The 82,030-nt window shown below is 60.5% G+C and carries 65 protein-coding genes (1 of these 65 running past the window's edge); 36 read left to right on the forward strand and 29 right to left on the reverse strand.

The genetic code is table 11. From position 1 onward, the window contains the following. Nucleotides 1-937: the 5' portion of an aldo/keto reductase gene (locus tag JKL48_RS10055; RefSeq protein ID WP_201981980.1), read on the reverse strand. 53 nt of this gene lie to the left of the window's left edge; 937 of the gene's 990 nt are visible here — the first part of the coding sequence; its start codon is at nucleotides 935-937; its stop codon lies beyond the left edge, outside the window. Between the two features lie 142 nt (nucleotides 938-1,079). On the opposite strand from JKL48_RS10055, the gene JKL48_RS10060 reads away from it, so the two are divergent. From JKL48_RS10060 to JKL48_RS10080, 5 genes are all read left to right on the forward strand, one after another. Beyond that, complete coding sequence (locus JKL48_RS10060) at nucleotides 1,080-2,003, forward strand: class I SAM-dependent methyltransferase (RefSeq protein WP_201981981.1); 924 nt, start codon at nucleotides 1,080-1,082, stop codon at nucleotides 2,001-2,003. Nucleotides 2,004-2,347: 344 nt separating this feature from the next. Then, nucleotides 2,348-2,821, forward strand: coding sequence for a hypothetical protein (locus JKL48_RS10065; protein WP_201981982.1), 474 nt, complete (start codon nucleotides 2,348-2,350; stop codon nucleotides 2,819-2,821). A 9-nt stretch (nucleotides 2,822-2,830) separates the two neighbouring features. Next, entirely contained in the window at nucleotides 2,831-3,505 is a 675-nt protein-coding gene (locus JKL48_RS10070; RefSeq protein ID WP_201981984.1) for an SCO family protein, read from the forward strand. Between the two features lie 126 nt (nucleotides 3,506-3,631). Continuing rightward, the gene (locus JKL48_RS10075) at nucleotides 3,632-4,030 is read left to right on the forward strand and encodes a c-type cytochrome (RefSeq protein ID WP_317191921.1); all 399 of its coding nucleotides are present in this window, start codon (nucleotides 3,632-3,634) and stop codon (nucleotides 4,028-4,030) included. A gap of 231 nt (nucleotides 4,031-4,261) precedes the next feature. Continuing rightward, entirely contained in the window at nucleotides 4,262-5,191 is a 930-nt protein-coding gene (locus JKL48_RS10080) for an enhanced serine sensitivity protein SseB C-terminal domain-containing protein (protein ID WP_201981989.1), read from the forward strand. 412 nt (nucleotides 5,192-5,603) lie between these two features. On the opposite strand, the gene JKL48_RS10085 is transcribed toward JKL48_RS10080, so the two are convergent. Both JKL48_RS10085 and JKL48_RS10090 read right to left on the reverse strand, forming a co-directional pair. Further along, a complete protein-coding gene (locus JKL48_RS10085) occupies nucleotides 5,604-7,127 on the reverse strand; it encodes a hypothetical protein (RefSeq protein WP_201981991.1) in 1,524 nt (507 codons plus the stop codon). A gap of 93 nt (nucleotides 7,128-7,220) precedes the next feature. Then, complete coding sequence (locus JKL48_RS10090) at nucleotides 7,221-8,843, reverse strand: hypothetical protein (RefSeq protein WP_201981993.1); 1,623 nt, start codon at nucleotides 8,841-8,843, stop codon at nucleotides 7,221-7,223. A gap of 161 nt (nucleotides 8,844-9,004) precedes the next feature. On the opposite strand from JKL48_RS10090, the gene JKL48_RS10095 reads away from it, so the two are divergent. Then, the gene (locus tag JKL48_RS10095) at nucleotides 9,005-10,615 is read left to right on the forward strand and encodes a hypothetical protein (RefSeq protein WP_201981995.1); all 1,611 of its coding nucleotides are present in this window, start codon (nucleotides 9,005-9,007) and stop codon (nucleotides 10,613-10,615) included. Here JKL48_RS10095 and JKL48_RS10100 read toward each other — a convergent pair. Both JKL48_RS10100 and JKL48_RS10105 read right to left on the reverse strand, forming a co-directional pair. After that, nucleotides 10,612-11,325, reverse strand: a complete 714-nt coding sequence (locus JKL48_RS10100; protein ID WP_236668713.1) for a spheroidene monooxygenase — start codon at nucleotides 11,323-11,325, stop codon at nucleotides 10,612-10,614. The genes JKL48_RS10095 and JKL48_RS10100 overlap by 4 nt on opposite strands. A gap of 71 nt (nucleotides 11,326-11,396) precedes the next feature. Continuing rightward, nucleotides 11,397-11,909: a pyridoxamine 5'-phosphate oxidase family protein gene (locus JKL48_RS10105; RefSeq protein WP_201981997.1), complete on the reverse strand. Its 513-nt coding sequence runs from the start codon at nucleotides 11,907-11,909 to the stop codon at nucleotides 11,397-11,399. 127 nt (nucleotides 11,910-12,036) lie between these two features. On the opposite strand from JKL48_RS10105, the gene JKL48_RS10110 reads away from it, so the two are divergent. Beyond that, nucleotides 12,037-12,633, forward strand: coding sequence for an acyl carrier protein phosphodiesterase (locus tag JKL48_RS10110; RefSeq protein ID WP_201982000.1), 597 nt, complete (start codon nucleotides 12,037-12,039; stop codon nucleotides 12,631-12,633). Nucleotides 12,634-12,778: 145 nt separating this feature from the next. Here JKL48_RS10110 and JKL48_RS10115 read toward each other — a convergent pair whose 3' ends face one another. Next, a complete protein-coding gene (locus tag JKL48_RS10115; RefSeq protein WP_201982003.1) occupies nucleotides 12,779-13,294 on the reverse strand; it encodes an FKBP-type peptidyl-prolyl cis-trans isomerase in 516 nt (171 codons plus the stop codon). Between JKL48_RS10115 and JKL48_RS10120 the strand changes: the two genes are divergently transcribed. Further along, nucleotides 13,293-13,526: a hypothetical protein gene (locus JKL48_RS10120; protein ID WP_201982004.1), complete on the forward strand. Its 234-nt coding sequence runs from the start codon at nucleotides 13,293-13,295 to the stop codon at nucleotides 13,524-13,526. The two genes, JKL48_RS10115 and JKL48_RS10120, sit on opposite strands and share 2 nt — an antisense overlap. Here the strand turns inward: JKL48_RS10120 and JKL48_RS10125 are convergent. Continuing rightward, nucleotides 13,523-15,712 (reverse strand): catalase, encoded by a 2,190-nt coding sequence (locus JKL48_RS10125; protein ID WP_201982005.1) that lies wholly within the window; start codon nucleotides 15,710-15,712, stop codon nucleotides 13,523-13,525. The two genes, JKL48_RS10120 and JKL48_RS10125, sit on opposite strands and share 4 nt — an antisense overlap. 317 nt (nucleotides 15,713-16,029) lie before the next feature. Between JKL48_RS10125 and JKL48_RS10130 the strand changes: the two genes are divergently transcribed. Further along, nucleotides 16,030-17,190 carry an SMP-30/gluconolactonase/LRE family protein gene (locus JKL48_RS10130; protein WP_201982006.1) on the forward strand — a complete coding sequence of 387 codons (1,161 nt, stop codon included), beginning with the start codon at nucleotides 16,030-16,032 and terminating at the stop codon, nucleotides 17,188-17,190. A 21-nt stretch (nucleotides 17,191-17,211) separates the two neighbouring features. Then, a complete protein-coding gene (locus JKL48_RS10135; protein WP_201982007.1) occupies nucleotides 17,212-17,469 on the forward strand; it encodes a hypothetical protein in 258 nt (85 codons plus the stop codon). Between the two features lie 91 nt (nucleotides 17,470-17,560). On the opposite strand, the gene JKL48_RS10140 is transcribed toward JKL48_RS10135, so the two are convergent. Then, the gene (locus tag JKL48_RS10140) at nucleotides 17,561-19,546 is read right to left on the reverse strand and encodes an AAA domain-containing protein (protein WP_201982008.1); all 1,986 of its coding nucleotides are present in this window, start codon (nucleotides 19,544-19,546) and stop codon (nucleotides 17,561-17,563) included. A 105-nt stretch (nucleotides 19,547-19,651) separates the two neighbouring features. Between JKL48_RS10140 and JKL48_RS10145 the strand changes: the two genes are divergently transcribed. Further along, nucleotides 19,652-19,987, forward strand: coding sequence for a hypothetical protein (locus tag JKL48_RS10145; protein ID WP_201982009.1), 336 nt, complete (start codon nucleotides 19,652-19,654; stop codon nucleotides 19,985-19,987). Here JKL48_RS10145 and JKL48_RS10150 read toward each other — a convergent pair. Further along, nucleotides 19,984-20,343: a helix-turn-helix domain-containing protein gene (locus JKL48_RS10150; protein WP_201982013.1), complete on the reverse strand. Its 360-nt coding sequence runs from the start codon at nucleotides 20,341-20,343 to the stop codon at nucleotides 19,984-19,986. The two genes, JKL48_RS10145 and JKL48_RS10150, sit on opposite strands and share 4 nt — an antisense overlap. Beyond that, a complete protein-coding gene (locus tag JKL48_RS10155) occupies nucleotides 20,340-20,573 on the reverse strand; it encodes a type II toxin-antitoxin system HigB family toxin (RefSeq protein WP_317191922.1) in 234 nt (77 codons plus the stop codon). Before JKL48_RS10155 ends, JKL48_RS10150 begins: the two co-directional genes overlap by 4 nt. 408 nt (nucleotides 20,574-20,981) lie before the next feature. Here JKL48_RS10155 and JKL48_RS10160 point away from each other — a divergent pair, with 408 nt between their 5' ends. The 6 genes from JKL48_RS10160 to JKL48_RS10185 all read left to right on the forward strand — a co-directional run bounded on the left by JKL48_RS10160 (nucleotide 20,982) and on the right by JKL48_RS10185 (nucleotide 27,533). Further along, nucleotides 20,982-21,638 carry a hypothetical protein gene (locus JKL48_RS10160; protein WP_201982017.1) on the forward strand — a complete coding sequence of 219 codons (657 nt, stop codon included), beginning with the start codon at nucleotides 20,982-20,984 and terminating at the stop codon, nucleotides 21,636-21,638. A gap of 168 nt (nucleotides 21,639-21,806) precedes the next feature. After that, nucleotides 21,807-23,312 carry a sodium:solute symporter gene (locus JKL48_RS10165; protein WP_201982019.1) on the forward strand — a complete coding sequence of 502 codons (1,506 nt, stop codon included), beginning with the start codon at nucleotides 21,807-21,809 and terminating at the stop codon, nucleotides 23,310-23,312. 6 nt (nucleotides 23,313-23,318) lie between these two features. Then, complete coding sequence (locus JKL48_RS10170; protein WP_201982022.1) at nucleotides 23,319-23,792, forward strand: energy transducer TonB; 474 nt, start codon at nucleotides 23,319-23,321, stop codon at nucleotides 23,790-23,792. A gap of 184 nt (nucleotides 23,793-23,976) precedes the next feature. After that, a complete protein-coding gene (locus JKL48_RS10175) occupies nucleotides 23,977-25,827 on the forward strand; it encodes an ABC transporter ATP-binding protein (protein WP_201982035.1) in 1,851 nt (616 codons plus the stop codon). A 77-nt stretch (nucleotides 25,828-25,904) separates the two neighbouring features. Next, complete coding sequence (locus JKL48_RS10180) at nucleotides 25,905-26,528, forward strand: hypothetical protein (protein WP_201982036.1); 624 nt, start codon at nucleotides 25,905-25,907, stop codon at nucleotides 26,526-26,528. Between the two features lie 111 nt (nucleotides 26,529-26,639). Beyond that, nucleotides 26,640-27,533: a DUF2911 domain-containing protein gene (locus JKL48_RS10185; RefSeq protein ID WP_201982037.1), complete on the forward strand. Its 894-nt coding sequence runs from the start codon at nucleotides 26,640-26,642 to the stop codon at nucleotides 27,531-27,533. Nucleotides 27,534-27,805: 272 nt separating this feature from the next. Here the strand turns inward: JKL48_RS10185 and JKL48_RS10190 are convergent, their stop codons facing one another. The 6 genes from JKL48_RS10190 to JKL48_RS10215 all read right to left on the reverse strand — a co-directional run bounded on the left by JKL48_RS10190 (nucleotide 27,806) and on the right by JKL48_RS10215 (nucleotide 35,362). Further along, nucleotides 27,806-28,696 carry a glycerophosphodiester phosphodiesterase gene (locus JKL48_RS10190; protein WP_201982039.1) on the reverse strand — a complete coding sequence of 297 codons (891 nt, stop codon included), beginning with the start codon at nucleotides 28,694-28,696 and terminating at the stop codon, nucleotides 27,806-27,808. A gap of 116 nt (nucleotides 28,697-28,812) precedes the next feature. Continuing rightward, nucleotides 28,813-29,448: a phosphatase PAP2 family protein gene (locus JKL48_RS10195; RefSeq protein ID WP_201982042.1), complete on the reverse strand. Its 636-nt coding sequence runs from the start codon at nucleotides 29,446-29,448 to the stop codon at nucleotides 28,813-28,815. Between the two features lie 96 nt (nucleotides 29,449-29,544). Next, entirely contained in the window at nucleotides 29,545-30,921 is a 1,377-nt protein-coding gene (locus JKL48_RS10200; RefSeq protein WP_201982043.1) for an aspartate kinase, read from the reverse strand. Nucleotides 30,922-31,094: 173 nt separating this feature from the next. After that, entirely contained in the window at nucleotides 31,095-31,706 is a 612-nt protein-coding gene (locus tag JKL48_RS10205; RefSeq protein ID WP_201982044.1) for a Uma2 family endonuclease, read from the reverse strand. A 63-nt stretch (nucleotides 31,707-31,769) separates the two neighbouring features. After that, nucleotides 31,770-34,385 (reverse strand): PIG-L family deacetylase, encoded by a 2,616-nt coding sequence (locus tag JKL48_RS10210; RefSeq protein ID WP_201982045.1) that lies wholly within the window; start codon nucleotides 34,383-34,385, stop codon nucleotides 31,770-31,772. 185 nt (nucleotides 34,386-34,570) lie between these two features. Further along, nucleotides 34,571-35,362, reverse strand: coding sequence for a DUF3667 domain-containing protein (locus tag JKL48_RS10215; protein WP_201982047.1), 792 nt, complete (start codon nucleotides 35,360-35,362; stop codon nucleotides 34,571-34,573). A 156-nt stretch (nucleotides 35,363-35,518) separates the two neighbouring features. On the opposite strand from JKL48_RS10215, the gene JKL48_RS10220 reads away from it, so the two are divergent. Then, a complete protein-coding gene (locus JKL48_RS10220) occupies nucleotides 35,519-37,171 on the forward strand; it encodes a S8 family peptidase (RefSeq protein WP_236668714.1) in 1,653 nt (550 codons plus the stop codon). Nucleotides 37,172-37,336: 165 nt separating this feature from the next. On the opposite strand, the gene JKL48_RS10225 is transcribed toward JKL48_RS10220, so the two are convergent. After that, entirely contained in the window at nucleotides 37,337-38,146 is an 810-nt protein-coding gene (locus JKL48_RS10225; protein ID WP_201982048.1) for an SDR family oxidoreductase, read from the reverse strand. A 330-nt stretch (nucleotides 38,147-38,476) separates the two neighbouring features. Here JKL48_RS10225 and JKL48_RS10230 point away from each other — a divergent pair, with 330 nt between their 5' ends. From JKL48_RS10230 to JKL48_RS10250, 5 genes are all read left to right on the forward strand, one after another. Next, entirely contained in the window at nucleotides 38,477-40,693 is a 2,217-nt protein-coding gene (locus tag JKL48_RS10230; RefSeq protein WP_201982049.1) for a GEVED domain-containing protein, read from the forward strand. A gap of 112 nt (nucleotides 40,694-40,805) precedes the next feature. Further along, nucleotides 40,806-47,351 carry a T9SS type B sorting domain-containing protein gene (locus JKL48_RS23395; RefSeq protein ID WP_201982051.1) on the forward strand — a complete coding sequence of 2,182 codons (6,546 nt, stop codon included), beginning with the start codon at nucleotides 40,806-40,808 and terminating at the stop codon, nucleotides 47,349-47,351. Between the two features lie 237 nt (nucleotides 47,352-47,588). Further along, nucleotides 47,589-49,001: a 23S rRNA (uracil(1939)-C(5))-methyltransferase RlmD gene (gene rlmD, locus JKL48_RS10240; protein WP_201982053.1), complete on the forward strand. Its 1,413-nt coding sequence runs from the start codon at nucleotides 47,589-47,591 to the stop codon at nucleotides 48,999-49,001. Nucleotides 49,002-49,024: 23 nt separating this feature from the next. Further along, complete coding sequence (locus JKL48_RS10245) at nucleotides 49,025-49,381, forward strand: hypothetical protein (protein WP_201982054.1); 357 nt, start codon at nucleotides 49,025-49,027, stop codon at nucleotides 49,379-49,381. A gap of 10 nt (nucleotides 49,382-49,391) precedes the next feature. Continuing rightward, nucleotides 49,392-49,766, forward strand: coding sequence for a hypothetical protein (locus JKL48_RS10250; protein WP_201982056.1), 375 nt, complete (start codon nucleotides 49,392-49,394; stop codon nucleotides 49,764-49,766). Between the two features lie 71 nt (nucleotides 49,767-49,837). On the opposite strand, the gene JKL48_RS10255 is transcribed toward JKL48_RS10250, so the two are convergent. The 4 genes from JKL48_RS10255 to JKL48_RS10270 all read right to left on the reverse strand — a co-directional run bounded on the left by JKL48_RS10255 (nucleotide 49,838) and on the right by JKL48_RS10270 (nucleotide 53,496). Beyond that, the gene (locus tag JKL48_RS10255; RefSeq protein WP_201982058.1) at nucleotides 49,838-50,293 is read right to left on the reverse strand and encodes a YybH family protein; all 456 of its coding nucleotides are present in this window, start codon (nucleotides 50,291-50,293) and stop codon (nucleotides 49,838-49,840) included. Between the two features lie 125 nt (nucleotides 50,294-50,418). Further along, nucleotides 50,419-50,955, reverse strand: a complete 537-nt coding sequence (locus JKL48_RS10260) for a hypothetical protein (RefSeq protein ID WP_201982059.1) — start codon at nucleotides 50,953-50,955, stop codon at nucleotides 50,419-50,421. A gap of 140 nt (nucleotides 50,956-51,095) precedes the next feature. Next, complete coding sequence (gene thiL / locus JKL48_RS10265) at nucleotides 51,096-52,124, reverse strand: thiamine-phosphate kinase (protein ID WP_201982061.1); 1,029 nt, start codon at nucleotides 52,122-52,124, stop codon at nucleotides 51,096-51,098. 199 nt (nucleotides 52,125-52,323) lie between these two features. Next, on the reverse strand, nucleotides 52,324-53,496 hold the full coding sequence (locus JKL48_RS10270) for a T9SS type A sorting domain-containing protein (RefSeq protein ID WP_201982063.1): 1,173 nt from the start codon (nucleotides 53,494-53,496) through the stop codon (nucleotides 52,324-52,326). 202 nt (nucleotides 53,497-53,698) lie between these two features. Between JKL48_RS10270 and JKL48_RS10275 the strand changes: the two genes are divergently transcribed. Then, nucleotides 53,699-54,289, forward strand: coding sequence for a TetR/AcrR family transcriptional regulator (locus JKL48_RS10275; protein WP_201982064.1), 591 nt, complete (start codon nucleotides 53,699-53,701; stop codon nucleotides 54,287-54,289). A gap of 232 nt (nucleotides 54,290-54,521) precedes the next feature. After that, nucleotides 54,522-55,142 (forward strand): hypothetical protein, encoded by a 621-nt coding sequence (locus tag JKL48_RS10280; RefSeq protein ID WP_201982066.1) that lies wholly within the window; start codon nucleotides 54,522-54,524, stop codon nucleotides 55,140-55,142. Between the two features lie 1,110 nt (nucleotides 55,143-56,252). Here the strand turns inward: JKL48_RS10280 and JKL48_RS10285 are convergent. Together JKL48_RS10285 and JKL48_RS10290 are read right to left on the reverse strand one after the other, a co-directional pair. After that, the gene (locus JKL48_RS10285) at nucleotides 56,253-57,995 is read right to left on the reverse strand and encodes a M3 family oligoendopeptidase (protein ID WP_236668715.1); all 1,743 of its coding nucleotides are present in this window, start codon (nucleotides 57,993-57,995) and stop codon (nucleotides 56,253-56,255) included. A gap of 173 nt (nucleotides 57,996-58,168) precedes the next feature. Next, nucleotides 58,169-59,272, reverse strand: a complete 1,104-nt coding sequence (locus JKL48_RS10290; RefSeq protein WP_201982068.1) for a ferredoxin--NADP reductase — start codon at nucleotides 59,270-59,272, stop codon at nucleotides 58,169-58,171. 213 nt (nucleotides 59,273-59,485) lie between these two features. Between JKL48_RS10290 and JKL48_RS10295 the strand changes: the two genes are divergently transcribed. After that, complete coding sequence (locus JKL48_RS10295) at nucleotides 59,486-60,175, forward strand: peptidoglycan DD-metalloendopeptidase family protein (protein ID WP_236668716.1); 690 nt, start codon at nucleotides 59,486-59,488, stop codon at nucleotides 60,173-60,175. 192 nt (nucleotides 60,176-60,367) lie between these two features. Here JKL48_RS10295 and JKL48_RS10300 read toward each other — a convergent pair whose 3' ends face one another. After that, nucleotides 60,368-61,591: an ABC transporter permease gene (locus JKL48_RS10300; protein WP_201982072.1), complete on the reverse strand. Its 1,224-nt coding sequence runs from the start codon at nucleotides 61,589-61,591 to the stop codon at nucleotides 60,368-60,370. A gap of 108 nt (nucleotides 61,592-61,699) precedes the next feature. Here JKL48_RS10300 and JKL48_RS10305 point away from each other — a divergent pair, with 108 nt between their 5' ends. The 4 genes from JKL48_RS10305 to JKL48_RS10320 all read left to right on the forward strand — a co-directional run bounded on the left by JKL48_RS10305 (nucleotide 61,700) and on the right by JKL48_RS10320 (nucleotide 66,145). After that, entirely contained in the window at nucleotides 61,700-62,941 is a 1,242-nt protein-coding gene (locus JKL48_RS10305) for an exo-beta-N-acetylmuramidase NamZ family protein (RefSeq protein WP_201982076.1), read from the forward strand. A gap of 143 nt (nucleotides 62,942-63,084) precedes the next feature. Next, entirely contained in the window at nucleotides 63,085-64,044 is a 960-nt protein-coding gene (fmt, locus tag JKL48_RS10310) for a methionyl-tRNA formyltransferase (RefSeq protein WP_201982078.1), read from the forward strand. 22 nt (nucleotides 64,045-64,066) lie between these two features. Beyond that, nucleotides 64,067-65,596, forward strand: coding sequence for a DUF6056 family protein (locus JKL48_RS10315; RefSeq protein WP_201982079.1), 1,530 nt, complete (start codon nucleotides 64,067-64,069; stop codon nucleotides 65,594-65,596). A 60-nt stretch (nucleotides 65,597-65,656) separates the two neighbouring features. Further along, a complete protein-coding gene (locus JKL48_RS10320) occupies nucleotides 65,657-66,145 on the forward strand; it encodes a dihydrofolate reductase (protein ID WP_201982081.1) in 489 nt (162 codons plus the stop codon). 198 nt (nucleotides 66,146-66,343) lie between these two features. Here JKL48_RS10320 and porU2 read toward each other — a convergent pair whose 3' ends face one another. Together porU2 and JKL48_RS10330 are read right to left on the reverse strand one after the other, a co-directional pair. Next, on the reverse strand, nucleotides 66,344-71,605 hold the full coding sequence (gene porU2 / locus JKL48_RS10325) for a putative type IX secretion system sortase PorU2 (RefSeq protein ID WP_201982082.1): 5,262 nt from the start codon (nucleotides 71,603-71,605) through the stop codon (nucleotides 66,344-66,346). A gap of 80 nt (nucleotides 71,606-71,685) precedes the next feature. Then, nucleotides 71,686-72,804 (reverse strand): putative type IX sorting system protein PorV2, encoded by a 1,119-nt coding sequence (locus JKL48_RS10330; RefSeq protein WP_201982083.1) that lies wholly within the window; start codon nucleotides 72,802-72,804, stop codon nucleotides 71,686-71,688. 379 nt (nucleotides 72,805-73,183) lie between these two features. Here JKL48_RS10330 and JKL48_RS10335 point away from each other — a divergent pair, with 379 nt between their 5' ends. Together JKL48_RS10335 and JKL48_RS10340 are read left to right on the forward strand one after the other, a co-directional pair. Further along, nucleotides 73,184-73,531, forward strand: a complete 348-nt coding sequence (locus JKL48_RS10335; RefSeq protein ID WP_201982084.1) for a PadR family transcriptional regulator — start codon at nucleotides 73,184-73,186, stop codon at nucleotides 73,529-73,531. Nucleotides 73,532-73,597: 66 nt separating this feature from the next. Beyond that, entirely contained in the window at nucleotides 73,598-76,279 is a 2,682-nt protein-coding gene (locus JKL48_RS10340; protein WP_201982085.1) for a PspC domain-containing protein, read from the forward strand. Nucleotides 76,280-76,370: 91 nt separating this feature from the next. On the opposite strand, the gene JKL48_RS10345 is transcribed toward JKL48_RS10340, so the two are convergent. The 3 genes from JKL48_RS10345 to mce all read right to left on the reverse strand — a co-directional run bounded on the left by JKL48_RS10345 (nucleotide 76,371) and on the right by mce (nucleotide 79,043). Continuing rightward, nucleotides 76,371-77,810: a CCA tRNA nucleotidyltransferase gene (locus JKL48_RS10345; RefSeq protein WP_201982086.1), complete on the reverse strand. Its 1,440-nt coding sequence runs from the start codon at nucleotides 77,808-77,810 to the stop codon at nucleotides 76,371-76,373. A 96-nt stretch (nucleotides 77,811-77,906) separates the two neighbouring features. Beyond that, on the reverse strand, nucleotides 77,907-78,479 hold the full coding sequence (locus JKL48_RS10350; RefSeq protein WP_201982087.1) for an L-threonylcarbamoyladenylate synthase: 573 nt from the start codon (nucleotides 78,477-78,479) through the stop codon (nucleotides 77,907-77,909). Nucleotides 78,480-78,620: 141 nt separating this feature from the next. Next, nucleotides 78,621-79,043, reverse strand: a complete 423-nt coding sequence (gene mce / locus JKL48_RS10355; RefSeq protein WP_201982088.1) for a methylmalonyl-CoA epimerase — start codon at nucleotides 79,041-79,043, stop codon at nucleotides 78,621-78,623. A gap of 206 nt (nucleotides 79,044-79,249) precedes the next feature. Here mce and JKL48_RS10360 point away from each other — a divergent pair, with 206 nt between their 5' ends. From JKL48_RS10360 to JKL48_RS10375, 4 genes are all read left to right on the forward strand, one after another. Next, a complete protein-coding gene (locus JKL48_RS10360) occupies nucleotides 79,250-80,464 on the forward strand; it encodes an IscS subfamily cysteine desulfurase (protein WP_201982090.1) in 1,215 nt (404 codons plus the stop codon). Nucleotides 80,465-80,567: 103 nt separating this feature from the next. Further along, nucleotides 80,568-80,978 (forward strand): Fe-S cluster assembly scaffold IscU, encoded by a 411-nt coding sequence (gene iscU, locus JKL48_RS10365; protein WP_035561862.1) that lies wholly within the window; start codon nucleotides 80,568-80,570, stop codon nucleotides 80,976-80,978. Between the two features lie 93 nt (nucleotides 80,979-81,071). Beyond that, complete coding sequence (locus JKL48_RS10370; protein ID WP_201982092.1) at nucleotides 81,072-81,464, forward strand: hypothetical protein; 393 nt, start codon at nucleotides 81,072-81,074, stop codon at nucleotides 81,462-81,464. Nucleotides 81,465-81,586: 122 nt separating this feature from the next. Next, entirely contained in the window at nucleotides 81,587-81,913 is a 327-nt protein-coding gene (locus JKL48_RS10375) for a HesB/IscA family protein (RefSeq protein WP_201982096.1), read from the forward strand. Nucleotides 81,914-82,030 lie beyond the last annotated feature (117 nt).

The raw sequence follows: 82,030 nt of genomic DNA on the forward strand, positions 1-82,030 counted from the left end.
TGCCCTGCGGGGCAATTTCGTTTAGCTGCGCCAGTTCGTCTTTCGACAGTTCCACTTCCAGCGCGCCCAGGTTTTCTTCCAGGTACTTCACGCGCTTGGTGCCGGGAATGGGCACCACGTCGTTGCCTTGGGCCAGCACCCAGGCCAGTGCCAACTGGCCGGCAGTACAGCGCTTTTGCAGAGCCAGGTCGTTGATTCGGGCCACGAGGTCGAGGTTTTTCTGGAAGTTTTCGCCCTGGAAGCGCGGCGTGAAACGGCGGTAGTCGTCCTCGGCCAAATCCTCAAACCGTTTGATTTGGCCGGTGAGGAAGCCCCGGCCCAGCGGCGAATACGGCACAAAGCCCACGCCCAATTCGCGGATGGACGGCAAAATCTCGTCTTCCGGCTCGCGGCTCCAGAGCGAGTATTCGGTTTGCAGGGCGGCAATGGGGTGCACGGCCACGGCCCGGCGCACGGTGGCCGGCGCGGCCTCGCTAAGGCCCAGAAAACGCACTTTACCTTCTTCCACCAGCCGGCTCATGGCGCCCACGGTTTCTTCAATGGGCGTGTTGGGGTCCACGCGGTGCTGGTAGTACAGGTCAATGTGGTCGGTGGCGAGGCGTTTGAGGCTGGCTTCGCAGGCGGCTTTCACGTACTCGGGCCGGCCGTTGATGCCGCGCCGGGTGGGGTCGTTGGGGTCGCGTTGAATGCCGAATTTGGTGGCCAGCACCACGCTGCCGCGCTTGCCTTTAAAGGCCCGGCCCACCAGCTCCTCGTTTTTGAAGGGGCCGTACATATCGGCGGTGTCAAAGAAAGTGACGCCCAGGTCCAGGGCGCGGTGCAAGGTGCGGGTGCTTTCGGCGTCGTCCTGGCCGGCGTAGAAATCGGACATGCCCATGCAGCCCAGGCCGAGGGCCGAAACGGTGAGGCCGGATGGGCCCAGTTGGCGAGTTTTCATCGGGAAATTTGCGGTGTGGTTTGTGGTTAATGGATAAGAAAACCGGTTCCGGCTGCCATACCAACCGGCACCCCAAACCGACCAACTGCACTTTTTGATTTGTGATTTTCGTACCATTTGCCCAACTGCCAACCGAAGTTCTATGGTTACCCACGAACTACTCGCCGACATTGAAGGCATCGAAAGAAATGTAGCGCTTTACGAGGAAATCAATTTCAGTAGTCGGGCCGAAGCCCTCAATTTTCTCGAGTTCCACGTTCTCGACCGCTTGGACGGGCTGCTGATGGCCCAAAACCCCGCCGCCGACCTGCTTGCCCTCCGGCAGCGCGCCCAACAAGTGAAACACCGCTTGGAAGCCACCGATGAATCGCTGTTTCAGCAGTTGCGGGCCGATATTCGCGCCGGCCGCTGCCGGGGCCAAGCCTTGCGCACCCGGCTAACGGCTTACGCCCCTACGGAAGGCAGCACAGGCCACTCAGACGCCCCGGAAATCGGTTACGATGCCCTGGATGATTTTACCAACGGGTTGTTTACCAGCCAGGTTCTGCCGGATGAAACCATTGCGAAGGAGCCGGAAATGGTGTTTTACCAAAAAACCCCTGCCCGTATTATTCTCGACCTTGTCGGGCGTGCCCAACTCACCACGGAGGACGTGTTTTATGATATCGGAGCCGGCCTGGGGCAGGTTCCTATTCTGGTTCACCTCCTCAGCGGGGCCGTGGCCAAAGGCATTGAGATAGAGCCGGCTTACTGCGCCTTGGCCACCGCCTGGGCAGCCGATTTGCAGTTGCCGGGCGTTACGTTTATTGCAGCCGATGCCCGGCGCGCCGACTATTCCGATGGCACTGTTTTCTTCCTGTACACGCCATTTAGAGGCAGCATCCTGCAAGCGGTATTGGCAGAGCTGCGGCGCCAGGCCCAACACCGATGCATCACGCTTTTCACGTACGGCCCCTGCACGTTTCCCATTGCCGAGGAGTGTTGGCTCCGATGCGCTGACGAATCGAAGGTCCACCTCTACCAGCTGTGCGAGTTCCGAAGTTGCCCAGCCGGGCACGGGCTATAATTTAAGCAGTCGAGCGAAAATAACCGTAGTAAAAAGCCCGTCCTGCTGAGCGCAGTCGAAGCATCTCTACTGCAGCAGTAAATGATTACGCTCGTGGTAGAGATGCTTCGACTGCGCTCAGCATGACGGGCTAAATTCAATACGCTTACTGCTGCACCACCACTTAGTAAATGGGCATCCTCCCGGCAGTGGACTTTGCACTAAACAAGTCAAACCCACTATTATTCAGCACATAACAAACCGGTCTTTATCCAACTACCATTTCCGACACGCGCAACTGGGTGCAACAGCCCAGGAAACGGCACTTCGCCGGCTGTGCCTGCCTTGCGACGTACCTTTGCGCTGTGAAAACCTGCTTTAAAACCTGCTTTAAACGCACCCTGCGCATCGTTGCAGCGGCCGGCATTCCGGCACTGGCGGCCTGCTCCTCGCCCAACAAGCCCATCAATGAGCAAGGCGCCGCTTCGCTGGCGAGCGCGGCCGAAATGGCTCTGCTGAACCAGCACGATTCCCTCATGGCCCGCACCCAGCAGCTCTACATGTACAAGAGCAAGCTGGCGGGCTACCACACCGAGGCCGCCGCGCCCTACATCCACGGCCTGCTGGCGGCCGATGGAGCCATGCTGGCCTGGATGCACCAGTACAAAGCGCCCGACACCACGGCGGCCCCCGCCACCCGCCTCGCCTACTTCCAGCAGCAGCGGCGGGTGCTGGACGCCGTAAGCCAACAGTTCAGTTCCTCCATCGACTCGGCTACCCGCTTCACCGCGGCCCACCCGGCGCCCGGCGACGTGCCGCCCCCCGCCCTTTCCAAGTAACGCCTCATCATGCTCAACCGCTTCCTGCTGCCTGCGCTGGCTGCCACGCTGCTCACCACCGCCTGCACCGAGCCGCCCAAAACGGTGGCCGCGCTGCCCATCCTGGGCGAACGCGACGTGCGCCCGCGCGCCGACGGCGGCCCCGCCGACACCGTGTACGCCGCCGTGCCGGCCTTCCGCCTCACCGACCAGGCGGGCCAACCCGTTTCGAACCAAACTTTTGCCGGCCGCGCCTACGTCACCGATTTCTTTTTTGCCACTTGCCCCGGCATCTGCCCCAAAATGCAGAGCGAGCTGCTGAAGGTGTACAAGAAATTCCCCACCGACCCGCGCATCAGCTTTCTGTCCATCACCATCGACCCCGACCACGATAGCACCGCCGTGCTGCGCGACTACGCCCAGCGCCTTGGCATCGGCGATGCCAGTCGTTGGCATTTCGCCAGCCTCGGCGACCGCGCCAAGTCGTTTGAGCTGGCCAACCATTTGCTCACGGGCGTAGTGCCCGATAGCCTCGCCCCCGGCGGGCTGGCCCACAACGGCACCCTGGCCCTGGTCGATGACCGGGGCTACATTCGCGGTGCCTACGACGGCCTGAACGCGGGCCAGGTTGCAGCCTTGCAGCGCGACATTCCCGTTTTGCTTGCCGAGATTGACGGCCGCAAAAAAGGGGTAGCAAAGAAATAAAGCGCAGACATGAGCGAGAATGTCAGGCAGCGCGTCGAGAGTTTCTCACCCCCGGCCCCCTTTTCCCGCGGAGAAGGGGGCGCGCACTCGTGTCAGGCTCCCCTCTCCGCGGGAGAGGGGCCGGGGGTGAGGTTCCGCCCCGCCGTTCTGTTCGCCTTCCTTCCGCTGCTCGCCCTTGCCGGCTGCTTCAGCAACAACCGGCACCAGGGTGAAAAGCTATACGCCCAGCACTGCGCCAGCTGCCACGGCGACCAAGGGCAGGGCCTGGAACGACTCATCCCACCGCTAGCCGGTTCCGACTACCTCACCGACCACCGCCGCGAGCTACCCTGCCTGCTTCACAACGGCCAAAACGAAGTGATGGTGGTGAATGGCGTGGGCTACCACAACGTGATGCCCAGCAACAAAGGCCTGAGCCCCGCCCAGCTCACCAACCTGCTGAATTACATTGAAAGCCACTGGGGCAACGAGGCAGTTCCGCGCACCATTCACGACGTACAGGCGCAGCTTGACAAGTGCCGGTGAACACGCGTGTCGTGCCGGATTGTGCGTAGGCTTGCCTCGCCGAAGCACGGTTTGTAGTAAGTCGCTAGCGCAGGCTTGGCAAGCCCCTGCACTGTGTGCACGCCGGAAAAAAGGGCCGAATGACTTGTGCTATTTCCTGCTCCACCAACGTTCCAGCGCCTCATTCCCTCCTTACCTAACCCATTTTTCGCCGTAGATTGCACCCCAATCCATTTGCATCTTGAATTCCCTATGGGCCTGTTCGACTTCCTGAAAAATAAACCCGCCGACGACAAGCCGGCTTCTGCTGCTACGCCCGGCACCCCCACCCCCGCCCCCGAAAAACCCGCTGGCGGGCCGCGCTACCAAGGCGCCAAGTTTACCGCGCCGCCCGAACCCGCAGCGCCGGTGCCCACCTACCAGGTGCCCGAGCCGCTGCCCCTGCCCTTCAAGCCCGAGAACGTGCTGGAGCAGCTGTTGCTGCTGGCCGCTACCGACGAAAACGCCCGCCCGGCCTTTTACCAAGCCTTATTGCAAGAGGAAATCCTCATGATTCTGGCGCCCATGGAAGGCATCGAGCCCGGCGAAGTTACCCTCGCCGAAGGCCAGGAAATCCAGCTCCAGATTCTGAGCGACGGCAAGCTGCCCATTTTCTCCTCGCCCCCGCGCCTCAGCGACGGTGGTGTGGACAATGGCCCCGTGAGCTACGTGCGCATTCCCGGCCACGCGTTCTTCAACATGGTGCAGGGCCAAGACTGCGTGCTGAACCCCTTCTCGCCCGCTGGCAAGCTCCTGCCGAAGGACGAGCTGGCGGCCCTGCTCAACGGCCAGCTCACCGGGCCGCTCTCGCCCGCCGGCGGCGATGCCCAAGTACTGCTCAGCCAACCGGCCGAGTACCCGCAGGCCATTGCCGATGGCGTAGCTGCCTGGGCGGCCAGCCAGCCTCACATCGAAGCCGCCTACCTGGCCCAGATGCAGCTCGCCAACAACCCCGACGTGCCCCGCCTGCTCCTCGCCTTCATCAGCACCAATCCCGACCCCAGCTTCATGCAGGAACTCGGCCCGGTGCTCGAGGGCAAGACCAACGTTTACCAGTTCGTCGATTTGATGCTGCTGGACATGAACTCGGAAGAGGGCGTGAATCCGTACTTCCGCACCATTGAGCCGTTTTATCAGAAGTAGCAAAACATATGACTCCCCTCCTTACCAAGGAGGGGAGTTTTCGCGCGGCGAAAATGGGGTTTGGTTGTGGCATGTGCACCGGCTCCTCTCATCCGAACGTCAGGCTTAGAGTAATTTCGGAGTCGGTGTACAGGCGCTGGAAGTAGCGCGAACGGTGTAGTTCGCGCTACTTCCAGCGCCTGTACACCGACTCCGAAACCGCTGCAATATAGCCAAACCCGAATAATTGCTTCAAAAAACTCAGCAGGCAGTTTTTTTTGCGGAAACATTCATCTCAGCGAGGCGCTTGGCTAGCAGAATACCCACACATCGAAGCTGTTTCGGAAGGGTGTCGTTTGCCGGTCCGACGGCCTAAACAACTTCATCAGCAGTAATGCCCTACATGCTTGGCGGTCTGGTGCCCCTTGCACGGCTACTCTTCCGGCAGCTTATTGTATACCTGCGTTGGCGGGGCGCTTTCCTGGTCGAACCGGACGCCCTTGGTTTTCTTGGCGGCTTTCAATTCATCAGTCCCTGCGCCACCAAATATTCTGATTGCAGGCTTGCGGCCAGGTCCATCCTGCTCGACTACAAACACATCATCGCCGCCCAAGCCTTCGATTTGAATGCGTTGGGTCTCAGCGGGTAGAAAAGCCCGGTGGTAAAATGGCGCCGCAGTAGCAGCCGCCTGCACCGTGACCACCGTCGAATCAGCATAGCGGTGAATGACGAACCGCTCGGCCTGGTCCGTGCCGCCGATGCGCGGCCGCCGGGCCAGCTCACGGTAAAATCCATCGGCCAGGGCAGGCAGCTGCTCGCGGCGGGCTTGGAGGGCCGCAATGGTGCGCGGGCCTTCCAGGGCAAAGGCGGCCGCCGGCAGTCGGTGCACGGCCCGCGCAAGGAGGGTGTCCGGCAGGCGCTGCTGCATGGCACGGGCCGTGGCCAGGAACTGACTGCGATTGAGAGCATTCAACCCGCGTTGGTCGAGGTAGTGGCCCGAACCCATCAGGCCGGCCGGATGCTTGTAGCGCGGCGCAAACGTGACCCAGTGCCGCAGCGCCAGATGCCCCACCAGCCAGCCCAGCACCCCATCATCGAGGCGGTAGAACACCATGTCACGGTCCTTCGGCAGCGGCATCAACGCCATGACTCCGCCTTTGGTAGGCGGCATCAGGGCCCAGCTCCATTGGCCGGGGTGGCGGTCCCAGTCACCCATCCAGCCGTCGAGCAGGCGGGCGCGCAGCAGCGCGGGCTGGTCGATTTGGTGAGTCGGGCTGGCATAGAGCGCCGTGAAAGCTTTGGTGCTGTTGACCACGGCCGTTGGGGCGGGCAGGGCGGCCGGCAGGGACGCCGCTTTTTCTTCCAGAAAAGCCAATTGGCCCCGAAAATGCTGCAGTGAATCGGTTTGAAAAGCCGGGGCATTGGCGCGCACGTAGTACAGGCGCGGGTTGGCATGGGGCACCCCCGCAGCTTCGGCCAGCACCGGCACGGTCAGGCTGGCGTAGGGATTGGTGGCGGAAATATTGTCGCGCAGCGCATTCACCAGAAACGTGCCCCGCAGCCACTCCGGCGTGGCCCGGATGGGGTCCTTGTCCACGGTCCGGACCACGTAGGCACGGCCGTCGGCCCCGTTCAGGCCCAGACTGGTGCTGTTGAAGCCTCCGCCTACTTTGCCGGGCAGCAGCCCCCCTGCCCTGACCGAGCTTAGCTGCAGCACCGGCGCGGCCACCGGCGCGGCCCAGGTGGGACGGTGATGCCGGCCCACCAGCGCATTGTAGAGGCCGCTGTGGTGGGCATATTGCCGGCCAGCGGTGGCGCCGCGCACACTGTCGGCCCCGGCGGGCAGGGCGCTGGCAGCGTCGGGCCGGGCATCGGGTTGGAAAAACTGCCGACGCACGCAGCCCGTGCTCAGCACAAATGCGGCGAAAGCGCCGGCCAGTGAAAAAAATGTGCGCAAACGAAACGTGGTCAAAAGCTAAACGGGAACAAAGGCTGGGGTTTGAACGGCAGCGGGAAATAAAACGACGAGGCGGGCCCGGCAATTCGGCCATTAATTATCGGTGTTGCGTTCGGCGGGGGTGTGCCGGCGACGGGAAAGGTAGGGCGCCTGCTGCCGGCTGGCGGCCGAAAAGTCGGAGGCTTGCTGCGCGTACAGCTTCAGGCGGCGGGCACTGCCTTGGTGGAGCAGCTGATTGGTGCCTTCGCCGCCGTAGAGGCGCAGACGCATCAGCTGGCGGGTGCCGGTGGTGTTCACCTCAAAAATGTCGTCACCACCCAGGCCATCGAGCGTCAACGTGCGGGTTTCGGTGCCAAAGTAGGTGCGCCGGAAGCGCAGCGAATCGTCGGCGGTGGGCGCATGCCGGGCCGAAGAAAACACGCGCACCGTGGTAGAATCGGGGTAGCGGTGCACCACAAACCGCTCGGCCACCGCGGTGCCGCCCAAGTTGGGCTTGCGGGCCAGGGTGAGGTAGAAAGCCTCGGCGGCCTGGGGCAGGGTTTGGCGGCGGGCTTTGAGGTAGTTGCCAATGCGCACGCCTTCGAGGGCAAACACGGCGGGCGGCAGGCGGTGCATGGCCCGCTCGATGAGGGTATCGGGCAGGCGGCGCTGCAAGTCGGCGGCCATGCGCTGGAAGTCGGCGCGCGTCAGCTGCGAGAGGCCGCGCTGGTCGATGAACTCGGCCTGGTACACAAGGCCGGGCAGGTAACCGTAATTGGCGCGAAAGGTGTGGAACTGCGGCGCAACGAAGGGCCGCGACGCCAGCCAGGGCACCAGCCCGTCATCGAACCGAAAATACACTTGGTCGCGGTCTTTGGGAATGGGTTGGTAGCGCACGCGCCCCCCGGCCTCCGGAAACTCGGCCCAGTCCCACTGCCGCTCGTGCCGGTCCCAGTCGCCGAGCCATACGTCGAGCAGGCGGGCGCGCAGAAAAGCCGGCTGGTCGAGGTAGGCGGCCGGGTGGAAGTACAGCTTCTTCAACACGTTTTCGCCGCCCACAAAATTGGTGGTACCGGCCAGGTCGGGCGTGCGCGAAGCCAGGGCTTCGTACTTCTCTTCCAGCAGCGCCACCTTGCCTTGGAACCGCTCCGAAATCGGGCCCAGGCCGGTTTCATCGGGCCGCACGTACACCAGCCGTGGGCGGGTGTGGGGCACCCCGGCCGCCTGCGCCAGGGGCGGCACCGTGAGGGCACCGTAGGGCATGGCCGCCGAAGTGGCATCGCGCACCACATTCAGCACAAACGTGGGCCGCAGCACTTTGGGCAGGGTTTTGCGGGGTTCTTTGTCGAGGGCCCGCAGGGCGTATTCGCGCTTTTGGCGGCCCTCCAGCGTCATGCTGATGCTTTGGAAGCCCCCGCCGATTTTGCCGGGCTTCAGCCCGCCGGGCGCAGCGGTGGCCAGGCGCAGCACCGGCACGGTAGCCGGAGCGGCCCATACCGGCCGGTAGTGCCGTCCCCAAAACAAGTAGAAAAACGCCGAGTGTTGCGTGTATTGGCGGCCGGCCGTGACTTGCACCGAATCGGCGCTGAGGGGCAGCGCCTCGGTGCTGCCGGTCCCGATGCGGGCATCGGATTGAAAAAAATGGCGACGGGTGCAGCCGGCGACGGCCAGTCCCAGGAATAGCAGCGCGGGCAGGCACCGCCAGAACCGGGGCAGTAGAGCAAAGAAATGAGGCATCCGGAGATTTGCGGGAGGCGGGGGTGCGCCTTTAACGCAACTGCGCCGTAAAGGTGGACGATTGAGCACAACCGTACCCGCTACCTTTGCGCTATACGGGCGCCCACAGCTTGGCTCTGGGCTTGCTCAGCGGCGCACTGGCCCTGTGAAAACCGCTACCTATGCCCGGGTTATCCTTTTCCGCTGCTTCCTTTTTCCAGGGTTTGGGCGTGTTGGCAGCCGTGAGCCTGGCCGGTTGTGCCGGGCCCGACGCAGCCCACAACCCGCCGCCGCAGTGGGCCGCCGACTCGGCCACGGTGCGGGTGGCCGCGGGGCCGCAATACGCCAGGGGCGCCGTATGGCGTTTTTTTTGGGGCACGCACTACCGCGCCCTCTGGGCCACGCCGGTCACAGTGCCCGTGGTGCGCCTGGCCACCGTGACGCCCGATACCCTCACGCCCACGCGGGCCGGCGGCAGCTACCAGACCCACACCCTGCGCCTGTGCGCCGCCGATGGCCGCGAATTTGTGCTGCGCTCCGTGGACAAAGACGCCAGCGCCGCCCTGCGCGCCGGCTGGATGCGCCGGCTGCTGGGCGGGCTGATGAAGGACCAGACCAGTGTGGCCCAGCCCTACGGGGCCTACGTGGCCGCGCCCCTGGCCGAAGCCGCCGGCGTGTACCACACCAACCCCGGCCTCGTGTTCTTGCCCAACGACCCCGACCTGGGAAAATTCCGGGCCGACTACGCCAACGCCCTGTACCTGCTCGAGGAACGCCCCGATGGCAACCAGCTCAGCGCGGCCAATTTCGGCCACTCCCCTGCCGTGGTAAACTCGCGCCGGATGCTCACGGCCATTCGCCGCCGGCCGGGCGCGCAGGTAGAAGCCCGCGCCTACCTGCGCGCCCGGCTGCTGGATATGTGGCTCGGCGACTGGAGCCGCCGCCCCGACCAATGGCGCTGGGCCAGCTTCCCGGCCGCCGGCCGCGTCAGCTACCGGCCCATCCCGCGCGACCGCGACCAGGCCTTTTTCCTCTTCGATGACGGCCTGATTACCCGCATTATATCGTGGTTGGTGCCCAAGTACCACAGCTTCCACGCCACCATTCCCCTTGGCACTGTCGATGGCCTGAGCACCACCGCCCGGACCCTCGACCGCACCTTGCTCAGCACCTTAAGCGCCGACGATTTTCGGCAGGAAGCCGACTCGCTGCGGCGGCGGCTGACCAACGCCGTCATTGCCAAAGCCCTCACCAACGGGCCGGCCGAAACCCGCGCAACCATAGCCGCCCGGTTTGGCCCGCTGCTGCGGTCCCGGCGCGAGCAATTGCCCGCCGTCGCGCAACGGTATTTCGAAGTCCTGAGCCAGGAAAGCTGGGTGGTGGGCACCGACAAAGATGAGCGGTTCATTATCAGCGAAGCCGGGCCGGGCCGGGCGCGGGTGCAAGTGCTGGCCAGGCGAGCAGGCCAGCCCGACAGCTTGATTTCTGACCGCACATACGACCGCCAGACCACCCGCCAACTCAATCTTTATGGATTGGCCGGCAACGATATTTTTGAAATAAGGCCCCCCTTCAATGCGGGCATCAGCGTAAACCTATACGACGGTGCGGGCCACGACCAGGTACTGCCATTAGCTGGCTCACCAGCGCCAGACGCCCATTTTACCTGGTACAGCCGCTCCGATGGCGATGCCGCTCACCACCTGACCGGCCTGGCCATCGAGCCCGACCCCCACCCCGAACTCACGACCGATGCCAGTGCCTGGCTGAAGCGCTACAACCTGCGCGATTAGCCCGGCCCCAGCAGCCCCGCCAGTGGCTCAATGCCATCGAGCGTGCCCGTGCTGCCCAGCACCTGGAACCGGGCAAACAGCTCTTCGGCGTACCAGTTTTCGCGGCGCGTGAGCTGGATGACCTCGCGGTGGCGGGCATCGTGGTAGGCGTACTGCTGCATGGCCTGGGCCGATTCCCACACGCTGAATGTGGCCTGGCGCACCACTGGCAGCTCGCCCAGGCCAATGGCGGCCCGCACGCCCACGGCCTGCGCCAGCGCGGCGCTGGTGGGCTCCACGTACTGCCAGAAGCGGGGCGTTTTGCGCAGCCGAATGCTGGCGCGCGTGAGCACGGCCACGGGCGCCGCAGCGCTGGCCGCAGCGGTTGAGGCATAATCAAACGGAGCTTGGCCATCCCACAGCCCGTGGGCTTTTAGCGGGGCCAGCCGCAGGGTCCAGATTTCCGCGCTGCGCTTTTGGTACTGCGCCCAGAGCGGATGCTGCGCAAAAAAGGCTTCGGCCGCCGCGGCGTCTTCCCACACGGCCATCAGCCCGTAGCGCCGCAGGTGGGGCCAGAAACCGAAACCGTTGTTGGCCCCGCTGCCCATCAACTTAAAGAACCGCAGCCCAAGTATCCGCTGCAACTGCGCGGGCGCCGTGCCCATTTGGGCCAGCGCCCAGCGCCGATGGCCGGGCCGGAAAGTGAAAACGGTGAGCGTGGTGAGCGGCATAGAGCAGGGTTTCAGACAACAAAAAAAGGCCGGAATTGCTTCCGACCTTTCCCAAATAACTTGGCTCAACATTACTTCACCTGCACCTGGGCGTGCTGGTTCACGTCGTCGTCTTTGGTGCGCTCGCCCGTGACCACGGCCCGTGCGTAGGCATAGGCCCGCACCAGGAAGCTGCTGGGCGAATCCCAGTATTCGGCTTTTTCGATGGTCACTTTCAGGATGTTGATGTGCGGGTCGTCCTTGCCCTTAGGAAACCAGCCGCGCATGGGCTCGCTCCACAGCTCGGCAATTTTGGCTTCGTCGCGGTAAGCATTGGCTGTGCCGGTTACCGAGGCGTAGACGTTGCTGCTCGGGTCGGAATAGCTGAGGTTTACCTGGCTGTCCTTTTTGATTTCGTAAACCTTGGCCGATTCCGAATCGGTGAGGAAATACAGGGCGCCGTCTTTGCCGGGCTTGATGGTAGCCATGGGGCGGCTGTGCAGGCTGCCGTGCTCGTCGGTGGTGGTGAGCATGGCCATGCGCACTTCTTTGATTTTATCGAACAGTTGGGTCAGGTCGTGGGTTACGGGCGACTTATCGGACATGGGAAAGGAGAATTGGGAGGTGAAAGAATAGGCGCAAGCAATTCGGGCCGGCCGCTGTTGGGCTTACGGGCGCGGCCCGGCTGGGGTTGAATAAAAGCCCGACGGCACCCGTACCTTGTCCCCGACAATGAATTTTCTGGCGCACTTATTTCTCTCCGGCCCCTCACACGCGGCGGCCTATTCCGACGTGCTACTCGGCAACTTCATGGCCGATTCCGTGCCCGGCAAGCAGCTCGAAAGCTACCCGCCCGCCGTGCAAACCGGCATCCGCCTGCACCGGGCCATCGATACCTTCACCGACCAGCACCCCGTGGTGCGCCGCAGCACCCAGCGCCTGCGCGAGGCCGGCTATGGCAAATACGCCGGCGTGATTTCGGATATGTTTCTGGACCATTTTTTGGCCCGGAATTTTGAGAAATTCTCATCAGAAAAGCTGCCCGAGTTTACCCGCCGCGTGTACGCGCTGCTCACGCAGCATCAGGCCGAGCTGCCGCCCCGCGTGCAGCAGTTTCTACCCTACATGGTGCAGCATAACTGGCTAGTGGGCTACGCCGAACTGGAAGGAATTCGCCGGGCCTTAGGGGGCCTTAGCCGCCGGGCCACCGCCGGCTCGGGCATGGAAACGGCCGTGGATGAATTGCAGGCCAACTACGCGGGATATGAAGCGGATTTTTGGGAGTATTTCCCGGAACTGCAGAAGTACGTAGCGGAAATACTGGGTTGAAGCAGGAGCAAAAAAGAACGTCATGCTGAGCGTAGCCGAAGCATCTCTACCACGTAAGTAATTCCTTCGATTAGGTTTACTATTAGAGATGCTTCGACCAGCCCAGCATGACGGGCTGGTTGGTTGCCAATTAGAATTCTGAACCTTAGTGGTGGTGGCCGCCTTCGCCGTGCACGTGGCCGTGGGCCAGCTCCTCGGCGGTGGCGTCGCGCACGTCCTGCACTTTGCCGTGGAAGTGCATCACCATGCCGGCCAGCGGGTGGTTGAAGTCCATTTGCACAGCATTCTCGCCGATGCTCACCACTTTGGCTTGCATGTGGTTGCCTTCGTTGTCGGCCATGGGCAGGAAGTTGCCGGGCTGCAGCATTTCATCGTCCAGCTTGCCGTCGATGAGGAACACCTCCTTGGGAATTTCAACCAGCGCCTGGTCGTCGTATTCGCCATAAGCCTGCTCGGGTGTAAGGCTGAACTGGAATTCATCGCCGGGGTTTTTGCCGTCGAGCTGGGCTTCAAACTCCTCGGGCAGGCCGCTGTGGCCGAACAGGAAGACCATCGGCGAATCAGGCTCAGCCGATTCGACCAGCACTTTTTCCTGGTTTTCGTCGGTCACGCTCAGGTCGTAGGTGATGGTGACGACTTTTTTATCGCTGATTGCAGTCATGGAAATAAAGTGGGGATTTGAAAGGGAAAAAGTGCCAGCCCGTGCGGCTGATGCACAAAGAAAGGAAGTTCTGCTGGGAACGGCGGATATTTTCGAGAAAAACCACAACGTCAGGCTGAGCTTGCCGAAGCATCTCTTTTGCGCAACTAATCAGATTACTTTCGCAATAGAGATGCTTCAGCAGGCACGGCCTGACGTGCTGATTTTGGGCTTTATCCCAGCCAGAATCTAAGCCGGCATTGCCTTCAATTCGCGGGTCCAGAAGCGGTGCTTGGCAACGGCGGCGATAAACTGCGTAGCCAAGCCATTCACTTGCGCATCGGGGCTGGTAATCACGCCGTCGGCCTTCAAAATGTCCTCAGCACCGGGGTAGGCGGCGGCTTGCAGCAACTCGATGCCGGCACCCGACGCCGCGATGGGCTTGCAATGGCGGAAGGCCTCGTTCACGAAGCGCACGGCGTCGGCATTCTGCTTCAGGGCGGCCACGCTGGCGTCGCCCCCGGCCACATACACGGCATCATACAGCACCGAGGAAGTGGAGTGGAAGGTGCCATTCACCAGCAGCTCCTCGCCGCCCGCGCCGGTGATGGTGCCCAAGTGCGTGGCCACAATGGCCGCTTGGGCGCCCTGGTCCATCAGGGCTTTCATGAGCGCCCCAATGGCGGCCACGTCGGCCCCATCCGTGGCCAACACAGCCACGTGGCGGGTTTTGATACTGGTTTTGCCCTGGTTGATTTTGGCATCCGAGGCAATGCTCAGGGCCGAATCCTTGCCAATGTTGGCGGCGGCGGGCTTCGATTGCAGGGTAGCGGCGTTGGCATCGGCGCCGACTTGCAGGTTGAGCTGCACGCCCTCGGCCGAGGGCACGGCCACGCCCAGGCCTTCGGCCACGCGGCGCACCAAGTCGCTGTCGATTTGGGCAAGCTGCACCAAGGTGCGGGTGCGCACAAATTCTTTTTGCACGTGGCTGAGCTCAAAGCGCAAGGCTTTCACAATGTGCATTTTCTCGGCATCGCTCTGGCTGTTCCAGAACAGCTTGGCCTGGCTGTAGTGGTCCACAAAGCTTTTGCTGCGCAACCGAATTTTGTGGCCTTCCACGCGCTCGTGCACGGAGTTGAAGCCGCCTTCGCTCAGCTTGGCCTGTTGGGGAAAGTTGTCGTTCAGCAGGTTGGGGCCGTAGGCCACCTGGCCTTTGTTGATGGTCTGGCGCATGTGGCCATCACGCTGCCCGTTGTGAATGGGCGCAATGGAGCGGTTAATCGGAATCTCGTGAAAGTTCGGGCCGCCGAGGCGGGTGAGCTGGGTATCGGTGTAAGAAAACAGGCGGCCCTGCAGGAGCGGGTCGTTGCTGAAATCGATGCCCGGCACCACGTGGCCGAGGTGAAAGGCCACCTGCTCGGTTTCGGCAAAATAGTTGTCCACGTTGCGGTTGAGCACCATTTTGCCCAGCAACTGCACCGGCACCAGGTCTTCCGGAATGAGCTTGGTAGAGTCGAGAATGTCGAAGTCGAACTTGCGCTCGTCTTCTTCCTCCACCACCTGCACGCCCAGTTCCCACTCGGGGTAGGCGCCCATTTCGATGCAGTTCCAGAGGTCGCGGCGGTGAAAGTCGGGGTCTTTGCCCGAAATCTGTTGGGCTTCTTCCCAGGCCACCGAGTGCGCGCCCAGCTTGGGCTTCCAGTGGAATTTGACGAAGCGCGACTTGCCCGCTTCGTTGATAAGGCGGAAGGTGTGCACGCCGAAGCCTTCCATCATGCGCAAGCTGCGCGGCAGGGCGCGGTCCGACATGGCCCAGAGCAGCATGTGCATGCTCTCAGGATTGGTCGAAATGAAGTCGTAGAACGTGTCGTGGGCCGAGGCGGCCTGCGGAATTTCGTTGTGCGGTTCTGGCTTCACGGCGTGCACAAAGTCGGGAAACTTGATGGCATCCTGGATGAAGAAAACCGGAATATTGTTGCCCACGAGGTCGAAAACGCCCTCCTGCGTGTAAAACTTCACGGCGAAGCCGCGCACGTCGCGCGCCAGGTCCGACGAGCCCCGCGAGCCGGCTACCGTGGAAAAGCGCGTGAACACCGGCGTTTGCACGCCGGCCTGCAGGAAGTCGGCGCGGCTCAGGTCGGCGTTGTTGCCGTAGGCTTCAAAATAGCCATGGGCGGCCACGCCGCGGGCGTGCACCACCCGTTCGGGGATGCGCTCGTGGTCGAAGTGGGTGATTTTCTCGCGCAGGATGAAGTCTTCGAGCAACGAAGGGCCGCGCTCACCAGCTTTCAGCGAGTTCTGGTCATCGTTGATGCGCAAGCCTTGGTTGGTGGTCAGGAACTGGCCGTAGCCGTCTTCGCGGTTTTGGGCCAGCTCGTCGGTTTTGGCGGTGCTCACGGCGTCTTCGTGGGTTTTCTTAGCTAAGGGTTTCTTGCTCATGGAAAGGAGGCAGGTTGGGTTAAATGGCGTTGGGTGAACGGCATTTTACAGTTGTGGTTAGGTATTTCCGGCCGAATAATTCGGGCTTTGTTGAGGCGCTTTTGGCTAGTAGCTGAAGGTCAGTAATTGCAGGTGCGTTAGTGAGGAGCCTCTTTAACTGACTTTCAGGGGCGACGCGGGCGGCCGAGGCCGTGGGGCATCGGCGGGGCCGGCAAAACCGGGCTGCCGAGGCCGTGGGCCGATAACCTCTCATTGGCCCGGTGCGTACCGATGGGCAACTATTTCCAACTCAGCCTTTTCTTTAAATTCTTTCACCGATGCGTAAATCCCCGCTCAATGCCCTGGCCAGCGTTCTGCTGAGTGCCAGCTTGTTGGCCGCCTGCCAATCCAACCCCCCCAAAACCGAACAGGAAGCCGTGAACAAAGAAGCCGTGGTAAAAACCGATTCGTCGGCTACTACCGTTGCCAAAACCGACTCGGTGCCTACCATCGGCAACCCGCAGCTGCTCTTTACCCTCGACGACGCCCACAACACGCCCGATGGATTGGCGCTGGCGCCTAATGGCCACCTCATCCTGTCGGTGCCGAATCTGGCCGATAACAGCCAGCCCGCTTCGTTGATGGAGATTGACGGCACCACCATCAAGCCCTTTGCCACCAACCTGCCGGTAGAGCCAACCACCAAAAAGGCGGCTCCTATGGACCTGGCTTTCGGCCCCGACGGCAACCTTTACTATGCCGAAAACCAGTATGAAAACAGCAAGGACTTCAAATCGCGCCTGATGCGGGTGCAAATGAAAAACGGCAAGCCCGGCGCCATCACCACGGTGGTCGACAACTTCGCCCTGGCCAACGCCGTGGTCTGGAAAGGCAACACGATATACGTGACCGACAGCCAGTGGGACCTGCCCGACAACGACAAAGGCAGCGCCATTCTCCGGTTTTCGCTGGCCGAATTGAACAAGGGTACCGTGCACCTCAAGCCCAAAACCCTGGACCCGCACGTGCTGGCCACGTTCACGACGACGGTGAACGAAACGGGGGTAGATAACGGCGCCGACGGCATGGATTACGACAGCAAAGGCAACTTCTACACCGGTAGTTTTGGCGACGGCAAGCTGTACAAAGTGTCGCTGAAACCCGACGGCAGCCTCGTAAAGCAGGAAACCCTTACGCTAACTGGGAAGTCCATTCCCTGCGTCGATGGCCTCATCATCGACCGAGCTACCGATAAACTGTACCTCTGCAACTCCCGCGAAAACGCCATTGAAGTAGTGGACCTGCGCAATAACAATGCCGTGACCACCCTGGCCCAGAACGGCGACACCGATGGTGCGGGCGGCAAGCTCGACCAGCCGGCCGAAGTGCTGCTGAAAGGCAAGCGGCTGTATATCTCGGATTTCGACAAGCCGGAAAAGCACTTCGTGAACACAAAATCGGACGCGCCGCACACCATGTCGGTGATTGACTTGCCCTAATATCCTCCTTTACTGCTAGCCATGCCCTTGCATCCCGAACTGCACAAGAAGCTAAGCAAAACGTTCGAGCCCAAAACCAGCTTCGATGACGTCTTTAAGGGCTATGACATCACTTTTGTGACCAACGAGCACGGCGAACCCGTAACGCTGTACTTTGGCAAGCGCCGGCCCGACGGCCGCATTGTGGGCGAGCGTTTCACGCGCACCATCAAGCGCGTGCCCGGCAGCATGGAGGTAAAGTCCAGCCATTGGGACAACCAAGGCAAAATAGGTCGCTGAGTCCACTATTTGGCCCGCTACTTAAATCCAAAAGGCCCCGTCACAGCTGTGACGGGGCCTTTTGGATTTAAAGAAATGAGTTGTGGAAATACTAATCCTGCAATTCCCAGGCGGTGCGGTAGCCGCCAACTAACTCCACGTACTCAATCAGCGACTTGAAAAATGGGTGCGCGCTGAGCGTTGACGAGTCGCCCACCAGCAGCAGTTTTTTGCGGGCCCGGGTCATGCCCACGTTCATGCGGCGGATGTCGGAAAGGAAGCCGATTTCGCCGTGGGTGTTGCTGCGGGTGAGGGTGATGGCGATGATGTCGCGCTCCTGGCCCTGGAAGGAGTCTACCGTGCCCACGCTGAGCTGGCGGTGCAGCAGGAAGCCGCTGAGCTCGTCGTTTTCCTCGATGGCGTCCTTCAGGTAGTTGATTTGGGCGCGGTAGGGCGCGATGACGCCGATGCTGAGCGGGTCTTCCTCGTGGTCGGCGGGGTCGTAGGGCTCCAGCAGCTGGGCGAGGCGCTTGAGCAGCAGGTCGGCTTCTTCGGGGTTGGCGGTGGAGCGGCTTTCGGGGATGGTAATTTCCTGAAAGCCAAAGCCGGCGGTGTCAAGGAATTCCACGGGCAGGTCGGGGGCGAAGCGGAGGTCGTAGGCATCGAGGCCGGCGTGCCGCACGGTTTCGTAGGCTTCGAGCTTGCCGTCGTAAAACTGGTCGGAGCTGAACTGCATGATTTGCTCGTGCATGCGGTACTGCACCGTGAGCATGCGGGCGGTGCCGGGCTGACGCTTGATGGCTTTCTCAAACAGCGTTTCACGCAGGGCGCCGGCTTTCTCGCTTTTCACGGTGGGCGGCAGCTGGTGATGGTCGCCGGCCAGAATCACGCGGTTGGCTTTGGCAATCGGAATCCAGCAGCCCGGCTCCAAGGCCTGGGCGGCTTCGTCGATGAACACGGTTTCGTAGGTGAGGTGGCGGATGTTGCGGTTGCTGGCGCCCACCAGCGTGCACGTGATTACCTGCACCGATTCCAGTAAGTCCTCGGTGATGTAGCGCTCCAAATCATCGGCTTGTTGGAAGAGCATGCGCGCTTCCTCCTTCAGCTGGCGGCGGTGCTGTTGCTCCTCGTAGCCGAAGTTGCGCACGTACTTGCTAGCCGTTTCGCGGTATTGGTCGGCCGTCTGGCGCATCGAGCGCATCTCGTTGTAGCTCTTGTGGGCCATTACCTGGGCATCCAGCGTGTGCTCCAAAAGCAAATCCGACACCCGCGACGGGTTGCCCATCCGGATGACGTTCACGCCGCGTTCGGCCAGCTTTTCGGTGAGCAAATCGACGGCCGTGTTGCTGGGCGCGCACACCAGTACGCGCCGCTCGCGCCGGATGGTTTCCAGAATGGCCTGCACCAATGTGGTGGTCTTGCCCGTGCCAGGTGGGCCGTGGATGATGGCCACGTCCTTGGCAGCCATTACGTGGTGCACGGCGGCCAGCTGCGAGTCATTCAGGGGGCTGGGGTAGAAAAGGTCGGAAGCTTTTTCCTCGCGGAAACGGGCCTCTTTGGCGCCGAGCAGGATGTCGCGCAGCTCGGCCAGGCGGTCGCCGTAGGCGCCCATCACCTTGCCCAGGGCATAGTCCATTTCGCGGTAGCTCACCTCGTCGAAGGTGAGGTCGATGCCCAACTTGTGGCCTTCGGTCACCCAGTCGGGCAGGTCTTCCTTGGTGGTGGCCAGCAGCAGCTTGTTGCGCCGCACGCTGGTAATCACACCGCTCAGGGTAGGCTTGTCGGTGGCAGCGCGGCCGGGCACGTTGCCAAACAAGGAGGCATTTTTGCCCACCTGAAACAGGTGCAGGCCCTGCTGACCGGCCGGGCGCTCCAGCTCCAGCACCACCTTGCCGCCGAAGCCAATTTCTTCCTGCGTGATGGTGACGGGATACCAGGTGAGGCCGCGCTGCTGGCGTTCGGCAATGCTGGCCTTGGCATTTTTGAGCTTGAATTGCTCCAGGTCTTCCTGCTGCTCCAGTTTCATCAGAGACTGGACGTGGCGCAGCTCTTTTTCGAGGGCGTAGGGGTCGGAGGGGGTGAAGGGGAAGTCGGACAAAACGTTTAGTCTAATTGAATTTATAATAACCCCTTAAATAGAAAAAGGGTGGCAGCGTTGCCTAATTTGGCTTTCCGTTAGCTGCCAAGTACGCTATTACTGCCCATGAATCCACCAAAAGAAGTCGGCCTGCTGCGAAAGCTGGTTTCAACCGCGCGCTCCGTTACGACCAAACAGGTGGCATTACCGCTCGGTATTTTACGCCTGACGAAGAATCTAGCCTGGTTGGAGCCTTACGGCATTCACCCCTTGAAACCAGCGGAATTAGCGGCCGTGAAGGACTATTACGGCCGCATCAGGGAGTTGCCATTGGAGCAGGAAAGAAATTATTGGGCTCCTGACTTGCTACGGGCGGCAGATGAGAAGCTAGAAAGAATAACCGCAACGTATCAGGACAAGTTAATGGCGATTCTGACGCGCATCGTATCCGAAGCTGCCTAAGCCGCGGCCAGCAGCATCTCGGCCGATAAACCCAGGTTGTCGTGCAGGGCTTTCATCATTTTGGCGGTGAGCTTGCGCTTGCGGTTCAGGATTTCGCTCACCCGGCTTTCGCCGCCCAGCCACGCGGCCAGGTCGCGCTGGCGCAGGCCGCGCTCGGCCATTTTGTACTTGATGTACTCGATGGGGTCGGGCTCGGGAATGGGGTAGTGCTGGTCCTCGTAGGCGCACACCAGCGTGCCGAGGATGTCCAGCTCATCAAACTCGGGCGTGCCGGGCAGGGCTTCAAATAGGGCTTCGACCCGGGCCAGGGCCTCACGGTAGTCGGCTTCGGTGCGAATGGGCTTGATGGTATTCATATCGTGGTGGCGTCGATGCGGTCGTATTCTTTGTGGGTGCCGATGAAGCGGATGTACACAATGTCTGTGGCGTAGTTGATAGCCGCAATCAACCGAAAGTCGTTGCCTTTGATGTTAAAAACGACGCGGTTACTGCCCACAATACTGGCATTGCCGTGCCGGGCTTTTACGTCGTTTGGTGTTTTCCAATCGGCTTCGCTGGTTTCCTTATACCAAACTTGTAAGGGCAATACAGCCGTGGGATGTTTCCCCCAAAAATCCCGCAGAGTGCCCTTAGCAATGATACGCATTACTTCAAATGTACTTAATACTTACCAATTAGGTAAGTAAGCGGCTTACGATATATCATTCCGCCAGTCGCTGTTACGAAATGCCTGCAACAAGCTCCACTAGCACTGCGACGATAGTTGCGAAATCCATTGGCTTGGCTGAAGCGCCAGCAAACTCCTCTCCATACTAGCCGGTATGGTAACCCTACATTGCGCGCGTGGGAGTGCGAGCTAATCACAGCGAGTAGTGCGGGAAAATATTTCCATCCAGAGTAACTGAAAATGTGCGCGCTATCCGCTCCAATCCAGTAGTTTTGCCGGGAAGTTTTCGGCTTATTTTTTTCTTAATTCATCCCCTTTCTTCTGTTTATGAACATTCGTACCCTGGGTCTATCGGCCGTCCTTTTTCTGGCGCTGCTCTGCACCGCGTGCGGCCCCAGCATTTACCTGGCCAATGATTTTCGCACCTATGCGCCCAATCACAAGGTAGTAGCCATTTTGCCGGCCAGCGTCAGCATTGGCCTGCGGCCCAACCAGGCCCGCAACACCAGCGACGAGCAGATGCGCACCCTGAAACAGCAAACCTCGCTCGACTTCCAGTCCCGCATCTACGCGTGGCTGTTGCGCCGCCAACAGCAGTCGCGCTACACCGTCGATTTTCAGGACGTGGCCCTGACCAACTCCCTGCTGCACAAAGCCAACCTCACCGACGAAGACATGCGCACGCAGTCGCCGCAGGACCTGGCCAAATTGCTCGGCGTGGATGCCGTGCTCACCACCGCCGTGCAAACCAGCAAGCCCATGAGCGACGGTGCAGCCGTGGCCGTGGGCCTGCTAGTGGGTGCCTGGGGTGCCACCAACCAAGCCAACATCACCGTGAACATTCACGAAGCCACGGGCGGCAAGCTGCTCTGGAAATACGATTACGTAGCGTCCGGCTCGGTGGGCAGCTCGCCCGAAGGCATGGTGAACGCGCTGATGCGCAACGCCTCGCGCAAATTCCCCTACACCCCGGTCAAGTCGTAAACCGCTTTCCGCCGAGAGCTTTAAAGGCCGCCTTCTGCTAGCAGGGGGCGGCTTTTTTTGCTATATCTCCTGCCAGACAAGCCACGATGATGCCCCGCTCCTACCTTACCGGGGCTACTGCGCCACGACTAGCCGCAGCGGCGCCGGCAAGCCCTACCTTTGCGCCCTATGTCGCCAACTTTAATTTTGAGCCTGGTTGCGGGCTATTTTGTCGTCCTCATCATCATTGCCCTGCTCACCTCGCGCGGGGCCACCAGTGAGAGTTTTTTTGTGGCCAACCGCAATGCTCCCTGGTACATGGTGGCCTTTGCCATGATTGGCACCTCGCTCTCGGGCGTCACGTTCATCTCGGTGCCGGGCAATGTGTACGGCAAAAGCTGGAGCTATCTGGCCGTGGCCCTGGGCTTTGTGGCGGGCTACGTGGTGATTGGCACCGTGCTGATGCCGCTCTACTACCGGCTGCGGCTGGTGAGCATCTACTCGTATCTGGAGCAGCGGTTTGGCTACTGGAGCTACAAGACCGGGGCGCTGTTTTTCCTGATTTCCCGGTCGTTGGGTTCGGCGCTGCGGCTGTATCTGGTGGCGGGCGTGCTGCAGCTGGCGGTGTTCGATTCGATGGGGGTGCCGTTTGCCGTCACGGTGATGGTCAGCATCCTGTTCATATACCTCTACACCTTCAAGGGTGGCCTCAAAACCATTCTCTGGACCGACACTTTCCAAACCCTGGCCATGCTGAGCTGCGTGGGCCTGAGCATTTATTTCATGGCCGATGCGCTGAATTTCTCCTTCAAGCAGCTCATCACGTCGGTGCGCGACAGCCCCATGTCGCAGGTGTATTTCTCCGATTTTCGGGACGACAAATTCTTCTGGAAGCAGTTTGCCTCGGGCATGTTCATCACCATTGTGATGACCGGGCTCGACCAGGACTTGATGCAGAAAAACCTGAGCTGCCGCAGCCTCGGCGAAGCCCAGAAGAACTTGTTCTGGTTCACGCCCGTCATCGTGGGCGTCAACATTCTGTTCCTCACCCTGGGCGTGCTGCTCTACAAATACGCCGCTGCCCGCGGCCTGCACCTGGAACAACTCCCCCAGCTGCTCAACCTGAAAGGCACCCTCGACACCGACAAGGTATTCCCCTTCCTGGCCACCACGCAGTTTTCCCTCACGGCGGGCATCATCTTTATTCTGGGCATCATTGCCGTCACCTACGCCTCCGCCGATTCGGCCCTCACGGCCCTGACTACCTCGTTTTGCGTCGATTTTCTGGACATCAAGCAATACCCCGAGGCCCGGCAGGCGCGGCTGCGGCAGCTCACGCACCTGGGCTGGTCGGTGGTGCTTATTATTATAATCCTGGTTTTCCGCGTCCTCAACGAGCAAAGCCTGATTGATGCCGTGTACAAGGCGGCGGGTTTCACCTACGGGCCGTTGCTGGGGCTTTTTGCCTTTGGCATTTTCACTGGGCGGGGGCTGCGCGACCGGCTGGTGCTGCCCACCTGCACCGCGGCTGTCCTGCTCACCCTGCTCATCGTCACGCACTCGGTGCAGTGGCTGAATGGCTATAAGTTCGGCTTCGAAATCCTGCTCCTCAACGGCGCGCTGGTGTACCTGGGACTGCTGGCCATTTCGCGCCCCGCCCCGGCGGTGAACCCCGCCGCCGCCCCTGCGGTTTAACTTTCCATGAGCAAGTCCATTCTTTCGTTTCTGCTGCTGCTGGCCATTTCTCCGGCCGCATTTGCCCAGCAGCCCGGCCCTGCCGGCACTACCCTCAAAGGCCCCGTTGTGCTGAAGGCCGGCCACATGCAGGCCCAGGCCCACGGCGCCGCCAACCGGCCCGATAAGGCGCCGCAGTTTCCGGGCGGTGCCCCGGCGTTGGGCGTATTTTTTCAGCAACATGTAAAATATCCGGAGGCCGCCCGCGTCAAGAATATTACCGGCAACGTGCTGCTCACGGCCACCGTGGGCACCGATGGCATGCTGAGCGACTTCAAGGTGGCGCAGTCGCTCTCGCCCGAATGCGATGCGGAGGCGTTGCGGGCCGCCGCGCAGCTACCGGCCTGGCAGCCGGCTACGCGCAAGGGCGTGCCCGTACCGGTCCTGATTCAGTTGCCGGTGCCCTTTGCCAACGGGGCTGTGTTGAAGGTTGAGAAATAGAAGTTGTCTGTCATTCTGAGCACAGCGAAGGACCTTCGCACCGAAGAACAGTTCGCAGTAACTGAACTGATGCAGGCGTTAGCAGGTGCTTCGCCGCGCTCAGGCTGAGAGGCGGCCTTCACCCAAGCCTCACCCCTGGCCGGCCTATTTGCCGAATTATTATTAGCCGAATTATCCCCGCCCGATGGCCAGAAGTGGACTAAATACCAGCGGCAGCGACGCCAGCGCCGACCTGCCCAAACCGAAAGTAAACAAGGAGTCGTTGCGGCGCGGCCTGCGGATTTTCCGCTACGTAATGCCTTACCGCACCAAGTTCATCACCGGCATGGTGCTGCTGGTGCTCAGCAGCATCAGCACCATGTCGTTCCCTTGGATTGCGGGCAAGCTCGTGAACGTGGCCACCGGCGAGGCATTGGTGCTGCCCGGCGGCCTGGTGCTCGACATCAACCGCGTGGCCATCGGGCTGTTTGTGGTCACGGTGCTGCAGGGCTTTTTCTCCTTTGGGCGCATCTGGTTTTTCACCCAGGTCAGCGAGTTCACGGTGCGCGACATTCGGCAGGCGCTCTACGCCAAGTTTGTGCAGCTGCCCATTCCGTTTTTTGAGAAAAACCGCGTGGGTGCCATCACCTCGCGCATTACCAGCGATGTCGCCCAGATTCAGGACTCGTTTTCGCTCACGCTGGCCGAGCTGTTCCGGCAGGTATTTACGCTGCTGGGGGGCATTGCTTTCATCATGGTCGTGTCGTGGAAGCTCTCGCTGTTTATGCTGCTCACCTTCCCTCCCATCGTGCTGGCGGCCGGGCTCTTCGGGCGCAAAATCCGGACGCTCTCCAAAACCGTGCAGCAGGAGTTGGCCCACACCAACACCATTGTGGAGGAAACCCTGCAAGCCATCAATTCGGTGAAGGCGTTCACGAACGAGAAGTTCGAAACCGGGCGCTACAACTTCTCCCTGAACAAGGTGGTGCGGGCCGCGCTGCAAAGCAATCTGTACCGCGGCGGCTTCGTGTCGTTTGTGATTATTGGCCTGTTTGGCGGCATCATTCTGGTGCTATGGCGCGGGGCCACGCTGGTGCACACCCCCGTCACCGACCCCAACCACCTGCAAATCGGTGACCTCACGGCTTTCATCATCTACACGGCTTTCATCGGCGCTTCGGTGGCAGGCTTGGGCGAAATCTACGGCAAGGTGCAGAGCACGCTGGGCGCATCAGAGCGCATCCTCGAAATCCTGGACGAAGCGCCGGAGCCGACGCACGTCGAGCCAGCTGTGGGGCTGGTCCCCGCCCGCATTCACGGCGACATTCGCTACGAGCACGTGGCTTTCCGCTACCCCACGCGGCCCGACGTGCCGGTGCTTTCGGACATTGATTTCCACATTTCGGCGGGCGAAAAAATTGCCCTCGTGGGCCCCAGCGGCGCGGGCAAAAGTACCATTGCGGGCCTGCTGATGCAGTTTTACCCACTCAGCGGCGGCCGCATTATCGTGGACGGGCACGACGTGCAGGACTATGACCTGACCGGCCTGCGCCGCCACATCGGCATTGTGCCGCAGGAAACGCTGCTTTTCGGCGGCACCATCCGCGAGAACATTGCCTACGGCAAGCCCGACGCCTCTGACGCCGAAATCATCGAAGCCGCCCAGCGGGCTAACGCCTGGCAGTTCATCCAGGCTTTCCCCGAGGCGCTCGATACAGTGGTGGGCGACCGGGGCATCAAGCTCTCGGGCGGGCAGCGCCAGCGCGTGGCCATTGCCCGCGCCATCCTGAAAAACCCGGCCATCCTGATTCTGGACGAAGCCACGTCCTCACTCGACAGCGAAAGCGAAAAGCTGGTGCAGGGCGCGCTGGATGAGTTGATGCAGCACCGCACCAGCCTCATCATTGCCCACCGCCTGAGCACCATCCGCAAAGTCGATAAAATTCTGGTCATCGACGGCGGCCGCATCGTGGAAGCCGGCTCACACGAGGAACTGAGTGAACGCGAAGGCGGGCTGTATGCCAACCTGTTGCGGTTGCAGTTTGAGCTGACGTAAGACTCGATTTAGCACACACGATTACGGCCCTTGCTTCGTTAGTCTTAGCGAAGCAAGGGCCGTAATTATTTTAGCAAATGACAAGCACTAAAAATCGGATTCGTTCAAGCCATGTCATTTCGCTGCCGAATATGGCTCCGTTTGCGGGTGTTATTTTTCTAATTGTCTGCTTTTATGCTATTAACACACGGTTCAAATCGTCACCAATTGGTAACGTGGCACTTGAAGAGCTACCGTACTGTAGTGGTTCCGGCTGTATGCCTGAAAATGCTGAAGCTGTAATTGGTTTGGATACTGACGGGCACTATTCCTTTTCAGTCAGCGGCCCCATATTCCAATCCATAACTATCCAAAAAGTCGCAGCGAATCAAAGCGTTATCTTCTCATCCTTACAACGCTCCAAATTGAATCACATTTACTATTTGGATGCAGATATTCGAGCATTACCGGCCATTCTAGAAGGACAATCGAGCAGCCAATCTTCACTTCTTATCAGAAAGCAGCATCCACTCGGTGAAAAACAACTATTGGAGTGCTTGTTGATTTCGAAAAAAGTAATTCAGACATTGGTCCACAAACCCAGTTATGTGGCATTGTTAATAAACGCCGAAACCAGTGCACCGAAGGTCATGCATTTGATTGACCTGCTACAAACGCAGGGAATTAACCGATTCAATTTAAAGCTTCAGGATGCTCCTTAATATGTATCCGAGTATTAATAGCTGATAATTCAATCTTCCAAAAACCCGCGCCCCAAGCGCGGGTTTCGTATTTTTAGCCCCACACTAACACCCTCACCCTTTCTCTTACTGATGAGCAAGCACTTCCTGAGTTTCTCCGTTGCTGTTGCGACGGCTGCTACCTTACTGGCCGCGCCGGCCGCGCACGCCCAAATCAAGACGCCCGCCGCCAGCCCCCAAAGCACCATCACGCAGCGCGTGGGCCTGACGGATATTACCATCGTGTACTCACGGCCCGGCGCCAAAGGCCGCAGCATTTTCGGCAGCGACAACTCGCTGGTGCCCAACGGCAAGCGCTGGCGCACGGGCGCCAATGCCACCACCAGCATCAAGTTTTCCGATGATGTGGTGATTGAAGGCAAGAAGGTGCCCGCGGGCGAGTATGGCCTCTACACCATTCCGCGCCCTACGGAGTGGACCGTGGTGCTGAACAAAAGCCTCAAACAAGGCGCCGACGTGGATGGCTTCAAAGACGACCAGGACGTGGCCCGCTTCACCATCAAGCCCTACAAGCTGCCCACCAAAATCGAAACCTTCACCATCAGTTTCACCGACCTGACCCCAGCCACGGCCAATGTGGCGATGGAGTGGGAAATGACCGGCGCCAAGTTCAAGGTCACGGCCGATGTGGACAGCAAGGTGATGGCCCAGATTGACGAGAAAATCACCAAAGCCGCCACCCCTGCTCCCGCCGACCTGGCCTCGGCCGCCGTGTACTACTACGACAACAACAAGGACCTGAAGCAGGCCCTGGCCTGGATGGAGAAAGCCAACGCCGCCGAGCCCACCAAGTTCTGGAACCTGAACACGGAAGCCAAAATCCGCCTCAAGATGAAGGACTACGCCGGCGCAACGAAAGCAGCAGAGGCCTCGAAGAAAGCCGCCCTGGCCGCCACGCCACCCAACGGCGAGTACGTGAAGATGAACGAGGATTTGATGGCCGAAGCCAAAAAAATGGGCAAATAATTCTCTGGTATTATTACCTGACACCTGCCCGGTTTGCAGAAAGAAAGCAAAAGCCTCGGCCCCGAAATGGGTCGAGGCTTTTCGTTTTAACTAGGCACGAGTAAGCGCCCAATAAAAGATGGTCATGCTTCGACTCCGCTCAGCATGACATTCAGGCTTATAGGGCTACTTCTGAACGAGTAACTAAGGCATTTAACCATCATGCGCTGCCTCTGCATGACGGTCACGCGCTACCGCAAAACGGCCGTACCTCTGCTCCGCTCCAGGCAGCGCTACCCCTTTCGCCGGCCCTGCATAATCAGCAGACGTTTGGGGTTGTCGACTTCCAGCTCATCGGGCTTGGTGGCCAGCACCCGGCGGATGTCTTTGGGCGAACGGCCACCAAACACTACGACTTTCAGACCGGCGGCGTGGGCCTGGGCTGCCTGTTCGGGCGTTACCCGGTCGGCATCGAGCACCACGGTATGAACTTTCTCCGTCTGGGCTACTTTCAGACCGAAGGCAAATTCGTCGGAGGCTATTTCGAAACCGATGCGGATGCCGGGCATGGCGCGCCGTGCCAGCGCCACCGTGCTGCTTTCCTGCGTGATGAGCAGCACCTGCCCCATGGGCACACGGTAGCGGCGCAGGCTGCGCGCAATCTGTCGGATGAGAAGCGGCACCTTTTCATGCTGGTGGCCGGCGGGCAGGCATTGGTCGTCCTCGTGCAAATCGAGGTGGATGAATGGGAACACCGGGCGGCGGCTGAGGCGGGCCAGAACGGTATCGAAGGTGACGGGCCGTTCTTTCTGAAACAGGTCATAGGGAAAACCGCCGCGGTAGCGCAGCTGGGTAAGTTCCGCGGCGGTGCGCTGGCTCACGCAGCCCGTGCCGGTGCTGCTGTTGCTAAGTTCCTGGTCGTGGTAGAGCATCACCACACTGTCGCGGCTCATTTGCAGGTCGATTTCGACGCCGTCGGTGCCCAGGCGCAGGGCGTGGCGAATGCCGCGCCAGCTGCTTGGGGGCCTGAAATTGAAGGGGCTAATGGGCGTAAAAAAGCCGGAACCGGCATGGCCCAGCACCACGAGCTTCGGATTGGCCACCGGTTTGGAAGACGAGCAGGCGGAAACAATCAGCAGCGCGCTAAGCGCCCATGTCGCGGTGAAGCAGAAGTGATTTCTCATGAAAATGCAAAACCCGGCACGCGCCGGTAGCCGGTTGAACGCAAGGCCGCAAATGAGGTTGGCAGGGCGTACAGATTTGACGCGGTAGCGCGGACTACGACGTCTGCGCTACTTGCTCATCCCGCCGGGGTGGGCCGTTGCAGCTGCCCGAACAGGAACGTGAGCGCCACCACCAGCCACAACGAAAACCAGACGTCGCTGAGGTAGTGCGCGCCCAGCACCAGCCGGCCCAGTGCAACGAGGCCCGGCAGCACCAGCAGCGGCACGCGCCAACGCGGAAACGCCAGCGCCAACGGCCAGAACAAGCTGAAATAAACGGCCGTGTGGTACGACGGAAACGAGTCGTTGTGCGGCCCGGCGGCCCACAGCCCCGAGCCCACATAGCCGCCCCCGAACTGCACTTCGGGCCGCAGGCGGTGCACGGCACCCTTCAGCACATTGGCCAGCACCATGCTAAACTCGTGGGTGAGCAGCAAGATGAGGAACAATGTAGCACCGCGTTTTTTGAGGGCGTAGCGGCCGACGCCGAAGGCCAGCCCCAGTGCCAGAAAAATAACGGGCAGGCCCACCACGTGCGCCATCAGGGCATCGTGCGCGGCATCGGCGGCGGCGGTGAGGGCAGCAAACAACGGCACCGCCCAAGTGAAATGCCCATGAATGAACCCGGCCAGCGGCTGGTCGAGCAACAGGATGAGCAGGCCGCAGGCCGGCAACGAAATGGCTGTGAAAAGCAGGAACTGGCGGAGCGTCATGGATTGTAGCGCGAACTTTGTAGTTCGCGTCCCCGCGCCGCTGAGATTGACACCAACGGCGAGGGGACGCGAACTACAAAGTTCGCGCTACTTCGCTTACCCCAGCGCCTGGTTGAGGGCCACGATGGCGGTGTTGTAATCCTCGCGGCCCACGATGAACTGGATGTTCACTTTGCGCAGCGCAAAGCCGGCGCTGCGGATGTTGATGCCCGAATCGGCGAGGGCGCCGGCGGCGCGGGCCAGCAGGCCGGGCTCGTCGATGTTGGAGCCGATGAGGCAGACCAGGGCGGCGGTTTGCACGGTCACGTTTTCGTACTTGGCTTCGAGGGCGGCCACGAGCTGGGGCTTGAGGTCCTTTTCCCAGATGAGCAGCGAGATGCTGTTGGCGCTGGTAGCCTTGAAGATGTAGCTCACGCCCAGGTCGTAGAACACCTGCATCAGGTGCAGGTCGAAGCCGGCGGCGCCCACCATCAGCGGGTCGTGAATGTCGATGATGACGACTTTATCGGTGCCGGTGATGACTTCGACGTGTTTATCCTTCGACACAAAATCGCGGGTGATGAGGGTGCCGGGGTGGTCGGGCTCGAAGGTATTTTTGATGCGCAGGTCGATGGCGTTTATTTCCAGCGGCTTCGAGGCTTTGGGGTGAATGGCTTCCATGCCCACGTCGGCCAGCTGGTCGGCCACGTCGTAGTTGGTGAAGCCGATGGGATGGCACTGGTCCACGCCCACCAGGTTGGGGTCGGCGGAGCTGAGGTGGTATTCCTTGTGAATAATGGCCTCTTTGGGGTGCACGGCCACGGCAATCTTGCTAAAAGTCACTTCGGAATAGCCTCGGTCGAATTCGCGCATAATGCCCTCGGTGCCCTTGGTGTAGCCGGTGGCGATGCAGATGGTTTTGGCGAATTCAATGTCGGCAAAGGCTTGCTTGATGCGCTCATCGATGGTGAGGGCGTGTGAATCGTCAAAGCCGCTGAGGTCGACCAGCGTGGCATGCACGCCCCGGCTTTGCAGGATATTGACCGAGTTGAAAGCCGAGTGCGCCTCCCCTATCGACGCCAGAATTTCGCGGGCCGCCTGCAGAATATTGGTGCTGTTGACGTAGCCCGAGGCCAGCACGTTCACCAGGCTGTCGAGGTAGGTTTGGGCCTGGTCGATGCGCTGCTGAATGAAGGCATTGGCCACGGCCAGGTTAAGGCCCAGGGGCTCGTAGTTCTTGTTCAGTTCTTGTAGCTTCACCGCCACGGCTTGCAGCGCCGCCCGAAACTCCTGCTGCTGGCTGATGTGGTAGTAGACGCCGGGTGCCCCGGTTTTCTTATTCTCCAGCAGCCAGTTGGTGACGTTGGCATAGGCCGACACCACCAAAATGCGGTTGTACAACTCGCGGCCCTCGCGGCCGTGGAAGATGATGTTGTCGAGAACATCGGCAAAGGCGGTCATCGAGGTGCCGCCGATTTTTTCTACTGTGAGCATGTGCGTGTTTTCGCCCTCCGCGCCGCAACCTCACCCCCGGCCCCTCTCCCGCGGAGAGGGGAGCCACGGCGGCGCTGGCGCGGAGGAAATCAATTCGAATATAAACAGGTCAGGTCGCCGGACAAACAGCCCAAACGACCTGCAAAGTAAAATCAGAAGCCCAGGAAACCGCTTTACCTGGGTTTATCCGCGAAAATATCGGCCCAGTCCAGCTCCAGGCCCGGCAGGGTGTGGCACGGAATAGCCCCCGGACTGGCGTACTCACCCGCCAGCTGGTAGCGGGCGGTGGCTTCGTCCAGCACAAACACCGAAATGTCGTTTTCCTGGGGCAGCACAATCCAGTATTCGCCCACGCCGGCTTCTTCGTAGAGGTCGAATTTGTCTTTCCAGTCGCGGGCGGCCGTGCGGGGCGACACTACTTCAATAATTAAATCGGGCGCACCGAGGCAGCCCCGGGATTCTATTTTAGATGGGTCGCAGATAACGCAGAGGTCGGGCTGCACCACGGTATAAATGGCGGCATCGGCCGTGGTGCCGGGCTTGGGCAGGCGCACATCGTAAGGGGCCACGCGCACCTGGCAGGGCTGCCGATACAGGTGGTTTGCCAGCCGACGATAAAGCTCGCCGACCAACGCCTGATGGGCATCGGTGGGCGCACTCATGCGGCGCATGATTTTGCCGCGCAGCAACTCAACCAGCTCGGTGAACTGCCAGCTGAGGTAGTCGGCGTAGGTATAGGAGCCGTTTGGGTCGAGTTGGTCGAGGGAGGTGATGGGGGCGGACATAGCGTAAAAATACGTTTGCGTACTCCGGCTACTGGAGCGGAGACGCGAACTACAAAGTTCGCGCTACTGCGCCACTTCCTTGCCGTAGGAAATCATGTTCGTGATAATGCGGTAGGCGCCCGGCACGCCCGCCGGCAGCTCCCGAAACAGCGACAAGCCCGTGTAGATGTAGTGCCCCTTGCCATAGTCCGTCACCAGAATGGCGCTTTCCTTGGGCGCTTCGCCGGGGTCGCTGCTGGAAATGACGGTCTGGTATTTTGGGTCCCATTTCGAGGGGTAATAGAGGCCCTGCTCCTGCACCCAGCCTTTGAAATCTTCCGCCGTAATCTTGTTCGGGGCGGCCAGCAGCGGGTGCTTCGAGAGGGTCACGGGGGCGTCTTCCACGGTCACGCGGTCCGTCGAAAGCGTCATGGGGTACGGGCCGATTTCGGGCAGCACGGTGCCGCGGTTCACCACGTATTGCACCACCACGTTGCCGCCCTGCTCGATGTATTTGAGGATTTCGGGCTGCTGGGTTTTGAGGCGGTCGACGGTGTTGTAGGCGCGGATGCCGACCACGAGGGCGTCGAATTTCTTGAGATTTGCTGCCGTGAGGTCCTTGGGTTCGAGCAGGGTCACGTTGTAGCCGATTTGGCGCAGGGCGTCGGGCACTTCGTCGCCGGCGCCCATGAGATAGGCCACGTTCTGGCCGCGCCGCTTCAGGTCGAGCTTCACCAGCGGGGCCACGGCTTCGGGGAAGAGGAACTGCGTGGGGATGTGCGGGTACTCAATCTTCTGGATGCCGCGGGTGTACGTTTGACCGTCAACCGTTGCCACGGCGCGCAACTCTGCTTTGCCTTCGGTAGTCGTAGTCGGAGAAATTTTAAAGGATACTGTTTGCTCGTCGTCTTTATTCGTCAAACTGAAAGGAATCGTGGCGGGCGTGACCCGCCAACCGGCCGGCACTTGCAAGGCCACGCTCCCGCTTACCCTAGCCCGGCCGGCGCGCAATGTCACTGGCACTGTTTGTCCGAAGCCACCACTTACCTGGGCCTGTAGATTGGTGAAAATATAGGAACGGGCGGGCGGCAGGTTCACCAGCACGGGCGGCACCACGGCCAGCGGCTGGTATAATTCGCCCAGCACGGGGTCGGTGTGCTTGTATTGGACGGGGACGGTGAATGCTAATGTTTCGCCATTGATTAGAAATTCACAGTCTACTGCCGCCGAAGGGAAATTTTCTGGCTGTCCGATAATCTGCTGACGCGTTATCACAAGCGGACCTTTGCAACCCGGATAGTAGCATCGGGTACTGATTATATCAGGCACCTGATACATACCCACGGTTCCTGTTTTGCGAAGCCAATACGGCTGTGAAATAGACATCGTATCCGCAATGGATAATTCGAGCTTTTCGTTTACCGCAATATTCTGCTTGAGTTCTTTATTCAGAGGACTCGTTTTACCGCTGTAATCTTCTGATGAAATAGAGCGTAACACAACGCTGCCCCCCGTTGCGCGACTGACAATTTCAACGTTAACCGGAAGCTTCTGCCCCGAAATTGCGGTTGCTTCCGTTGCTGTCGCGCCCACGTAGATTCCGGATGCTGCTTGCAGAAGCTTGTCGATGGCTTCAAATTTCTCACGCACCCAATAAAGGGTCGTTTGATTGTCTCGATTACCAGCCTTGGATTGCAAATCTGAAATTGATTTACGCGCCTTCAGCAGCCCCGCCACGCTGGCGCTGGGGTTGCTCGGGTCATACTTGCGAATCACCTCCTCGATGAGCTTGCCCACGGCCGCGCCGCCGGGCACCCGGTTCCAGGTCTGGTCCACGCCGTCGAACAGGTCTTTGGTGGCGGTGGCGCCTTTCACGGGCTGGAAATACTCCAGCGCCTCGCCCCGCTGGGCGGCCGAGCCGAAGCCCTGGCTGCGGTGGTTGCTGCGGCTGCGGGCCGCGATTTCGCCGTAGCTCTGGCCCAGCAGGGGGTTGTAGCCGCCGGCATCGAGCCGGAGGTAGCCGTCCATGTTTTCGCCGGGCTTCACGAAGAAGCTGCCGGTGTTCCAGAATAGCCGCTTGGGCTGCCAGGCTTGCACGTACTGGAGCTGTTCGGGGAAGCGCTTGGGGTCGCCGGCGGCGTCGAAGGCTTCGGCGGCGAGGATGGCGCTGGCCTGGTGGTGGCCGTGGCCGGCGCGGGCATCGGGCGGGAAGCGGGTGATGAGCACGTCGGGCCGGCGCTGGCGGATGACCCACACCATGTCGGCGAGCACCTGCTCCTTGTCCCAGATGCGAAAGGTTTCGTCGGAGGTTTTGGAGAAGCCGAAGTCGTTGGCGCGGGTGAAGAACTGCCGGCCGCCGTCGAGGCGCCGGGCCGCCAGCAGCTCCTGCGTGCGAATCACGCCGAGGCCTTCGCGCAGCTCGGGGCCGATGAGGTTCTGGCCGCCGTCGCCGCGGGTGCAGCTCAGGTAGCTGGTTTCGAGGAGGCGCTCGTTGGCCATGTAGGCGATGAGGCGGGTGTTTTCGTCGTCGGGGTGGGCGGCCAGGTACATCACCGAGCCGAGGACGTTGAGCTTCTTGAGGCCCAGCAGGATTTCGGAGGAGGTGTAGGTTTTGGGCGTTTGCGCCTCCGTCTCAATGAAAAATGAGCAATGAGCAATGAGCAATAAGGCCGTGAGGAGCGGGCGTAGGGAACGAGTCATGCGCGAGAAACCGGGTTGAGGGCGTGAAGTTACCGGACGAGGCGCGTGGTCCGGTCCGACCGCCCTAGGCGGTCCGACCGGTTGAAGGGCGAACGAGATGAAAGGGTTGCTATATTTCGTTTGCCATCTGCACTTACTTCGACCGGTCAGACCGCCTAGGGCGGTCGGACCAGGTGGTTCCTCCCTCAACCCTGATACACATAGAGGTTGAAGGCGGCGTAGTTGAGCGCGTAGTTGAGCAGGCCGGCCAGCACGCCCACCAGCACGGCCCGGCCCAGTGCGCCCCGCCAGCTGAGTCCCAGTCCCTGCCGGCCGATGAGGGCCAGGTAGGTGACGATGATAAGCGCCTGCAGAATGGCCGTGCTCAGGCCGGCCTGCCGCACCTGCAGCAGCACGGCGGCGGGCAGCGCCACCAGCAGAATGAGCTGAAACGCGCAGCCCATCACCACCTGCACCAGCACGGCTTCGGCGTAGTTGAGACCGCGCCAGCGGTAAACGGCCCAGGTCAGGAGCGCCTGCAGAGGCAACAGCACCAGCCACCACACGTTGAAAAACGCCCCAATGGCGTGGAAATACCCTTCGACGCGGCCCAGTTGGGCGGCGTTCAAGGTGGCGTGGCGCTGCATCTGGGCCACCACGCCGCTGCCCACGCCCTCGTAGTAATGCAGCTTCACGCCCAGCAGCGTGGCCAGGCCCACGGCCAGCAGCAGGAATTGAAACGGGTTGAAGTGCCGCTTACGACGCCCCGCCAGGTAGTCGGCTACCAGCACACCCGGCCGCAGCAGCACCAGCGGGATGAAGGCGAAGTTGCCCTTGTCGGCGTGGGTGAATACGTGCAGCACCTCGTGCAGCACGTGGGCGGTACTCAGGCGGTGGGCCGGCGCCTGCCCGCAGCGGGGGCAAAAGCAGCCGGGCGGGGCCAGGGCATGGCCGCAGTTCAGGCACGAAGCAGCGGGAGCAGCGGAGGCGTCGGACATGGGCGCAATATAAAAGAACCACGGCAGGCAAAAGCCTGGGAACGGGGCGCAACAGCTTGCGGCGCTGGCACGTCTTTGGCTCCGCTGAAATTTAGTTACCTGAATCTTGGTTTACTTCGCACACCCGCCGCAGTGTCGCGGCTCTTTCCTTTGCTCATGACGATTTACCCCCTCCACCGCTGGTCGCTTGCGCTGGCGTTCATTGCCTCGCCCATGCTGGGGCAGGCCCAATCCATAAACACGCCGGCTTCCACCCCGTCTCCGGCCGGTGACCAGAGCGCCGCTCAGTGGTACCTCAAAGACCCGCAGCTCGACAAGGTGCCCGGCATCGGGGCCACCCGGGCCTACACCGAAATCCTCAAAAACCTGGTGCCGACGCCCGTGGTGGTGGCCGTCATTGATTCCGGCATCGACACCGCCCACGTCGACCTGAAGCCCGTGCTGTGGCGCAACTACAAGGAAATTCCCGGCAATGGCATCGACGACGACCACAACGGCTACGTGGACGATGTGCACGGCTGGAACTTCCTCGGCGGCCCCGACGGCCGCAACGTGAACGCCGAAACCCTGGAAATGACGCGCATCGTGGCGGCCGGGCGCAAGCGCTTCCTCGGCAAAACCGCCAAGACGGTGAAGCCCGCCGACCAGGCCGATTTTGCGCTCTACCAAAAAGCCGAAAAAGCCTACAAAGCCCGCCTGAAGGAAGAAGGCGAGCGGGCGCAGTACGTTGACGATAATGTGGGCCCGCTGACCATGATGGTAGCTGCATTAAAGAAGTCGCTGGGCACTGAAAAGCTGGACACGGTGGCCCTGCGCAACGCCCAACCCAACGACCCCAACCTACAACAGGTGGTGGGCGGCCTGCTGGGCATGCTGCGCCAGACCGGCGTCCCCGACGCCGATGCCCTGCTCAAGGAACTGAACGGCGCCGCCAAGCAGGAGCGCAGCATGCTGGACAATTCGCTGAACCTGGACTTCAACCCGCGGGCCGACATCGTGAAGGACAACCCCAACGACGTGAACCAGCGCAACTACGGCAACAACGACCTGCAAGGCCCCGACCCCACCCACGGCACCCACGTGTCGGGCATCATCGCGGCCGTGCGCGATAACAACCAGGGCATCCAGGGCATTGCCGCCGACCCGGTGCGCATCATGATGGTGCGCGCCGTGCCCGACGGCGACGAGCGCGACAAGGATATTGCCAACGCCATCCGCTACGCCGTGGACAACGGCGCGCAGATTATCAACATGAGCTTCGGCAAGGAATTCTCGCCCCAGCGCCCGGCCGTGGAAGCCGCCTTTAAGTACGCGGCCAGCAAAAACGTGCTGCTGGTGCACGCCGCCGGCAACGAAAACCACAACCTCGACCTGGCCGACAACTACCCGGCCTCCTTCTACATCAACAAGGCCACCATCCCCAACCTGCTCACCGTGGGCGCCTCGGGCCCCAAAGACAGCCCCGCCCTCCCCGCCGAATTCTCAAACTACAGCAAGAAAGGCGTCGACGTATTTGCGCCCGGCGTGGGCATCTACAGCACGTTGCCGGGCAGCACCTACGGCAACGAAAGCGGCACCAGCATGGCCTCGCCCGTCACGGCCGGCATCGCCGCCGTGCTCAAATCCTACTTTCCCAAGCTCACGGCTACCGACTTGAAGCGCATCATCATGCAGTCGGCCCAGGTGCACCACACGCAAGTACTAGTGCCCGGCACCGATAAGAAAGCCGACTTCTCCACGCTTTCCGTCACCGGTGGCGTAGTGGACATGTACGAAGCCGTGAAGCTGGCGCAGAAGGCGTCGTTGTAAGAGGCGATTATTACCAAGCTATAAAAAGCACGTCATGCTGAGCGCAGCCGAAGCATCTCGCTCGTGGTAGTAATCAATCCCCTTTCAACGATTGAATTACTACCGCACGCGAGATGCTTCGACTGCGCTCAGCATGACGTTCTGCTTTTACTTTCTCTGCAAACCTTACCCCACGTCCACGCCCTTTTCTTCTTTGCGGAAGTGGTTCAGCACCAGCTTATCACTCAGACCGGGCAGGAGCTTATTGAGGAAAACCACCAGCTTGCCCTGGCCGGTGAGGGTGATGGTGCGCTTGCGCTGCTGCACGGCCTTGAGAATTTCCTCGGCCACGGCCTCGCTGCTCATCATGGCGCCTTCGTCGCGCGGCGATTCGCCCTGCGCCGAGCCATCGGCCGCCAGGGCGGTCTGCCGAATATTGGAAGCCGTGAAGCCCGGCGCAGCGGTGAGCACGTGCACCCCCTGGTCGAGCAGTTCGGTGCGCAACGCTTCCAGAAAGCCGTTCATCGCAAATTTGGAGGCCGAGTAGCCCGTGCGGCCCGGCAGCCCCCGATACCCCGCAATGCTGCTGATGCCCACAATGCTGCCCTTGCTGGCCAGCAGGTGCGGCAGCGCAAACTTGGTGCTGAACACGGTGCCAAAAAAATTGGTCTGCATCAGCCGCTTAATCACGTCCAAGTCCGCATCCTGAAAGCGGGCGCGCATGGAGATGCCCGCGTTGTTCAGCAGTACGTTGAGGCCGCCGAAGCGGGCCACGGCCTCCTGCACGGCGCGTTCCGCGGCGGCCTCGTCGCCCACATCGGCCCGGATGGGCAGGTTGGCAATGCCCGCGGCCGTCAGCGCGTGGGCTGTGTCGGTCAGCTTGGCTTCGTCGCGTCCGGTGAAGGCCACCCGGTAGCCGGCGCGGCCAAAGGCCAGCGCACAGGCCCGGCCAATGCCCGAAGTGCCGCCGGTGATGAGAACTGTGGGAGTTGCCATAAAGGAAAAAAGCTCGCAGGAGCCCGTGGAAAGCGTTTATCAAAAAATATAGGCAAACTTACGGCCGGGTGGTGCGATTTTTGTGCAACAGTTTTTGGATAAATCAATCGATTGTGGCGCAAGCATAATATCTGCCTATACCGTTGCGCGCATTTTTAGGTAATGGTCGCATCAAGTTCGGATGTGGCCGATTGAAATTTAAAAACGGCCGATTTTGACTGCTTCATCCTTGTTTTCTGCTTACATTTATCCACTGAATTCTATTTCTTTTCCTCTTAGTACCGTATGAACCCACTCTTACGTTCGTGGACCCGGCTTGCACCGGTTTTTTTGGCTGTTTTACTGGCGCTGGGCGCGTCGCCTACGGCCCAGGCGCAGGGCACGTGCGGCATGGTGGCGGCGGCCTGCACGCCGGGCACTGCCAGCAGCCCCATTGCCTCTTCCTTCGGCCTGGCTATCCTCAACGTAACGGTTGGGACGAGCGTTCTGGCCAACCGCACGGCCTACACCACCGGCTACCACGATTTTACCTGCACGGCCAACGCCCCGTTGGTAGTGGGCCAGAGCTACCCCATCAGCGTACGCACCACCACCAATGCCGTGCAAAACGTATTGGTCTGGATTGACTACAGCAACGACGGAGCCTTCAGCGCCAACGAGTTGGTTTTCCAGGACTTGGTGGGCACTACGGCCACGCACTCGGGCACCTTCACCCCGCCCGGCACTGCCGTGCTGGGCACCCGCCTGCGCATGCGAGTGGCCACCGACTACTTTGGCAGCCCCATCCCCACCTCCTGCTCCACACCCGTCTATTCGCAAACGGAGGACTACAGCGTAACCCTGTCGGCTAACGTTAACCCGCCCGTGGCAGCCTTCACCACCAGCGGCAACACCACCTGCACCGGGTGCGTGCAGTTCACCGATGCCAGCCAGAACGTGCCTACCTCCTGGAGCTGGAACTTCGGCGACGGCACCCCCGTCAGCACCCTGCGCAACCCCAACCACTGCTACACCACGGCCGGCACCTACTCCGTAACCCTGACGGCCACCAACGCAGCCGGCTCGAACACCAGCGCTGCCACTTCCATTGTGTACAATACGTCGGTGCCCCTGGCGGCCAGCTGCACGCCCCTCACCAGCGCCTATTTTGCCAACTACGGCATCACCCGCTTCCGGTTGGGCACCATCGACAACACTTCGGCCGACGGCAGCGCGGGCTACCAGGATTTCACCTGCCCCCAGCGCACCGAGGTGATTGCCGGCGTTAACTACCCAATGATTATCACCACCGGCGGCACCAACCCGCACGATATCCGGGTGTACCTCGACAAAAACAACGACGGTATTCTGACCACCACCGAGCAGCTATTCGTGAGCCTGAACACGGCCAGCCCTGGCACTACGTTCACGTTCACGGTGCCCACCGGCACTGTCCTCAACCAGCCCCTGCGCCTGCGCGTGATTGCCGATGCCGTGGGCTCGGCCATGGGCCCCTGCACCAACCAAACAGCCGGCCAGGCCGAAGACTACACCGTCATTGCCCGGCCCAACACGCTGCCGCCCTCGGTCAACTTCAGCACCAACTACGTGGCCGGCGGCTGCGTGAACCCCATTCAGTTCACCGACCTCACCACCAACCTGCCCACTTCTTGGCTCTGGGATTTTGGCGATGGCTACACCGGTCCGCAGCAAACGCAGCAAAACCCGCTGCACACCTACGCCGCATCGGGCACTTATAACGTGACGTTGTCGGCCACCAATACCAACGGCACGGCCAGCGTAACGCGGTTGAATGCGGTAACCATTCAGGTGCCCTGCCTCACGTACTGCGCTTCCAACGGCACCGGCAATTCGTTCTGGATTACGTCGGTGAGCGCTTCGAACGCTACCCCAGCCTTCACCAACAACTCCGTGAATTCGGCTACGGGCTATACCTTATATACGACGCCGCTGATTTCCACGTATCCCGGCACGTCGCTCAACTTCACGGTGGGCACCAACCTGGCCATTCAGCACCGCACCGCTGTGTGGGTTGACTGGAACCGCAACGGCACGTTCGATACTTCGGAGCTGGTGATAAACGGGGCCCCCACTACTATTCCGCCGCCGAGCACCTTTACCGGTGTTATCGCCGTGCCCACTACCGCGAGCGGCAATACTTACCGCGTCCGGGTGCAGGCCGTTGTGAACACGAACGCCCCCAACGCCTGCGCCATCAACATTGCCAATGCGGAAGTAGAGGACTACCAGTTGCGCGTGTTGCCCCTGGCTACCCGCGATGCACTGGCGCTGCCCAGCCTCGGCCTCTTTCCTAACCCGACGCAAGATGGCCACGTGAAACTGAGCCTGCCCGACGCTGCTGCCGCCGGCCTCTACACCACCGAAGTACAGAACCTGCTCGGCGCTACCGTGCTGCGCACCACCCTGCGGCTAGGCCCAGGCGCCGACGCCGAGCTGGACCTGAGTGGCCTGGCTTCGGGAGTCTATGTGCTGCGCTTGCGCGACGCTCAGGGCCAAACGGCGCTGCGCCGCCTGGTGCGCGAGTAGGCTTATTTTCCAGGTAGTCTTCGTGTTGTTCATCTAGCCCCCACCAAACTCAGCCGGCGACCCACGTATCGCCGGCTGAGTTCTTTCGCATTCCTACCCTTCATTTTTTTATATGTCCACAACCTTACTACGGCGTTTTTTTGGGCCGATTTTACTGCTGGTGCTGCTCGTTCTGGGAGTTCGGCCGGCGCAAGCCACTCACCTGCTGGGCGGTGAAATGAGCTACCGCTACCTCGATGCCAACGGGCCGGCGGCGTCGCCCTTTCGGTACGAAGTCACGGTGAATATCTACAGCAACGGCCTGTATCCGACCACTCCGGGCATTACCGGGCCACCCGCTACTGCGCCGATTACCGTGTACAGCCGTACGAGTGGAGCCGGCGGTGCAGTGCTGGGCAACTACTCTCCCGCCCGGCAAGGTGTGCTGGGCAACCCCATTGCACCCCATGTGCCGGCCGGGTGCGCGGTAGTAGGCCCCAGCCAGCCGTTTTACCTCTGCCGCTACGTGCAGATAGTGACCGTGCCCTTTGCTGCCGATGGCTACTATGCGGTGTTCTCGCTGGGCGCCCGCAACAACGACATCGACAACATCAATAACTCCGGCGGGCAAAACCTGGTGCTATCCGTGAGCATGGCCACGCCGCTGATTTACAACCGCTCGCCGGTATTCTCGGATACGGCCGTGGCCATTGTGTGCCAGAACGACACCACACTCACGCTAAACAACGCCTACGATGCCGACGGTGACCGACTGGTGTATTCCTTCGGGACCCCTTACGGCGGCCTGAACGTAACCGCCAGCACTCCGCCGGTTTTCAACTTCCAGCCGGTGCCCTACAAGCCGAACTTCAGCGCAACGGCTCCCTTTGGCCCAGGCGCCGGCAACTTTGCGCTGCTCAACGCCAGTACCGGGGTAGCCAAGTACGGCGGCACCACCCTCGGCAAATACGTGGTGGCGGTAGACGTATCGGAGTACCGCAACATCAACGGTCGGGAAGTGCTTATTGGCACTACGCGGCGTGACTTGCAGCTTGTGGTAGCCAGCTGCCCCACTACGCCGCCGCCGGTGATTCCGACCCTGAACGTTCCCCGGAACTACACCATTGAGGAAGGCCAATCGGTGTCCATCCCCATTTCGGCCACGCAGGCCAATAACCATCCGCTGGTGCTCACGGTGAACAGCGCCCTGCTCGATGGAAGCGGGCCTTACAACACCACCTTCAACGGCAGTACCGGCACGGTGCTGCCCGGTAACCTGACCGGCACGGCCACGGCCACGGGCAACGGCACCGTTTCGGGCACCTTTGTCTACAATTCGACCTGTGGCAATGCCCGGGCCAACCCCTACGACATCAGCGTGCGAGTGCAGGACAATGGCTGCGGCGGCAAGCTGGCCGTTGACATTTTCCAGGTGACGGTGACCCGCGCCGCCGGCCCCACGGCCATCAACGGCCCGGCCACCGTGTGCGACCCCGCCACCGTGCGCACCTACACGGCTACGGGCGCCACGCCGGCTTCGTACCGCTGGCGCATCACGGGTGGCACCATCAACAGCGGCCAGGGCACCAGTTCGGTGAACGTGACCTGGGCCAGTGCCAACAGCACGGGTACGCTGGTGGTGAAAGGAATTTCCTCCTACGGCTGCCCTACTGACTCGGTCACGAAATCGGTAGACATTCGGCCTTTGCCGGCCCTCAACGTTACGGCCAGTGCCCCCAACATTTGCCTCGGCGGCTCGTCGGTGCTGACGGTTACCGGCCAGGCCGGCCTGACTTACACTTGGTCGGGCGGCGGCCAGTCTTCTACCAGCAACACCATTACGGTATCGCCTACTGCCACTACCACCTATACCGTTACGGGCACCGATGGCACTTGCACCATTACGGGCACCGTGACCGTGACCGTGACCCCACCGCCCACCGCCAATGCCGGCGCCGACCGCAGCGTGTGCCCCGGTGTTGCTTCTACGCCCCTGGGCGCTGCCCCAATTGCGGGTGCTACTTATAGCTGGAGCCCGGCCATCGGCCTGAGCAGCACCACCGCCGCTCAGCCCACCGTGACGCTGCCCAATACCACCGGTGCCCCCATCACCCAGGTATACACCCTGACGGTATCGGTAAATGGCAGCTGTTCCAGCCAGGGCACGGTCACCATTACCGTCAACCCTGCCGCAACGGCCGACGCTGGGCCTGCCCGCGCCACTTGCTCCAACGTGGCTTCGGTCGCGCTGGGCACACCCGCTCTGCCGGGCTATACCTACAGCTGGAGTCCGGCTACTGGCCTAAGCAGCACCACCGCGGCGCAGCCCACCGCAACCATAGCCAACACCACCGGTGCACCTACCACAACGACGTACACCGTAACCGCGACCAATGCTACCGGTTGCTCTGCTACTTCTACAGTTGTAGTTACGGTGAACCCGGCGGCAGTGGCCACGCCGGGCCCGGCGGTGAGCTTCTGCTCGGGCCTGTCGGCCACGCTGGGCACGGCCCCGGTGGCCGGCACCAGCTACAGCTGGAGCCCGGCCACGGGCCTGAGCAGCACCACCGCATCTAACCCCACCGTGACCGGCACCAACACCACGGGCGCCCCAATTTCCACTACCTACACCCTGACCGCCACCACCGCCAACGGCTGCGTGGCCACCGCCACGGTTGTCGTGACTATCAACCCCGCCGCTGTAGCCGACGCGGGCCCGGCGGTGAGCTTCTGCTCGGGTTTATCGGCTACGCTGGGCAGCGGCACGCCAGTAGCTGGCACTACTTATGCTTGGACACCTATCACAGGTTTGAGCAGCGCCACTTCGCTGACGCCGACCATCACGCTGACTAACACCACCGGCGCGCCCATCACCACTACTTATACGCTGACCGCCACCACCGGCAGCGGCTGCGTGGCCACCAGCACCGTGGCCGTGACCGTGAACCCGGCGGCAGTGGCCACGCCGGGCCCGGCGGTGAGCTTCTGCTCGGGCCTGTCGGCCACGCTGGGCACGGCCCCGGTGGCCGGCACCAGCTACAGCTGGAGCCCGGCCACGGGCCTGAGCAGCACCACCGCATCTAACCCCACCGTGACCGGCACCAACACCACGGGCGCCCCAATTTCCACTACCTACACGCTGACGGCCACCACCGCCAACGGCTGCGTGGCCACCGCTACAGTTGTGGTGACCATCAACCCCGCCGCTGTAGCCGATGCGGGCCCGGCCAAGTCGACGTGCTCGAACGTGGGCGTGGTCATCGGCAGCGGCACGCCCGTGGCCGGCACCACCTACGCCTGGAGCCCCACTACAGGCCTGAGCAGCGCCACGGTGCTGACCCCGACCGTGACCCTGCCCAACCTGGGCACCGCCAACATCACCCAGACCTACACCCTGACCGCCACCACCGCCAACGGCTGCACCGCCTCCAGCACCGTCGTCGTCACCGTATTCCCCGCCGCCGTGGCCAATGCGGGCCCAGCCGTGAGCTTCTGCTCGGGTGGCACCGCAACGCTGGGCAGTGGCACGGCGGTAGCTGGCACTACGTATGCCTGGACCCCCACCACGGGCCTGAACGACCCGACGGTTATCAACCCCACCATTACACTGACCAATACCACCGGCGCTCCAATTACCACCACCTATACCCTGACGGCTACTACCGGCAATAGCTGCGTAGCCACCAGCACCGTAGCCGTGACCGTGAACCAGGCGGCGGTGGCCAACGCCGGACCGGCCAAAACCACCTGCTCGAACGTGGCCATTACCATTGGCAGCGGCACGGCTGTAACCGGCACCACCTACGCCTGGACCCCCACCACGGGCCTGAGCAGCGCGACTGCACTCACCCCTACCCTCACGCTGCCTAATACCACGGGCGCGCCCGTCACCACTACCTACACCCTGACCGCCACCACGGCCCAAGGCTGCACGGCCACCAGCACCGTGGCCGTGACGGTGAACCCGGCTGCCGTGGCCGATGCGGGCCCGGCCAAGTCGACGTGCTCGAACGTGGGCGTGGTCATCGGCAGCGGCACGCCCGTGGCCGGCACCACCTACGCCTGGAGCCCCACTACAGGCCTGAGCAGCGCCACGGTGCTGACCCCGACCGTGACCCTGCCCAACCTGGGCACCGCCAACATCACCCAGACCTACACCCTGACCGCCACCACCGCCAACGGCTGCACCGCCTCCAGCACCGTCGTCGTCACCGTGTTCCCCGCCGCCGTGGCCAATGTCGGCACCAGCCCAAACCTCCCCGTCTGCTCGGGCGCATTTACTGATATTGGCTCACCCATTTCTGTCCCGGGCACTACTTATGCTTGGACGCCTACAACTGGTCTGACTAATCCAAATTCGCCGGGCACCCGTGTCTCCATCGTGAATACAACGAGCGCGCCCATTGTTTACACTTATACCTTGACGGCCACTACCGCGAATGGTTGTGTGGCCACCAACACGGTAACTGTGACTGTGGCACCAGCGGCCGTGGCCGATGCTGGCCCCGATGTGGCCGTCTGCGACCTGAAGCGCTTGACGCTGGGCACACCGGCCCGCGCTGGCTACACATACAGTTGGAGCCCAACCACCGGCTTGAGTAATCCAACCGCTGCCCAACCAGTCCTCACTGCTTCGAATACTACTGGCGCGCCTATTACCCGTACGTATACGGTGACGGCTACTGATGGACAAACCGTCAATCAGTGCTTCACAACCGATGCCGTGGTCGTGACAATTAATCCCCGCCCCGCTCCTTCCACCATTGTCGGTCCGGTTTCGGTCTGCCCCACGGTCACCGGTATTGCTTACTCGGTGGCGAACCCCGTGGGTACGGCTTTCCAGTGGCTCATTCGCGGTGGTCAGATTACCAGTGGCAACGGCACTCCGGCCATCACCGTGGACTGGGGCGTGGCCAGCACCGGCGGCTACGTCAAAGTATTCAGCCTGAATGCACAAGGATGCTCTTCGGACACCACCACGCTGAACATCATCATCAACCAGCAGCTGCAAACGGTACGGCCCACGGGCCCCGGCGACATCATTGCCGCCCCGCCGCTGCCGCGCTCGGTTTGCCAGGCCGATGGTCCTTACACTTATACCAGCGGCGCTTATGCCAATGGCTCCAGCTACTCGTGGGTAATCACGGGCGGGCGGCAGGTGAGCACCTTCCAGAACACGGTGACCGTGCAATGGGACCCCGTGACGACGCCCACTACCGGTACTATTGTCGTAACTGAAACGAGCAACCCATCCGGTGGCGTTTGCCGCGGCACTTCGCAGGCACTGCAGGTACTCATCAACCCCTCGCCCCTCACCACGCTGGCCATTGTGAGCCCGGTACGCGTGTGCCAGACCGGCGGCCCCGTGACGTTCTCGCTGCCCGGTGGCTTCACCGGCTCGACCTACGTGTTCCAGCTGAACGGTACGACGGTAGCCGGCACCGGCAGCACCCGCACCCTGACCACGCTGCCAGCCCCCGGCACGTATTCGCTCACGGTGCGCGAAACCACTTCGGCCGGCTGCACCGGCCCACTCTATACCACGCCGTTCACGGTGAACCCCACCCCGGTGGCCCCCACCATTTCGGGCTCGGCCTTCGTCTGCAACGTGGCCACGCCGCAGCAGTACAGCATTGCCAATGCAACGGCCGGCTCGACCTATCAGTGGACTGTGACCGGTGGCATTGTGACGGCAGGTGCCGGCAGCAGTCAGGTAACGGTACTGTTCAACGGCACAGCTCCCTACACGGTGAGTGCGGTGGAAACGACAGCTACTCCGGCGTCCTGCGCCGGGCCGGCCACTACCCGCACCATCACGCTCGACAACCCCAGCGTGACGCTGACCGTGGCTTCGGTTGATGCGACCAGCAACAACCGCGTCATCCTGACTTTGAGCGCCCCGAGCAGCGGCAGCACTCCGAACCCCGTGCGCATCCTGCGCCGCGTGGCGGGTGTAGGCACGTTTGCACCGGTTGGTACGGTACCGGCTTCGGCCACTACCTACACCGACAATAATGCGGTGGACGCCAACGCCAACACCTACGAGTACCAGCTGGACCTGACCAACGGCTGCGGCACGGTGGTAAACAGCACCGGCGCGCAAACCATCCGTCTGGTGGCTACGCCTACTAATGGGCTAGGTGGCTACGACCAGGGCAAAACGACCCTTACCTGGAACGCCTATGTGGGCTTCCCGGTGGCGGAATACCGCATCTACCGTCGTGCCGACAACGGCACTGCTGCCCAGCTCGTACCCACGCCTGTGATTACAACCTCGGGCAACACCCTGACGGCCACGGTACCCAACGCGAATGCCGGCTCGGCTTCTGGTGCAGGCTTCAGCCAGAACTTCCGGGTGGTGGCCGTGAGCACCGGCGCCACGGCCCTGCTTTCCAACTCTAACGAGGTGGGCGTGACCTTCACGAACGATACCAAGACCTACAACATCATCACGCCTAACCACGACGGCAAAAACGACGTGCTGGTGATTGACAACATCCAGCTCTACCCTGGCAACACGTTCACGGTGTTCAACCGCTGGGGCCGCGAGGTGTACAAATCCACCAACTACCAGAACAACTGGGGCAGCGACGACAACATCGCCTCCGGCACCTACTACTACCTGCTCACGCTGCCCAACGGCACGAGTAAGAAGGGCTGGGTTGAGGTAGTGAAGTAAGACCGCAGATTGTAACGGATTTGACGGATTACACAGATTCGCAATAGCATTTCTGGCCCCAACAAAAAAGCCGCCCTGCAGGGCGGCTTTTTTGTTGGGGCCAGAAATGCTAATTTTTATGGGAGCTACTGGATTGCATGGCAATGGTCGACTGCCACGCCATTTATATGCCGTATGAATCTGCGAAATCCGTTTAATCTGCTTAATCCGCGGTTCAGACAGTAGTTTTGCACCCTTATGAGCCGAGCCAAAAAAATAGCCCCCGAGTTACTCCGTAACGTCACCATCCAGGACATGGTCGCCGAAGGCAAATGCCTCGTCCGCGTCGAGAACCTCGTCATTTTCGTATCCCAAGTCGCCCCCGGCGATGTCGTCGACCTGCACGTCACCAAAGCCAAAAAGAGCTTCCTGGAAGCCGTGCCCGTCAAGTTTCACCAGTATTCGGAGCTGCGCACCACGCCGTTTTGCCAGCACTTCGGCACCTGCGGCGGCTGCAAGTGGCAGCACCTCGGCTACGACACCCAGCTGCATTTCAAGCAGCAGCAGGTGGTCGACCAGCTCACCCGCATCGGCAAAGTGGCCCTGCCCGAGATTCCGTTCATCCTCCCCTCGCCCCAGCGTACCTACTACCGCAACAAGCTCGAATACACTTTCTCGGACAACGGCTGGCTTACCACCGCGCAAATCAACGACGACACCCAGACCTTCGACCGCAACGTGCTGGGCTTTCACACCCCCGCCCGCTTCGATAAGATTATCGACGTGCAGCACTGCCACCTCCAGGCCGAGCCCAGCAACGAAATCCGCCTCTTCGTGCGCGACTACGGCCGCGCGCACGGCCTCGAGTTCGGCAACATGGTGCGCCAGACCGGCAACCTGCGCAACCTCATCATCCGCACCGCCCAGAGCACCGGCGAAATCATGGTGATTCTGCAGTGCTACCGCCCCCACGACAGCATCGAGCCCCTGCTCGACGCCCTCTACGCCAAGTTCCCCGGCATCACCTCTCTCAACTACGTCCTCAACAGCAAGGGCAACGAAACCTTCCACGACCTCGACGTCATCACCTACCGCGGCAAGCCCTACATCGAGGAAGAAATGGAAGGCCTGCGCTTCCGCATCGGCCCCAAGTCCTTCTACCAAACCAACTCCGAAGGCGCCCACCAGCTCTACAAAGTAGCCCGCGAATTTGCCGACCTCAAGGGCGATGAGCTCGTGTACGACCTCTACACGGGGGCCGGCACCATCGCCAGCTTCGTGGCCCACCAGGCCCGCAAAGTCATCGGCGTCGAGTACGTGGAGCAGGCCGTGGCCGACGCCCACGTCAACGCCGAAATCAACAACATCACCAACACCGAGTTCTACGCCGGCGACATGAAGGACATCCTCACGGCCGACTTCACTGCCCACCACGGCCGCCCCGACGTCCTCATCACCGACCCGCCCCGCGCCGGCATGCACCCCGACGTGGTGGCCCGCCTCCTGGAGCTGCGCGCCCCCCGCATCGTTTACATCAGCTGCAACCCCGCCACCCAGGCCCGCGACTTAGAGCTGCTGGATGCGGCTTACAAGGTGACGCGTGTGCAGCCGGTAGATATGTTCCCCCACACCCACCACGTGGAAAATGTGGTGGCGCTGGAGTTGAAGTAGACAACAATTAATTAACGTCTGTCATGGTGCACGAAAAAATCACGAAAGATTTAGTCGGCGAAAAATTGAGTTCCGTGACTTTCGTGCTGGACTATTTGCAACTTGATTTCGACGGCAACAGATTTACCATGTTTGTATGGCCTATTATTCTAAGCGAGAACGAAAAAGCCGTTTATGGTGAAGACCAATATAGGAATAGGCTTTGCTCACTAATTGCGAAGGTTGTTACAAGAATTGATTACGTCGAAGATGTATTTCTCAATATAGTTTTTGACGAGACTAATCAAATTCGATGGCCAATTAATCCCGATAATCCAGATATCATTGCCGAAATCGGTATTTACAAAAATATTGAAGAGGAATGGTTCTTTTTTCAATAGCATAATTGTAATGGACTACTTCAACGACCCCGAACTCAACGGCAAATACCTCGGCACTATCACCAAGGACTTCGTGAAAGTGTGCGACACGCTGGCCGAAGCCTCTTCCCAGATTCGCAAGGGCGACTTCAGCCAATACCCCATTTTCGTCTTTGCCAAGCAGGAAGTGCCCCTCGGCGGCCTCCTCGTCAACGCCGATGAGCTGAACCTGGAGTGGCACGTCTTCGCCAGCTACCTCGAACTCTTCGTGCAGCAAGGCATCATTGACGTGGATGGCGTAGAAGCCTTCCGCGCTACCTATAAAGACCCTAATGAATTTTGCTGCCTCTTCGTGCTCGATGAGGAATTTACCAATTTTGTGTTTGTGCCGTATCCGGAGGATTAGTCGGAGACAGAAAAAGAACGTCATGCAGAGCGCCCGCGAAGCATGACGTTCTGCTTTTACAAATCGCCGGCCTAATTCCGGCGTTGCACCGGCAGGTCTTCCAGCTGCGCATAGCTCAGCTTCCAGGCGTTATCGGCTCCTTTTTTCCAAAGGAAGATGTAATTGCCTTCGCCGATGCCAGCGGGCTGGTTAGGGCCGGCCGGCAACACATCGACCGAGAAGGTGCCGGCTTCATAGGCCGTATTGGCATCGGTGGAAGAGCTCACCACGCTGGTTTTCAAATTGCTGATGGTGGGCACCGTGGCACTCACCCATTTCTGGCCCACCTCGTCCTTGCCCTTCCAGTGGGCACTGCCTTGCACGAAGGTTACGTCGTCGGCCATCAGGCCGGTGATTTTGCCAGAGTCCTTGTTGTTCCAGGCACTGATGAAGTCTTGATTCAGGCTCTGGATGTTTACCGCCTCGCCGGCTTTCGAGCACGAAGCCAGCGTAAGGGCTACAAACAAACTGCAAAAGAGGGCTTTCATACGTCTGGGGTATTGGTGAAGAAAAAGTAAAAATAGCGGCTGTGCGCAGTGCGCAAACCAAGGGGCTAAATGACGGAACCCCAGGCAAAGGCGCCCGGGGTTCCGTTAATGAAGCAAAACGGGCATTACCAGCTCTTCCGACGGAACTCGGAAGTCGCGTAGGGGTTGGACGGGTTGTTCACGGCGTCGTTGGGCAGGTAGGCCGAGTTGGACGGATAAGGGGCCAGGGCCGCCTGCGCGTCATAGGCATTAGCGGCCGAAGCGGTCAGGCTATTGGCCGGCACCACCGTGGTTTGGGTGCGCGAGGCTACCAAGGCAGTGCGGCTATTGTTGGCCCGGTGAGCCTGGGCAATTTCCCGGCGATAAGCCGCTTCGCGAGCCGCTACGGCCTGGCGCTCGGCAGCGGCAGCAGCACGCTGCTTGCGCTTGTTGTCGATGTGCTTGCCCACGCCGTAGCCAATGGCCCCACCGGCCACACCGCCTACCACGCCACCCACGGCCCGGTTGCGCTTATTGATGAGGGCACCGGCAGCGGCCCCACCCAGACCACCAATAACGGCGCCTTTAGCCTGCGGGCTCCACTGCGCCTGCGCAGGAGTTGCCGACCCAAAAACAGTGCTGAGAAGCACCAGGAGAGCGAAAATATAAGGAAGCTTTTTCATGGCTAAGAATCGTTAAAAGTGAACAGAAATCGCAGTTCTGGTTTTGGGAAAACAATTAGCATGCCACAAAGCCAGGCTTTTTTCTTTCGTTCCTCCTAACGGCAGCGCTTACATAAGGTTATTTCTACCCCAGGAATTGGCTAAAAGCTTGTCCAACCCTGCGCTTTCAGCGGTACCGGCTGGCCGGCTTTGGTAATGAGATTAGCTCCCTCGGCCTTGTCGGTGAGGTGGCCGAGAATGGTGATGTCGGGGTGGTTTTTGATTTTCTCGTGGTCCGTGACAGGCACTGTGAACAGCAGTTCGTAGTCCTCGCCGCCGTTCAGCGCGCAGGTAATGGGGTCGAGGTTGAACTCCGCCGCGGCCTCCAGGGTGGGGTTGGCCAGCGGCAGAAACTCACTAAATACCCGGGCGCCCGTGCCGCTGGCCGCGCACAAATGCAGCACCTCGGAGGCCAGCCCGTCAGAAATGTCAATCATGCTGGTGGGCTGCACGCCCAACTCGCGCAACTCGTGCACGATGTCGAGCCGGGCCTCGGGGCGCAGCTGGCGCTGCACCACATACTCATAGCTGGCCAGTTCGGGCTGGGTGTCGGGGTCGGCCAGGAAGGCTTGCTTTTCGCGCTCCAGCACTTGCAGGCCCAGAAACGCGCCCCCCAGGTCGCCACTCACGCACAGCAAATCGGTGGGTTTGGCGCCGCTGCGGCGCACGGCCTGGCCGGCGGGCACTTCGCCCAGTACCGTCACAGCCAGTGTGAGGCCGCCACGGCTGGCGGTGGTGTCGCCGCCCACCAGGTCTACGCCATAAGCTTCGCAGGCCAGGCGCATCCCGGCGTATAGTTCTTCAATTGCCTCGACCGTGAAGCGGGCACTGGCCGATATGCCCACCACCAGCTGCGTAGGCAGCGCATTCATCGCCGCCACGTCCGACACATTCACGGCCACGGCCTTGTAGCCCAGGTGCCGCAAGGGGCAAAAGGACAAATCAAAATGGATGCCCTCCACCAGCAAATCGGTGGTCATCACCGTATCGGTGCCGGGGGTGGGCGCAATAATGGCGGCGTCGTCGCCGATGCCCAGGACCGTGCCGGGCTGTCGGGTGCTGGTGCCCTCTTGCAAACGACGAATGAGGGCAAACTCGCCAATGGCGGTAAGCGGCGTGAGGTCAGACATATCTAGTCAATGAACTGTAAGCAGTAAGCAACAAGGAAAAAATATTGCTCCCGATGCGTGAAAGGACCCAAAAGTACGCGCATAAAAAAGAGGAGAGAATTACTTCCCTCCTCTTCCGGTCATCCTTTATCAGGCCGTTGAGCAAAACTCCCAGCAAACCACAAATTTGCCCGTTGCTCCTGCTTAATTGCCAACGGCTTTATTGCACCACCAATTCTTTGTAGATTTTGGTCTGGCCGTCGGCGCTGATAATCTGTACGAAGTACAGGCCGGCTTTCAGGCCCGATACGTCCAGGGTGAGCTTTTCCTGGCCGGTGCCCTTGGCTTGGGCGCTGATGCGCTGACCAATGCTGTTCATAACCGTTACGCTGCCTACTTTGGCGTCTTTAATCTCCACCGTAGCCGTGCCGTGGGCCGGGTTCGGGTATACGCTGATGTTGCTGTCAAACTTGTCCAGCGTGGAGGTAATCGTGGCTTGGTAAACGCCAAAGGGCCCTACGTAGTCGTTGTGGTTGCCAAGCTGGTCGTAGAGCTGGCCGCCGGGGTTGGCCGTGCCACCGGGGGGCGAGGAGTAGCTGTAGGCCATCCACTCATCGGCAATATTGTAGCCGCTCGCGTAAGTGTACGTGGTTGAGGGAGGTGTGACGGTGTAAACAGTAGGAACAGTACTGCGTACGCCTCTTGAAACCGACGACCGACGAATGAGCGACTGGTTTTCCGACACGACATTCGGGATATACGTGGTGCCCGGATAAGGCGAGTCGAGTGAGTTGGTACCGCGCCAGTTGCCGATGGTGGTACCAACCATACCCGTGTAGTCAGGCGGTAGCTGGCCTATCACGCCGATGAGGTCGATGATAATGCCGTTGCCCACGCCGGCCGTGCCGCTGGGGTAGCGCACCAGCGCCATCGCATCGTTGCCGTTAAAATAGACCGTGCCGCCGCCGGTGATGACGGTGGGACCTGTAGTAGGTGTGTGGCCCACGCTGAACTGGTTGGCCGCGTTGCGAATCACTGGCAGGGTGGCCTCGCCACTGGCCAATACGAATGTTGTGCGAGGGTTCATGCTGTTGGTACCCACCGCTTGCTGGGTAGCATTGCTGCGGAACAACCGCTCTTCCTCCGTAACGGTGGAACTGCCGTTGGAGTAGCGCCGTACCGAGTAGGGCGTGAGGCTCACTACATTATTGGTGGGGTTGAATATCTCAATGGCCCGTTCGCTGCCCGTGGAGGGCGCAGTAGCACCGGTGTAAATAACGCCCGACTGGTGGGCTCCCTCGTCGTACTCCGAGAAGAAAAGCTCAGTGCCCTGGGCATGCGCGGTCCCGGCCAGCAGCAAAGCTGCCGAAAACAGTAAGTATTGTTTTTTCATAATTAATGAGCTGGAAAAAGTCAGTGCAAAGGCAAAGATACGCATTGAGGGTGGTTTGGTTCATTACCAAAAGATGAAAACGCGGGCCACCTGTTCATCCTAAAAAAGTGGCAGTCACTCTTTTAATATTGACATAAAACACCAATTGAGCAGCTACTAAGCCGGTGAGCGGGGTTTATCCCACGTATCTTTGCGGCTACTTATGGCTTCACCTTCTCCCAGTCGCTCACGCAAAGCACAAATCGACCGCACGGCCACCGCATTGTTTCGGGCGCGGGGGTTTGCCGCCACCAGCATGCGCGAACTAGCCACCGAACTGGGCCTGGAAGCGGGCAGCTTGTACTCGCACATCAAGTCAAAAGAAGAAATCCTGCACCGGGTGTGCTTTGGGTTGGCGGAGGCTTTCTTTGCCGGCTTCTCGGCGGCCACGGCCGACACCGGGGCCCCCGTGGCCGCGCAGCTGCGGCAGGCCATTGAGGCCCATGTGCGGGTTCTGACGCAGGACAGTGCCGCGTCGGCGGTGTTTCTGCACGAGTGGCGCCACCTGAGCGAGCCCGCGCGCACCGAGTTTCTGGCCCTGCGCGACCGCTACGAAGGGGCCTTCCGGGCCCTGATTGAGCGGGGCCTGACCACTGGCGAGTTGCACGCGCCCGATGCCGCCTTTGCCGCGCTCACGCTCCTGGCCAGCCTGAATTGGCTGCCCAGCTGGTACCGGCCCGTCGGCAAGCTTACCCCTGATGAAATTGCGCACCGCCTGGCCGAGCAGCTACTGGGAGGGCTGCTGCAGAAGTAGGCAGCACTCCCTGGGCATTGGCGGCCCTGGCGATGACGCACTGGCGCATCTGGGGGTGATGCAACACTCCTATTAGATGAGGCAATAATAGAACGCGACGGCAACCGTTGGATAAGCGGTACCTGGCCAGCCTCACGAAACACGGTGCGGCCTGCCGCAATACCCGCACATCGGGCAACTGCGCGACGGCGTAGATTTGTAACCTTTCTGTTCTCCTATTCTGTCTCATTCGATGCGTTCCATTCTCCTTACGCCGTTTAAGCTGGCGGCTGTTGTTCTCCTCATTCTCACCGGCTGTGCGGCTTCCTGCAAGCGCGATGGCAACACAACGGCCCGCTTGGACCCGGCTTCCACGGCGGCCGTGAAAGCCCAGTTCGACATTTTGCGCGATTCGGTGGCCGTAAAATGGCGCAACATGACGGAGAGCGATGACCAGAAGATTGATGTGACGCGCCTGCTGCTGCGCGAGCTCAAGACCCAGCCGAGCGTTGATGCGGCCAAGCTGCAAGGCTTGGAGCGCGCCAACACCCGGCTCAAAATCCGGCGCTATTCGCAGCAATCCATGGCCAGCTCCGACCTTATCGACCAGTACGACTCGGCCCAGGATTCGCTGCTGACGGCTTTGTATCCCGTTGCCGCGCCCAATGGCAACGCCCCCACCGAAAACGCCCGCAACCTGGTAGAGGGTATTCAGCAAATTGATGCCAGCGTGGTAGCCTTCCGGGTGCAGTACGACCGCGCCGCGCAGCAATACAACGCCTACCTGAAGCTGCATCAGGCAGAGCTACAGTCATTGGGTGGAAAATACGCCGACCTGAAACCCCTGCCCCTGTTCACCATAGGCGCGCAATAGCTGTCCGGTTTTCGGTGCCTGCCACGGTCCATGCAACCTTGCCGCCATCCGGGCAGTCAGGCCGCGATGTTCCGTCGTGAGCCCCGTACGCCGTGCCGGTCATGCCCCGCTTCTCTTTTCTCACCATTGTGCTAACGCCGGGCTGGCTAGCTGCAGCAAAAGCGATGATACTATCCCCGACGCCAGCATTTGCGTCGGCAGGCCACTTACGGAGGCATAGGTAGCATTCTGCCATTTTGCTTATTTTTAATAACCAAAGCATGCTACTATTGCGTATCTTTCTCCCTCAACCACTCAACACCATTTCATTAATCCTCAACCTTATGCACACGCCTACTTTTTTTCGCCGACTGCTACCGGCAATTCTCTTAGCCGGCTTGGCACTCACTTCCTGTGGGCGCAAAGAATGCGACCCGCGCCCCAAAAATAAGTGCGGCACCCAAACACCCGCCCCCGACCCCACCAAGCCCAGCGGCAACTCTTAATCCAACTGCTTCATTACTGAAAAAGGCCGGCATATGCCGGCCCTTTTTTATGGTCCGGAAAAGGCAATCGAACGCTAACTGCCATCTATTTACCTTATTTATATTAATTTTTTTATTTATAAAGTACAAATAATATTTTTTTTGATATATATTGCATCGTATTAATAATAAATAATACTCCTTCCGCAAATTGCTTCTAAAAATACTCACCCTTACCTGTGTCTTCTTCAGCTACCAATATGGCACACCCCAAATCGCCTTCTCTAGCACGGATTTGGCTTTAACCCAGCGCGCCACTGCCTTGACGCGTCCCCTCATTCGCCAACTGCACCTCAATGAGGCCGAATAACTCCGCCTACGGCTTGTTCACAGCGTCCTGCTTGCCGCCGTCGATGGCATTGACAGCCAATATGCCCTCGACCCGGCCCAGCGCCGGTTTAAGCTGCAGGAGTCAGGCATACTACGACCGGGAACGTCTCCGGGTGCTCACCCCCAGCCAGATGAGCCGGCTGAAAGAACGCAGCATACACGAAAGGGTACCGGCCATAAACACCGAATCGGGTGGCCTGGGCTAAGTTTCCGACCACCCGAGTCTGACAGGACGTTTTACAAGTCCATTTCCTGCCTACAACGCAGCCATTTCTTCCCGAACGAAGTCGGCCAGGGTGCGCAGGTATTCGGTGCTGAAATCGAAGCGGATGCCGGCGGCGGCGTAAATCTGTCCGATGGGCGCCGTGTAGCCCAGCGCCAGCGCCCGCTTGTAGGCAGCCAGGCCTTCGGTGGGGTTTTGGCGGAAGTTGCGCCATACGGCAATGGCGCCGAGCTGGGCCATGGCGTACTCAATGTAGTAGAACGGCACTTCGTAGAGGTGCAGCTGCTTCTGCCACAAGTAGGGCTTGAAATTTTCCAGCCCGGCCCAGTCCACCGTGCGCTGGTTGAACTCATCGAACAGTTCTACCCAGCGCTGGTGACGCTCGGTTTCGGTGTGTGTGGGGTGTTCGTACACCCAGTGCTGGAATTTGTCGATGGTGGCCACCCACGGGAAGGTTTCGAGCACGCTTTCGAGGTGGGTTTTCTTGGCCCGGCGCAGGTCGCCGGCATGGGGGAAGAATACGTGCCACTGGTCCATGCTCATCAGCTCCATGCTCATGGAGGCCAGTTCGGCTACTTCGGACGGCGGGTGCTTGTCGGCGCCCAGCGGCAGGCTGCGCGTGAGGAAGCTGTGCACGGCGTGGCCGCCCTCGTGCAGCATGGTCACTACATCGCGCAAAGAGCTGGTGGCGTTCATGAAGATGAACGGTACGCCGGTTTCATCGAGCGGGTAGTTGTAGCCGCCCGGGGCTTTGCCTTTGCGGCTTTCCAGGTCGAGGTGGCCCATCTGGCGCATGGTGCGCAGGCAGTTGCCGAGGTAGGGGTCGAGCGCTTCGAAAACCGAAATGGTCTTTTCAATCAGCTCCTCGCCCGAGGCAAAGGGGCGCAGGGGCGGCTGGCCGCTGGGGTCTACGTCGAGGTCCCAGGGGCGCAGGGCGGGCAGGTTCAGGTCTTGGCGACGCTCCAGGTCAAAATCGTCGATGAGGGGCACCACGGTTTCCCGGATGGCGGTGTGGAAGTTGAAGCAGTCCTGCGGCGTGTAGTCGAACCTACCCAGGGCAGCAAACATGTAGTCGCGAAAGTTGGCGAAACCCGCATTCAGCGCGACCTGGTGACGCAGGCCAATTAGCTCACTGAAAAGCTTATCAAGCGGCTGGGAGTCTTGCAGGCGGCGCTGCTGGATGGCGCGCCAGGCAGTTTCGCGCACGGCCCGGTCGGGGTTCTTGAGGCGGTCGGCGGCTTGGGGCAGGGTCAGCTCCTGACCGTCGAGGGTCACGTTCATGGCGCCCACGGTGGCGGCGTACTGCTGCTGCTTGGTGCTGATGTCGGTTTTCAGCGGGATGTTTTCAACCCGGTAGATTTCCGAAGCCCGCCGCACCGAACGCAGAAACACGCCGTAGCGACGCTCATCCAGCTCGGCCAGGTACGGCGAGGCCAGCATCTTTTCGTTCAGGGCGTGGTCGTGCGGGGCTACTTGTGGCTCCACTTCGTTTACAAAATACTGAAACGCTTCGGAACGGGCGGGGTCCTGAGTGTCGCAGGTCATGTGGATGTAGCGCCAGGCCAGGTCCTCGCTCAGCACCGATTCCAGCTCGGAGCGGTCGAGCAGCCAGCGCTCCAGCTCGGCGGGCGAGTGGATGGACCGGTTTTGTAATTCCTGAAAAAATGGCTCAATCGCCGCCCAATCGGTTACCAAAAAATCTTCGGGTAAGTAATGACGAGGTGGCCGGCTGGTGTCGGTAGCCGACTCGGCAGTAGGTTCAGCAAGAAGCATCATAAAACAATGATAAGTAAAATAACTGGCGTGGCAGACGAGCACCAAGCAATTTCTGGCTTACGCAACAATCCCGGCACCGGCCGAAAGAAGTTTGCCGCAGCGCTGGCTTTTCGTTTGCAAGACGCTTAGCCGTTGCTGACGCAGCACAAATCGCCGACCATAAACCGCGCTATTTACCCAATCTCAATCACGACGTCGTCCGTCATGGGGTGGGCCACGCACGTCAGCACGTAGCCTTGCTTGAGCTCGGAATCGGACAAGCCTTCGCGCTCGTCGAGGTGCACTTTGCCGCTGAGGCACTTGCCCCGGCAGGCGGTGCAAAGGCCAGCCTGGCAGGAATAAGGCAGGTCAATATCCTGGTCGAGAGCGACTTCGAGGATGGTTTCGCCGGACGGCACTTCAATCTTATACTCGCTGCCTTCGTATTGAATGGTGACGGTGCGGGTGGCTTTCACGTTGTCGGCGGGGTTGGTGGATACGTCGCCGTGGCCGTTGGGCTGGGCGGCGGCCAGTTCGGCATTGTCGGCGCTGGCCACGAAGCTTTCGCGGCGGATGCGGGCTTCGGGCACGCGCAGCAGGTCGAGGGCAGCGCGGGCTTCGGTCATCAGGCCTTCGGGGCCGCACATAAAGTATTCGGCCTGCTCGGCCGGAAACTGGTGGCGCTGCTCCAGAATGCGCAGCAGCATGGTCCGGTTCACACGACCCGTGTGGCGGTGGGCGCCGCTGGGTTTCAGGGGCTGGCTGTAAACGTGCTCGACCTGCAAGTGGCCCTTGGCCTGGACCTCAAGGTCGAGGAGTTGCTGCTGAAAAATGACGGATTCCTCGTTGCGGTTGCCGTAAATGAGCAGGACGTGGCTTTGGGGCTCCGATTTCACTACCGCTTTCAGCATGGACATGAGCGGCGTGATGCCTGACCCGGCGCCAATGAGTACCAGCGAACGGGCCGCTTTGGGACTGGGGCTCAGCGTGAAATTGCCCAGCGGTTCCATCACCTCCAGCTGCTGGCCCACCTGCACGGTATCGAGCAAGTAGTTGCTTACCAGGCCGCCCGGCACGCGCTTCACGGTCACGGACAGGCGCGGCGCCTCGTCGGGGGTGCTGCTGAGGGAGTAGGCGCGGCGCTCCTTTTTGCCATTTGGGCCGCAGGGCACAATGAGGGTCAGGAACTGGCCGGGGCGGCTGGCAATGGGCGCCCGGTCGGGCCGTTCAAGGTGGATGGTAACAGAATCGTCGGTTTCCTGGGTCAGCTCAACAACGGTTAGCGTATGGTAACTCATGCGGGGATTGGGAGGGGAGAAAAAAGCAGGCGACGGGCATCACCCGGCCTGCTCCGAACTTTTACGAATGACAATAACAAAAGGACAGCCGCGCCGGCCCGCCGCGTCCTCGGCTGCAAAGGTAACTTGCCGCCGCGCCCGCCTTTAAGCCGCTCGCCTCTGATTCGGTTCAGACACGGCGCTTTTTTGTTCCGCTCTTTTATTTCCAGCTATTTGACTCTCTCCGCTTTGCTCCTGCGCCACCAGGCTAATTTCAGTCCGGTGCTGCCCGTCGACCTCAACGGCCCCGCCGTGGCCCGCCTCGATTTTTCGGCCCGAAACCCGCGCGTAGCCACCGCCGACCTGCGCGATACGGCTGCGTTCGCCCAGTTAGTTGAAGCGCTGCTCGCCGACCAACACGCCACCATCGGCATCGGCGGCTACCTCGAAAACCGCGTTATTTATCGCCGTAGCGCCCATTTCGGTCCCGGTGCCGCCGAAGAGCCCCGCTCGCTACACCTGGGCGTGGACGTATGGCTGCCCGCCGGCACGCCCGTGCTGGCGCCGTTGCCCGCCACCGTCCACAGCCTGGCCGACAACGACAACTTTGGCGATTACGGCCCCACCGTCATTCTCCAGCACGAGTTGGAGGGCACCGTTTTCTACAGCCTCTACGGCCATCTCAGCCGCCGGGAGTGGCAGCTGCTACGCCCCGGTCAGTTGCTGACGAAGGGCGAAGCTTTTGCCACCGTGGGCCCTTTTCCGGAAAATGGCGACTGGCCGCCGCATCTGCATCTCCAACTCATGACCGATTTACAGGGGCGTAACGGGGATTTTCCCGGCGTGGCCCGGCCCAGCGAGCGGGAGAAATGGGCGGCGCTGTGCCCAGACCCGAATCTGGTGCTGCAAAGCAAATTTATCTGAACCGCAGATTTTCGCAGATTAGACGGATAAGAACGGATTCAGACGTCTGCAATCGACTTTAGTCCTCACGCAACTGCAAATCAATCAGAAAGGCCAGCCCTCAAATAGGACTGGCCTTTCTGATTGATTTGCAGTTGCGGCTCTGAATCCGTTCTTATCCGTCTAATCTGCGAAAATCTGCGGTTCAGACAGTTAATCGAACTTAATAGCTACCACTGGCTTGATGCGGGCAATCAAGTACGTCGGAATCAGCACGGCCAGCAGCGAGGCCACGAAGGTGGCAATGTTCAGCAAGATGAGCATGGTCGGGTCCCAGGAAATCGGAACGCGGTCCATGTAATAGTTCTCGGGGTCGAGGGGGATGACGTGGAAATAATACTGAATGGCACAGAAGCCAACGGCTATTACGTTGCCAATCAGCATGCCGCGCAGCGTGAGCGACAGACCCCGGAAGAAAAACATGCGCCTGATTTGGTTGTCCGTCGCGCCCAAGGCTTTTAGGATACCAATCATGTTGGTGCGCTCCAGAATCATGATAAAAATCGTGGCCACCATGTTGAAAGTTGCCACGAAGATGATGAGAATCAGAAAAATCACCACGTTGCGGTTCAGCAGCTGCAGCCAGTCGAACAGCTGGGCGTACTGGTCCGTGATTTTATCGACTTTGAGGTCGTAAGGGAGTCGCTCGAAGAATTTTTCGCAGGTGGCGTCCAGGGTATTGAAATTTTTCAGCACTACTTCCATGCCGCCCACCAGCGAATCCGGCCAGGCCGGCGAGTTCAACTCCCGAATCTGGCGAATGTCGCCAATGACGTACACCTCATCAAACTCGTCGAGGCCGGTGGAATAGATGCCGCACACGCGAAACTGCCGAATGCGCGGCGGGTTCTGGATGAAGTAAAACAGGGCCTTGTCGCCCACGCTCAGGCGCAGCTTGTCGGCCACCTTGCGCGAGAGCAGCACGTCCTCGCTGGCCGACGAATCCGGAAAGGACAAAAACTTGCCGCTTACCAGGTTGGCTCGCATGGGCGATGGGCCATCGGTTTCGGCAATGCCTTTGAGCACCACGCCCAGCACCTCGTCCTTGGTTTTGATGATGGCCGTTTTCACGGCATAGGGCTGCGTCGACTTTACTTCCGGAAACTCGTGCAGGTCGCGCACCAGCCGGGGCGCGGCAATGGGCGCCACCTCCAGCGAATTGTTGGTGTCGTAGCGCGAAATCTGCAGGTGGGCCCCGAACGAGAAAATCTTGTTCTGAATCTCGTTGCGAAACCCTTGCAGGATGGCAAACGACACCACCATCACCGCCAAGCCCATGGCAATGCTGATGATGGCTATTTTTGTGACCGACGCGGTGAAGGAGCCGGAATCGGCTCCCCCGTCAATCTTGTGCGAAATGTAGCGGGCGACGTTCATTATTCAGCCGTAAAGCTACGTTTTGAAAGGGTACCGGCCACGCTCCCGCCGCATCTGCTACTTGCCCGCCGTGGCCGGGCCTTTTTTTTCGCGTTTTCCACCTGCTCTATGGTCACCATTTTTGCCAAAATTACCCTGTCAGTGCTGCTGGCGCTGCCGGCTTGTGGCCGTAATCAGCCGCTGGTTGCCGGAAGCCAGCATTCGGCCGAAACAGGTCCTACTACGTTGGCGCAGCCGCCCCGTGTTGCGGGCGTAGTGGTGGGCGCTGAGCGCCTGGGCAACTACCTGCCGCAGCTCAAAGGCAAGCGCGTGGGGCTGGTCATCAACCAAACTTCCCGCGTGGGCACCAGCTATCTGGTGGATACGCTGCGGGCGCGAGGCGTAAATGTAACGGCCATTTTTGCGCCGGAGCACGGTTTTCGGGGCGAGGAGGCCGACGGCGTCACCATTAAGGAAGGGCGCGATGCCCGCAGCGGCGTACCCGTACGCTCGGTGTACGGCAAAACCAAAAAGCCCACCCCCGAAATGCTGGCCGACGTGGATGTGCTGGTGTTTGATATTCAGGACGTGGGGGCCCGGTTTTACACCTTCATCAGCACGCTGCACTACGTGATGGAAGCGGCGGCCGAGCTGAACAAAGCCGTCATCGTGCTCGACCGTCCTAATCCCAACGGCGACCTAGTAGACGGCCCCGTGCTGGAACCTGCCCACAAATCTTTCGTCGGCCTCGACCCGCTGCCCATTGCCCACGGCCTCACGGTAGGCGAGTTGGCCACGATGATAAACGCCGAAAAGTGGCTGGCCGGCGGCCGACGCTGCGCCCTCACGGTGGTGCCCATGGCAGCCGGCTATACCCACGCCACGGCCTACCACCTGCCCGTGCGCCCCTCCCCCAACCTGCCCACCGACCACGCCGTGGCCCTTTATCCCAGCATCTGCCTGTTTGAGGGCACCAATGTGAGCGTGGGGCGCGGCACGGCCACGCCGTTTGAGGTCATCGGCAGCCCGGCGCAGCCAGCTTCACGGCCGTATTCGTTCACGCCCGCGCCCAATGCCGGCTCACCTAGTCCGCCGCTCAAGGGCCAGGTTTGCTACGGGCTGAATCTGGCCGGGGCCGCTACTCGAGAAGGCACGGGGCTGGTGCTGAAATACCTGCTCGATTTTTATCAGCAGAGCACCGACAAAGCCCATTTCTTCGGCAAGTATTTCGAGGAATTGTCGGGCACTAATTCTTTGCGTGAGCAGATTATTGCAGGTAAGTCCGAGGCTGAAATTCGCGCCTCCTGGGAACCGGGGCTGGGGAAGTTTAAAGCCCTGCGCAAGAAATATTTATTGTACCCGGAGCGGTAGGTGCTTTTCCCAGAACGTCATGCTGAGCGTAGTCGAAGCATCTCGCGTGCCGAAGTAATCAATGCTACTTCAACGAAGCGGTAGAGATGCTTCTACTACGCTCAGCATGACGTTCCACTCCTAACAAAATATCACACTCCTACATGCTGAACATCATTTTCATGGGCACGCCCGATTTTGCTGTGCCCACTTTGGAAAGCCTGCTGGCCTGGCCGGGTGGCCGGGTGGTAGCCGTTGTCACGGCGCCGGACCGGCCGGCGGGGCGCGGCCGCCAGCTCCAGGCCTCGGCTGTAAAGGTGGCCGCCGAGGCCCACAGCTTGCCCGTGCTGCAACCCACGAATTTGAAATCGCCCGAGTTTCAAGCGGAGCTGCAGCGCTATGCGGCCGATTTGCAGGTGGTGGTGGCTTTCCGGATGCTGCCCGAAGCGGTGTGGAACATGCCCCGGCTGGGTTCCATCAACATTCACGCCTCGCTGCTGCCGCAGTACCGGGGTGCGGCCCCCATCAACTGGGCCCTGATGCATGGCGACACCGAAACGGGCGTCACGTCGTTTTTTCTGCGCCACGAAATCGACACCGGCGACCTGATTTTTCAGGAGCGGGTGCCCATCGCGCCCGAAGACGATTTTGGCAGTCTGTACAACAAGCTGAAAGCCGTGGGCGCCGACTTAGCCAGGCGCTCGGTGGAGGCCATTGCGGCAGGTACGGCCCCCAGCATTCCGCAGGCGCAGGGCGACGACCTTCGCCCGGCTCCGAAGCTGCAAAAGGAAACCGGACGGCTTGATTTCAATCGCCCTACGTCCGAGCTGGTGAACTGGGTGCGCGGCCTCTCGCCCATTCCCACAGCATTTGCCACGCTGCCCGACGGTCGTGTTATGAAAATATTTCGTGCAAAATCCGTAGAACTAAACAACTCATTTACAACCCAAAAAACTCCCGGCACTTGGGCTTCGGATGGCAAGCACTACCTGCGCGTGGCTACCTCCGACGGCTGGCTTGACCTATTAGACGTACAGGCCGAAGGCAAGAAACGAATGGGGGTAGAAGAGTTTTTGCGGGGTGCCGGCCAAGGGCTGGGATTCGCAGCGCTTCCCGCCCAGTAGGCTTGCCTGTGCAAGCCTCTGAATGTCCTTCCCCTCCCACCCTACCGTCCGGCCGGTACCCCAAGCCGATACTTCCTACATGCCCGCCAAGCGCTGGCTGGTGCAGCACCGGGCTATGGGCCTCACGCTGTTGCTGGCCCTGGGGCTGCTGCCTTTTTTCGCGCTGTCGTTCTACAACTCACCCTTCTGGGACGATTTCGGCATGGCCCTGATGGTGCGCCAATACGGATTGTGGCCGGCCCAAAAGGTGTTTTACCTTACCTGGGGCGGGCGCTACGGCACGGCCTTGGTGCAAACGCTGAGCAACCCCCTCACCTACGGCTGGGTGGGCGGCATGCACTTCACGCCGCTGGTGCTGCTGGGCAGCACGCTGCTGGTGCTGCACCTGAACCTGCGGGAGCTATCCGGCCGGCGTCTCTCCTCCGGTACGGCCGGGCGCGGCGCGGCCTTGCTCCTGCTGCTTTCCCTAGCCTGGATGCCTACCATTTACCCCCTGTTTTATTGGTTTACGGCCGGCACCGGGTACATGCTGGGCATTATTCTGATGCTGCTTATTCCGGCGGCGGGCCTGCGGGCCTTGCGGGCGGGCACCGACTGGGGCCGGCGCGGCTGGTATGGCGTTGCGCAGGCAAGTACTGTACTGGCGGTTGGGCTCAATGAAATAGCTCTGCTGCTGCTGGCTTGGCTGCTGCTCGTGCTGCTGGCTTGCAGTTGGTGGGCAGGTCGGGGCCGGGCGGCGGCGTGTTGGGGCGGGCTGCTGGTGAGTGCGGTGGTGGGCGGCACGGTGGCCGTGCTGGCGCCCGGCAACTGGGTGCGGATGTATGGCCCTTCCGGCGCAAGCCAGCCTCACGCCTCCTTGAATGTCAGCAACGTTTTGCGTTACGCAGCCGAGTTTTTTACGGGTTTTCTGGCGCAGCCCCTGCACATTATGGCGCTGCTGCTGCTGGCCCTGTTGCTGGGGCCGCTGCTGGTGCGAACGCGGCATTGGCGGCCCGTGGGGTTCCGGCTGCCACTTGCGGGTGGCGTGGCCGTGCTGCTGGTGGGCCTGGGCAGCAGCTTCGTTTTCCATGCGCTGGTTACCCAGAACCCGCCGCCGGGCCGCACCCTGAGCTTTATGTGGCTTTGGCTGTTTCTCGGCTGGGTGGGCGTGCTGTGGGCCGCGGTGCCGCGTCGGGTGGCGCCCCTTTTGGTGCGCACGTTGGCGCGCTTGCAGCGGTTGGCGGCGGGGGTCACCTTCGTGTTGCTGCTGCTGGGGGTGGAGCGCAGCGCCTGGACGGAGTGGCTGCGCAACGCCCCGACCTGGCGGGCGCAGAACGACGCGCGGTTTTGCCGAATGCAGGAGGCGGTTCGGCTGGGGCAGCGGGTGGTAGTGGTGCCGCCGTTCGAGGGGATTGTGCCGCGGCACATTTCCATTTTGGGCGAAAACCTGTTTTTTCACCCCGGCAACAGCATCCAACACCACAACAACGACGTGACTGCCCGGTGGTTTGGGCTCGATTCTGTTAACCTCTCAGCGCCCTCGCTGCAAGGCCGGGTCGGAGAAGGGCTTTAACTTGCGAAGCGGCTGTAGCATTTCATTACCACAATAGCCGCTCCACCCTACCTCTCTCGCATGGTTTCCATCATTGTTGCCGTGGCCGAAAATGGCGTTATCGGCTATCAGGGCCAACTGCCCTGGGGCTCCCTCCCCGACGACCTCAAGCACTTCAAGCAACTCTCATTTGGCAAGCCCGTGCTGATGGGACGCCGCACCTACGACAGCATCGGGCGGCCCCTGCCGGGTCGGCCCAATATTGTCATCACCCGACAGGCCAATTGGTCGGCAGACGGATGCGAAACCGCGCCATCGGTGCTGGCCGCGCTGGCCCGCGCCCAGGAGTTGGGCCCCGACGTATGCGTGATTGGCGGCGGCGAAATCTACCGTGAAGCCCTGCCCGCCGTGGATGTCGTGTACCTCACCGAAGTGCATCACGCGTTCGAAGGCGACGCTTTTTTTTCACCCCTCAGCCCCACCGAATGGCGCGAAGAAACCCGCGTGCGCCACGAGCCCGACGCTCGCCACGCCTACGCTTTCAGCTTTGTCACGCTGCGAAGGCGGTAAAACGGCAAGCCGAACAATCTGCACAAAAAAGGCGGCCAGCTGAGCTTGTCGAAGCATCTCTGCCGTAAAAGCAAATGAATTGCTTACGCGGTAGAGATGCTTCGGCAAGCTCAGCAGGACGTGCTATTGCAACAAACTATTGCAGCAAAAAGGCAGCCTATCCAGGCTGCCTTTTTGCTTTTCAAATTACCACTGGTTCTACCGCATCAGCACCAGCTTGCCCCAGTCGTTCTTGAAGGCTTTGTCGCCGGAGGTGGCGCGGTGGCTGAACTGCGATTCGGCGTCGTCGAGGGCCACGCGGTAAAGGTAGGTGCCGTTGGCCAGGCGGTCGCCGTAGGTATCGGTGCCGTCCCAGGCAAAGTCGGTGATGTTGTTGCCGATGTGCAGCGGGCCCAGCTCGTTCATGAAAATCTCGCGCACCACGCGCCCGGTGAGGCTCAGAATCTGGATTTTCATGTTGCGCGGCAGCTGTTGGCCGGTGAGCGTGAACACAAAGCGCGCCTTGTTGATGACCGGGTTCGGATACGGGTACACGTTGGTGATTTGGGAAGCATTCACTACTTCGAAATTTACCTGGAAGTCCTGCGCCCCGGCAGTCGTGTTGCTGGGGTCGCGGCCCTGCACCCGCAGCGTGTACACGCCATCGTCGAGCGGCTTGGTTTTGCCGGGCTCGTAGGTGAGCTTGGCCACGCTGCCGTTGGTAATATCCGTGCTGAACTGCACTTCGTTGCTATTGAGGTCTACTAGGGTGGCGGTGCTGTTGGCACCAGGCTTGCGGAGCGTGACCACAAACGCCGAACGGTCGGTGATGTGGCGCAGCTTGTCCTCGTCGTTGAGCTGAATGATGATGACCGGGCGGGGCGACACCAGCTCGCCGTTGAGAATGTGGCGGCCGTCGAAAGCCACGTCCAGCACCGGCGGCACGTTCATGTCAACGACCGGGAAAAGCCCAATGTTGAGCTCGTTGTTGAACAGGTTGATTTCCGGCAGCGCATTCGGCGTCGGGTTTACCGTCACCTTGGCCGTGAAGCCTTGGGGGTCGAAATTGCCGACAAACGGCACCTCCGCATTAATGGTGATGGTCGAGTCCCCCATAAGCTGGCTCGGCGCATTTACGTACACCGGCGTCAGGGCGGTACCAACTGAGTTGCGCACTTCCACTTTAGCCCGTAGTGGCGTACCAAAGTCAAAAGGTGTCACGTTCTGAAACACCACCGGAATTTTGAGCTTGCCGGTCGTCTGGGCCTGGGCAGTCAGCGTAGCCGCGTCGTAGGCGGTGCTGGGCGTCACCAGGTCACGGCGCACCACGCCTTCGGGTACGCCCTGGTAGGTCACAAACCACTCCTTGAGCTGCGGCGCGGTGTGGCGCAGCGAGTCCTTCAGGGTCAGCTGCAGCTGCAGGTAGGGATAGTTGGCAGCCGAAATGGTGTTCAGCGCGAAGCCGCTCCGGCCCGAGTTGGCCGGCACGGTGGCCAGCACGGTCGACTGGTTGTTGGCCGAAATGCCAATTACCTTCAGCGTAAAGTTGCTGGTGGCGCCCGGCTCGCGCTTTATCCAATGGTAGAGCTTATCCCAGCTTTGGGCCGGACCAATGCGCGTCGAGGTGATAACGCCGTTGGTGGAAGGCGCTTGCAGGGTATCACTCATGCTGATGATTTGGTCGTAGGGCGGAATGGTGGGCGCCACCACTTGCGGGCCCAGCTCCCGGATGAGGCGACCGCCGCTGGCCCGCTTCTGCGCAAGCAAAGTGAAAGGGGCACCGTTCTGGAGCTGGTTGATGAGCTGCGAGCCCAGCATGGTGGTGAAAGCGGCCCTGACCGTGGTCAGGCTGGCCCAGCGCAGGCGGTTCATGCTTATCACGGCCACGTAGGCCCCATCGGGCACCGCAGACAGGAAAGCTACCAGTTCGGCCCGGCGTGCAGCACTGCCGTTCAGGGTGTTCACGGTATCGAGGGGACTGGCTGCATTGGCAAACATGTAGAACTGTTGCGGAGCCAGCCCACACGTGTACGGCGCCGGCAGTCCCGTGATGGGCTGCAGGGTGTGCTCGTCGTACACGGCTATCATCAGGTTGTTGGAATAGATGCCGCAGTTGGCCACCGTGGGCGCCACCGACGAGTTGGTGAAAATGCCGTAGCCGATGCCGACGCCAAAGGTTGGCTGCGCACCAGCTTGGCCGCCGCCCTGGGTGCGCAGGCGCAGGGGCAGCTTCTGCGGGCTGAAATCCCAACGCCCGGTGGGCACGGCTACTTCCACTCCCTGGCGGTCGTCGCGCCGAAACTGGGCGTAGTGGCTCTGCGACCATCCACCCGCGTTGCGGCCCTGAATGATGCGGAACGAGCTAACCAGCCAGTTGGGGTCTTCATCGGCGGCCGGGGTCTGGAAGCGCACGCGCCAGTACCACACCACGCTGTCGCGGCCCACTGATGGTAGCGTCGGGCGCCAACTGGCCGTTAGGGTGCTCGTTACCGGACCCGACTGCATCTTAATGCGGCTGGAGAAATTCGTCGTTGTGTCGGCCTCAAACTCGTACACGCGCTGCGGGCCGTTGGGGTCGTTGGTCTGGACCACCAGGTTGGGGCGGTTGTTGCCCACAATGGCAAATTCCGTCGGGTTGAGAATGGTCAGGCCGCTGCGCAGGAAGGTGTAAGTGATGGTAGCCGAGTTATTGTTCTCGTTGCTTTCATCCACCTTATTGGCGTAGTCCAGTTCTACCAGAAAGGTATTGATGCCAAACACATTGACGCCAACCGGATTGGGCAGCAGCACCGAGTACGTAGCGTTGCCCTGCAGGGCCTGCGCAAACTTATAGGTCCTTACACTCGGCTGCGCAGGGGGCGTGGTGGTATTAAACCGTGGGTCGTAGGTCCGGGTCACGCGCACTTCCACGCTGTCATAAGTCACCTTGCCGGGATTAGTCATCCCGATGTTGAGCTGGAAGCTGGTTGAGGTGGCGCTTACGGTGGTCTGGCCGGGGGCCGGCACGATGTTAAGCGTCGCGTTGCTCACCTGGAAATCCGGCTTGGGCGGCGCATACAGCGAGATGGTGGGGTCGCCATGCCAGATGGTGCATAGCAGCGTTTCCACCGCCCGCACATCGGTCATTCCATAGAAGGGGTTGTAGTGGCTGGCGGTATTGGGCACTTGCTGTAGGCGGCGCACCGCTTCATTGTACACGGCCGTGATGGGTTTGCCGTACCACTGCGGGTTGTTGAACAGCAGATGGTACAGGGTATCCGCCGGAGGGTCCAGCACGTCTTCGTAGCTGATATTGTACTGGCCCATTGCCCCAATCGAGCCCTTCCCGGGTGTAAAGAGCCAATTCTCAAAAAAAGTGGGGTTCCCTGCGGTATACAGATGGCCGGCAGCGCAGCCGTTGTATAACATCACCGGGTATTTGCCGTTGGGGTTGCTGTAGTCGGGCCCATCTACCCTGCCTAAGTCAATTCCCAGGGTCGTATTAGAGCCATGGCCAAAATAGCTGATAAGGCCTAGTCCGGAGGTAAGGTAATTGTCAATGTTGAGGCTCGTATACAGCGCGGTGCTGCTGGTATTGCGTTCCACCGTCGTCACCTTGCCGCCAAACAGCGGGCGCTCCACGTGCTGCTTATACGCATCCATGTAGTTCCGAAAGCGTACACCTTCCGCCGGCGTAGAGCCGCCCACGAGGTGCAGCACGTTTTTGCGCCAGGTTTGGTCGCCTAGCCTATCATATTGCTGCAGTTTGCCCAGGTAGGCCATTATCTGAGCGGGCGTCAGCACCGTCAGGCGGCCGGTATTCAGCTTGGCTGAAAAGTCGTTATTCTCAAAGTCGGCCGTAATCATATTATCCGAAACCGAACGACTGGCTGTCGGGACCAAATCCTGTTGTTCCCCATTGTACCGGTATATCGTCTCGCCAAGTGCGGGCACAATGCCCTTGCCCAGCAGCAGCAAATAGCGGTTGGTAGCGTTGGGCGTAGCGGCGGCCATCCAACGTCCAAACCGCCGCATGGCCAGCCACGACCGGTCGCCGTAGTTGAATTGGTCGTAGAGTTGGAAAGTGGTCACCAGCAGCGTGTCGTAGCGCGTCACGCCCGGTCCGGGGTTGGCGCGGTAGGAGGCATAAGCTTTCGCCGCGTTGGTGGTTCCGGGCGCCGGCTTCATCAGCAGTGGGTGTGTGATGATGATGAAGTTGGGGGTGGCCGGATTTATCTGGCGGAAGTAGATGCGTTGTGCCCGAAGCGGCGGCACCAGCAGGTGGGCTTCATCGGCCAGGGCCAGCTTATGCGAAACCCCAGTGGCCCCCGGGAACACAAAGCGCCGGGCGTTGCCCGCACCGGCCGTGCTCACAATGCGCTGCACGTTGTTGAAATCGTGCACGTCAAACCCGACCACGCTGGCCGGAATTGAATCGAGTTCGTACGTGGCCGGGCCCGCGAGCAGCGAGTCATTTTTGAAGTAAGTAGAGCTGCGGTCCGGAAACCAGCGGCTCTTTTGAGGGGTCACGACGCGCACGTAGGTCAGGGCAAAAAAATCGCGCCCCACCACTGCGCCCTGCGTTTTTACCCGCACTACCAACTTGCCGGCACTATTGAAATCAGACCGCTGAACCGGAAACGTCCGAATTCCCCGCGTATAGCCCGAATATTGAATAACGCCCAGCACACGTTGTGGCCCCGAGGGCGGAACAACCGAGACTTCGGTAAAATGCTGCGCTTCCGTCACGCCAAACACGCCGACTTCGACAGTGGGCGCTGGTCCTAGCGAAGAAATGCTGCGCAGGGTAGAATCAGCTGCGTTAAAGGATTGCGCAGACTCATTTGCTGGGTTATCAGACTGGCGGTCAGCCGTTATAATCCAAAAGAAGCCCTCTCCCGGCTCTATCCATGGCAGGTACACCGAAGGATTCTGGATGTCATAGCTACGGTCCTTGAAATCGCGGTAGTGCAGATACAGCGCCGACGCCAACCGGTAGGGCTGCACCGCCCCGCCCGCCGCCGTGGGCTGGGCCATGGCGCGGCCGGGCCGGGCGGCGGCCCCCACGCTCCAGGTAATGAAGTAGCTGGCCGTGTCGGTGTAGAAGTTCAGCAGCTGATGGGGCTGGTCCTGGGGTTGTTTATAGAGTCCGACGTCCAGCCGGCCGTCGTTGTGAGTAGCATAAAACTCGACGAACGTGGTGGGGTCCAGGGTGGCGGTATTGCCGCCCACGTACCGGGCCAGTTCCTGCCCACGCCGCCAAATCTGGAGCTGGCTGGGCGCTACGCCGCTGATGCCCGCCTGTGTTAAGTACTGATAGTCGAGCTTGTACAGGCCGTCCCGCACAATTTTGATTTTGTAGTACTGCTGGCCGGGCACAATCCATTCGTTGCCAACGGGCCCGGACTGCGCCTGCACCCCAAGGCCGCTCAGCAGCAAGCTCAGCAGCAGCAGCCATCCTCCCCAATTCCCTCGTAACCTGTGGTAGTTTTGGTGTTTCATAATGGAAAGGTCTATAATTCTATTTCTAACGCACAATTTTACAACGTAAAAAGGAACAGCGTTTTGCTCCGGGCCACCCCCTATTTAAACCCGTAGCCCAACGACACGATGAGCGAGTTGGTTTGGGAAGTGCTGCCCAGTTTCTCAACGGCCAGGCGCGAAAGGGCCAGGTCAACGCGCAGGCCGCTGATGGCCACGCCCGCGCCGAAGCTGTACTGCCCTTTCCACTGCATGGATTGGTCGACTACGCTGCTGATTTTTTGGAAGTTGCCGGCGCCACCGCGCAAAAATACCAGGTTTCGGTAGCCAATTTCCAGGCCGCCGCGCGGGTCCACGCTCACCGCTTTGGTCGAAATGGGCGTGCCCCGCTCGCCGTCGGTGGTGGTTTCCAGGTCCACCGCTACCAGGGCGGTGAATTGCTTGGGCAGCTCGATGCGGCGGCCGACGCCCAGCACGAAGCGCGGCAGCGTAATTTCGGCGCTGTTGGTCGGGATGCCGTCGGCGGTGTTGGCGTAGGTGCTGTTGATGCCCTTGAGGTATTCGTCGCCGTTGATGCTCCACTGCGTGAACGTGGTGGTCACGTCGCGGGCCATCAGGGCCAGGTTCCAGCCCTTGCGGTTGTACTGCACGCCGGCGTCGATGCCGAAGCCGTAGCCGTGCGCAAACTTGCCGATGTTGCGGTAAATAAGTTTGCCGTTGGCGCCCACGCTCAGTCCTTCCACGTTCCCGATTTTGCGGGCATAGGAAAGCAGCAGCGCATAGTCGGCCACCGAGAAGTACTCAATCTTGTCGTAGTTAATCTGACCGTACTCGTTGATGAGGCTGCGGGTATCGGCAATGTTGTCGACACCTAAGCGCATCACGCTTACCCCGATGCTGCTTTTGTCGTCCAGCGGCATGGAGAACGCGCCGTAGTCGTTTTTCACCACCCCCGAAAACAGTTCCGAGTGCATCAGCACGCCGTCGTATTTGTGGGTTTGGTTGACCAAGCCCGCGGGATTCCAGTAGCCGGCGGTGGCGTCGTTGGCCAGGGCCACCTGCACTTTGCCCATGCCCAGGGCCCGGGCGCCCACGCCGAGGTTGAGAAATTCGTTGCTGTACTTGGGCGTTTTGGTCGATTGGGCGGCCACGGGCAGGGCCAATACGGCCGAGGCACCGAGTAGAAGCAGCCCGCGGGCAGCAGAGGAAAATTGGGACATAGACGAAAGGAAGCTAAAGTTTTGCGCGGACGAAACGCAAGTTACTTCATTATAGTGCGCCGGTGCCCACCAATTTCGGGCCAATAAATCCTCTTGGGCGGGCGGGGAAACATTCCTCGGCCTCGATGAGCGAAACCACAGCAGCGAAGTACTTAAGGGCATCGGCTCCCAATTGACAGCTCATTTCCGGCTTGGGTGTCGTCCGTGCCTACTCGTGGAACAGGCTAAGCAAATTCAAATAAAATTTTTCTGGCTGATTATCAGCAAATAAAAAAATAATTCACCCACCATGGCTAAATTTTATATCCAGTACCTTGCGTTACAAAGTACCTACCATACATTTGTACTGTTTCTCACCCACTAGTAATTCGAAACGCCCATGAAACTCGAGAACACCCAGGTTCAGATGCGCAAGGGAATCCTTGAGTTCTGCATCCTGGAAATCATCGCCCGCGGCGAAGCCTACGCCTCCGACATGCTGGAGGAGCTGACTTCGGCCCGCATGATTGTGGTGGAGGGCACGCTCTACCCCTTGCTAACCCGCCTGAAAAATGCCGCCTTGCTCGACTATGTCTGGAAAGAAAGCACCAGCGGCCCACCCCGCAAATACTACACCCTCACCGATTCCGGCCGCCAGTTTCTTGATGAACTGCGCGACACCTGGGAGGAAATGGCCACTTCGGTGGGCATCATCCGCCACAGCCGGCCACCGGGTGACAGCCGCTAGTAGCCCCACTCCTTCTTTTCTGCTTCACTCACCAGCATTCAATCGGCCCGTTCGGCCTTCTTTCAGATGAAAAAGAACATCAGTATCAACTTACAGGGCATCATCTTCCACATCGAAGAAGATGGTTTCGAGGTTCTCAGCCGCTACCTGGCCGAGGTGAAAGCCCACTTTGCCAACTACCGCGGCCACGAGGACATCGTGTCCGACATCGAGGGCCGCATTGCCGAGCTGTTTTCGGCCCGCCTCTCGCCCATGCAGCAGGTCATTTCGCTCGACGATGTGAACGCCATGACGGCCAAGATGGGCCGCGTGAGCGACTTCGCTCCCGATGCCGACGAGGACGACGAAACCACCGCCGACGCCGGCAGCTTTGCCGGTACCACGGCCAATGCTTCGGCTGGTTTTGGCAGTAGCAGCAGCACGACGGCCAGCGCCGGAACCGCCACCGCTGCGGCGGCTGCCGCCACCGAGCCCAAGCGCCTGTACCGCGACATGGCCAACCGCAAGATTGCGGGGGTAGCCGCCGGCATTGCTCAGTATTTTGCCATTAACCCGCTGTGGGTGCGCCTGGGCTTTGTGCTGTTCGGTTTTTTCACGCACGCCCTGTGGTTTGTGTTTGACAACAACCCCTTCCGCCACTTCAATGGCAACGTTGGCGGCTGGGCCATTGCCCTCTACATCGTGCTGTGGATAGTGCTGCCCAAGCGCTACGACGCGCCCGCGCCCACCGAAGCTCTGCTGAGCACGGGCCCACTGGCTGGCCGCCGCCTGTTTCGTGACACCGGCAGCGGCAAAGTAGCCGGCGTAGCGGCCGGCCTGGCCGCCTACTTCAACATCGATGTGACGCTGGTGCGGGTGCTGCTGCTGGCCGGCCTGTTTGCCGGGGGCTTCACCTTCCTGCTCTACATCATTCTTTGGGTAGTCTTGCCCGAGGCCAAAACGGTCTCGGACAAGCTGCGTATGCGCGGCGACGCCATCACCCTGGAAAGCTTCGATAGCAGCGTGCGCAACAACGCCTTTGCCGACGGCCCCGCCACCACCAACCGTCCCGTGGGCGCTTTCGTGGAAGACGCCGCCCGCACCCTGCGCCCGGCCGTGAACTTTGTGGGCTCGGCCATTCGGGTGTTTGCGGGCATCTTGCTCACCATCATTGGGTTTGGCTGTTTGGTGGCACTCGCCATTGGGCTGGGCGCGGGCATTGGCCTGCTGCCTCATTCGCAGAACATTGTGCTGGGCGATGCGCCGGCCCACGTGATGCTGAACGGCATCCCAACCTGGGGGCTGCTGGCCGGCTTCCTGGCCTTTGGCATTCCGGCTTTGTCGCTGCTGCTGGGAGGCCTGAACCTCTTGTTCCGTCACTCCATTATGCCCCGCACCGTGAGCTTGTCGCTGCTGGGGCTGTGGCTGCTGAGCCTGGTGGGCGTGGCCATGGCCTTTGCGCAGCAAAGCCGCGAGTACCAGTACGATGCCCAGGTGGAGCAATTGGAGCGCTACCCGAACATCATCACGCCGGTGGTAAGGCTTGACGCGCGCCGCGTAGACCGCCAATGGGAGCAACACGTCGACCTGAACATCGCCGCCGTCGATAGCGGCAAAGTGCTGGAAGTGCTGCGCACCATGGGCTCGAAAGGCCCCAGCGAAGAAGTGGCCCGGCGCAACGCCCTCACCAGCATCGACTACACCATCCGGCCCAGCGGCGATTCTTCGCTGGTGTTGGACGACCATTTTTCCTTCCTGCCCGACGCCCGGTACCGCAAGCAGGAACTGACCGTGACCCTGCGCCTGCCCCGCGACCGCACCTTCCGCATTAGCCGCAGCTTTGCTTATGACTTGCTCGACGATGACAACTTTGTGAATAACCGCCGCCCCGAAGACCCTGAGCAGCACCGCTACCGCTTGCGCGGCAACAAGCTGGAGTGCATTGGCTGCACCGCCAAGGAATTGGGCCGCGACGAAGACGACCAGTCCGACGAACAATACGACAGCGACGACAACAGCAACGACGAAGGCGATAGCAGCGACGAGGACAGCGACAAAAGCGGCATTAACCTCAACTACGGGGGGGCTCCGTCCTTCGACACCGACCTCAACAGCTACGGCTCCGACCGCCGCACCTTCGAGCAAACCGGCTTCAACCGGGTGAGCGTGGTGGGCGGCTACCACGTGGTGGTGCGCCGCGGCGACGCCTTCAAGATTGAAGCCGGCGGTGACAACAGCGCCCTCAACGACGTGCGGGCCGAACTAGATGGCGACGAGCTGGTCATCAAACCCCGCAACAGCAGCAACTCGTTCTTCGGCGGCAACTGGGGCCGCGCCCAAAGCAAGGTGCTCATCGCCATCACCCTACCCGCCATCGAGCGCCTGGAGCTGGCCGGGGCCGTGCACGCCGACCTCGGCGGCTTCGAGCGCCAGGATGAGCTGCGCGTAGAGCAGTCCGGCGCCAGCCACCTGCGCCTCAACGGCAACTACGGCACCTTGCGCTTGGAGCAGGCCGGCGCCTGCCGCACCACCGCCACCGGCCACGCCGACGAGCTGAACCTGGAAGCCGCCGGCGCCTGCGAGCTGGCCGGGGCCACGCTCCAAACCCGCTCGGCCGTGGTGAACGTGGCCGGCGTGTGCAAGGCCCGCCTCAACGTGACGGAGCGCATCAAAGGCGACGCCGTGGGAGCCAGCGAAATTGCCTACAGCGGCAAACCCAAGAGCGTGGACGTGGACGCCACCGGCCCTTCCAGCATCAAGCGGCTATAGCCCAAAATATTTCTTTGTTACCAAATTAATTATAGGCAACTTCAATGCCCCATTCGGCATCTATGCCTCCGAAAACAACAAGAAGTCAGGCTTAGTTTGGTGAGTGAACGACGCCTCCTTCTGGAGCCAGTCCTTTGGCTGCCCCCTGCTGCAACAGGAAGGCCAGGGCTGGCTCCAACTCGTTTTTAATAACGCCGTCGAGAATAGCTTCCATCACGGCCTCTTTCAACTCACCTACTGTACGCGAAGGCTTTAGGCCAAAGGTGCTCATAATGATTTCGCCGGTGATGACCGGGCGGAAGCTGCGCAGGTGGTCTTTTTCTTCCACTTCCTTCAGCTTTTCCTCCACCTGCTCGAAGTTGCGCAGGTAGCGCACCTTGCGGTCGTGGTCCTTGCTGGTAATGTCGGCCCGGCACAGCAGCATCAGCCGGTCAATGTCCTCGCCGGCCTCAAACAACAGCCGGCGCACCGCCGAGTCGGTCACGGTTTCCTTCACCAGCGCGATGGGGCGCAGGTGCAGCCGCACCAGCTTTTGCACCATGCGCATCTCCTCGCCCAGGGGCAATTTCAGGTCCGTAAAAATCTGGGGCACCCAGCGGGCGCCCTTGTCCTCGTGGCCGTGAAACGTCCAGCCCACTTTGGGGAAGTAGCGCTTGGTGGCGGGCTTGGCAATGTCGTGCAGCACGGCGGCCCAGCGCAACCACAGGTCGCCGCCGGCGTTGGCCACGTTGTCCAGCACCTGCAGCGTGTGGTAGAAATTGTCCTTGTGGGCGTGGTTGCCTACTTTTTCCACGCCGTGCAGCTGCGCCATCTTCGGAAAGATGAGGTGCAACAGCCCCGTCTGAAACAGCAGCTTGAACCCGTAGCTCGGCGTGGGCGACTCGATAATCTTGTTCAGCTCGACGGTAATCCGTTCCTGCGACACAATTTTTATCCGTTCCTTATTCCGAATAATGGCGTCGAAGGTATCGGGCTCAATATCAAAGTTGAGCTGCGAGGCAAAGCGCACGGCGCGCATCATGCGCAGCGGGTCGTCCGAAAACGTCACGTCCGGCCCCAGCGGCGTGCGAATGGTCTTGCTGGCCAGGTCTTTCATGCCCCCGTAGCGGTCCACCAGCTCCCCAAAGTTTTCCGGGTTCAAGCTCAGGCCCAACGCGTTGATGGTGAAGTCGCGGCGGGCCAAATCCTCGTCCAGCGTACCGGCTTCTACTTCGGGCTTGCGACTTTCGGCGCGGTAGCTCTCCTTGCGGGCTCCCACAAACTCAATGTCGCCGGCCTCTTTGGTCGGCAGCATGGCCGTGCCGAAGTTCTTGAACACCTGCACCCGGCCCCGGCCTTTGAGCTTGGCGCCCACGGCCTGCGCCAAGGCAATGCCGTCGCCCACGGTCACCACGTCGATGTCCTTGCTGTCGCGGCCCAGCGCCAAGTCCCGCACATAGCCGCCAATGACGTAGGCCGGCTGCTTCAGCTCGGCTGCCGCTTCGGCAATGGTGCGGAAAATGGGCAATTCAGGTAATTGGGGCGTATTCATAGTAGCGCGAACTTTGTAGTTCGCGTCCCGGAACGTCAATCGTTGAAACGGCGCGGGGACGCGAACTACAAAGTTCGCGCTACTTTGCGTTACGGCCTACTCGCGCACCACTTCCAGCTGGCCGCCCTCGCCCAGCCGCACCACCCGCGAGGGCGCGGTGCGGGTCGTATCGTCCTGCCGCCAGTTTACTACGTGGTCGGCCCCGCGCACAATGGCCGCATCCACTTCTGAATACACCGCCGGGGTCGGCTCGCCGGCTTTATTGGCCGAAGTCGATACCAGTCCGTGGCCCAGCCGCCGCACCACTTTATGGCAGAATTCGTCCTTCACCACGCGCAGGCCCACAGTGCCATCAGGCGCCACCAGTTCCTTCGCCACCGCCCGGCTTGCGGGAAGGATGTAAGTGGTCGGGCGCGTGTCGGCGGCCAGCATGGCCTCCAGCTCGACGGGTACTTTGGCGGCGTAGCGCTTCAGCATGGCCAAATCGGCCACCAGCACAATGCAGGGCTTGCCGGCTTCGCGGCCCTTCAGCTTATAGAGCGCCTGCACGGCCGGCGGCGCTTCGGCATCGCAGCCCACACCCCACACGGTATCGGTGGGGTAGAGAATGACTTGCTGGAGTAGCAGGGCATCAACAGCAGCTTCTACTTCTTGTTGAAAACGGTTCATAGACCACAGATTTAGCGGATTTTAACGGATAGAACGGATTTTTTGTGGTCCCACTCGTTCAAAATTCATCTTGAACAACAACGACATTTAAGACAACGAAGGTCTGAAAACAATCGAGAAGCGGAACCACAAAAATCCGTTCTATCCGTTAAAATCCGCTAAATCTGTGGTCTGGCAAAGCTCCACCAATACGCCGGCCGCACTTTTAGGGTGCACAAAGCACACGAGCTTATTGTCGGCCCCCGACTTGGGCTCTTCGTTTAATAGAACGAAGCCTTCCGCACGCAGCCGCGCCATTTCAGCCCGGATATCATCGACCTCGAACGCGACGTGGTGAATGCCCTCGGGCTTCCCGGCCAGGAATTTTGTGATGGCGCTGTCCGGCGAGGTGCCGGCCAGCAACTCAATCTTCGAGCCGCCGACCTGGAAGAAAACGGTGTCCACGGCTTCGCTGGCCACATGCTCCTTTTTGTAAGGCCCAGCCCCGAGCAGTGTAGCGTAGAGGTCAGTGGCGGCTTCGAGGTCGTGCACGGCTAAGCCGAGGTGTTCGAGGTTGGTAAGCATAGAAAACGAGGGGGCGAAAAGCCATTTGGCAAGGAAAAACAGCCGCCCGACCAAGTGTTTTGCAGCTTCATCAGTGGTCGGCGCATTTCCTTATTTAGATTGTATCTACTTTTGTAGCACCAAAGAAAACTGATTGCCCCCGAACCGTGTTCTAGGCGGGTATCGGCCATTCGCTGGTTTACCATTTGTCACTACTGCTGCGCGCAATGCTTAAGCTCCCTATTTATCTCGACAACAACGCCACCACGCCCCTCGACCCGCGGGTGCTGGAGGCCATGATGCCTTATCTGACCGAAGTATTCGGCAACGCCGCTTCGCGGAACCATCCCTTTGGCTGGGCCGCCGAAGAAGCCGTGGACTACGCCCGCGAGCAGATTTCGAAGCTCATCAACTGCGATTCCAAGGAAATCATCTTCACGTCGGGCGCTACCGAGTCGGACAATCTGGGCATCAAGGGCGTGTTCGAGATGTATAGCCAGAAGGGCAACCACATCATCACCGCCACCACCGAGCACAAAGCTGTGCTCGACACCTGTAAGCACATCGAGAAGCTGGGGGGCCGCGTCACCTACCTGCCGGTCGATGAGAAAGGCCTTATCAGCCTGGAGGAGTTGGAGGCGGCCATGACGCCGGAGACCATTCTGGTCACCATCATGTACGGCAACAACGAGACGGGCACCATTCAGCCCATCCGCGAAATCGCCAAAATTGCCCACAAGCACGGCGCCCTGTTCATGACGGACGGCACCCAGGCCGTGGGCAAAATTCCGGTCGACGTTATTGCCGATGGCATCGATATCATGGCCTTCACGGCCCACAAAATGTATGGCCCGAAAGGCGTGGGTGCGCTCTACGTGCGTCGCAAAAACCCGCGCGTGAAGGTGACTGCCCAGATGGACGGCGGTGGCCACGAGCGTGGCATGCGCTCCGGCACCCTCAACGTGCCCGGTATTGTGGGCTTGGGCAAGGCCTGCGAGCTGGCCCGCCTCGAGATGGACGCCGACACCGCGCGCCTGAGCGCCCTGCGCGACCGCCTCGAGAAAGAGCTCACCACGCTGGAAGAAAGCTACGTGAACGGCTCGGTGGAGCACCGCCTGCCCCACGTCACCAACATCAGCTTCAAGTACGTAGAAGGCGAAGGCCTGATGATGGGCGTGAAGGATTTGGCCGTATCTTCCGGCTCGGCCTGCACTTCGGCTTCGCTGGAGCCCAGCTACGTCCTCAAGGCCCTGGGCCTGAGCGACGACTTGGCTCACAGCAGCCTGCGTTTCGGCCTGAGCCGCTTTACCACCGACGAGCAAATCGATTACGCCATCAACCACGTAAAAGAAGCCGTGACCAAGCTCCGCGAAATGTCGCCCCTGTGGGAGATGTTCAAGGAGGGCGTCGACTTGAGCAAAATCGAGTGGGCGGAACATTAATTTAATGAGGAATGAAGAATGAGGAATGAAGAATTGTTTCTGACGCCTCATTTGCTTCAATTCCTCATTCTTCATTCTTCATTATTAATTCAAGCGAAGCAACATGGCTTACTCCGATAAAGTAATCGACCACTACAGCAACCCCCGCAACGTGGGCACGCTGGACAAAAGCAAGAAAAACGTGGGCACCGGCTTGGTGGGTGCCCCTGAGTGCGGCGACGTGATGCGCCTGCAAATTGAGGTGGACGAAGCCACCAACACCATCACCGACGCCAAATTCAAGACCTTCGGTTGCGGCTCGGCCATCGCCTCGTCGTCGCTGGCTACGGAGTGGCTGAAAGGTAAAACGGTTGACGAGGCCCTGGCCATCGACAACATGGAAATTGTGGAAGAGCTGGCCTTGCCGCCCGTGAAAATCCACTGTTCGGTGCTGGCCGAAGATGCCATTAAGTCGGCTATTTCTGACTACCGCGTGAAAAATGGTTTGCCCGCTTTGGAACTGGCGCACCACTAGTTTTTGAGGAGAAATGAAGAATGAGGAATGAGGCACTGGCTGTTCGGCCGGTCCTTCATTCCTCATTCTTCATTTCTCATTCTTCATTGAACGATGGACGAATTTGAAATAGCCCGGCTGGAGCGCGAAATCCGGCAATACCTGGGCTTGGCGCCGGAGCTGTTGCAATTTGAGTTTCGGGAATTGGAAGGCCAAACCCGGCTCGACTTGATTACCGTGAACCCACGGCACCAGCAGCGCTTTCTGTTTCGCTACGAAACCGGCCGGGACCAGGTCGAATGCCTGCAAAAGATGCTGGAGTACGTGAAGCGTTTCCGCGACACCGAGAGCTCCTATACCGTACAGTGGCGCACGCGGGGCGACAAGGAACTACACACATCTTACTTCCGGGCGCACAATGCATACGAGGCGCTGGATAAGCTCTATTTCGGTCGTGACCTGAACACGATTACCGTGTTCAGTGTGGTGCTCAACCCGAGCTCGTAGCGCTTGCTTGCGGATTTTGGCAGGCGAATGAACAAAGCTTTTCGCTTGCTTGTTTATAATTTGTCTAAATTGCACCCGCATTCGTCTAGCTATTGACCTGGACCCTCCCCGCTCCTACTGCCATGATTACCGTTTCTGATAAAGCCAAAGAAAAAGTATCGCGCCTCATGACCGACGCGCATCTGGACGAAACCTACCGCCTGCGCGCTTCGGTGGCGGGCGGCGGCTGTTCCGGCTTGAGCTACAAGCTGGATTTCGACAACGAGGTACGCCCCATGGACCAGGAATTCGAGGACAAAGGCGTACGGGTGGTGGTCGATATGAAAAGTTTCCTCTACCTGGCGGGCACCGAGTTGGATTTCTCCGACGGCCTCAATGGCAAGGGTTTTCAGTTCAACAACCCCAATGCCTCACGCGAGTGCGGCTGTGGCGAGAGCTTCTCCGTATAATTTTTATGATACCGCATTGACCTCAGCGGCTGCGGAAATAATGAAGCTGTTTAGAAAGTCAAAATCGTTGTCATCCTGAGCGCAGCGAAGGACCTTATCCCGTCAGAACAACGCCTA

This window comes from Hymenobacter rubidus, from assembly GCF_016734815.1.
Taxonomy (GTDB): Bacteria; Bacteroidota; Bacteroidia; order Cytophagales; family Hymenobacteraceae; genus Hymenobacter; species Hymenobacter rubidus.

What these genes read in the sequence shown, in the direction of transcription:
- JKL48_RS10060 (WP_201981981.1), top strand. Translation starts at nt 1,080, where the DNA reads ATGGTTACCCACGAACTACTCGCCGACATTGAAGGCATCGAAAGAAAT.
- JKL48_RS10070 (WP_201981984.1), top strand. Translation starts at nt 2,831, where the DNA reads ATGCTCAACCGCTTCCTGCTGCCTGCGCTGGCTGCCACGCTGCTCACC.
- JKL48_RS10080 (WP_201981989.1), top strand. Translation starts at nt 4,262, where the DNA reads ATGGGCCTGTTCGACTTCCTGAAAAATAAACCCGCCGACGACAAGCCG.
- JKL48_RS10090 (WP_201981993.1), bottom strand. Translation starts at nt 8,843, where the DNA reads ATGCCTCATTTCTTTGCTCTACTGCCCCGGTTCTGGCGGTGCCTGCCC.
- JKL48_RS10095 (WP_201981995.1), top strand. Translation starts at nt 9,005, where the DNA reads ATGCCCGGGTTATCCTTTTCCGCTGCTTCCTTTTTCCAGGGTTTGGGC.
- JKL48_RS10100 (WP_236668713.1), bottom strand. Translation starts at nt 11,325, where the DNA reads ATGCCGCTCACCACGCTCACCGTTTTCACTTTCCGGCCCGGCCATCGG.
- JKL48_RS10105 (WP_201981997.1), bottom strand. Translation starts at nt 11,909, where the DNA reads ATGTCCGATAAGTCGCCCGTAACCCACGACCTGACCCAACTGTTCGAT.
- JKL48_RS10110 (WP_201982000.1), top strand. Translation starts at nt 12,037, where the DNA reads ATGAATTTTCTGGCGCACTTATTTCTCTCCGGCCCCTCACACGCGGCG.
- JKL48_RS10120 (WP_201982004.1), top strand. Translation starts at nt 13,293, where the DNA reads ATGGAAATAAAGTGGGGATTTGAAAGGGAAAAAGTGCCAGCCCGTGCG.
- JKL48_RS10115 (WP_201982003.1), bottom strand. Translation starts at nt 13,294, where the DNA reads ATGACTGCAATCAGCGATAAAAAAGTCGTCACCATCACCTACGACCTG.
- JKL48_RS10125 (WP_201982005.1), bottom strand. Translation starts at nt 15,712, where the DNA reads ATGAGCAAGAAACCCTTAGCTAAGAAAACCCACGAAGACGCCGTGAGC.
- JKL48_RS10130 (WP_201982006.1), top strand. Translation starts at nt 16,030, where the DNA reads ATGCGTAAATCCCCGCTCAATGCCCTGGCCAGCGTTCTGCTGAGTGCC.
- JKL48_RS10135 (WP_201982007.1), top strand. Translation starts at nt 17,212, where the DNA reads ATGCCCTTGCATCCCGAACTGCACAAGAAGCTAAGCAAAACGTTCGAG.
- JKL48_RS10145 (WP_201982009.1), top strand. Translation starts at nt 19,652, where the DNA reads ATGAATCCACCAAAAGAAGTCGGCCTGCTGCGAAAGCTGGTTTCAACC.
- JKL48_RS10150 (WP_201982013.1), bottom strand. Translation starts at nt 20,343, where the DNA reads ATGAATACCATCAAGCCCATTCGCACCGAAGCCGACTACCGTGAGGCC.
- JKL48_RS10160 (WP_201982017.1), top strand. Translation starts at nt 20,982, where the DNA reads ATGAACATTCGTACCCTGGGTCTATCGGCCGTCCTTTTTCTGGCGCTG.
- JKL48_RS10165 (WP_201982019.1), top strand. Translation starts at nt 21,807, where the DNA reads ATGTCGCCAACTTTAATTTTGAGCCTGGTTGCGGGCTATTTTGTCGTC.
- JKL48_RS10170 (WP_201982022.1), top strand. Translation starts at nt 23,319, where the DNA reads ATGAGCAAGTCCATTCTTTCGTTTCTGCTGCTGCTGGCCATTTCTCCG.
- JKL48_RS10175 (WP_201982035.1), top strand. Translation starts at nt 23,977, where the DNA reads ATGGCCAGAAGTGGACTAAATACCAGCGGCAGCGACGCCAGCGCCGAC.
- JKL48_RS10180 (WP_201982036.1), top strand. Translation starts at nt 25,905, where the DNA reads ATGACAAGCACTAAAAATCGGATTCGTTCAAGCCATGTCATTTCGCTG.
- JKL48_RS10185 (WP_201982037.1), top strand. Translation starts at nt 26,640, where the DNA reads ATGAGCAAGCACTTCCTGAGTTTCTCCGTTGCTGTTGCGACGGCTGCT.
- JKL48_RS10190 (WP_201982039.1), bottom strand. Translation starts at nt 28,696, where the DNA reads ATGAGAAATCACTTCTGCTTCACCGCGACATGGGCGCTTAGCGCGCTG.
- JKL48_RS10195 (WP_201982042.1), bottom strand. Translation starts at nt 29,448, where the DNA reads ATGACGCTCCGCCAGTTCCTGCTTTTCACAGCCATTTCGTTGCCGGCC.
- JKL48_RS10200 (WP_201982043.1), bottom strand. Translation starts at nt 30,921, where the DNA reads ATGCTCACAGTAGAAAAAATCGGCGGCACCTCGATGACCGCCTTTGCC.
- JKL48_RS10205 (WP_201982044.1), bottom strand. Translation starts at nt 31,706, where the DNA reads ATGTCCGCCCCCATCACCTCCCTCGACCAACTCGACCCAAACGGCTCC.
- JKL48_RS10210 (WP_201982045.1), bottom strand. Translation starts at nt 34,385, where the DNA reads ATGACTCGTTCCCTACGCCCGCTCCTCACGGCCTTATTGCTCATTGCT.
- JKL48_RS10215 (WP_201982047.1), bottom strand. Translation starts at nt 35,362, where the DNA reads ATGTCCGACGCCTCCGCTGCTCCCGCTGCTTCGTGCCTGAACTGCGGC.
- JKL48_RS10220 (WP_236668714.1), top strand. Translation starts at nt 35,519, where the DNA reads ATGACGATTTACCCCCTCCACCGCTGGTCGCTTGCGCTGGCGTTCATT.
- JKL48_RS10225 (WP_201982048.1), bottom strand. Translation starts at nt 38,146, where the DNA reads ATGGCAACTCCCACAGTTCTCATCACCGGCGGCACTTCGGGCATTGGC.
- JKL48_RS23395 (WP_201982051.1), top strand. Translation starts at nt 40,806, where the DNA reads ATGTCCACAACCTTACTACGGCGTTTTTTTGGGCCGATTTTACTGCTG.
- rlmD (WP_201982053.1), top strand. Translation starts at nt 47,589, where the DNA reads ATGAGCCGAGCCAAAAAAATAGCCCCCGAGTTACTCCGTAACGTCACC.
- JKL48_RS10245 (WP_201982054.1), top strand. Translation starts at nt 49,025, where the DNA reads ATGGTGCACGAAAAAATCACGAAAGATTTAGTCGGCGAAAAATTGAGT.
- JKL48_RS10250 (WP_201982056.1), top strand. Translation starts at nt 49,392, where the DNA reads ATGGACTACTTCAACGACCCCGAACTCAACGGCAAATACCTCGGCACT.
- JKL48_RS10255 (WP_201982058.1), bottom strand. Translation starts at nt 50,293, where the DNA reads ATGAAAGCCCTCTTTTGCAGTTTGTTTGTAGCCCTTACGCTGGCTTCG.
- JKL48_RS10260 (WP_201982059.1), bottom strand. Translation starts at nt 50,955, where the DNA reads ATGAAAAAGCTTCCTTATATTTTCGCTCTCCTGGTGCTTCTCAGCACT.
- thiL (WP_201982061.1), bottom strand. Translation starts at nt 52,124, where the DNA reads ATGTCTGACCTCACGCCGCTTACCGCCATTGGCGAGTTTGCCCTCATT.
- JKL48_RS10270 (WP_201982063.1), bottom strand. Translation starts at nt 53,496, where the DNA reads ATGAAAAAACAATACTTACTGTTTTCGGCAGCTTTGCTGCTGGCCGGG.
- JKL48_RS10275 (WP_201982064.1), top strand. Translation starts at nt 53,699, where the DNA reads ATGGCTTCACCTTCTCCCAGTCGCTCACGCAAAGCACAAATCGACCGC.
- JKL48_RS10280 (WP_201982066.1), top strand. Translation starts at nt 54,522, where the DNA reads ATGCGTTCCATTCTCCTTACGCCGTTTAAGCTGGCGGCTGTTGTTCTC.
- JKL48_RS10285 (WP_236668715.1), bottom strand. Translation starts at nt 57,995, where the DNA reads ATGATGCTTCTTGCTGAACCTACTGCCGAGTCGGCTACCGACACCAGC.
- JKL48_RS10290 (WP_201982068.1), bottom strand. Translation starts at nt 59,272, where the DNA reads ATGAGTTACCATACGCTAACCGTTGTTGAGCTGACCCAGGAAACCGAC.
- JKL48_RS10300 (WP_201982072.1), bottom strand. Translation starts at nt 61,591, where the DNA reads ATGAACGTCGCCCGCTACATTTCGCACAAGATTGACGGGGGAGCCGAT.
- JKL48_RS10305 (WP_201982076.1), top strand. Translation starts at nt 61,700, where the DNA reads ATGGTCACCATTTTTGCCAAAATTACCCTGTCAGTGCTGCTGGCGCTG.
- fmt (WP_201982078.1), top strand. Translation starts at nt 63,085, where the DNA reads ATGCTGAACATCATTTTCATGGGCACGCCCGATTTTGCTGTGCCCACT.
- JKL48_RS10315 (WP_201982079.1), top strand. Translation starts at nt 64,067, where the DNA reads ATGTCCTTCCCCTCCCACCCTACCGTCCGGCCGGTACCCCAAGCCGAT.
- JKL48_RS10320 (WP_201982081.1), top strand. Translation starts at nt 65,657, where the DNA reads ATGGTTTCCATCATTGTTGCCGTGGCCGAAAATGGCGTTATCGGCTAT.
- porU2 (WP_201982082.1), bottom strand. Translation starts at nt 71,605, where the DNA reads ATGAAACACCAAAACTACCACAGGTTACGAGGGAATTGGGGAGGATGG.
- JKL48_RS10330 (WP_201982083.1), bottom strand. Translation starts at nt 72,804, where the DNA reads ATGTCCCAATTTTCCTCTGCTGCCCGCGGGCTGCTTCTACTCGGTGCC.
- JKL48_RS10335 (WP_201982084.1), top strand. Translation starts at nt 73,184, where the DNA reads ATGAAACTCGAGAACACCCAGGTTCAGATGCGCAAGGGAATCCTTGAG.
- JKL48_RS10340 (WP_201982085.1), top strand. Translation starts at nt 73,598, where the DNA reads ATGAAAAAGAACATCAGTATCAACTTACAGGGCATCATCTTCCACATC.
- JKL48_RS10345 (WP_201982086.1), bottom strand. Translation starts at nt 77,810, where the DNA reads ATGAATACGCCCCAATTACCTGAATTGCCCATTTTCCGCACCATTGCC.
- JKL48_RS10350 (WP_201982087.1), bottom strand. Translation starts at nt 78,479, where the DNA reads ATGAACCGTTTTCAACAAGAAGTAGAAGCTGCTGTTGATGCCCTGCTA.
- mce (WP_201982088.1), bottom strand. Translation starts at nt 79,043, where the DNA reads ATGCTTACCAACCTCGAACACCTCGGCTTAGCCGTGCACGACCTCGAA.
- JKL48_RS10360 (WP_201982090.1), top strand. Translation starts at nt 79,250, where the DNA reads ATGCTTAAGCTCCCTATTTATCTCGACAACAACGCCACCACGCCCCTC.
- iscU (WP_035561862.1), top strand. Translation starts at nt 80,568, where the DNA reads ATGGCTTACTCCGATAAAGTAATCGACCACTACAGCAACCCCCGCAAC.
- JKL48_RS10370 (WP_201982092.1), top strand. Translation starts at nt 81,072, where the DNA reads ATGGACGAATTTGAAATAGCCCGGCTGGAGCGCGAAATCCGGCAATAC.
- JKL48_RS10375 (WP_201982096.1), top strand. Translation starts at nt 81,587, where the DNA reads ATGATTACCGTTTCTGATAAAGCCAAAGAAAAAGTATCGCGCCTCATG.